This is a genomic window from Flavobacterium sp. H122, from assembly GCF_004959765.1.
Taxonomy (GTDB): Bacteria; Bacteroidota; Bacteroidia; order Flavobacteriales; family Flavobacteriaceae; genus Flavobacterium.
This window is the reverse complement of sequence record NZ_SJZD01000004.1, coordinates 57,672-173,014: the sequence shown is the minus strand read 5'-3', so window position 1 is coordinate 173,014 and position 115,343 is coordinate 57,672. Positions and strand designations below refer to the sequence as shown.

Here is a 115,343-nt window from a genome sequence, read left to right as displayed (position 1 = left end):
ACTTTGCAAAAATTTTCAAAAAATGAAAAAAATACTTTTATTAATAGGTCTCTTACTTATAATTATTGCTTGTTCCGGAGGTGAAAGCTCAGATACAACCGGAGATAATTATAATAGAACTAATTTACTGACTAACTGGTCTGATAATATTATTATTCCATCATTTGAAAATTATCAGGCTAAAGCCGGCATTTTAAAATCCAAAGTAGAATCGTTTACAAATGCTCCTACTGTTGATGCACTTACCGAAGTAAGAACAGCATGGTTGGATGCTTATAAAGCTTTTCAACATGTTTCGTTATATGAAATAGGTAAAGCCGAAGAAATCAGTTTTGTGAGTTTCACTAATGTTTATCCTACGAATGCTGTTGAAATTGAGAATAATATTGCTAATGGAGGTTATAATTTAGCTTCATTAACGCAAATTGACAAGCAAGGTTTTCCGGCAGTAGATTATATGATCAACGGACTTGGAGCTGATGACGAGGCTATAACAGCGTTTTATACTACTAATGTAAATGCTGTAAAATACAAACAATATCTGATAGATTTAGTCACTAAATTGAAGGATACTTCAGACCTAATCACAAACGATTGGAAAAATACTTATAGAAATAACTTTATCGCAAGTAATGGAAATTCTGTGACCAGTTCAGTAAATAAGATGGTAAATGTTTTCGTGAAGAATTACGAAAAAAACGTGCGTGCCGGAAAAGTGGGTATTCCTGCCGGAGTTTATTCAAGTGGTACCACTTATTCAAATAAAGTAGAAGCATATTACAAGAATGATATATCGAAATTATTATTAAATGAAGGGATAACTGCAACCCAAAATTTCTTTAATGGTAAGCATTTCGCTTCTTCAACTACAGGTGCAGGTCTTAAAGAATATTTGGATCATCTTAATGTTGTGAAAGATGGTCAAAAACTGAGTGATATTATTAACGCTAAATTTGCTGCAATTTTTACAACTACTGCACAATTAAATGATAGTTTTTCTGAACAGATTTTTTCAGATAATTCTAAAATGATCACTGCATTTGATCAATTGCAATGGAATGTAATATATTTTAAAACAGACATGATGCCTGCTTTAAATATTACTGTTGATTATGTCGATGCTGATGGTGATTAATTATGTTGCTACGTTTTAAAAATTATTTAAATACTACAACCGAATCTGCAACGCTGGCTTTTTTTAGGCTGGCGTTTGGTTTAATGATGTTTTTTAGTGTGATTCGGTTTGCCTCTTTTGGATGGATCGAAAAGTTTTATATTAAACCTCAGTTTCATTTTACATATTATGGTTTTGAATGGATAAAACCCTTAGGCAATTATACTTATTTGTTGTTTGCTGTTTGTGGTTTATCAGCACTTTTGTTAGCTGTAGGATACAAATACAGAATTGCTGCTGTTACTTTTTTTCTGAGTTTTACCTATATAGAACTGATGGATAAAACGACGTATCTGAATCATTATTATTTTATTTCAATAGTAGCTTTTCTGCTTATTTTTCTTCCCGCAAATGCTTCATTTTCGGTTGATGCTTATAAAAATTCTACTCGAAATTATCAGCGTATTCCTGTTTGGTCGGTCGATGCTGTAAAATTAATTTTAGGTGTTGTTTATTTTTATGCCGGATTGGCAAAACTTAATTCAGATTGGTTGATAGAAGCGATGCCTTTAAAGATGTGGCTGCCTATGAATTCAGGAATGCCAATTGTGGGTAGTTTTTTTAATGAAAGCTGGATACATTATGCTTTTAGCTGGTGTGGTGCAGTATATGATTTAACCATACCTTTTCTGTTGCTTTATAAACGAACAAGAATCCTTGGATTTTTCTTAGTCGTTTTTTTTCATGTATTTACCAAAATGCTTTTTCCTATAGGTGTTTTTCCTTATGTGATGATTATCAGTACACTGATTTTCTTTTCTTCGGATTTTCATAAAAAGATACTTTTCTGGATAGGGAATGTATTGAAAATTGATTTCAAAGTCTTTGAAAATGGAAAGGCATTATTATATGAATTCACTTTGAGCCATAAGCTTAAGTTGAGTTTTATTGTTTTGTTTCTCGTTATTCAATTGGCATTTCCTTTTAGATATTTATTGTATCCGGGTGAATTATTTTGGACGGAAGAAGGTTTCCGTTTTTCCTGGAGAGTAATGTTGATGGAAAAATCAGGTTATACCCAGTTTAAAGTGACTGATTCTGTAACGAAACAAACAATTATGGTTGAAAACAGTCAGTTTTTGACACCATTTCAGGAAAAGCAAATGTCTTTTCAACCTGATTTTATTTTAGAATATGCTCATTTTTTAAGAGATTATTATAAAAAAGCCGGCGTAACTGATCCAGAAGTACGCGTGGACAGTTATGTAGCTCTCAACGGACGTTTAAGCCAAAGATATATAAACCCTGATGTCGATTTGGCTAAAGAAAAAGAATCATTCAAACACAAAACGTGGATACTCCCATTTACAGATGAAATTAAAGGATTATAGTTTTTTTGCAGTTTTATTTTTACTGACTTTTAACAGTTTTGCGCAGGTAATTAAAGGTAATGTTGTTTCCTCGGGCGGTTTGCGTCTTGAATATGTTGAAATATTCGACAAAACGACGGGTCTTAAAGTTTTTACTGATAAACAAGGTGAATTTGTAATTCAAATTAATGATAATAGATCTCATGATTTGGTTTTTTATAAAGATGATTATCAGATTTTCGAAAAGTCTTTTGTGTCCGCTGAAAGCAGTTATACAGTAATACTAGAAAAATTAAAAAATCTTTCTGAAGTGGTCATTACAAGACAACGCGAGCGATTTACGGCTATCCGAAAACTGAAAGATATAGAGGAAACCGCTATATATGCAGGAAAAAAAACCGAAGTTGTTCAGGTTAATAAATTGACTGCGAATAAAGCAACAAACAATGCGCGTCAGATTTTTTCACAGGTAGTTGGGTTGACTATCAATGAAAGTAATGACGGTGGTTTGCAGCTTTCCATAGGTGGCCGTGGTTTGGATCCTAATAGAACCTCAAATTTTAATACCCGTCAAAACGATTATGATATCAGTGCCGATGTTTTAGGCTATCCCGAAAGTTATTATGCCACCCCTACGGAAGCTTTGGAAGAAATCCAGATTGTGCGCGGTGCGGCTTCACTGCAATATGGAACACAGTTTGGTGGAATGGTTAATTTTAAACTGAAAAAACCTGTTCAGAAGGAAATGGAAGTAACTACCCGATTTACTGGGGCTACCTATGATTTTTTCTCCAACTTCACGAGTTTGAGCGGTACCAAAGGTAAATTCAGTTATTATTCTTTTTACAATTTTAAAAGAGGTGATGGTTTCCGCCCGAATTCAAATTTTGATGCTAAAACTTTTTTTGCCAATCTGAATTACCAGTTTACACCAAAAACGTCATTGCATTTTGATTATACTTATTTCGATTATCTGGCAAAACAGGCCGGAGGTCTAACGGATTATATGTTTAATCAAGATCCTGCGCAAAGTAACCGTTCCAGAAACTGGTTTGATATTAATTGGAATTTGTTCGCTTTACGTTTTAAGCATAAATTTGAAGATAATGCCGATTTTTCTCTTCAGTTATTTGGATTGAATGCTTCCAGAAAAGCTTTAGGGTATAGGTCCAACCGTGTTTCTAATCAAGATATTCAAGGTACAGAAAGGGATTTGATTATTGGTGAATTTGTGAACTGGGGAGCTGAAGCCAGGTATTTGAAAAAATATGATTTCTTAACTAAAAGCAATGCTTTTCTAATTGGTGCCAAATATTACCAATCAGACAATTCAGGGCTTCAGGGACCGGGAAGTTCAGGTAATGGGCCTGATTTTGAGTTGGCAACTGATGAATTTCCGTTTTATCCAACACAATCCTCGTATAAATTTCCTAATCTGAATATAGCTTTTTTTGGAGAGAATATTTTTAGAGTTTCTGATAAATTTTCTATTACTCCGGGATTCCGTTATGAGATTATAAAAACACAGGCAAACGGAAGCTACAGAAGAATTAACAGGGACTTGGCCGGAAATGTTATTTTGGATGAAACTTATGCTGAAAACAATGTGAAGGAGAGAAATTTTCTTTTGCTGGGGATAGGTTTAAGTTATAAACCGCAAAATGGTATTGAATTTTATGGAAACGTTTCACAAAACTACCGTTCGGTTACGTTTAATGATATCAGAACGGCAAGTGCTGGTCAGGCTATTGACGAGAATATTACGGATGAAAAAGGTTACAGTTCAGATATTGGTGTACGCGGTCGAATAGTAGATGCTGTCGCATTCGATATAAGTGGCTTTGCATTATACTATGATGATAAAATTGGTGAATTTGAAGCTCGAAATCCTGATGGTACAAATACCACAGTGCGTTTACGGGATAATGTGGGAACAGGAATCACTTATGGAGTAGAATCTATTTTGAATTGGAATCTTCAAAGAACATTTTTAAAAGGAAATGAAAACTTAGCATGGGAAGTATTTTCCAATATATCTCTGACAGAATCTAAATATCTTAAGTCAGACCGTCCAAATGTTGAAGGTAACAAAGTGGAATTTGTGCCTTTATGCAATGCTAAAATAGGTATGGGGCTTGGCTATAAAAACTTCCTGACAAGTACGCAATTGACTTATGTTACGTCACAGTTTACAGATGCTTATAACAGACCAACGGATGCTGATGATAACACTTATGGTATTTTCGGAGAAATTCCAGCCTACTATGTGATGGATTTTTCAGCTTCGTATAAATGGAAAAGATTCAAACTGGAAGCCGGAGTTAATAACGTAACGAATAACTGGTATTTTACGCGAAGAGCAACAGGGTATCCGGGGCCTGGAATAATTCCTTCAGAACCAAGGGTGTTTTACACTACTTTGGAATTTGTTTTTTAAAAGAAATTCAGCTTTTGTTTTTTTCTTCATAAAAAGAGAATATTGAAGCAACAGCATTAAAACTCTGAGGCATTTCTTTTACATTCTCCAGTTTGGAATAACGTAAATACATATAAATTATAAGACTGAAGATCAATACTGCTATTTGTTTGGCTATTATATTTGAATTCAGCAGATTGGCTTCATTGTCAAGGCTTATAAAATTGATGCTGTAGAAAACTACCGAGTCAAATAATGCTACGGAGGAGAGAGGAAGGTAGATTTTAAAAAATGACGGAATTTTACTCAATTTAAAATTGACAAACTGATAAATTATTATTAAAACAAAAAAGTCAATAAACATTAGTATTGCACCCACTAAAAATAAAGTGACATCAAAACTGAATATTTCCTTTAAGCTGTCGGTTTGTAATGAATGAGAGTCAATTCCCAGCTGCCTCACTGTTATAGCAGATAAAAAAGCCAGCAATACATTTGAAAATAATAAACCAAAGATAGCAGTTCTTGTTTTTGTAACTCCTTCTGTATGGAATATCAATAAAATACAGCAAAGTGTAGAGGTATACAAAACAGCTGATCCGGGTGAAATTACAATATCCTTGAAAATTTCATTATATACTGTTGTGGTTAAAATTGTTTGTATGAATTGAACGGAACCCAAAAAAATTAAGAGTAATCCTATACCAAAATAATCTTTAAACCGGTGTAAAAGGACAATTGCTATGGAAATTAGTAAAGTTTCTGTTAAAAATAGCGTTAGGGCGTTCATTATTTAGTCTGTAGGTTTTATTAAGTGAGCTAAATTTATTACATTTGCACGCAATTTAATTACAAATTGCAAATGAACGCACACACAACTAAGATTATCGGTGAAGGGCTAACTTATGACGATGTATTGCTCATCCCGAATTACTCTGAAATTCTTCCCAGAGAAGTAAGCATCAAAACGAGATTCTCAAAAAACATTACTTTGAATGTTCCTATTGTATCTGCCGCAATGGATACTGTAACCGAGAGTGCAATGGCTATTGCAATGGCACAGGAAGGAGGGATAGGCGTTTTGCACAAAAATATGTCCATTAAAAAGCAAGCTGCTGAAGTACGTAAAGTAAAACGTGCTGAAAGCGGAATGATAATTGACCCTGTAACTTTACCTTTAACTGCTATAGTTGCTGATGCTAAAAAAGCAATGCAGGAATATGGTATAGGCGGGATTCCTGTAGTTGATGAAAATGGTGTATTGAAAGGTATTGTGACTAATCGTGATTTGCGATTTGAAAAAGACAATCAAAGAGCAATTACTGAAGTAATGACATCGCAAAATCTTGTTACTGCTCCTGAAGGAACAACTTTGGATAAGGCTGAAGAAATTCTGCAGGGAAATAAAATTGAAAAACTTCCGGTAGTTGATGCTGATTATAAATTAATCGGATTAATTACTTTTAGAGATATCACTAAGCTGACTCAAAAGCCTAATGCAAATAAAGATAAATTCGGCCGTTTAAGAGTAGCTGCTGCTTTAGGTGTTACTGCGGATGCTGTAGAAAGGGCAGAAGCTCTTGTAAATGCAGGAGTTGATGCTGTAATTATTGATACTGCACACGGACATACTAAAGGTGTGGTGGATGTGTTGAAACAGGTTAAAGCAAAATTCCCTGAACTTGATGTTGTGGTAGGAAATATCGCAACTCCCGAAGCAGCTTTGTATCTGGCTCAAAACGGTGCCGATGCAGTTAAAGTTGGAATCGGACCTGGTTCGATTTGTACTACCCGCGTGGTTGCCGGTGTTGGATTCCCGCAATTTTCAGCTGTATTGGAAGTAGCTGCCGCTTTAAGAGGAACTGGAGTACCGGTTATTGCTGATGGAGGTATCCGTTATACAGGAGATATTCCTAAAGCTATTGCTGCGGGTGCTGATTGTGTGATGCTGGGTTCATTATTGGCAGGAACAAAAGAATCACCGGGTGAAACCATTATTTTTGAAGGAAGAAAATTCAAATCATATAGAGGAATGGGATCTGTTGAAGCTATGAAAGAAGGCTCAAAAGACCGTTATTTCCAGGATGTTGAAGACGATGTGAAAAAATTAGTTCCGGAAGGAATTGTAGGACGTGTGCCTTATAAAGGGGAGCTGAACGAAAGTATGCTTCAGTTTATAGGCGGTTTAAGAGCCGGAATGGGTTACTGTGGTTCAAAAGATATTGAAACTTTGCAGGCTACAGGCCGTTTTATTAGAATTACGGCTAGTGGAATAGGGGAAAGTCATCCTCATAACGTTACAATTACAAAAGAAGCTCCAAATTATTCCAGATAAATTTTTAAAATGCTAATGGCTGCATTACGTTAAAAAAAGAATGGCTTAATTTAAAGCCATTCTTTTTTATTTTTAAGATTCTTTCTCCGGCGGTTAAATTAACAGTCTGCCATATTTACGGCAACCGCAAGACCTCCTTCAGAAGTTTCTTTGTATTTGTTGTTCATATCCTTGGCAGTCTGCCACATAGTGTTGACTACTTTATCCAGCGGTACTTTCGCATTTTTAGGATCGGTTTCAAGGGCTAATTCGGCTGCGTTTATTGCTTTGATAGCACCCATGGTGTTTCTTTCAATACATGGAATTTGAACCAGACCACCTATTGGATCACAGGTTAATCCCAAATGATGTTCCATAGCAATTTCGGCAGCCATTAAAACCTGCTCAGGAGTGCCGCCCATTACTTCACATAAAGCCCCGGCTGCCATAGCTGATGACACACCAATTTCAGCCTGACATCCTCCCATTGCTGCAGAAATAGTAGCTCCTTTTTTGAAAATAGAGCCAATTTCACCGGCTACCATTAAAAATTGTTTTACATGTTTATCATCAGCATCATGATTTTCAATTACCATATAATACATTAAAACCGCTGGAATTACTCCGGCACTTCCATTTGTTGGAGCAGTAACTACTCTGCCTAAAGATGCGTTTACTTCATTTACAGCTAAGGCAAAACATGAAACCCATTTTAGAATCTGACGGAATTTTACTTCTGTCTTTCTGATGGTTTCCAGCCACTCCTGTGGATTTGAATAATTAGCCAGACCAATTAGGTTTTGATGCATGTCAAAAGCACGGCGGCGTACATTTAAACCGCCAGGTAAAATACCTTCGCTGTGACAGCCTATATACATACATTCCAGCATGGTATGCCAAACACGTAACAATTCGCTGTGAATTTCCTCTTCTGTACGGATAGATTTTTCATTGTCATATACAATTTCAGAAATTTTACGGTTTTCTTTCTGGCAATATTCCAGTAATTCAGAAGCGAGATTGATAGGATATGGAAAAGATTTTTTTACTTCTTCTTTTTGTTTCGCGTTGGTTCTTTCTTCTTTTACAACAAACCCGCCACCTATGGAATAGAATGTGGATTCATATTTGGAGTTCTCATAAAAAGCAGTAAAGGTTAATCCGTTTGCATGAAAGGGGAGAAAGTTTTTATTGAAAATAATGTCTTTTTCAATTTCAAAATCAATTGATAGCTGATTTGCTAAATTTAATTTGTGATTTGTTTTGATGGATTTGATAATTCCGTCAATATCCTTTACAGGAATATATTCAGGATCTTGACCGCTAAGTCCCAGCATTACGGCTAAATCAGTTGCATGTCCAATTCCGGTTAAAGACAATGAACCGTATAAATCAACTTTAACAGAAGTGATTTTTTCAAGAATGTTTTCATCTCTTAATTCGTTTAAAAATCGTTCTGCGGCACGCCAAGGCCCAAGTGTATGGGAACTTGAAGGGCCAACACCAATTTTTAACATGTCAAATACTGAAATACATTCTTCCATAAACTATATCGATTTAGTAGTACAAAGATAGCGTTCATATGCTAACAAAAAAGTTATAAAAATTTAAAAAAATGTACATCAAATAGATTTATGCTCTACTTTTGCCGCAATAAATTTGATTATCGATGATTAAAAATATTAGGACTCAGGAGTATAAGGTTTTAATTTACAGAATTTTACTGGCGTATGTATTTTATTCATTAGCCAGATTGATTTTTACTATATATAATTTCAAGCTTTTAAAAATTGATTCCGTTTTTGAATATTTAAAATTAGCGTATCATGGATTGACATTCGATACAACATCTATATTATATGTAAACGGGTTATTTATCCTTTTGTCTGTTTTGCCTTTTTGGATAAACACAAAAAAAACATACCAGCGGTTTCTGTTCTATGTGTATTTTGCTTTAAACTTTATAGCGTATGCAACAAACTTTATAGATTTTATTTACTATAAATATATTTATTCAAGAACAACAATAGCAGTTATGGATATTGTGCAACATGAGTCTAACAAAGGAAACATGTTTTTCAGATTTATTGTAAGCTACTGGCATGTTTATGTATTGTTTTTTATTCTGGCATTTTTATGGATTAAGTTATATAAACTGGTTAGGGTAGAAGAAAGAAAAGTTGAACATAATGTGAAGTATTTTTTAACTTCAAAAATAGGTTTGTTACTTATTTTAATTTTATCTATAGGTGGTATACGTGGTGATTTTAAGAAAAGTACAAGACCATTAAATTTGGTTGACGCAAACAGGTATGCGACTAAACCGCAGCACGCTGATGTTGTTTTGAATACACCTTTTGCTTTGATAAGAACTTTTGGTAAGACAAGTTTTAAAAAAATGTCTTATGAAGTTGCTCCTGGCGTTCTTGAAACTAAAATTCAGCCAATAAAGCATTACACAAATAATCCTGCAACAAAACCTAATATTGTATTAATTATTACCGAAAGTTTAGGAAGAGAATACTGGGGATGTATGAATAAAAACTCGGGTATTCCAGATTATAAAGGATATACACCGTTTTTAGATGAGTTGGCAAAAGAAAGTTTGATTTTTACGAATGCTTATGCAAACGGAAGTAAATCAATACACGGAATGTCATCAGTATTGGCCGGGATTCCTTCGTTTAGAGATGCTTTTACCTCTTCGCCGTATCCGAAACAAAAAATACAGTCATTGGTTTCCTGTTTAAAAGAAACGGGGTATGATACTTCTTTCTTTCATGGAGCACCAAATGGTTCTATGGGCTTTTTGGGTTTTGGAAATATCTTAGGTTTTGACCATTATTACGGTAAAACCGAATTTAATAATGATGCTGAACACGATGGTGTATGGGGAATTTGGGATGAACCATTTATGCAGTTTATGAAACAGGAATTGGATAAAAAGCAAAAACCATTTTTCAGTACCATTTTTACAGTATCATCGCATGAACCTTATATTGTTCCGAAAAAATATGAAGGAAAGTTTCCTAAAGGAACAAGTAAAATGCATCAGTGTGTAGGGTATACCGATTATGCTTTTAAACGTTTCTTTGAGGAAGCAAAAAAACAGCCGTGGTTTAAGAATACAATTTTCGTGATTACAGCCGATCATGCTAACCTGACAGCTTATCCTGAATATGAAAAGGTAATCAACCGCCAGGCAGTGCCTATTTTAATTTATAAGCCAGACGGCAGTTTGAAAGGTGAAAGAAACGAACTGGCACAGCAGATTGATATTTATCCTACAATATTGGACATGATTGGTTACAATAAACCGTTCAGAAGCTGGGGCAGAAGTTTGATTGGTGATCAAAATATCCAGCCTTTTGCCGTTAACTTTAATAGTAATCTGTATCAGTTCCAGAGCGGCAATTACATCTGTACTTTTGATGGGAAAAAAGTGGTTGGATATTATGACATAAAAGATAAAGCTTTGGAGCATAACTTAATTTCCAAGACTAATAAAGAAATGCTGGAAACCGGTGAAAGCTGTAAAGCATTTATAAAAGATTATTTTGACAGGATTATAGATCAGAATCTGTTTTACAAAAAATAAGATGAAGCCTCAATTATAAAATTGAGGCTTCTTTTTTTATTGAAGTTAAACCTGTTGATTATACTGAAATAAAAATGACTTTTTTTATCCAAAAAAATCCTTAATTTTACACTCCAAACACAACTAACTACAATGAGTCAAAAAACTTTGCTCACCGCAACAGAAGTAAACATTATACTTCATCGTTTGGCCTGTCAGCTTATCGAAAATCATCTTGATTTTTCTCAAACAGTACTTATTGGTATTCAACCCCGGGGTAGTTATTTAGCTAAAAGATTACTGAAAATTCTGACTGATGAATATAATATCAAAAATATTCAGATGGGTTTTCTTGATATTACTTTTTTCAGAGATGACTTCCGTCGTGGAGAGACTTTAGAGGCAAACAAGACCCAGATCGATTTCCTTGTAGAAAACAAAAAAGTCATTTTTATCGATGATGTTTTGTATACAGGAAGGAGTATAAACGCAGCTTTACAGGCATTGCAGTCTTTTGGACGTCCAAATGAAGTTGAACTGCTTGTCTTGATAGATAGAAGATTCAGCCGTCATTTGCCTATCCAGCCGGATTACAGAGGACGACAGGTAGATGCTATTAATAACGAAAAAGTAGTGGTGAAATGGAAGGAGACTTCCGGTGAAGATTCAGTAGAATTAATAACAAAATGAAATGAAGGAATTAAGCGTAAATCATTTACTAGGAATTAAATACATTACAGAAGAAGATATTCAACTTATTTTTGAAACCGCTGACCATTTTAAAGAAGTTATTAACCGTCCCATAAAAAAAGTTCCCTCTTTACGAGATATAACCATTGCAAACATCTTTTTCGAAAACAGTACCAGAACAAAACTTTCCTTTGAATTGGCCCAAAAAAGACTTTCTGCCGATGTGGTAAATTTTGCTGCATCGAGTTCGTCAGTTACTAAGGGCGAAACCTTGATAGATACTGTAAACAATATTCTGTCGATGAAAGTGGATATGGTGGTAATGAGGCATTCTTCTCCGGGTGCGGCGGTATTTCTTTCCAAAAATGTAAATGCAAGTATTGTCAATGCAGGTGATGGTGCGCATGAACATCCTACACAGGCTTTGCTTGATGCCTACACAATCAGAGAGAGATTAGGTGATGTTGCAGGAAAAAAAGTGGTTATTGTTGGGGATATTTTACACTCAAGAGTAGCGCTTTCAAATATATATTCATTGCAAAAATTAGGCGCTCAGGTAAAAGTTTGCGGACCAAATACCTTGATTCCAAGATATATCCATGAATTAGGAGTAGAGGTAGAGCCAAATTTAAGAAAAGCGTTGGAATGGTGTGATGTTGCCAATATGCTTCGTGTGCAGAATGAACGATTGGATATAAGTTATTTTCCTTCAACGAGAGAGTATGCAATGCAGTACGGAGTTGACAAACAACTCTTGGATTCATTAAACAAAGAAATTGTAATTATGCATCCCGGACCTATAAACAGAGGTGTGGAAATTACAAGTGATGTGGCTGATTCGAAACAATCGGTTATATTGAATCAGGTAGAAAATGGAGTGGCTGTCCGTATGGCTGTTATTTATTTGTTGGCTTCAAAAATTAAATAATAAAATCATTTCTTAATTCTATTGCAATGACTAACTTAGCAAAGTTGAATAAATGAAGATTTTAAAATGAAAGTTGATCAAAAAGGACATACAACAATTATTAAAGATACAGAGGGTAATTCTGACTTGTTTTTAAATAAGGTTACTGAACAGTATAATACTTTTAAAAATTCAAACCTTATTTTAGATATTACACATGACAAATCTGTGAATATTGATGCAATTAAAGCATTTACAGATTTATCTAAAAAACACACCAAAGCAAAAAAATCTTTAATTATCGTTGCTGACGGAATCGACTTTAACGATGTACCGCATTCATTACATGTAGTTCCTACGGTTCTTGAAGCTCATGACATGATTGAAATGGAAGAAATTGAGCGTGATTTAGGTTTTTAGTATCTTTTTCTTTTCAGTCTTTCTTTTATCTGTAGTTTATTCAGGATGTTTCTGCACGGTGTTCGGTAAATGTCTGTGAACTGTATTTCATTTTTTAAACATACTTCTGTTTTTTCTTTTTTAGGTTTAAAAATAGTTTTTTTTTCGGTTTTACATGAAAATGCAATACTTTTGCAGAAAATTATTATGTGATGGATGCAATTGATAAAAAACTTTTAAAATTACTGCAAACCGACAGCAAGCAAACAACCAAAGAACTTTCAATGAAATTAAATTTGTCAGTTACTGCGGTTTATGAGCGTATTAAAAAACTGGAGAAAGAAGGAGTTATAAAAAAATATGTGGCTCTGGTTGACCGTACAAAAATCAATAAAAACTATGTTGTTTTCTGTCATGTAAAATTAGTACAGCATAATCATGAGTTTATAGCCGATTTTGAAAAAGCGGTAATGCAGCTCAATGAAGTACTGGAATGTTTCCACGTAAGTGGCGATTATGATTATATCCTGAAAATTTGTGTAGCCAATATGGAAGAATACCGTGAGTTTATGGTTACCAAGCTCACTTCAATCAAGCACATAGGAAGTACACATTCCTCATTTATGATAGGCGAAGTAAAAAGTACCACTGTCTATGATATCTAAAAGGTTTTATATCTTTTTATTACTGTTTGCAGTATTGGTAGGATGTAATGTGACAACTAAACAGCCCTTATCAAATAGTTTAAAAAGAAAGTGGATGCTTGTAGCAATGGAAGATTTTTCCAGAGATACTTTGGTAAAATATGCCACATATATAGATTTAACAAGTTCCGATAATGCGGGTAGTGCATACATGGGTTGTAATACTATAGGGTTTAGGTATGAAATTTATTCAAAAGATAAAATCAAATTCTCTGATTTTATTTCAACTAAAATGTATTGTCAGCAGACCGGTAAAATTGAAGACGAATTCAGTCGTTTAATAGTTACAATGAATGGGTTTTCAACCCAGAATGCTCATAAATTAGTATTGGTTAATGAAGAGGGTAAACAGCTTCAGTTTGTTGCGGCCGATTGGGATTAAGTAATCCATGTCATTTGATTATTGATTTTCATTCTAAAAAATGTTTTACTAAATGTGAATATTATATTTCATACAATTTAATTGTAAGAAAAATATTACTTTTATGTTTTTAGTAATCATAATAAACAAAATCATGAAATCAAAAATTTTAAGCATTAAGGGAGCAGAAATGCTTTCAAATGAAAAATTAAAACAAATTAAAGGTGGAGCAAAAGTTGATTTATCACTTTGCGGCTGTTCATGCAGTGGATCAGTAACCGGACCGGATTATTGTGTTATTTATTTTGCATGCACACAAGGTTATACTTGTCAGGAAGAAATTTAATTGAAAATTAAAAATTAAAAAGCCGTCTGGATTATTCAGAGGGCTTTTTTTGTTAGAATCATTTTTGAAAAATCTAAATAGATCCAGTGATTTAAAATAATATTTTTGAACCATTTTGTGTTTTATTTTTTCAATAAACTAAATGTGTATTCACATAATTCCTTAATTTTGCTGATTTGAAAATAGAAATATAAAATAATAAATTATATGAGTTCATTTGACGTAGTGATAATAGGTTCAGGTCCTGGCGGTTATGTGTCGGCTATTCGTTGTGCACAGTTAGGAATGAAAACAGCTATTATTGAAAAATATGCAACCCTTGGCGGTACTTGTTTGAATGTAGGATGTATTCCTTCAAAAGCTTTGTTGGCTTCTTCACATCATTATGAAGAATTACAGCATTTTGCTGATCACGGAATTGAAGTTTCGGGAGAAGTAAAAGTAAATCTTCAAAAGATGATTGACCGTAAGCAGGCAGTTGTTGATCAAACAAGCGGTGGAGTTAAATTTTTAATGGACAAAAACAATATCACCGTTTATAATGGTGTGGGTTCTTTTGAAAGTGCTACTTCAATTGCAATTACTAAAGCAGATGGTTCAGTTGAAAAGATTGAAGCTAAAAATACAATCATTGCTACAGGTTCAAAACCATCATCTTTACCTTTCATTTCAATTGATAAAGAAAGAGTAATTACTTCTACCGAAGCTTTAAAACTAACAGAAGTCCCTAAACATTTAATCATCATTGGCGGTGGTGTAATAGGTTTAGAGTTAGGTCAGGTATATTTACGTTTAGGAGCTAAAGTATCTGTAGTTGAATTTATGGACAGAATTATTCCGGGAATGGACGGAGCTTTGTCAAAAGAATTGACTAAAGTTTTGAAAAAACAAGGCATGAAATTCTATACTTCTCACAAAGTAAAAGAAGTTACCCGTAACGGAAATGAAGTTATCGTAAAAGCTGACGATGCAAAAGGCAATGAAGTGGTTCTTGAAGGAGATTACGCATTAGTGGCTGTAGGCCGTCGTCCTTATACTGATGGATTAAATGCTGAAAAAGCAGGTGTTAAATTAACCGATAGGGGTCAAATAGAAGTTAACGATCATTTACAAACTTCGGCATCTAACATTTATGCAATTGGTGATGTAGTTCGTGGTGCTATGTTAGCTCACAAAGCTGAAGAAGAAGGTGTATTGGTTGCTGAATATTTAGCAGGTCAAAAACCGCACATCGATTATAACTTAATTCCTGGTGTAGTTTATACATGGCCTGAAGTTTCTGCTGTTGGTAAAACTGAAGAGCAATTAAAAGCTGAAGGTAAAAATTATAAAGTGGGTAATTTCCCATTCAAAGCGTTAGGCCGTGCCCGTGCAAGTGCTGATACTGATGGTTTCATTAAAATTTTAGCAGATGCTGCTACTGATGAAGTTTTAGGTGTTCACATGATTGGTGCCCGTGCTGCCGATTTGATTGCCGAAGCGGTAACAGCTATGGAATTCCGTGCTAGTGCCGAAGATATTTCAAGAATGTCACATGCTCACCCAACCTTTGCAGAAGCTATCAAGGAAGCTGCTTTAGACGCAACCGGAAAAAGAGCGTTACACGTTTAATTGTCATTCCATCTCGTCTGAAATACGAGAGAGGAATCTAATTATAGTAAAATCGTCTCATGTATACATGAGACGATTTTTTATTTTATTCTTGAAGTGGTAATTTTCACATCGGCATTTGTCCAAGCATCAGCGATAAGTTTATCCATTTCTGCTGCTTTGGTTTTATTATTAAGTTTTTCATAAGCCAATTTCATTCCCTGATATGCCCAGCTATTTTTAGGAAATTGTTTTAAATCTTCTTCATATATTTCAATGGCTTCATTATACTTTCCAGCTTCTATCAAAACAGCTCCCAGATGATGTCGGGTAGAGAAAAACCAATCAGGAGGTTCATTGTAATTTAAACCGTCTTCAATTTTTACTGTCTTCCGTAAGAGAGTAATACTTTGCGAATAATTTCTTTCAGAAGCAAGGATTTCGGCTTTAAGGACTTTAGCAGCAATATTTACAATAGAACTCATTGAATTGATTTGCCAAATGGTCATTTTTTCCAAATCTCTGTCATTAGCCAAAACATCCAATAATAATGATTCTTCTTTGGCCATTATAAAATTCTTTTTACCTAAATAGGCCATTCCTTTGGCATAATGCGAAATGGCTTTTGGATATTTCAGCGTATCTGAAACCAATTTCATTTCTAAAATAGCATCCCATTTACCAAATTTCACCGCAACAAAATATGGAATTACATAATAATGCTGCAGTGTTTCCAATCCAGGTAAAATCATGTTTTTAGGATGCACCAATTTTGATGTTTCGTTAGCACCTAACATCGCCCATTTCGAATTTCCTTCTAGTGTAGCTGTTCCTGCCATAAAATGATAATTATGTGGGTAATATGCCAGCGGATAAGCTCCTTGTGCATGACACAAGGTTACATAAGTACTATCAATTTTACAGGCATTAATATTAGCTAATGTTCCTTTATGATAATCGCCGGTCCTGATATAAATATGTGAAGACATATGTACTAAATGACCAAATGACTTAGCATTTCCATCATCAAAAAATTTGGCAGATGCATATCCTCGTTCTGGATTTTTTGAAGCTTCAACAGCATGAATGTAAAAATGGTTTGCTCCAATATGCTTAGGGTCTTTTTTGAGAATCTTTTCAAAAAGTAATACAATTTCCGGTGTCCATGGCTTTGGTTTTCCGTTTTTTTCGTATAAATCCCACGGATGTAAATCCATTACGGATTCTGCGTATAAAGCATTAATGTCTATGTCTTCAGGAAACTTTGTATTAACTTCTTTCATAGCTTTTGAATAAGCAATATCCAGATTCTTTCTATCATCGATAGGTTTTTCAATATATCGTTTGGACAGAGCTATAATTAAAGCTTTTTCCTTTTCTGTAGCTTTATCACTTAATTTTAATGCCGTTTGTATTGCTTTATAAGCTCTTTCATAATTATCAGGCTCCATTCCGGCATTGTAATTTGGACCTAAAACATACGCAAATCCCCAGTAACACATGGCACATTCAGGGTCAAGTTTAGTAGCATAATAAAAGGAACGCGCCGCTTCGGCATGATTGAATGCATAGGACAATGCCAGACCTTGATTAAAATATTTTTGAGCTTCGGTATTTTTGGTGGAGATTTTATAATTAATTACATCCATTCCCTCAAATAACGGCGCTTTATTATCAGAAGTATACCAGGCTGCATCTACAACCGGAGGCGCACAACTCATACCGTTCATGCCAATCACTGTTTTTTCATTTTGTGAGGCTTCTTTTTTGCAGGAAATAAACAAAACAGCAATTATCAGTAGAAAATATATTCGTTTCATAACTTTTCTATTTAGTTGGAAATAGTATAAAGTTACTCAAAATCAATGGCTTTGATGCATCAATACATGAAAAAATCCGCTATAGAAGCGGATTCATTATTTATTTTTTCAGAAACTTTTTATAGCCAAACCAGCCTAGAAAGCCCAATAAAATTATTCCCCACAATTGGAAAACAAAGGCTATAATGGCTTCAAGCATAAACCAACCGGTTTTTATGCTATCCCAAATTTGAAGTCCAATGTTGGGACGGTAAGCATTTATACTTTTTTCATTAGGAATCATTTCCTGTCTGACAGTCTGGTTTTGATAGATGGACAATGAGATGGTACTGAAATTTACCTGGTCATTCAGGCTTAAGTTTTCCAGTTTTGCCTGATCCTTATTTTCTTTTTTGGCATCCAGTTTATCTTCGGCTTCTATAACATTGTCTAATTTCTTTCCTTTAGAATCAATTGCTTTTTCCAACCTTTTTTCTGATGTTTCACCGCGTTTTTGAGCCAATTGGTTTGATAATAGTTTTAAAGATACATCATCGGCTTTAATGATTCTGTAATCCAGAAAATCAATTTGTTTGGCAATAGTTTTTATTACAGTATCCAATTGTCTGTTTGGAACTCTTATAGTTATTTCATTGGTTACAGCATATTTAGTAGTTATTAAAGTACTGTCCTGACTTACTTTGGTTTCGTCTTTTTCCAGAATGTCACTTTTTAAATCGGTGTAGGTTACAAAACCGCCAAATTTACTTGTAGCGTCTTCTATAACATACGTCGATTTAGCTACATCTTTAACTTTAAATTTTATATCGGCCGTTCGAATAAATTTCCTGTTGGATTTGGAATCTTCCCTGGCAGCGGAAGAGGAGACTATGCTTTTTTGGGCAGCAGAAGCAGTATCAACAGCTTCGGTTGCTTCAACAGCTTCTTCATAATTTTCAGCCACTTGCTCTTTGCAGGAGGAAACCAAAACTGAAAGCATCAATAATGCAATTCCAGTACGGAAATTTTTTTTCATAGATGTATTAATTAAAAGGTTAAAAATTTTATGAGTATGAAAGTAATTTTGTATCAATAAATCTATAATTTAATACTAAAATACGTACTAAAAATTATGCCAGAAATTTGACTTTCTGGCATAGGAACTGTTGTATTTTTGTTAAAATTTTTTGCTTAAATCAGTTTGCCTTCAATGAGTACATTTTCTATTAGATTACTTCCGAATTCGTAAGGCAATTGATAATAGGAGTGAACCGGTTTTGTTATAATGATGTTTGCTTTTTTTCCTTTGGTAATACTGCCGTGTGTATCAGAAATGCCCATTGCATAAGCGCCGTTTAGAGTTGCGGCATTAATAGCTTCTTCCGGCGTCATTTTCATTTTAATACAAGCTGTGGCAACCACAAAATTCATGTTGCCTGATGGAGTAGTCCCCGGATTGTAATCGGTGGCTAAAGCCAAAGGTAAACCGGCTTCCAGCATTTTACGGGCAGGAGTATAAGGAATACTGATAAAATAAGAGCAGCTGGGTAAAGCAACCGGCATTGTGATTGAATTTTTAAGCATTTCAATATCTTCATCTGTAACGATTTCAAGATGATCTACAGATAAAGCATTGTGTTTTACACATGCTTCAATACCCTTAATTGCTGTAAATTGGTTGACATGGATTTTTGCCTGCAAACCATATTTTTTACCGGCTTCCATGATTCTTTCGGTTTCTTCAACTGAAAAATAACCCGTTTCTAAAAATGCATCGATATAATCGGCCAAATTTTCCTGTGCTATTTTTGGCAGCATTTCATTAATAATCAAATCAATATATGCCGAATGGTTTTCTTTGTATTCCAATGGAAAAGCGTGTGCGCCTAAAAAAGTTGATTTTATTTTTATTGGGTAATTTTCAGCCAGCTTTTTAATCACACGAAGCATTTTTAGTTCTCCATCAACAGTTAAACCATAACCTGATTTTATTTCAATGGCACCAGTACCTTGTTTCATTACTTCCTCTAACCGGAGTTTTGATTCTTTGTAAATCTGTTCTTCAGATGTTTCATTTAACCGCTTCGCGGAGTTTAAAATTCCACCGCCACGGTTTGCTATTTCTTCATAGGATAATCCATTTATTCTATCAACAAATTCCTGTACACGATTTCCAGCATATACTAAATGGGTGTGACTGTCGCACCAAGCCGGTAAAACAACTTTACCTGAAGCATCTATTGTTTTGTCTGTATTTATCGTAGGACAATTATCCATTGAGCCATAATCAGTAATAACATCATTTTCAATTAATAAATAGGCATTATCTATTTTAGGCAGGTTTGCCATGTCTTTTCCGGAAATCTTATTGATGGATTCCTCTCTTACTTGTAAAAGTTCCTTGATGTTGATGATTAGCGTTTTCATCCTGCTTTTTTAATTAAAATTGAAGTGAAATTATTATGAGGCTAAGTTAGTTGGTTTTACTGCATTTGACAACTTAATAAGAAAATTAGTGCCAAAAAATACCTTTTTAAAATTATTGTTTTGAATATAATTCATTAATTTAGAGTAACTTATAAATTAACAAACTATGTCAGTAAACTTATTGGACTCATTAAAGGAGTATATTACGCCTGAGTTACTATCACAGGCAAGTGGCGCGTTAGGAGAGTCGGAAAGTGGGGTTTCCAACGCTATTTCATCAGCTTTGCCAACACTTTTAGGAGGGTTGTTAAACAAATCCGGAGATTCGAACGCTATGGGGAGTGTGATGGATTTAATTACCAAAAGTTCAGCGGATTCTGGTGGTATTCTGTCAAATTTAGGAGGCTTGCTCTCAGGAGGTAATTCTGAAGCTTCCGGAATAGGTTCAAGCTTGTTGAGCTTATTATTTGGAGGAAAACTTAGCAGTATAACTGATTTGATTGCAGGAGTTTCCGGGATTAAAAGTTCTTCTGCAGGATCTATTTTAGGAATGGCGGCACCGTTGTTATTGGGGCATTTGGGTAAATCAGGTATAACTTTATCAGGTTTAACCGGTTTATTATCTTCACAAAAAGAAAGTATTCTAGCTGCCGCACCGGCTGGCCTGGGAAGTGTTTTAGGATTTTCCGGGATTTCAGGAGGTTCTTTTGGAAGTGCTTCAGGCGGAACGACTGATGGTCATTCAGGAGACAGTGGATTTCCTAAATGGCTGATTCCTTTGCTGCTTATAGGTGCCGCTTTATTAGCATTGTATTATTTTACCAAAGGATGTAATAAGTCTGATATGGAATCATCAGATGTGAGTGTAGAAGCTGTTGATTCACTTGTTGGCAAAGCATCATCAGAAATGGATTCTGCCACAAGCGGGGCAGTAGATGCAATGGGTGATGCCGCTTCAGCATTGGGAAACTTTTTTAAATTCAAACTGCCAAACGGAGTTGAATTAAATGCTCCTGAAAAAGGTATTGAAAACCAATTGGTAACTTGGTTGAACGATAAATCAAAAGTTGTTGATAAAACTACCTGGTTTAATTTTGACCGTTTGCTGTTTGAAACAGGTAAATCAACATTAAAACCGGAATCACAGGAACAACTCAAAAATATTGCCGAAGTTTTAAAAGCATATCCTTCGGTTGAAATTAAATTAGGCGGTTATACAGATAATGTGGGCGATCCAAAAGCAAATTTAAAATTATCCGGCGACAGGGCTTCTTCGGTAATGAATGAATTGGTTAAATTAGGAATAGATGCCAAACGTATAGTTGCCGAAGGTTACGGCGATCAGCATCCGGTGGCTTCCAACGATACTGAGGAAGGCAGAGCCCAAAACAGAAGAATTGCAATACGTGTTACTAAAAAATAGGTTAGTTATTTTTAATTGAAGAAAAGCTGTCGGAATTAATTTTCGACAGTTTTTTTTATAAATACTTCCAAAGGATTTTTGTAATATTACTCGTAAATTAATGCAAAGTGCGAAAAATAAAATATAAAAAAGGTAGAAAAGTTATTCCAACTTACCTTGAGTATACGGGTATTCATAAAGATGTACCAACAGAAATGCAATTGTTTGTTTATGATGCAGAGGAGTTGACAGAATGTTCGCATGGTACATTTGAACAGATAATTGAAAATGTAGATTCAACGAAGCAAAATTGGCTTAATATTCACGGATTGACTGATTTGGAAAAAATTGTTCAAATAGGAGATTTTCTTCAAGTTGATAAGTTTATTCTTGGCGATATTCTTAATACTTCAAAACGTACAAAAATAGACGAACATCATGAAGTTCTTTTTTTTAATATAAAATCGATTCTTCCAGTTGCGAATTCTGATAATATTAAAGTAGAACAGCTTTCTTTTTTACTAAAAGATGGTATTTTAGCATCGTTTCAAGAAAAAAGAAGCGATTTTTTTCTGCATATTAGGGAAAGAATTAGAACGCGTTCAGGTATCGTAAGGGATAAAAAAATTGATTATTTATTGTATTTACTTTTGGATGCCGTAATGGAAAATTTTTACATTACTATCGAGACGGAAGAGGACAGAGTAGAAGAATTGATAAATTTGTCTAAAACGAGCTCCAAACCTTTAGTTCTTGAACAAATTGAAAAGCATAGAGATAATTTTAATTTTTTGAAGCGTTCCATTATTCCGTTACGAGATTCTTTATTTACTATTAAAAGTACTAAGGATGATGATGTTTTTAATGTAATTGAAAAGGAAAATTATAGTTTTTTTGAAAGATTACATCAAAAAAGTATGGAACTTCTAGAACAAATTGAGTATGATTTGATTTCGCTTGAGAGTGCTTCAAATTTTTATTTCTCATCACAAAATCATAAGATGAATGAAGTTATGAAAACATTGACCGTAGTTTCAGTGTTTTTCATGCCTTTGACTTTTATTGTTGGTGTTTATGGGATGAATTTTGATAATATGCCTGAACTTCATTGGAAATATGGTTATTTCATGGTTATAGGCTTTATGTTTATTTTGCTTGTTCTGATGGCAGTTTATTTTAAATGGCGCAAGTGGTTTTAAAGTGTTGAAAAAATAAATTCTATTTCTATTGACAAACACAAATTTTACCATTACTTTTGTAGGGTATACAAATAATTCCGGAAAACATGTTTGAATTTCAACAGTATTTAGGTTTTCTACTTTTCTTAACCGTTTTCACAATGGGATTCTGGTTAATGATTTTCTTGATAAATTTCGTATTCTACTGGATAGGAGGATATTTATGGGAGCAATTCAAAGAAAAGAGAGCTAACAGAGAAACCTTAGAACAATAAAAATTCTATTGTTTTAAAAAATAAAAAAGTCCCGATCAGGGACTTTTTTTATTGCTTTAACCTCCTATGTATTCATCACCTTCACCACCGTTTCCGTTGTTTTGACGTGGTTTTTGATCTCTTTCGTTTTTGGTTTTGTTAAATCTGTATGTAAAAGAAAGTGTAAAGGCTCTTCTTCTCCATTGCATTTCACTATGTGAATTTACTGAGGGAAGCTGCATATCCTGTATTCTTTTACGGGAATTAAACACGTCATTAACATTGAATGAAATTGTTCCCATATCTTTTAGAACATCCTTACTGAATGCCAGATTTGCTGCAAAAATTGCTTTGTTTGAACCTTGAGCCGTTTTTTGAGAAGCATTATAGGTGGCATTAGTTTGCCATTCAATTTTATAAGGAAGTGTAATTTTTGAAGTTACCCTGGTAAACCAACTCGTTGCATTTCTGTTGAAACTTTGAGTAATGACTTCGTTTTTACTGTTTGTGTAGGTATAGCTTCCTGTATTTTGACTATTGAAGAAATTGAAATTTCCGTTTAATTTCCACCATTTTTTGAAGTTGTAATTCAAAGTGAATTCAAAACCTAATCTGTCATTTTTACCTAAATTAAAAAATGTGTTTATGATAACAGGAGTTTTAATGTCCTCGCCGTCAACTACTGTGACAATTTCTCCGTCTACAATCACATCGGCTCCACCTACCGGTGTGAATACAAAATCACCACGTTCTTTACGAACCTGTTCAAAAGAATCTGTCGTATGATTGTAGTATAAAGAAGTGCTTAAAGTAAGTTTTTCCCATTTCTTTAAATATCCAAAATCATAAGCATCTGTATATGCTGGATTGATGTCCGGATTTCCCTGGAACAGGTTTACGTTACTCGTATAAGACGCAAACGGATTAATGAAACGGTCTCTTGGTCTTGAAATTCTTTTACTGTAATTTAATGAAATACTGCTGTTGTCACTTATTTCGTAAGTTAAAAATAAGCTGGGGAATAAGTTGTTGTATTTTTTTGTTTTGAAAATATTTGAGGTTAACTGATTGATTTCAATTTTTGAATCTTCAAATCGTAATCCAGCCAAATAAGAGAACTTATTGATTTTAGATCCAAATTGTGTATAAAAAGCCGTTACATTTTCATTATACTCCAGAATGTTTGTAAACTCATCGATATTGGTATACGGACTTGTTTGTGTTTTTCTTTCCTCAACCTGATAATCAGCAGTTGTCTTTACATAATTTCCTCTGAAACCAGCTTCAAATTGTGATTTTTTACCCATAGGAAGCACGTAATCAGCCTGAAATAAATTTCGTTGCTGTGTATCATTTTTACGGGTTCTTTCTGACGAGACAAATTCATTGTTGTCCAAAATAATCCCTTCAATGTTTGAGTTGTCTTTATCTTTATTTAAAGATATTGAAATATCGGCAGTTAATTTATGTCCGTCTTTATTAAATTTTTTGATAAAATTTAATAAATACTCTACATTTTCACTGGTTGATTTTAGGTCATTAAATCTTTGTCTGGTGTTTAAATATTGACCGGATGCGTCATAATTATAATATAGAACATTTTCCAGATTACCTCCTTCATTTTTTCTTATGTTCATTGAATTTGTCCATGAAGTTGACTTGTCCAATAAGAGCTCCATTCCAAAGTTTGCATTAAGACCCTCACTAAAACGATTATTTTTTCTTCGTTCGTTTAAAATTGATTTTAAATCACCGTTTTCATCAAAATTTTGTTGGTCAATTTTTATATTCCCGGGATTGTTTCTATTGTTGTAACCAATTGTGGTGAAGAAATTGGAATGTTCCTGTTTGAAATTTAAGTTAGCGGAAAGTCCTGTATTTCTTGGATCTCCCACAGAAGCAACAAACGTCCCGTTAACGCCCTGGTTTTTTCCTTTTTTTAGAATTATGTTTATAATTCCTCCTCCACCTTCGGCATCGTATCTGGCAGACGGATTTGTAACGATTTCTACTTTTTCAATTGCTTCAGCAGAAATAAGTTTTAATGCATCATTAATGTTGCCCATATTTGACGGCTTGCCGTCAATTAAGATACGTACACTTTCATTTCCTCTTAACGAAACAGTACCTTCCGCATCGACAGCTACCGATGGAACGTTATCCAGCACATCACTTACCGTTCCGCCTCTTACCATGATATCTTTACCTACAGTATATACTTTTTTATCCAATTTTATATCTACAGTAGTTTTTTCAGAACGGACAACAATTTCATCTAAAGTTTTTGTATCCTGAGTTAATGCAACAGCACCAACATTTGTATCGTTTGTAAATGTTTTTACCGGTGACAGCAGGGTTTTGAATGATAAATATTCATATTTGATAATGAAGTTCCCCGGGCTTATTTGAAGCGTGAATTCACCTTTTAAATCAGTAATTGCCCCTGTTACCGGTTTGTTGGTGTTTTCTCCAATTACCGTAACTGTTGCGTATTCCAAAGGCTGTGAAGTAGCTTTATCTATAAGTTTTCCTGAAATTGTAATTTTTTTTCCAGTTTGCTTCTCTTGACTTAAAGTTAAATTTGAAAAAAGTAGGGTTAGTACTAGTAGGGGTAAAAAATTCTTCATTTTGCTCAAGTTAAGCGACAAAAATACTTTCTTCAATCAGTATTCTTTCACAAAAGAATGTTAAAGAACTATAATATTTCTTTAATTTTTTCTGTTGGGCGAGCAATTACCGCTTTATTTCCTTTCACTACGATAGGGCGTTCAATCAGCTTTGGATTTTCAACCATAGCCTGAATAACCTGTTCTTCGCTAAGGTTTTTATCTTTATAATTCTCAATCCAGATTGATTCCTTTTTTCGCACTAATTCAATAGCTGAAATATCAAGTTTTTTTAATAATTCCTTTAACTCTTCTTTTGATGGGACATTTTCCAGATAATTGATTACTTTAAAATCATTTTTTGATTCTTCAAGAAAACAAACACCCTCTCTTGATTTTGAACAACGTGAATTGTGGTAAATGGTTATCATTATTTTTGAATTGTTTTGTATATTTTTGATGTAACAAAAGTATATGTATTTATACTTATTTTAAAGAAATTTTAGTCTTATGTTTTTAATCAAAGCCTTTTTGCCGAATAATCATTTTTGGAAATATATTGTAGGATCAGTTCTTTTAGTAATAGCTTCAGTTATTGGCCAATTACCATTATTGGGTGCTGTTGTTTATAAATTGGCATCTACTGGAAAAAACCTTTATAATATGGATGAATCACAAATGATGTCGGTTTTGGATAAAAATTCCACATTGTTTCTGATGCTTTTGTCATTTGCTTTTGTTTTTTTTACGGTTCCTTTGGTCACAAAATGGATACATAATCAGAAGTTTAAAGATGTAGTTACTTCAAGAAAGAAAGTCGACTGGAGCAGAATATTTTTTTCCTTTTCGCTTTGGGCTGTTTTCCAGATTGTTGTAACTGTCATAAGCTATTACGCTTCACCTGAAGATTTTGTATGGAATTTTCAATTAAAACCATTTCTAATACTTTTCATTATTGCGGTTATAATGATTCCGTTGCAAACCAGTGCGGAAGAATTAATGTTCAGAGGGTATTTGATGCAGGGATTTGGTTTACTGGCAAAGAATAAATGGTTTCCTTTGATAGTGACTTCGGTAATTTTTGGAAGCCTGCACTTTTTTAATCCGGAAGTTGCTAAAATGGGTAATATTGTAATGGTGTATTATATAGGGACAGGATTGTTTTTAGGAATTTTAACGCTTATGGATGAAGGCATGGAATTATCATTAGGTTTTCACGCCGCAAATAATTTGATAACAGCATTGTTGGTAACATCAGAATGGTCTGCGTTACAAACCCATTCTATTTTAAAAGATGTTTCTGATCCAAGTGCAGGATTTGAAGTTGTATTGCCTGTATTTGTAATTTTTCCGGTATTATTAATTGTTTTTGCTAAAAAATACGGTTGGACTGATTGGAAAGAAAAATTAACTGGAAAGATTACGACTCCAATTGTAGAAGTAATTAATAAGTAATGCCGAATGAATAAAATTCATCCTGAGTTTCAATTAAACGGAAAAAAATATGCTGCACAGCAACTTAGTCAATGGGCAAAGGATAAACTGAATTCGAATCTGGAATTTGAAACAGATTGTGCTTCTTTCTTATTAGATTGGTTGAGTGATTCTGATAAAATTCAGGTAAAAACTTCAGGAACAACAGGAACCTCAAAAAATATTGAAATTGCAAAAAAGGCAATGGTTAACTCAGCTGTTGCTACGGGTGATTTTTTTGAATTAAAAGAAAGAACTTCGGCTTTATGCTGCTTACCTGTTAAGTATATTGCGGGAAAGATGATGTTGGTACGGGCAATGATATTAGGTTGGCATATTGATGTAGTTGAACCTTCTTCAAATCCTTTAGCTAATACTGTTAATTGCTATGATTTTGTGGCTATGGTGCCTTTGCAGGTTGAAAATTCTATAAATAATCTACATAAAGTAAAAATATTGTTGGTTGGCGGTGCACAAGTTAATTTTGGACTGGCTAATGAATTAAGCAAAATACAATGTAATGCATACGAGTCCTATAGTATGACTGAAACTGTTACTCATGTGGCTTTAAAAAAAATAGGAGAGAAGACATTCAAAGTTCTGCCAAATGTTTCAATTGCAATTGATGAAAGGAATTGTTTGGTTATAGATGCTCCTTTACTGAATCCAGAAAAATTAGTTACAAACGATATAGTAGAATTGATTTCTGAGTCTGAATTTATCTGGAAGGGCAGGGCAGACAATGTTATCAACAGCGGAGGGGTTAAATTATTTCCTGAACAGATTGAGGAAAAGTTATTGAAAAAAATAACAAAAAGGTTCTTTATAGCCGGAATTCCAGATGATAAATTAGGTGAAAGAGTAATTCTGTTTATTGAAGGAAAGGAGTATGAGATTGCTCCTTCAGTTTTTAAAGAATTGGATAAATATGAAAAACCAAAACAAATTTCTTTTGTGCACCAATTTTTAGAAACAGAAACCGGAAAAATCAAAAGAAAAGAGATTGTAAGGCAGTTTTTGTCTTGAAATCTGTTCCCAAATTTATTTAAAGAAATACTTCTTATTCTTTTAATTGCAGACGGATGAAATTTTAGACAAAGACCCCTATTTGTGAAAAAGGGCTCAACCATAAAAAGTCAAACCCCATTTTTTAATCCTAAAAAAAAAACATTTTAATTACATTTAAAATTTATATTTTACAACTATTAATAATTCCTCCAGTTTTGATTTATCAGTTTCTGCAATTGACAGACTAAATGGGTCATTAAGTTTTATATCCGAATTAATACCCCGATATAGATTCAATTCACCTGCTTTCGAAAGATCTATTGTTTCACTTTCATTGATGTTAATCGTAAAACCAGCTGGATTGTCTTTGACTTTTGCAAGAAACATGACTTGCTCGATATTGACAGATTCTAATGTCTGTGCTAAATATGGTAATCGTGTTTTATCAATATTCAATTCAACTTCTACTGATTTCTTGAACAAATGCCATTCATTAGGGAAATCGTGCTTCATATTTAGTGCTAAATGTAAACCTGTTTCATTCAATTGTTGTTTAATATTTTCCAATTGTTTGAAGACGGTTTTTGCAGCGTTTAATTTTAGTCGCTCTCCACCTTCGTTGGCTGTATATCTGATATGTATAATGACATCGGCTATTGTGGCATAGTCAAATTGACGTATTTCGGGTAATTCCAAGCACCATTTACTAATAACACCGGCACCTTCAAACGGCAGGTAACGTTCATCTTTAAAATTCAGTTCAAACATACCACTGTCATTCTGACCAGTACTGGTTGCAATAGCATTAATTGGAATTCGGTAGGTACTGAAACGATCATCGGTTTCATCTGTATTCTCTTCATATGTTTTACCACCTATAGCAGTATTTCGGAATTTATTTTCCAATAGACTGAATTTAGCATTGACCCCGGTATATGGGCCGACTATACATGGCATTGAAACCGATACCGATTTAATACGGCGTTTGTATTGTCCGGGATAATCCATGTCAAATAACACTTCGGGAATTTCAAACTCACACTTGCCCGTTTCTCTAAGTTGAATGAGTGCCAATGGACTTAATAGACATAAAGACACATGTTTTGTGATTTCATAATCATAACCGCGTTCGTTTTGGTAAGCGGCTTCCAATTGTTTTAATCCGACATAAAGTTGCTCCCCGGCAAGCAAGCCATCACGTCCGGCATCCCAATAACCGGCTTGTATGAAATTGGAATTGCTGATGCCCCGCTCAAAACGATATACTTTTTCGGCTTTTCTGGACAACTCATACGCCAAACTATACACCTGATGGTACAGCGTTTTAAGGCTACCCCGCATCCAGGTATACAATTCTTCATTTGTATATTTATTTTTTAAGAATTCTTCCACTTCCATTGCATTATCAATCATTTTTTGCTGATTGGCAATTTCCTGATTGGCAATGGCTATGCGAATTTTTTGGGCTGTAATTTGCTTATCTATTTGTTTAATTTCATAACCTGCTGCATTTGCCTGCATTACACGGTCTTGTAAAGCGCGTTTGAAGTTTCCTTTTTTGCCCGCGTTTGAAGATTCAAAAGAATATTGGGACGCTATAATTTGGATAACTTTTGAAGCAGCATTAGCAGCATTACCAAAATGACTTCCTCCTAATTTAGCTTGACCACCAATACCAAATGGCATTGCAGCAATAGTGGCGTCTGGTAATGCATGAAAAATTCCTGATAATGCTTCCACTATACTTGCTCCCATTTGCCAACCATGAGCCACATGAGATTTATCATATTCTTCTTTTTCAAAAGAAATGAGTTTTAATCCACTTTCATCAATTGGTGCTTCAATGCTGTTGGCAATTTCAGCAAATTCGGCATCCAATTCTGGGACTTTACCTAAATCTTCTCCAATCAATTGAAGATAATACTTCATTCGGTGTTCCGGGCTTTTACGGTTCTGCTCCAAGCCATCCATGTTTTTCTGCGCTTCTTCCAACTGCATTTTTTTAATTTCCATTACCAGATTGTGCATGGCACTTTCATGTTTGGAGCGGATTAATGCAATGGCTTCATTGTCTTTTTTCTCGATTGCCGAGAGTAAAGCATTTCCCATGGATTTTAATTCGCCACAAAGTTCCAGTGCTTTTTGCAGTAAATAGTAAAAGCGATAGTTGGGCATTGGGGTATTCAAATCATTTATCACCGAAGCAATGCTTAATCCTTGTGCAGCAGCTTTTACCAATAGGGCAGGATCAATAGGAGGTTCGAACAATGGCAGTTTTCGGAATACTCCTTCGATATTTTCACAGTGCCGTATTTTATATAATCTATCAGCAATGGTATCCCAATAGCCCATGAGTTTAGGATTATTCGGAATACAGAAATAGAGAGAAGAGGCCAAACCGAATGTATTTGCAAATGCCAATTCGCCATTGACTGCCCCAAAAGGGAGTGTGGTTTGGTTGCTGAAAGGCACGGTCAATTCCAATTCTACCATGGCATTGCCAAAAGCATCCCATTTGTCCAATAAACCGATATAGGTTTGTGGTTTTAGAGTGCCTCGCTTAGGGATAATCATTGGACGAGGTCCTAGAATATGTCCTGCCAGTATATAGAGTTGGGTTGCCTGATTTATACTTTCAATAGTATCCTGACGGAACAAATAATCGCCCCATGCCACCAGATTATCAATATATTTCATCACAACCCATTTCATGTAGGCCACCGGACGGTTACGTGCCACCAAGTGAGGCATAAAAGGCTTGTTACGCCATTCGCTAATGGTTTGATCTGCTGTATTTGGTTTAAGATTATTGAAAATACTGTCTAAAATTCTTTGACAGTTTATATCCTTAAATGGGGCAAATTGCCAAAATCGATTGTCATCAGAACCTTCCGCAATTGGATTAAACACAAAATGATACCATTTCATGGCTTCTTCAAATTGTTGCGATTTACTCAATGCATCCGCCAGCATCAGTGGTGTGTGTAGAAACAGTTCCCAATTGTATAATGAGTAAGGACGTTTGAGTTCATGAAAAATATTCTGTGAGGTAGAATCATTATCATAATGGAAACCAAAAGCATCATCTTTTAATTCCTTATTTTGTAGTGCTGTTAAATCGTTATCATTACCGACTTTTAAATTGTATTGAAAAAATTGGTTTAATTTTCCTAAATTGATTTCTCCAAGCAGATTGCTTGTGTCTGGGTGGTAAAAGTTTGTGATATTGGTAAGTTTGATTGTAGACGAAGTCGTATTATCATCATGTAATACGGGAGATTTTACCCAACTACCGTTTTTTATTAGTAAAGGTTCTAAAAATAAATTTGTTGAATTGTTTTTGTGAAAATATTTTGGAAGAGGTATAGTTGGATTCAATAGAGGTAAAATCCCCGTAGTTTTTAAATACCTTATCTGACTGCCATTAAATTCGAATTCAAAAACTTTCAAATCAGCATCTGTTTCATCCTCTACTTGGATAATGAGACCTCTATTGTCGCTTATGTTTGGAATCAGCTTGAAATTTTCTATAGCAGGAAGTTTTGTTGTCCAAGTTGTATCGGCAGCATCTTTACTCAATTGCTTTTGTGTCCATTTACCATTTCGGTACTCGCTCCATGCCAGTTTTATTTCATAATATTCAACAGGATTTAGTTGCTCTGGTGTAACATTGTTTCCTATATGGCTTATTGTTTTATTTTGAACATTGGAATCTTGACGAGGTTTTGTTTTTTTTGCAATCTGTGGAAAGAAAATTAATAAACGACCATTCCATGCTACCGGTGTCAGATAGCATCCATTATCAATAAGAACACCATTTGCATCTTCCACATCATAACTCGGTATATCCACCTGCATTTTTTCCCAAGGATACCAATTCATTTCATCCAAAGCCAAATAGCGATAGAAGAAAAAATAGGGTGCATTTCGGGTACGCGAGAAGACATGGAGTTTCGAATTTTTGGGCCATGGTTCATCTCCGGTTTTTGATCCATCAATATACAAGCCTACCACTTCCATATTAGCCACCTCATCTATTTTGTAGAGATACGATTTTAACGCATCGGTTACATTTTGTTTATTGATGTCTTTTTGCAGTAATTCACTTTCCAGTTCTTTGAAAAATGGGCTTTTATCATCTCGCAGGTTGCTTTCTATCCAATTTTCGGGATATAGGAAAACTTTGCGATTGGCTTCCCATACTCTGTATCGCTGCATCCATTCCCAACGTCCTCTATCCAACACATCCGGATTAATTCCGCTGTGTTCTTCCTCCAATCCCAAGAAACAACGTTGCACAAATAACTGTACGGATGACAAAGCTTGTTTTATTCTTGAAGTTTCCATACAGGCATCCATTTGAACATCTATCAAAAAATATTCAAATAAACCATCAGCATCCGTTACTCCCCAATCTATTAATGTTTGTTGTTGCAGTAAAAAACCAATCAACGCTTCTTTCTGATTATTGCGCAATTTATCGTTCAATGGTTTTATAACTTGTTCCCAGTCTGTTTGGTTGTATTTGGCCCGAATTGCATTTTTTATGCTGTCGGCAATGATCCTGCATTTATTAAATTTAGAAGTAGGGATTGCCCAATCAAAAAGCAAATCAATATCCACGCTTATCTTATCGACAACAGTTAATGCGCATTGCAGTTTTAGCAGATTTTTTTCATTGTGGTAATCCTTAAGCTGTCTTATATTGAAATGATTTGTGTCAGTCAATTTGTCAATCCGCTCTTTTTTCCATGTTGTGAGCTCAGCAATTTTACCGCTCAATAAGGTAACATCAGATGCCGGATTATAAGTCCAATTCCAAAAGTCCAGTAGGTTCAATTCAGATTGTGGTAAAGAGTTTCGTAATCGGGTATAGGCATCCAAACGCAACCAATGTGGAAATGTCAATAGGTTAAAATCCAGATTATCGAAATGAACTTTGTTTTTTTTCAGAAACTGAATTTCATCGGTACTCAAATTAAAATTAGTAACCAGCATGGCCATTTTTTTTAACGCAATTAAAGCCGGTTCGCATTGCTGAGAAGCAAAGTCGGGAATTAATGCCGATGAAGGAACAGCTGTAATGGCAGAAGCGGTTGTTTTCCAATGGATATTTTTTAATTCGATGTTAGTAGCAGATAATTTATATAATTTGCCGGACTGGAGTACAATATCGTCGCTCCACCATTCATTTGTAGGATCCTCCTGGACTGTAAAATTTAATAGCGTACCATCAATACTGAGTACCGGTTGGACATCACTGTTTTTAATCACAAAAGTATAGGTAGCGTTTGCCCCCGGAATTAAATATCCGTTCCAATTGCTTTCAACAGGCTTGCTGCTTTCTTTTATTTTTTCAAAGATGCTGAACAGTGAAACAGGTGTACTTCCTATTTTCAGTATATCTGAAATTAATATATCGGTAATGTTGGATTGTAAACCCATTATACCGGACAAAGTGTTTACAATAAAACGATGACTCAGTTCCTGGCGCAGGTAAGGCATGAAAATTTCTAAAAAAGCTGTTCTTTTTTGAGGAGCTGTATTAATATCAGGTTCTCCATCAGGTATTTTATCAATTGGTACGCTGATGTCGCCTGCTTTAATTATTGTTTGCAACGCTGTTTTTTGAACATCTGTTTTGGTTTTTTCAGTCTCAAAAACTTTAGACAACAATTCATTGAATTGTTTTTTTTGCTGTTTTTCAATTCTGTTTAATGCCGATGCCCAATTGGGATCATTGTTCAGTGCTTTATAATCAATGCTTTCCGCCTCAGTTAAGATACCGGTGATTTGAACGCTGCCATTTTCTTTATCATACTTTAGTTTTTTATGAAGTGTTTTGTCCTCCGCTAATGTGTACACTATGTTTTTAGGGGCATTGGTTATATATATATTTGAACCTTCCAGTATGCCAATAACTTTTTCAATAATATCTGTTTCAAACAGTAAACTTGCTTTAGCTCTTACGATTTCCGTGGTTGCTTTTTCATTGAGATTGATTTTTTGCAATACCGCATCGGTAATTGCGGCATCTGCTTTTATATCCTGATGTGTTTCGTCAATTGTATTTAATCCATCATAGATGGATTTTGCCAAAAGTAAAATTGATTTTTTTGTAGGTTTAAAAGGCTTTTTATCGTCATCAAAATTTCTAATGATATAATTTAACTCTTGCGGTGTAAAACCGGCATCATCAATTTTGGAAAGATTTTTTATAAACTTAAGTGTGCTGTGTGCATCATCGAACACCTTTTCCAATAATGGTACAATACGCATAAATACAGGAATCTTATATCCTAACACTTTTGAAAGCAAACGGTAACGAAAAAGTATTGACAGGTTACTGAGTGTTAATTCATCAGTCATATCTGTTGCCTTCATGACAGCTTGCAAATCGTCAGCCGTATAATTTAAGGCGGCCATCACCACCGGAGTATGTTCGCTGATTTTAGCATTTGAAGTAAGATAATTGCCATTCGCATTGGCTTTAAAAACCTTATCAATGCCCAATACATTATGAGTTAGAAAAAGTCTTTTGTAGAGCGAATTTTCCCCTGTTGTACTGATATCTCTCCAAAAAGCAAGTAATTTTATTAACTCAATACCTGTTTTATCCAATAGTTTTTTTACGGCAGCTAATTGATGTATCAGGGTTGTTGAAATGGCATGATTAGGATTGCATTTGGCATTTTCACTACATTCATCACAATCACAATCATCGCAATCTGAAGTATCACAATCATCATTGCAATCGTCACAAATTGAATCATCAGTAATAACATCATTGTTTTCAGTTTGTTGCAATTTTTGCTCACTTAATCCAATAATTGCTTTGTCAATTTCATCTATTGTCCAGCCTAATTTTCTCCACAAACGGATAAAACGATGCATTTTATCATATTCTTCTATTGTTAAGGGAGAACCATCCAAATGTTGCAGCAGTGCGGTATTTAAATCACAACTGTCTTTTTGCTCTAAGAACACCAGATATACTTCTCCATCAATTACATAGAAGATGCCTTTTTCACCTTTTTCACCTTTAAATTCTATGTTTTTCCATTTTTCGGTATCAATTTCTTCATTATTTAATACAGAAACTTTTCCTGTTTTTTTATCAATTTGACCTATTTCAGATTGATAATTACCTTTCGTTTTAAATATTTTGCAATCTATAACCTTTATACCATCTCCCGTATCATAATTTATTGAGTTATTATTAAATATTATGTCACCATTCACGCATCCTTTACCACTTTCTATAACTATCATTTTGCCTATTTTCTCAAAATGACATTTCACCCAACAGATGATGTCTTTGTCGCTTATTTCGATTTTGTCTTTGCAGGTGCCCGGACAGCTAAGTGATTTTTTGTTTGTTAGTATTTCAATCTGATCTTTAAGTATTGGTAATAAATCGGCAAATTTTTCCAATTTCACTAAGTCTTCGGCCATTTTATCAATACCGTGTATTTTGGCATAGTTTTGTAAAAACCGGTAACTGAAACGCAAACTTTCCATTATGGTTTTCGACTTTCCTTTTGGTACTAACGGATTGATAAACTCCGTTCTAAGCAGATCTACCAAATTGAAATAATCAATTCCCGTGCGTCGTAAAAATTCCTTTTTGATTAATGTGAGCCCGTTATCGCTGAGCATTGCTGCATCGTCATCATAACCGTAATATTCGCCCACTGATCTCACACCAATCAGTTCTTCGTATTCCGAATCGGTAAATGTTTTATTTTTCAGTTTATTCATCAGAGCCTTACTTTCAAAACATTCCTTTGTGAGTATGATGTATTCTTCCTTTGTAATATTTAAAAATTCGGCATCGGATGCCCCATTTAAAGCCTCGTCTTTTAGTTTCGTCAATTCAGTATCGTTGCTTACATTGTTTTTTCGGAATTTATGGATTACTTCATAACGGTTTGTTCCTAAATAATCCAAATAAATTCTGGAAGCATTAATTGGCTGATGATAGGGGAGGGTAAAAGGATATACTTCATTTTTCAAGATGCAATACGCCTGGTATTCGGTATGTTGAGGTTCGGCAAGCAGCTCACTGCTGGTTTCATCTTCTACATTAAAAGGTTTCAGATGTTTGAATGCCACATAACTTTCCATGACTTCATTTACCAAGTCAACGTAGGGTAAAATTGTATTGGTATTTTTGCAGGTCAATTCCAAACAACCTAAATCAGGACGGCGGTTGAATAGTTTTTCCAATGGAGTTCCGGAAATATCTTTTAAATCGGCCTTTATTTTTAATGAAGGATCTATTTCACTCTGATTGAAATCAAGATTATTGTTTCTTAAATATTGTAATAATTCCACATAATAGGCTGCGGCACTGTAGACAGATGTACATTCACCACATTCACAAATGTCCGCATCTCCAAAAAGTAAATCCCATGATAAATAGTGTTTTTCTATACTATCAATTGTGGCTTGGTCGGGGGTATATTTAAATGCTGCATTTTTAATATCCATAGCCTCCGAAGCCATTTTAGAATGATTGCTATTATCCAACTTCATACTTTTATCAATCATGGCAATGCCTGTATTTTGACTGGCTTCTTTTAATGCCATTAAAGCATGTTCATTGCGTACGCGTGTTTGTTGTGCATTGGTATGGATTTGTAACACTGTTTTTTCGTCCAATCCTCTATTACTCATCAGAGTTTTGAATTGTGCGGGAGGTATATCGGAAATTTGAAATGCGGTATGTAGTTTGGCATCGTACAAAGCAGGAATAGCATCAGCAACGGGACTAACGGCAACAATTCGCTGTAACGTTTTTAATTCTATTTGAAGAGGCTCGTGTAATTCAATAGGTATTTCCTTGAATAACTCTTTATTTTTCAGTACTTCATATATCGAGTGGGTTCTGATATTAAAATCCTGTCGTTTTTCTAAAATCCTGGCAACGTTTGTACCTACTGCTGTATTCAGCACAGATACCTGAGGATCCTTTATCATATTGACAACAACAGCCGTAGGTTCGTATTGAAACAGTTTTTGATGCAAGGCTATGGTAAATGATCTTTTAGCTTCATCCGACTTCCCACTTGCAATACCTTTCACCTTTTGGGAAAAGGCATCTTTGTTAAAATTTAAAGCAATATCACGCATCGAGAGTAACTTATCATCTTTTTGAAAAAGCTCTACAACCGCTTTATTGTCATTACTCCATTCGGACAAGTAGTGCGTAAACTCTAGATTTTTCACCATTGCAGGAGTAAAACTTTTGTCTTTATTCAGTTCACTTTTTATCTTAATCCAATTTCCGCTATGGGTATTATAAATAGTGTTGAATTTTTTGAAGTGATCATCGTCTTTTAAATCAAATTTAAAAAGGCCAAGTTTTATTTTGATTGGATTTTGGTTGTCAGATTGTGTTGCCATGATATTGCTATTATTTAATTATGAACAAAAAACTATAATTCCAGTATTTTGAATGTTTTTTTTAAATCAGTAAACCATTAATGAGCCGGATCCCTCATCTTCAGCATAAAATAATCTTAGTCTTATGATATATTCCCTTCCCTTTATTAATCTTAAGTAAATTTTTGAGTTCAAATCTGTACCACTGTCATCATCACCTGCCAGATATATTTCTTCAGTGCCATTTTTTTCAAAAAGAACCATAACGGTGTCCATTGTTCCAAAAGTTTCAATTTTGTACTTTTTAGAGCGGGTAGGTTTGAACTTAAAGTTTTTCTGTTCACCGGGTTTAATATCCAAAGGTTCTGATCGAGAAGATTTAAGTTCTATATAATCTTTTGGTTGCAGCGCCGGATAGAATTTTTTCACAAACTCTATATCCTTTAGAGAAAGACCTCCGGCTGGATATATTCCATTTTTAAATTCGATAGGAGATAAAATAAGTCCTGGGCCAAATGGATAATGCATTACAGAATCAGGGTCGTGGGTAGATCCTTCCACCTCATTTACAGGTAACTTTCTGATGATATTATGATAGGTTTTTTCTCTGCTCCAGAAATTTGGAGATTGAGCAAGAGCATTATACACCGCTTCTTCATTCCAGACTATTCCGGCATAAGGGTTTTGATGTTCATGAGGAGCACCCAGTGTATGCCCGATTTCATGTATGGCGGTATCAGGATCATTACTTATGTCCCAGCCAAAATTCATTGTTCTTTCATTAGGGGAACTGGCAACATCAATGATATCCCTTCCAACATATGACCAGGATCCATCTCCTCTCATGAATCCTATTCGTATTTGAGCATCATTTTTGTCATTGACTTCTTCGAACTCTAGTCCGATGCCTAAATTTTTCCATGCTTTGAATGCATTTTTTACCGCTGTAATTTGATTAGATGCACCTTTCCATGTGGCTGGTGAACCATCAGTACTTCCGTTGAAAAAATAATATTTAAGTTTGGTTCCATTTACCCATTTTTTGACAATGATTCTGATCATTGCAGCTCTGCCGGTTCCTACTTCAGGAGCAAAGACTCTTTCAGGTACTTCCACTAAGGAACAGTAGTTTGGAGTAGCTTGTTGGGCATTTTTGTTTTGCGCATCCACTTTGGTGGCTTTTGATGTTGTTTTTGATGTTGTGTTTGTTGTTGCCATGATTTTGGTTTTTTTAAAAGATTCTACTTTATGTTTATTGGGTTTAGGTCTCCTATTTTAGAAGACTGTTTTATTTTACAGGCGGTTCATTATTGTTGTACTGGGGCAATTCTGGATTTATTGGGGTATTAAAAATAAATTCATAATAATCACCCTCATTCTTATCAACTCCTCTTATTAATTCGTTGACTGCGCTTTTTACCGAAGCAAAAGTTTTTACATTTTTCCATTTGCTTTGTCTTAGATTAAAATCATTTATCCTTGTTAATAAAACATTAATTTGTCCTTTATACCGATTGTTTTCTTCAGTCAGGCTAGTTATCGTTTGAATATTTTTGTTGCAAATCTTTAGTGAATCTTTTAATACATCAATCCGGTTAGTTAAAGAATCAACCTCCGCAGTCGTTTTGATGTCCTTACCGGACAATCCGTTTTTCAATCGTGAATTTTCTTCTTTTAACTGGTTGTTCTCTGCAATCACAGTTATATCAGGGAAATAAGATGTTTGTTTGGCCAGTATAGGTATCGCCCACTCCTGTGCAGCCAATAAAATATTTGATTGTTCTAGATTTTTGCCGTGTTGATTTACATTTGATACCAGTTCTCCCCAAGCGCCTATTTGTTTGGTTAATCCAGTAAATGATGCAGCATAGAAAAATATAAGGAAGGCGTTTAGTAAAAAAAAGAATTTATTGCCATATTCAGCCTTTTCATTAGGTTTCATATTTCTATACCTTACTAATTCAAAAATAAAGGATATAGTTAATCCAATGCCCCATATCGCTGCAACCCGCATAAATGAATAGGTAAACCGTTGCAATACTACCGCATCAATAATAAATACGGTGAACCATGTCCAGAACGCTAACTGAGGCAACGACTGGAACGTTTTTTTACTTAAAAAAGTACTTGGTATTTCTCCCATGATGATTCTTTTTTAAATGTTTATACAATTATGTTCACATATGAAAAGTTTGTCATTATAGCATTCTTAAAATACTACTTCATTTATTGTATGTGTATTTTAGTTTTTTCTATTGCTGCCTTATGATTTTTTTGTTTGATGGCACGGATTGTAAATCCGCACTATCGGGGGTTATTTCATTTTGTTTGTTAGCTTATTTTAGTTCATGAGAACACAAACCGAGGCTGAGTATATTTTGTCATTGATGTGAAATACGATATACTATCAGGTTGATTAGTTTAAACTACTTGATTTTCGTTCCCTCAAATATTTCTTTTTTTCTTGCTTCAGATGCAACATTTAATCTGTCTTCATGTGCTTTTCTTAATGCCTCTCCTACTAATGGTGTAGAGGTCGTATTTTTCATTGGTTTGTCATTGTCTCTAATAACTTGTGGTATAAGCAAATAATTTGGAGCTTTATCTGGATCGACAGCCCCGGCATCTTTTAAGAATGATTCTACTCCTGCTTCTATTGATATTCTACCAGACAATATTGCCTCTCCATATTTTTCCCAAAATTGAATGCCTGCTTCATTGGAAGGCAAATCTTCATATGAATAACTACTAGCATCACGACCTATAAGACCTTGCCATTTCTCCAGATTTTTTGAAACTACCCGGGCACTATTTGGATTGGTTACTGCAGCAGAAGCTGCGAAGTAAAAAAAATGGTGCATATCTATCCAACCCAGCTTTTCTGTGTATATATAACGTTTTACGTCCTTACTGTCTTTTCTGCTTGAGTCATCCACCCAATTTCCCGTTTTATCATCCCTTTTAAAAAAACGGTCAGCCTCAAAATGGTCTCTTAAATCTCCTAAAGCCCTCACAGTTTCAGTAACTGCCAACATCCTGTAATGTTGATGAACAGAAACTGACTGTGCAAGTGTAGAACTTCCCTTATCAGCTAGCATTCTTTTTGTATGCATAGACACTTCTGTAACAGCTCGTAAATAAGTTTGCAGATCTAAAGGGTCTGGCAATGTACCTGTTGCACCTATGGCTTTAGCCTTTGCATATATGTCGTCCCTCCGGGTAGAAGACACAGAATAGGTGCCTTTCTTCATTTCACTCTTAATATCACCTAAGTTGCCCGATTGACCCCTCTTAGGTTCTTTTCCGTCTAGATCGTGATAAATTACTGGGTTAGATAAGCAAAATGAGTAAACGTTGATTCCCCCTTTTATTCCTGCCGGATCCGTAGCCGTCCATCGGCCCAACCACGGCAAATAATACCTTGCACTATGATATTCCAATCCGGTTTCTTCATCGCGTTCCATACCAGTGTAACGGTAACGCTTAGCAACCGCTTTAATAGCTGCGTTTTTGGCTTGGTAAGCAGTTGTTCCAAACGGGTGGTATTCTTCGTAAGAGATGATATCACCCGTTTCGTTAAGCTCTAAAGTTGAGGAACCCAAATGATTGTGCAGCTGATAGCGTATGGTAAATTCAGGCGATGTTCTGCCTACGGGAAAGCCAAGAATATGACGAGGCTCGGTTTCGATATCTATCATTGCAAAACGGTGTCCTTCATCCATCAAACTCAGACTGATTCTTTCCATTCCGGCGTTGGCACCGCTATGACTTTTATACAATTCATACCCCGATATATAAATGCGTTCGTTTTTTAAGGTTGGTGTTTCATTTACATTGGCAGTATTCTCGGTTATTTTTCGGATGCGTTGTCCCTGTCCGTCATATTGGTAGTAAGTTGTTTCCGGTGTACCTCCATCAGTGCGTCGCTGTTTTATGGTCTTTACCAATTTTTCTTTAAAATTCCAACCCATTTCCTGCAAGTGGGGTAATGTGGTTATAAAGCCGTGTTGGTCATGATGCGGGTAAACATACATTTCGCTGCCCACCTGTGTCATTTTTAAACGGTTATTTTTGGCTTCATAAGTATAATCGCGTGTCCAGTTGTTGCCGGCTGCAGCATGTTGCATCTGCATGATATTCCCCACTTTATCGTAACGATAGTTTTGTGTGTAATTCCTAACTGCCATCGGGTCACCTGAATTCAACTGGTGCATAAAAGGTGCATCATTCCAGTTGTCCTGTCCGTTAAGTGTAAGCGCGGCATTATTTTCCCTTCCGGTTGCAGTTATCAATCGATAGAGCGCATCATAAGTATATTCCGAAATCCCAGTTATTTTTTGGTTGTTAAAGAACACAACAGGGATGTTTCGGTCTTCGATATGCGTAATATTTCCAACAGGGTCATAAGTATAATGCCAATCCTGTAATGGGTCGCCATTCAATTGTTTGCTTTCCAACCGTTTCAACCGAAATGTTTCTTTGTCGTAATAAAACTTGGTGGTTACATTGTTTCCATAAACAATTTTGTTGCGTTGTCCTTTTTCGTTGTAATCAATATTCCTGATATAAGTAATGGGTGAACTTTTATCGGGATGCAGTACACTTTCACCATCTAATAAACCGGCTTCATTGTAAGATGGGGTAATTATACTTCCATCGGGAACAATTTGTTTTATAATACGTCCCAGTGCATCAATATCTGTTATAAAAGTAAAGGATTGGTTTTCTAAATCGACGGTCAAATTATCATCAATCCAATTAACGACTTCTTTATAGTTTTTGAAAAGCGTTCTTGTTGTGTTGGTCGGTTTGCCTTTAAAATCGTATTTCGGTGTTTCTATTAGTCCGCCTGTATCGTAATGTCTCCAAACCTGCCCTCTTAAATTTTTGAGATGGGCATCAGGTTGTTCTTCGCCGTAAATAATTTTATTAAATATGTGATCTAATCCCGCGGATCCATCTCCACCTAAAACCTTACTGTATAAAGGTCTGTGTAATTTATCGTAAAAATATTGAAACTCGTGATTACGTTCGTCCCAAGTGCGCAGCGGATTGCCCAAGACATTTATTAGCAACCAACGCTGGCCGGCATCCATGCTTTGCTGATATATTTTGTTACCCAGCATGTCATATTTGTAGCGCATTACTACATTGTTTCGTGCATCGGTTACCGAAAGCAGGTTTCCTTCGGTGTCTAATTTTACTCTTGTATGCTGTAATTCGGCAACACCCGTTACAGTATTTTTATTGTTTTCAACTGAAAGTACTGGTCTTCCCAATGTATCGAAATACTGGACGCTGGGAGTATCAGCATGTTTTTCGGTTTTTAATGCGACTTGTTGTTCTCTGAGGTCGTTGATGAATTCGGGATGCGCGTTATCGGTTCTTTTTTTATACCATTCGCTTTCTAATACAGTGTCGTTGGAATCATAATTGCTCACTTTCCAACTGTCAAAAATGACTTTTGACAATGTACCGTTTGGCATTTCTGTTTTTATCAATCGTCCAACTGCGTCATAATACATGATGGGCGTTACCCCCATTTCAACCAACTCCTTAAAATCTTCATAATAATGCGAAACCGAAAAATAAGGCTCGTATTGTTTTACCGCATTGCCTTTGTTGTTTTTGATGGTTCTGCCGTTACCAATCCAGCGAAGTTGTTTGGGAAGGCTGGCTGAAGTGTCTATTTCAGAAATTGTGACAGTATCATCAGGAAAAACAACAACTTTTTTGGCTGGACCAGGTTCTGCCTGTACTTTTTTCATTATCACTTCGCCAACCCCATTGGAATATTCAAAGCCTATTTGAACTTTACTTTCAGGATTAAGGCTTCCGTCTGGTTTTTTGTAATGTGTTTCTCTGTTTATAGCAGCCACCACAACGGGTTTGCCTGAAGAGTTATAGGCTTCAAAATCATAAACAAATCTTGATGTTGCTTTATTCAGCAGGCTTTTTCCGATATCGGTTAATTCAACAGAGTCGGGAGCCTGAAAAAAGTTATTAATTAATATTAATTCTGAGGCATCGGTTGTTTCTGTTATATCGGTCAATGTATCAGCTTCATTTCCTTTTCCCATTACTGCAACTGCTTTCACCAGTCCTAATTCATCTGTTATTGCTTCTGATATGTTAGCATTTATATCAATCATCCGCTGAGGTGACAGAGTTCGGAAGTTGAACAAATTTACTTTAATGGTGTTGCCTATTTCGTCTTCGGTTTCTTCGATAAACAGGAAATAGTTGCCATAATATTTTACTTTTGTTGTGGCACCAAAAGGATCAGTGTAGGATATCGGCATATAAAATCTATTACTCGCATCTATAATGGATTCCGACTCAGTCAGAAACTGCATGACACCGGAACGCACCCACCAATTGTCATCTTCAAAACCATTTTCGTTTAATGCGTGTGAAAATCGACCTTCAGACATTAAATTTTGCAACGCCCAATCATCAACTTTCTCATGATAAATATCCCGCAATAAATCAGGTGTATAGGCCAATTGATAACTTTCAAACGGTAAGCCTAAAGATTCCAGTTTATGCAAAGGCAAGGCATTTTTTAAATCATTGCTTCTGTATATGGTTTTGATGTGTTCTATCAATCGTTTTTGGGATAAACCGTGGGTTGTTGGTTTTTCTGTTTCATGATATAAAGCTGTTGCTGATTTTTCGTCTGTCAGTATTTCATCAAAATCTTTTGGAGTATAAAACGTATTTGGTTTTTGGACATCTTTTAGTTCATAGGTTTTGGACTCGGAAGGCAACCGTAATCGATGTATGTCCTCATCAAACACATCATTGGTAAACTGATTTTTTGTATAGACAATAACAGTTTTGCTTTGCTCTTGTTGTGTTTCAACTGGAAGGGTTGCATCGGCTGTGAGTCTCGGATAGACAACTGCGGCAGATTCCAATATATTACCGTATTCATCCAATTTAATGTTTAAGGTATGGGCAATCCGAGGATCTTCAGGGTTTCTCTCGTAGTTGTAGGTAATTGCCTCACTTTCCTTTACAACAAACACAGCATGCTTATTTTTCCCTTTTGGTTGAATCAATTCAATGACGCAATTATGAGTTGAAACGGCATATGGGGTAAGTTCTTTTTTTCTTGCTTCTAAATCATTTTCAAATTTTATGGCGTCATGAGCAAATATTTCAGAGCGTAAGGCCATTCCCTTGCATGCGCGTACTGCCTGCTGATATTCCTCAGCATTTAGAGCGTCAACAACAGATTGAGGAATACCTTTGGCCGGGATTATAAAAGCATCATCTAAGGGCGTTTCATGATGAATTACCGCAAATCCATGACGTTTTATTTCCTCATGCCAATATTCATGTGCAAATTGTGCCAGTATTTTTTCATTCCTTAAAAATGCTCCGGTATGAAACCATTGTTTAGTTACAACAGGTTCTTGGTGCAGTTCGACATTCGTAATATTAGATGCCCCACTTTTTGTCCAATGTTCAAAAGTTTCTGCATCAATCTGCTCTACCATGCCAAAGCCCCTGAATTCCCTTTCGGCATGATCGTAATAGCCGTGATGGTATTTATAGGAAGAAACAAATTTATGTCTGGTGATTTTGTCTTCAACAGTTGTTTGGGAAACACAATGAACTGGGAAATGAAGTTTTGTTACCCAAGGTTTTCCTGCCAACTTATCTTTAATGTAAAATTTGGTGGAAGGTGTATATTTCAATGAAACTTCTTTACCCATATTGTTTTGGTAAGAAACCATGATGTGTGGTTTCTTACTGTTCATAAGGTCAATATATTTCAAAGGAGCATTGGCGTCTTTTGCCAATGGACTGGACCAGACAATACAAGCTACGCCATTACCCAGTAAATCAGTCACAGTTATTTTAGCTTGGGAATGGATTTCAGGAAAAGGGTCGATTTCAAACGGACTGGAACTAAACCGGTTTCCGCTTAGGTTTTTCCAACAGGTAAACTTGTTTTTACCCAAATAAATAATATCCGTAGTGCCTGAGCCATCAATATCAGCCAATCTGATATAGGATGGATTAAAGGCATCAGGAAGATCAAAAACAGGGGCATTGTCCAAAGCTACTTTTGCGCCAAATTTTCCGTAACCCAAATTCGGCCAATAGCATACCTCACCATTCCGGATTCTTAAAATATCTGTCATGCCATCACCGGACATATCAGCCAGATAAATGGTTTGTTCTGCATCGGCAAAAACAATATGCGGACCTTCTTCTTCATCAAATGATTTAGCTGATTTTCGGGCAGGTGAGTATCCATTCCGTCCTTCAGAGGCATACCAAGTGAAGACTTGATCTTCAGAAATTACAACTTCCGGTTTACCATCGCCGTTTAAATCCAGCATTCGTGTATTGGTATCGCCAAAATCTATATTGGGAAGCGCTTTGAATGAACGTACTCCAATCCATTCATTATCGTCATTGAGTTCAAAATATCCTTTCGGCTCCATACCATAGCTTACCAATTGCTTTCCGCCATCTCCACCTAAATCAGCCAATTGTAAAGATCCGCCCAAGCCTGCAAATGATGGTTTTGGGGAAACAAGTTTTGCATGCTCAAATTTTCCTTCTCCAAGGTTGTGCTTGTAGTACCAGCCTGTAGCCTGTTCAGTTAGAATTCCTGATAATCCTTCATTGTACAAATCGGTAAATTGATATTGCTGTTCATCCAGTCCTGACGGTGCATGGATTAAATTATCAGAGGAAATAGACTTTATTTCATCATTCCAATCATGCTTTTGATATTGAAACTCCATAGGAGGGAGTTTTTTATGGGAATAAGTACCATCTGCTTTTTTTATGTAGCCATAAGATGTAATTGCCTTCAGAAAAGTAAAATCCTGCTCAGTTGAAGTGTCATAATCAAAATTCACCGATTTAATAAGTGTTTTTTCATCAGACTTATCATCTCTTAAAGCCAGTTCCTTAAAAACATGAAACAGCAAAACTCTTTTACACAACCGGGTTGTTCTGATTTCAAAACCTGCTTTGTAATCGGAAAAAGCATCTTGTCTATAATCCCAATCGTTGATTGAATCAGGCGGATTATTGTCTTTTAAAGTTCCATAATCAAAAACGGTTTGAAACAAATAGTCTGTTTCAATTGGGAAAGTATCATGAAATTTTTTATACGGAGTTTTATTTCCGTATACTATTTTTTCCAAATAAAGATTAGTATAGGTGATTTCACCGTTTTTAAAACGATTTTTGTTATGCAATAAAGAATTGTTAAAACCAATATCATTTTCATTTTTATAAATATAATGACTGCAGTTTCCCTTATCGTCAAAAACAAATTCAGGCAGCCATTCATAAATTTTTGTTGTGTCGACTGGATTTACTAAAACGGAATTGTCTGTCCAACCAAAAAGGGTAGATATGTTTTCTTTGGTTATAACACGCCACTTAATCCTACTTGTTGATTTTTCTGTCCATTGCTCAATACAGGCAAAAAGACCTTCAATTCGTGGTTTGTAATTTCTAATATTAAATAAGCCATCAGATGAATCTCTTTCATTTATGATGTATTCGGAATCAGAATCTAATTGGAAACTTCCATCTGCATTTTTCTTAAATTCAGGAACCAAATCCTCAGCTTCCGAAAATAAAAATGTATCTGAATCAATTGAATCCAGATATTGTGGCAAGCTTTTGTCTGTTTTACGCTTTATAGAACCTAAACTTAAATTCCATCCCAATCCAAAAATACCATTACCCGAACCGGAGCTGTACGAAAGAGTTAAAGTTGGGGTTACTCCTCTTGCAGGAGAAAATGGGAGTGGAATAGAAAATGATGAGGTGCCATTGACAGCATTTACGGAAAATTTCTCATCAATTCCTTTAATTGCGCCTCCGCCTTTAGGCAAGGATATAGAAGGAATATCAATGGCATTGGATTTGGTTCTCCCGCCATCAGTTTTGAGAAAATTGCTTTTATCATCACGAGCCTGCTGTTTCATAGCTTTTAAGGCTGTTAAGTGAATATAAGATGCATAACATCTACAAAAAAGAAATATCAGAAAAGTTGCTCTATACCGGATGTTTTAATTTTAAAATATCCTAATAGTTATTTCTAAGTGTGGGCGCACTTATACTGAAGATCTGTAAATTTAGTTCTTTAATCAAGGGAGTGAAGAAGATTTTAACTTTCGTTAAAATAAATTGTCAAATAAAAGTATGGGAGTAACTAATACTTAACTTTTGCTAATTATGTTCAATAGAGCTACATATAAATTAGCACTTATTCAAAAACAAACTTGTTATAAATTTAAGAAATATTAATATTATTCCTTCAGAAATACGACGAACGACAATTATAATAGTTTAAAAGTAAATTTTTTCTGTTTTTAATTGTGAAGTCGTTTTTTAAAATTATCTGAAAATAAGGTCTTTTGTGAGTTTTTTGGTTTGATGAATTCTCTTTATTGAGTATTAATAACAGTTGGACTGTTAATTATGAGACTATATAGAAGCAATACAGAATTTACTATTTATTGTGATATATGTGTCAGTAACGGCCAATACCAGAAATGGTGTTGCTTGGTTAAGCAAAAAAACCGCAATTAAAAAACCATACTATGGAAATATGATGTTGAGCTGCGGTTAAACATGAAACTATTAAATAAAGAAAAGTAAATCTTAATTATCGAAAATCAGGACTTAGTTAAAAAATGGAAACTTGTGGGAGTGACAACATTTTTTAGGGTTTTACTATTGATTTTTTCCATAAAGTACAAATCCCCAAATTAAATAAGTTATTACGAAATAATATTTCCGTAATTTTAATAATAAAAATAACACATAATCTGAAACAATTAAAAACATGAAAAAATTAATCTTTACTGCCACTTTAATGGTATTAGTATTCGTTTCCTGTAATAATAAAAATAAGGAGTCAGAGACTCTTAATTCAGAGATGAAAAATCAAGATTCTACAATGGTGGATCAAAAATTCCAAACCGAAAATCATGAATCTCAAATGTATGCCTGTCCGATGCATCCCGAAGTTCAGGGAAAAAAAGGCGATACTTGTTCAAAATGTGGAATGGAATTAACAAAACCTGTGGTTAAAAATGAAACCCCAACCGAAAATCATGAAGGTCATGAAAATCATGAACACTAAATTGGATAAGTCTGTAAAGGTCTAAGAACCAAATAAATTAAAATCATGGGTATATGCAGCAAGAATTTGTTAAAGAATTTGGAATAAAAAATATTATTCCAATCATAAATGCACATTTTTTAAAAACTAAATTATCATGAAAGGTTTAACTTCAGAGGAAGCATTGGATCGTCTTGAGCAATTCGGACGCAATAGTATTCATTCTGAAAATGGGAAGCATCCTTTAAAAATGCTGATAGCCCAATTTACTAATCTGATGGTTTATCTATTGCTGTTTGCTGCCGGATTGTCCTTCTGGTTTCAGGAATATTTAGATGCTGTGGCTATTATTTTGGTTCTTCTTATCAATGCAGTTATTGGTTTTTGGATGGAATTCCAGGCCGACCGTTCAATGAATGCCCTGAAAAAGATGGCAGGTGTACCGGCAAAAGTTATCCGAAACGGTAGTCTGATGGAAATACCTTCAGAAGAAGTGGTGCCTGGAGATTTATTATTTATTGAAGCCGGCGACATGATAACAGCTGATTCAAAAATAGTGAATGCAACACAACTCTCGGTTAATGAAGCCTCTTTAACCGGCGAAGCTATGCCTGTTGAAAAAAATGAAAAAGAGTTACCGGCTGATACTCCTCTGGCGGAAAGAACCAATAAATTATTTAAAGGAACTTTTGTTACCAACGGAAATGCAAAAGCAATTGTAGAAGCTACAGGAATGCAGACCGAATTAGGAAAAATAGCCCATTTGGTTCATGGTGCCGAGCAATCTGCAACACCCTTGGAAAAGAAACTGCAGGTATTTACCACTAAATTAATATACATAACGGTAGCTTTGGTTGTTTTGCTGTTCCTCATCGGCTTATTAAATGGCAAAAGTTATGTAGAAATGATTGAAACCTCGATTGCTTTAGCTGTTGCTGCAATTCCGGAAGGTCTTCCTATCGTATCCACACTCGCACTGGCGCAGGGAATGATCAAGATGGCGAAGCATAATGTTATAGTGAAAAAATTATCGGCTGTTGAAACGCTTGGAGGTATAACGGTTATCTGTACAGATAAAACCGGAACACTGACTCAAAATAAAATTGAAGTCACAACAGTTTTGTCAGCAGATGATAATTCGGAAATTAATAAACGTCTGTTAAATCAAATAGCAGTTTTGTGTAATACCGCGTCTATAGGGATTTCAGGCAACGAAATAATTGAAATCGGCGATCCGCTTGAATCAGGATTGCTGAAATATTCGCATAGGCAAGGATTTGATATTGACCAATTGCAACAGGAATTTCCAAAAATTGGTGAAGTTCCTTTTTCTTCTGAAACAAAAATGATGGCGACTTCACACAAAACAGATGGTGGTTATGTTGTTTTTGCCAAAGGTGCTTCAGAAGAAATTCTAACGCAATGCAGCCATATTCAAATTGATACGGATGTTCAATTGTTGGACAAAGAAACCGAAAACTTCTGGAAAGAAAAATCAGAGCAGTTGGCAGCATCGGGATTAAGAGTGATTGCAGGAGCTTATAAAGAATCAAAAACGGAACAGGATTCACTTACAGATAATCTTGTGTTTACCGGTCTTTACGGGATGATAGATCCGCCTGCCGATGATGTTTTTTCAGCTATTTCACAATGCAGAGAAGCAGGTATTAATGTTATTATGATAACGGGAGATCATCCCGAAACAGCAAATTATATAGCCCGGGAACTTAAAATATCGGACCTAAACAATGCTGTTATAGGAAAAGAGATGCTTCCGTATGAAGTTTTAAATGATGAAGACAAGCAAAATTGGGTTAAAACTTCTGTTTTTGCTAGAGTTACACCTTCCCAAAAATTAGATTTGGTTACTGTTTTGCAGGAGAAAGGAAATATAGTTGGTATGACTGGTGATGGTGTAAATGATGCTCCGGCACTTAAAAAAGCCGATATAGGAATAGCAATGGGTAAAAGAGGGACACAGGTAGCCCAGGAAGCCTCAGATATGATTTTGAAAAACGATGCTTTTTCGTCTATTGTTGGAGCTGTTAAACAGGGGAGAGTCATATTTAAAAACATTCAAAAGTTTGTTATTTACCTGCTTTCCTGTAACATGAGTGAACTTCTTGTAGTGTCTCTTGCAGCCTTGTCTAATTTGCATTTTCAGTTAATTCCATTACAAATTCTGTTTATCAATTTAATTACAGATGTTTTGCCGGCACTGGCATTGGGAGTTAGTAACGGAAATAATTTTGTGATGAAAGAAAAACCAAGAGATCCGTCCGAACCACTTTTAAAAATAAAGCAATGGAAAGCTGTCTGGATTTACGCTGCAATTATTTCAATTTGTACACTTGGGGCAGTTTTTGTAAGCCATTATTTTGTACATACCAGAAAGGATTTTGATCCGAAATTGTGCAATAACATCCTGTTTTTTACTTTAATAGCATGTCAGTTGCTCCATGTGTTCAATATGGCTTCAGTAAAAAGTTCTTTTTTTAGATCAGAGGTCTTCCGAAACAAATATGTATGGTATGCTTTATTAGCGAGTATCTTAATCATGGTTTCAATTTTTTATATACCATTAGCCGGTCACGCGTTAGAAATTCAGGAATTCAAATTTATCGATTGGATAGTTGTTATTGTTTCAGCAATTGTCTTTTTACTTGTAATCCAATTTTTAAAACGTGTTAAAGTAATACAGGATGAAGATTAAAAATGATAATAGTAATGTCATTAAAGTTTCGGGTATTAAAGTGCCGTTCAATAAAGAAAAGCTAATACAATTATTGTTGCAGAGCCTAATCGGATTGAAAAAATACTTAAGGAATGTAGTGCAATATATAAACATTTTGAAACTACAAATCTTTAATTAAAATTTAAACAGATATTTTTCAGAACCATGAAACACAAAGAAATACTAACCAATTGGAATGTTATTACTGGTGGGCCATGTACCGGTAAAACAACCATTGTAAATATATTAGCTCAAAGAGGCTATAAAACCACGATTGAACACGCCCGACATTATATTGATACACAAAAAATAAATGGTTTCAGTATTGAGGAAATCAGGAAGAATAAAAGAGAATTTCAACTTAATGTATTGGATATGCAAATAGAACAAGAAGCCTCATTAAATGTTAAGGATCAGGTATTTCTTGATAGGGCATTGCCCGATGCTATGGCTTATTATCGTTTTCTAGGATTGGAATACGATGAAAGGCTAATTGAACAATGCAATAAATATTGTTATAACAAAGTCTTTATTTTAGACCGATTGCCCTTAATTAATGACTATGCGCGACTGGAAGATGAATCAGAACAAATTAGAATTCATAACCTGATTATAGAAGTGTACAAGTCGTTTCCTTGTCCAATCATTTATGTTCCTGTTCTGCCACCCGAAGAGCGTGTAGATTTTATTCTTAAAAACGTATAACCAAATACTGTTCATCATGATAGAGAAAATTATTTCCTGGTCAATTCACAACCGATTCTTTGTTTGGATAGGTATAATCCTAATAGTTGTTGGTGGTATTTTGGCTGTAACAAGAACACCTGTTGATGCTATACCGGATTTATCGGAAAATCAGGTAATTGTTTATACAGAGTGGATGGGCAGAAACCCTCAGATTATGGAAGATCAGGTTACTTATCCTTTGGTTTCTAATTTACAAGGAATCCCAAATGTGAAAGCTATCCGTGCATCTTCAATGTTTGGGATGAGTTTCATCTTCGTAATTTTCAATGACGATGCAGAAATTTATTGGGCAAGAACAAGAGTTTTGGAAAGGTTGAATTTCGCTCAAAAAGCAATGCCACAGGGCGTAACTCCAACATTGGGACCGGACGGTACGGGTGTTGGACATGTTTTTTGGTACACACTTCAGGGGGAAGGTTACGACTTAGGGGAATTACGCGCAGTTCAGGATTGGTATGTGAAATTTGCATTGCAAAATGTTGAAGGGGTGAGTGAAGTAGCTTCTTTCGGTGGTTTTCAAAAACAGTATCAGGTAAGTGTCAACCCAAATAAATTGGTGTATTACAATGTATCGGCAATGGATGTTGCAGACGCCATAAAGAACAATAATCGGGATGTAGGAGGAAGTATATACGAAATGAACCGGATGGGGTACATGATCCGAGGCGTAGGATACATTAAAGATATTAAGGACATTGAAGACATTGCCGTAGGATCAAATAAATCAATACCGGTAAAACTTAAGGATGTGGCTGATGTACAAATGAGCAGTGATATCCGTCTGGGAATTACGGATGAAAATGGAGAAGGAGAAGTTGTTGGAGGTGTTGTGGTTGCCCGTTACGGGGAAAACGCAAAAGAAGTAATTGACAGGGTAAAAGCGCGTATGGATGATGTTGAAAAAGGATTACCTCCCGGTGTAAAAATAAAAGTGGCGTATGACAGGAGTGATTTGATTGAAGCAGCAATCGCAACATTAAAAGAAGCCTTGATTGAAGAAATTATTGTGGTTTCTCTGGTTGTTTTGTTGTTTCTTTTTCATGTCCGCAGTGCTATAGTGGCAATTGTCACGATTCCTTTATCGGTATTAATAGGGTTTTTATTTGTAAAATTTTTTGACATTTCCTTAAATATCATGTCACTTGGAGGTATCGCCCTCGCCATTGGAGATTTGGTTGATGCGGGAATTGTGATGACTGAAAATGCCTATAAAGGGTTGGTAAAAACGGTTTTAAAAACGGATGAGTAATGGAAAAGCAAAGAATTGGACATACAAGAGAAATAACAGATGAAGAACGCATTAAAGTAATCGAACGTTCCTCAAGAACAATTGGTCGTGCCGTCTTCTTTTCGGTTTTGGTCACGCTTATTTCGTTTGCACCTATTCTTTTTCTTGAAGGACAGGAAAAGAAAATGTTTGCTCCATTGGTATGGACCAAAACATATACCATGATTGGTTCGGTAATAGTAGCACTTTTTATAGTTCCTATGCTGTTACGTTCCTTGATGAAAGGAAAATTAATTCCTGAAAGCAGAAATCCAGTGGCTAATTTTTTTATAAAAATATACAGTCCGGTATTGCGGCTTTGTCAAAAATGGGAAAAAACTGTAATAGCCGTATCAGTTTTAATAGTATTGGGAAGTATTCCTTTTGTAATACGTTTGGGCTCAGAATTTATGCCTCCTTTAGATGAAGGTTCACTGTTATTTATGCCAGTCACGCTTCCGGATGTTTCAAATAACGAAGCCAAAAGAATTTTACAGGTACAGGATAAAATTATTAAGAGTTTTCCGGAAGTTGAAAATGTTTTAGGAAAAGCAGGCCGTGCCTATACCGCTACTGATAATGCACCAATCAGCATGATTGAAAGCATAATAGTGTTAAAGCCAAAATCGCAATGGAGGGAAGGAATGACCACCGAAAAACTGGTGACCGAATTAAATGAAAAGGTTAAAATTCCGGGAGTTACTAACGGATGGACACAACCGATTATCAATAGGATTAACATGTTGTCCACCGGGGTTCGTACCGATATCGGAGTAAAAGTTTGCGGTCAGAATTTAGACACTATTTACAGTCTTTCACGGCAAATAGAAAATTCCTTAAAAGGAATAGACGGTTTAGCCGATTTATATGTAGAGCAGCTGACCGGTGGAAAATACCTTAATGTTGTCATAAAAAGAGAAGAACTGGCACGGTATAATTTATCGGTTGAAGACGTTAATACGATTATTGAAATGGCACTGGGAGGCATGACCTTAACAAATACGGTGGAAGGACGTCAAAGGTTCAGTGTCTCGATGAGGTTGGCTCAGGACTTCAGAAGCGACATATCTGAAATCAAACGTACTCCCATCCAAACTTCAAATTATGGTGTTATTCCATTGTCTTCGGTTGCCGACATTCAAATTTCCGAAGGACCACCAATGATTAATTCTGAAAATGCAATGCTCAGAGGAACAGTACTGTTCAATGTACGGGGAAGAGATATGGGAAGTGTTGTAAAAGATGCAAAAGAGAAAATAGAAACTGATTTTAAAAACCTTCCCAAAGGGTATTACATCAATTGGAGTGGCCAGTATGAAAATAAAGTGCGGGCAGAGAACAGGTTAAAATTCATTCTGCCCTTAACACTTCTGATTATTGGTTTTGTATTGTATTTTAATTTTCATTCCATAAAGGAAATGATTATCGTTTTAAGTAGTATTCCAATTGCGCTTATCGGTGGGGTTTATTCCATGTATTTCTATGATGTTAATTTTTCAGTGGCCGTTGCTGTGGGTTTCATCGCTTTATTTGGTGTAGCGGTAGAAACAGGCGTACTGATGATTGTATATATGAATGAAGCCATCAGGGATAAAGTTGAAGCGAAAAAAACTGCGGTACTTTCACAAGAAGAAATTCAAAATGCTGTGTTTTCCGGAGCTGTTATGCGTGTCCGTCCTAAATTAATGACTGTTATGGCGGATATGATTGGATTGTTACCAATTTTGATGGCCACAGGAATTGGAAGTGATGTTATGAAACCCATAACCATTCCTTTTGTGTTTGGTTTAATTACCTCCACGCTATTTGTATTGATTGTTTTACCTGTTGTATACCAAATGGTTAAGGAACGTGAAGTTGAAAAATATGGTAAAGTGGATTATTTAGAAATAAAAGAGTAAAAAATGAAAAATGGTATTCTCGTTCTGTTTTTTGTCTGTTTAAAGACCATGAGTGGTTTTTCACAGGAAGTAACACATGTAACATTAGAGGAAGTATTGCAGCAAGTGGAAACTAATTACCCTTCCATTTTGCAGTATCAGGAAAATATAAAATCCTGGCAAGCCAAAGCCGAGGCTTCTACAGCGTGGATGCCTCCGACTTTTTCAACAGGATTTATGCAATTTCCTTACGATTTGGCAATGCTGAAAGAAAAAAACGATCCGATGAATCAAGCTGCGGTCAATTTTTCTGTGGAGCAGATGATTGTAAATCCGGGGAAACTCAATGCTAAAAAAGCTTATTTCAATTCTTTGTCTGAAATCGAGAAAAGCAATAGTGAATGGACTAAGAATAAATTACGCAAAGAAGCTAAAGTCTTATACTATACTCGTTATGTAAATGAAAAAAAGAAAACAATACTATCTGAGAGTGAAGAGATTCTCGAAATATTGTTGAAAACAGCAGAAGCAAGATTCAGCAATAACCAATCAAAACTCCAAACTATCTATAAAGGAAAAGCCCGATTAGCAGAATTAAACAACATGCAGTATATGCTTTCCGGAACTATAGCCGAAAGTAATATCGGTTTGAATATCCTTATGGTTAGAGATGTTATGGCTCCGTTTCAAATTGACAGTGTTGTTAAAATCAAAAAGTACGATTTGAATCCGGTAAATAGCAGTACGATTTCCAAACGCAGCGATATTGCTGCAATTGCAAAATCTATCGAATCGATGAATCTGGAGCAGAAAATAATGAAAACAGGTAAAAAACCAGACTTTGGAATTCGTGCCGAGCACATGCAAATGTTTGGCATGCCCAATCAATGGTCGCTTATGGGAATGATTACCATCCCGATTGTACCTTGGTCTTCAAAGATGTATACTTCTGAAGCAAAAGCAATAGATTTCAAAGTGCAATCAATGGAATTTGAAAAAAGAAATATGCAGTTAATGGCACAACGAATGATTGCGGAAAAACAAATCATGTTGCAATACGAATACGGTCAATATGAGAACTATAAAAGTAAAATTGTTCCGGCATTTGAAAATAATCTTCAGGCTAATTTGTTGGCATACAGGCAAAATACTGGTGATTTTTTCATCCTTTTAGATGCTTGGGAAATGGTGTTAATGAAAAAAATGGAGATGTATGACAAGTTGTTTACTATTTTAAATCTGGAAGCAGAATATGAGTATGAAAATGAAACTAAATAGTCTGGCGGTCCTGCTGTTCTTTTTTTTAGGAGCTTGCAGTAAAACCGATAAGCATGCACAGCATTCGGTTAAAGAGGAGCAGCATCAGCATGAAGCAACGGTCTATACCTGTCCGATGCATCCGGAAATTGAAAGCAACCAACCCGGTACCTGTCCTAAATGCAAAATGAATCTCGAATTAAAAGTCAATGAGGCAAAAGATCAGGTAGAATTGCCAAACAAACAGGTTTTGTCAAAACAGGCAACAGTAAAACTGAAGTCACAATCAGCAGCTCAAGATATCAAATCTCAGGGATACATCGATATTGATAAATCAAGAAATCGAAACGTTGCTGCGAGGTTTGGAGGCAGAATAGAAAAGCTGTACGTTGCTTACAATTTGCAAAGGGTAACCAAAGACCAAAAAATTCTGGAGATTTACAGTCCAGAATTAAACACATTTCAGGAAGAACATCTGTTTCTGTTAAAAAACGAACAAGAAAAATCACTCATTGAACAATCAAGACAAAAACTGAAACTTTTTGGTTTAACAGACCGTCAGGTATCTGATTTGGAGGCAACCCGCAAAGTAAAACGGACAATCAGTGTTTTCAGTCCTTATGACGGGTATGTTTTTTTTAATGCTGTTTCCGGTGCAGATAAAACTTCACAAACAACACAAGAACCCTCAATGGGCGGAATGAATGGCAGCGAACCGAAAGTTACCGGGAAAAATTACAACACCTCAGGCGTACAAATTAAAGAAGGAGATTATGTAAATCTGGGGGAAATTCTTTTCAGTATTAATGATTTGCAAAAGGTTTGGGCCATTGTTTCGGTTTCATCAAATTATGTTTCTCAAATTAAACCCAAAAGTTCAGTTAAGATTATTTCGGAGTTGTTTCCGGAAAGACCATTAAATGGGAAATTGTTACTAACAGAGAAAACATTTGAAGAGGCCGGTCAGCGTTTTGTCAGACTAAGAATTGAATTGACCAATCCTAAAAACGCATTGAAAATCAATTCACTGCTTGTAGCTGAAACCCCAATAGGCTTATCTGATACGTTTCAGGTTCCTGTATCGGCGGTTTACAAAACAGGATTGAATTCTTATGTGTGGGTTAAAAAGAGGAGTACTGCCAAAGGAACAGGGATATTCCAATTGCGAAAAGTAAGTACAGGACAGGTAATCAATGGTAGGGTTGAAATCATCGGTGGATTGAAATTCGACGAGGAAATCGCGTTACATGCAGGTCTTTTAATAGATAGTGAAACATTTATAAATGAAAATTAAGATGAAACTGAAAATACTATATTTTTTAATAATCATTCTTATTTCATTGGCAGGATGTAAGAATAAAGACAATGACCATGCTCAACATCAAGAGGAAACAAGTTATTACACCTGTCCGATGCACCCTAGTGCCAGGAGTAATTCACCAGGTTCGTGCCCGGTTTGTAATATGTCTTTAATTAAAGTAGATAAAGTTGAGAATTCACACCAAAAGCATGAAGGAAACTTCGTGACTCTTGACAGCAGACAGCAGCTTTTAGCAGGAATTAAGACAGCTACTATAAAATCAGGAGCTATTAATTCTGTTGCAACGATATTGGGTACAGTTGCGTTAGATGAAGAACAAATTACAAAGATAAGCAGCAGAGTAAAAGGAAGAATAGATAAACTCTATGTAAGAACCTTGGGAGAATTTGTAAAAAGAGGAAGTCCGATATACAGTGTTTACAGCGAAGAACTTTTTGCAGACTTAAAAGAATACATCATTTTGGAAGAACGCAAAAAACAGGAAACAGATTCCAGTAATTCCTTAAATGAGATGTTGTTACTGGCGTCCAAAAACAAATTATTGCTTTACGGGCTTTCCGAAAGGCAGATTATAGCGATGGCTTCGAACAAAAAAATGATTCCGGTAATCACTTTTTATGCTCAAACGGAAGGTTATGCCACAGAAATATTCATCAGAGAAGGAATGTATGTAGAAGAAGGAACGGTATTACTTACGTTATCAGGACTTAAAAAGGTTTGGGTGGAAACCCAAATATATGCCAACGATCAATTTGAAAACAATGACATATTTGATGTATTTACACAGGAATCACCAAATGATATTTATAAAGGGACGGTGGTTTACAACAACCCGGTTTTAGAGGAAGGACAAAAAATTCAGTTACTAAGAATAAGAGTAAACAATTCTAAAAACACATTAGTACCGGGTATGATGGTATATGTGCGACCTAAAAAAACAATGTATAGCGTTCTGACAATACCAAAATCATCCGTTTTATTAGAAAAAATGAAAACAGTTTGGGTAAAAACAGATGATACAACTTTCGAACAGCGAATGGTGGAAACGGGCAAAGAAAACAAAGAAACTATTGAAATCTTATCCGGATTAAAAGAAGGTGAAGTTATTGTTACATCCGGAGCCTATTTAATCAGTAGTGAATTTATTTTGAAAAATGGAACAGGGCAACGGCATAACCATTAACAGACACTAATTCCCAAAAGTATCTAAAAAGAAAAAACCGATAAATCTAAGATTTATCGGTTTTAATTTATCTTGTGGGGAGAGCAGGATTCGAACCTGCGAAGGTTTCCCAACGGATTTACAGTCCGTCCTCGTTGGCCGCTTGAGTATCTCCCCATCACTTTTACTGTGACTGCTTGTAAGCGGTTGCAAATATAGGACTGTTTTTGATTTATACAAACAAAAAATGAAGATAATTTTAAACTTTTTTGTAAGTAATTGGTACTAAATAAAATAAAAAAGGCCTTAATTTTAATTAAGACCTTTTTTGGTGATTATTTTGACAATAATTCGATTATTTTGGCTTTCAATTCTTCTCCGTATAAATTTCTTGCAGCAATATTTCCTTTAGAATCCAGGATTACCGTTGCGGGTATACTTTCTATGCCGTACATTTTGGCAATAGGTTCATCCCAATGTTTTAAATTGGATACATGATTCCATGTTAATTTATCTTTTGCAATGGCATCTTTCCATTTTGCTGCATCTTTGTCTAAAGAAACGCCGATGATGTTTAAACCTTTCGGATGTAACTCATTGTAAAGTTTAACAACGTTTGGATTTTCTTTTCTGCAGGGACCGCACCATGAAGCCCAGAAATCAATTACGGTAACTTTTCCTAAAACTTGTTTCAGGCTTAAAGTTTTTCCTTCCGGAGTGTTAGCGCTAAAGTCAGGAGCTTTATTTCCTAGCTCACTTTTTTTTTAGATTCAATAGCCTTTGCGTATTCTTCAACTTGTTTTTGAATTTTTTTCCCTGCTGTTGTCGCTTTTAAATCATTATCCAATGCCTCAAATGATTTTTTAATTTTTACAACATCAGCATTAGGAGTATTAAATAAAGAAGGAACTAATAATAAAGAAAGGAAAGATTTTGGGTTTTCATTTACATATTTTGTGTTTGCAACAATCATTTCATCCTGTAATTTACCATATTCTTTATTTAACTGGTTCATAACAACACTATCATTGCTTTTTTGAGCTTCCTGCATTTTAGCAATGTTGTTTTTTTGAAAATCCATCATTCGCTTTTGGAAACCTTTCATATTAGAGTTGAATTTCATTAACTCTTCGTTATTGTATGTACCGCCGAGTTTTGCCTGACCTATACTGTCTTTGTTTATTTTAGCAGTAATATCTCCTTTTTCCAAGATAAAAAAGAATCCTCCTGGAGTTTTATCTATTCTTACTGCATGAATTCCCGGCTCTTTAGTTTCTCCTTCAAATACAAATTTTCCTTTTTCAATTTTAACAGTATCAATAGGAACTGACATGCCTGTGTTTTCATCCTGTTTTTCAAGAAAAACATTTGTTCCATCTGTTATTCCCTTAATCTCACCTGTAACAGTGTATCCGTTTCCTATGATTCCATTACAGCCTACAGCTAAAACAGCTAGGCTAATTCCAATAATTCTTTTCATTTGTTTTTATTAATTTTGTAAAGCAAAAATAATCTATTTCATTACATTACAAACAATTTTATATTTTATTTAATTCTTTGGACAAGCCTGTAAAAAAATATTTTCCTAAAATGAATTCGCTCAAAAAAACATTTTGTGTGTTTGAGGAAGTCGGTACAGAATTAATACAAAATTTAGCTCCTGATTTCATCAGTGATTCCGGAAGTAAGTACTACTACACCCAGAAAGGGATGTATAGATTTTCCAATCACTGGGGGAGATTGGCCAATAGTAAATGGAGGTTGACTGATAAAGGTATTTCTGCTGAAAAAGATAAAATTGGTTTTGCAGAATGGGACAATTTTTATCCCGATAATGAATTTGAAAAATTATATTATATAGAGTGGGATAGAGGTCTGAATGATGTTCTGTATCAGCATAGAAATAATCCTGATTATGACAGTAGAGCTGTTTTAAGAACTTCAAAAGAAACCCAAAAAAGATTAAAAAATGCCCGAAATATTCTGCAGTTGAGCAATTGGGCCAGATATTTTGAAACAGATATTACCATTTTAAGAGAAATGATTATTCAGGATTTAATCTATACTGATTTGTCTTTGGATGAAATCAAAAGAAAATACCTATGAGCCGTAAAAATCAGCAAAACATAAAAAAACACAACCATAAACTGCATAAGGCAGAAGCTAAAGCTCAAAAACAAAAAGTTGAGCGCAAGGCTCAACTTAAAGCAATTTTAAAGAAGTTTAATGAAGATAAGAGTTAGTCTTCAACTCTCATTTTTGTTAAAATAGTTTCCAGCAAGCACCACTTTGTTATAGACGATTGCAATAAGTTTGCACCTACAAAAGCTGTAAACCAGTACCAATTGCTGTCTATGTAATAACCCAGAGTTAAGCTTATCAGGATAAACGATCCTGCAAAAGCTCTGATGATTCTGTTTTTCATAGTATTTTTTTAAAAATTATTTTTTTCGACAGATAATAAAGCAATATGGATTTTAGACTTTGAACTTATCTTAGCATTAAATGCATCAAAATTTGAAAATAGCAGATCCGTTTTTGTGTCCTCGCTGAAGGCATAGAACAAAACGGATTCTGTTTCATTCGTTTCTGAGCCAAACCAGTTGGTTTCAATATTTTCTTTCGAAACATCTTTATATCCTGTAACTTCTTTAAAGCTAAACGTTATGATGTTTGAGGCTTTTAAAAGATTTTTGATATCTTGTGTATAGGCAGCTGCAGCTGTGATGATGACTAGTTTCATACTATTTTTTTTAAATTCCAGAAGGTTTTATAAAACTTCTGGAATGTTGGTCTTAGTTATTTTCCCATTTTTTCTTTTCAGTGATATAATAAATCAACGGTACAACAATCAATGTCAATAAAGTTGAAACAATTGCACCGGCTACCAATGATATTGCCAAGCCCTGGAAAATTGGATCGAATAAGATAATCGATGCTCCTATAACAACTGCACCTGTTGTTAATAGGATAGGAGTTGTTCTTACCGCTCCGGCTTCAATAATGGCCTGCTTCAATGGAATACCATCATTCAGTCGTATTTCTATGAAGTCAATCAGTAATACTGAATTTCGAACCATAACTCCTGCCAATGCAATCATACCAATGAACGATGTGGCAGTAAAATAAGCATCCAGCATCCAGTGGCCTAATACAATTCCAACTAATGACAGTGGAATGGCTACCATCATAACTATCGGGGTTTTAAAGTTTTGGAACCAGCCTACAATCAGCATATAAATGATGATGATTACAATCATAAATGCGGCTCCTAAATCACGGAATACTTCAAGTGTTATCTGCCATTCACCATCCCATTTTACTGTAAAATTGTTTTCGCTTTCAGGTTGGTCCATATACATTTCGTTGACAGCATATCCTTTTGGCAGTTGCATTTTCTGCAGTTTCTCTTCCATTCCCAGAATAGCATATACAGGGCTTTCCAGTGCTCCAGCCATATCACCAGTTACATAAACCACGCGTTTTTGATCTTTTCTGTAAATTGTTTTTTGTAGTGTGTCTTTTTTGACTTCAACTAGATCGTTTACCGGTACAATATTGCCATTGTTTCCTTTGATTTTCAGATTTTTCAAATCATCTAAAGACGTTTTGTCTTTGTCATCCAAGGCTAAAACAATGCCTACAGGATTATTGGAACGCTCATCATATAAATTTGTCACAGGTATTTCTCTTAGCAAATATGTTAGATTGCCCACAATTTGTTGTGGAGCGATACCATTAAGCATTGCTTTTTCTTTGTCTACTTCTAATTTATATTCGGTTTGTGCGTCTTCTACATACCAATCTACATCAACAATATCCTGTGTGTTATTTAAAATATCTTTTACCTGATGTGCCACTTTGATTTGCTCTTTGTAATCTGGTCCGTATACTTCAGCAACTAAAGTTGATAAAACGGGTGGTCCTGGCGGTACTTCGATTACTTTTACATTGGCACCATATTTTTTGGAAATTTTCCGAATTTCCGGACGTACTATTTTAGCCAAATCATGACTTTGCAAATCTCTTTCTCCTTTGTCTAAAAGATTAACCTGAATGTCTGCCATGTTACTTCCTCCGCGCATATCGTAATGACGAACCAAACCGTTGAAAGTAATAGGTGCGGAAGTTCCTATATAGTTTTGGTAATTTACAACTTCGGGAACTGTAGCAATATATTGTGCTATTTCTTTTGTAACTACTGCCGTTCTTTCCAAAGTAGTTCCTTCCGGCATGTCGATAACAATTTGAAATTCATTTTTGTTATCAAACGGAAGCATTTTTACTGCAACCGATTTGGTAAAAAACATCGCGATTGAACCTAACAGTAAGAAAATGGTAATGGCAAACATTAAATTCCGTTTCGCCGAACTTTCCAGCATAGGTTGTTCCATTTTTTGGTAGATTTTATAAATCCAACTGGTTTCCAATCCTTGTTCTGCTTTATGTTCCTGTTCGTCTTTCTCATGCAATAAATGATAGCCCAAATACGGTGTTACCGTTAAAGCAACAAATAATGACAACAGCATGGCGATTGAAGCGCCAATAGGCATCGGACTCATGTAAGGTCCCATCATTCCTGATACGAATGCCATTGGTAAAATAGCTGCAATTACTGTAAAAGTGGCTAAAATGGTTGGGTTTCCTACTTCGTTAATCGCATAAATTGCCGCATCTTTAAAAGGTAATTTCTTCATTTTGAAATGCCTGTGCATATTTTCGGCAATAATAATACTGTCATCTACCACAATACCCACTACAAATACCAAAGCAAATAATGTAATACGGTTTAACGTATACCCCAGCATATAATAACTGAACAATGTCAGTGCAAAGGTTAGGGGAACCGAGAAGAATACGACTAATCCGCCTCTCCATCCCATAGCCAGCATAACCAAAACGGTTACCGCTAAAATAGCCACACCTAAATGCATTAATAATTCTCCTACTTTATGAGAAGCGGTTTCACCATAATTTCTTGTGATTTCAACATGAACATCCTCGGTAATTAAATTTTGTTTCAATTCTTCTACATGAGAGATGATTTTTTCGGAAATCTTCATGGCATCAGCACCTTTTACTTTGGCTACAGAGATTGTAACCGCAGGATATTCGGATGGATTCTTACTAAATTTTTCATTTCCTTTTCCGTAACCAAAAGACACATAACTTCTTGGAGTAGAAGGACCGTCCTGAACAGTGGCTACTTGTTTTAAATATACGGGCATGTTTTGATTGACACCCACAACCAGATTTTCCACATCTTCAGAAGTTGCCAGAAACTGACCGGTTGTAACCAAAAATTCTTCATCTTTCTGTACAAAACTGCCTGACTGTGCACTGCCATTATTGGCTTGAATCATTTGCATGATGCCCAATGCGTCTACACGGTTTTCAGCCATTTTATCTTTATCCAAAACGACTTTAACTTCGCGGTTTCTTCCGCCAATCTCCTTTGTAATGGCTACATCTTTTACTTTTTCTATTTCAGAGGTTACCTCTTCAGCAACCTGGCGTATTTCAAAATCATCCATTTTTTCACTCCAAAGCGTAATTCCCAGCATAGGAACATCATCAATGGAACGGGTTTTTACCATAGGCTGCATTACTCCTTGAAGAAACATATTTTGATGTTTCATCAATTCGTCGTATAACTTTACATACGAACGTTCGATGTCCTCACCAACATAAAATTGGACAATCATCATGGCCTGCCCATTCATAGCCATGCTATGCACATGTTCGACTCCTTTTATATTTGAAATAACTTTTTCAAGTGGTTTTACCACTCTGCTTTCCACTTCTGATGGACTTGCTCCCGGATATCCAACCATAACGTCGGCCATAGGAACATTTATTTGTGGTTCTTCTTCCCTTGGAATCAAGAACGAACTATACGAACCAATAATCATCAATGCCACCATTAATAGAATGGTTAACTTCGAATTGATGAAAAAATTGGCTATTTTACCTGATATACCTTCCATTTCTTTTAGTTTATGAGTTTCAAATTTCAGGTTCTGCATAGAGAACTGTAATTGGAAACTGTTTACTGAACATTAACTTTTGCCCCGTTGAATAATTTACCTTCAGCGGAAATGATATAAGCTTCATTTGCTGTTAATCCAGATAATACTTCTATCTGATTACCATACGTTTTTCCTAAACGAAGCCATCTTAATATAGCTGTTTTTCCATTTACAACTGTATATACACCAGTGAGTTGTCCCTGTTTTACTAAAGCTATACTTGGGATTAACAATCTTTCAGAAGATGCGGTGTTTGTCACAGCTGTTTTTTCAACTGGGAATTGTACATTGACAAACATGCCGGACAATATACTTTTGTCTGATTTGTCTAAATTTACTTTGACTAAATACTGACCTCCGGTGTTTTTTGCGGATAAACTTATTTCGGAAACCCGTCCGGAAACAACTTTATTTAAAGATTTGATATTGATTTTTACAGCCATTCCTTGTTTAACATTGGCAATATCGCTTTCAGATACCATGGCTGTTACTTGTAATTTTGATGCGCCTTCAACACTCACGAGCGGCATTCCTGGATTAGCCATGTCACCTTCTTTAATGAAAGTATTGGTAACCACACCACTAAAAGGAGCTGTAATATTTGAATATGAAAATTGCGCCTGGATTTCGTTACGCATTTGTTTTGCTGCTTCTAAACCGGCTTTTGCCATTTCATAGCGGGCAGTCATATCATCCAATTCTTTTTGAGAAGCACTTTGCTGTGCAAATAAATTCACAAAACGGTCATAGTCTTTTTTTGCATTGTTGTATGCTGCCTGTGCTTGAATAATTGAAGCATCCACCTGAGCTTTTTTAGCCTGCAAATCAGTATTGTTTACACTAACCAATAATTGTCCGGCACGAACATTTTGCCCCACTTTTACATGAACTTTTGTAACATACCCCATCATTCTGGTGCTTAAGTTGGCACTGTTTTCTGCTTCAATTTTACCGCTTGCAGTAACAAACGGACTGTTGTTAGTATCTAGTTTTCCGTTAACTTTTACTGGAATGGCTGGTAATTCAGCTGTTTTTTCTTTCTTGTCACCACCACATGAGGTTATAATCAATGATGATAGGATTGCAATTGCGATTATTTTTTTCATGTTTTCGTCTTTTATCTTTTATATTTCGTCTTTTGTACTTCGTACTTCAATTTTATTTACTTAAAAATTCCAAATAGCTTTTTGTGAAATTATATTCAAAAATGGCTTGCAGATACTCCAGTTCTTTTTGTGCCATCTGGGTTTCAGATAACAATAAATCGGTTGTTTTTTCCAATCCCTGTCTGAATCTGTTTTCGCGGATTCTGAAGGCTTCCTGAGATTGTTCATGTGCCAGTTTTGATAAGTTTACTTTGTTTTCAGCATCTTTCAGTTGGCGAGACGTTTTATTCAATTCCAGTTGACTCTGTTTTTTATATTGTTCTGATTCCACTTCGGCTTTTTGAAAATCAGCTTTGGCCTTTTCTGTTTTGCCGATTGTTTTCATACCGTCAAATACATTCCAGGATAATTGCGCACCAACTAAATAACCACTGGCTTTCATTCCAATGATATTTTTATCATACATTTCATAGCTGCCAAAGGCGTTCAAGCGGGGCAGCATTCCCAACTTGGAAGATTTGAACATTTTTTCGTAGGCATTGACCGATTTCTGCATGGCTTGAATATCTTTTCGTTCTTCGGAAAGTTTTGTTTCAAAAGAAGAATGGGTAATTGAATTTTCCAATTCATCGGATGGTTTGAAAATTTTATTGCTGTTTTCTTCGTTCAAAAGAAAAGCTAAATAATCAGATGTATTCTGCACATTTGATTTTGCGTATTGCAGTTGATTCGAGATTTCACTCACACGCACCTGTACATTCAGCAGGTCGGTTTTTTGTAGCATTCCGTTTTTAAAATAGTTTTCCACCAATTTTAAATTTGCTTTTGTAGTTTCTTCGGCTTTTTTCAAAACGTTAACCGCTTTATAAGCCAGTTGTAACTGCATGTATGCTTTGTTTATTTCTAGTCCCAAATATTCTTTAGTACGTTCAATCTGTAGTTGATACGCTTCCATTTTAGCTTTGGCCGCCTGACGCCCGTAAATTCCGTCAGCATTAATCAACGGTTGTTGAATTTCTATTTTAGTAGCAAAATTCTGAGTTCGTTTTGGGTCGTTGAGCAAAGCAGGATTAAAATCAGAAGCGGTTAAAATTTCCTGATTCAATTTAGAACCGAATGCCATTAATGGATTTGTGGTTATTATACCAGTGTGTGATGCAGCAACATTAGGTAAAAACAGTGATTTTGACTGATTGTAATCGGCTTTAGCTGATTGATAATTTTTCTCAGCTATTTTAATCTGCAGATTGTTTTCTACAACTTTAGCCTGTAATTCAGTTTTAGACAGCTGTATTGTGTCTTGTGACCAAGATTCTAAACTTAAGACACTTGTAATCAGTAATATATAATTATGTTTCATAGCGTGTTTAATAAATTATGAAGCAAATTTATATTGATAAAAACTTTTAGTCAGTAACTATAGTCACACATTGAAAAATAAAGATTAAAAAATCAAGCACCTAAATTTTGTAATATAAACTTTGTTAATATGTTGTACTGATAAAAAAAAAAATCCCTCAACAAAATCAAGTTAAGGGATTCAAAATTTATTTTTTACTTTTTATTCAATACTCCATGTAAGTGCATTATCTGAGTAGCTAACAGTTACTTTACTGCCTTCCTGTATTTCATTTGAAATAATTTTCTTAGCCAAAGGTCTTCTCAGTTCAGAACGGATGATACCTTTTAATGGACGGGCACCGTAAGTGGCGTTATAGCCATTGTCAACCAGATAAGATTTAGCCTCGGGAGTGACATTGATTTCAATATCCTGTGATTTGACTAAATCAAGTAATTCCTTTTTCAAATGTATTTCAAAAATTCCCATTGCATTTTCTTTTGAGATAGGAGCAAACGGAATGATTTCAGTTAAACGACCAAGGAATTCGGGTCTGAAATGATTAGCCATGATCTCCATTAATTGATTCGATGATGGATAACCGTTTCCTCCTGTAATCGAATCCACAATAAATTTTGAACCAATATTGGAAGTAAATAAAATCAACGCATTTGAAAAATCACCTTCTTTCCCTAAACGGTCATGAAGTTTTCCTTCGTCCATGATTTGTAAGAAGACATCAAAAACGGATGGATGCGCTTTTTCTATCTCATCAAATAAAACAATAGAGTAGGGCTTCTGTCTGATTTTATTAACCAATAAACCACCTTCTTCATAACCCACATAACCCGGAGGAGCTCCGTATAATAATGCAGCCGAATGTTCTTCTTTGAATTCAGACATGTCAAAACGTATAATGGCACTTTCGTCCTGAAACAGGAAATCGGCCAGTGATTTTGCCAATTCTGTTTTACCGGTTCCGGTTGGACCTAAAAAGAAAAACGATCCCATGGGCTGGCCGGCTTTGCTTAAACCAGAACGCGATTCAAGTACAGCTTCTGTAATTATTTGAATCGCTAAGTCCTGGCCAACAACACGTTTTTTTAATATTTCTTCCATACTCTGCAAACGGTCTTTTTCTTCCGTTTGAAGTTTCCCTAAAGGAATGTTGGTTTTTTGGGCAACAATGGCTGCTAAATCGATAGCTTCAATATGATCTTTTTTGCTTTGCGCAATAGAAGCCAGTTTTTCGATAAAATCTTCAAGCTTTTGAATCAATTCATCAGCAGTTATCTCACTGTTATTTTCTTCTTCAAATTTTTCCTGTGTCAGTAAATAATGTGCTTTGCGCTTGATATCGCCAAACAGCCAATTGGCTTCCTGAAGCTGATATTCTTCCGGCAGTTCTTTTATCTTTTCGATTTTGTTTATCAGAGCCTCTTTTTCAGACAGGAACGATTCACCCGCGGTTTTAATCACTGACATTGTCCTGTCTAATAAATTCAAGGCAGATTCAGGGAGACTTTTCTCTTTTAAATAACGTTTTGATAATCGGATTGATTCCCTGATAGTTTCATCATCTGTTTTTAAATGATGATGATTATGGTATAATTTTAGAGCTGTTTTAATAATTCTGAAAGAAGTTTCATCATCAGGCTCTTCCACCTTTATGAGTTCAAACATTCCTGACAGTACTTCGTCTTTTTCTATTTTCTTAGTGAATTCATCAACAGTTGTCGTCGCAATTAAAGTAAGTCCTTTTGATAATTCGCTTTTCAGTATACTTGAAATACCTGCGTTATCACTGTTTTTATCCAATAAGACATGAATTCCGTCAATCACTAAAATGGCTTTTGGAAAAGATTTCAGTTCTTGTATTAGTTTTTTCAAACGGTCTTCTATTTCACCTTTATAGGAGGCTCCTGCAATTAAATTTCCTAAATCAAGTTCAAAAACTTCTGTATTCTGCAGTTTTTCGGGAACCAGATTGTTTACAATAGCATTGGAAAATCCTGTAATTACAGCCGATTTTCCAACACCGGAATAACCGCAAAGTAAAACATTAGGCTTTGAAAAACGGCAAAGAACTTCTGTAATTTCTTTTATTTCTTTATCTCTTCCAACAATTTCAATTTTGCTTTTTTTGACTTTTGCAGTTTTATTGGAGCAATATTTATGAATGTATTTTGATACAGAACGCTCAGAAGGAAGGTTCATAATCTCATTATTGATTTTTCCGTCTTCACGTTCAATTAATAACTCGGAACGTGTTACCGGAAAACTTTTCATCTGATCAAAATTGAATCCTACACCAGGTGTTGCCAAGGCAACCATGACTGCAAATAAATCGACTTCGTCGCGGTCTAAAATATCCCTTACAGCATCTGCTTCGGCAATTACCTCGTCAATGCTCTGATGTGCCTCCGCTTCAACAGGTCTCATTGATTTAGGAATTTCCTCAATACGGACTTCAGCCCACTCCTCAATAAAATAGACATCTTTTCCCATTGCTTCCAGTTCTTTAAGAAGCGTCAGGTCTCTATGTAAAATGGCTTTTAATAAATGCGCGGCAGTATATTCAGGCTGTCTGGTATCCTGAGCTATGCGTCTCGCTTTATCCAGTGCTGTTTGTAATTCTTCGTGAAATATTATATTTTCTGTAATCATAGTTTGTTTTTTGTTGGTTTTTGCTTTAGTCCTCTTTCCAGCCCAGAAGCCCTTTTACCTGATAGCTTATACTAAAGCCGTCAATACAGTTAAGATTATCTTTTGTAAGACGTAATGCATCGATTTTAATTTCCTGTCCTTTTATCCTTTTACAGAATTCTTCAAAAGACATTACCTGATCACCGTTTTTGATTACAGGAATCTGGTAATTTTCACAAATATATTTTCCAAAGTCTTCTTTTTCTTTGGTTTCGTTAGCTACCTGATGCAGTAATAATTCAAATTGGTTTTCAGAAATATCCGGTGCAAAATGTAGAACATTTCGTTCTTTAGGTCTCGCATTTATTGGATTAAGCCATTTGTCCGAAGGATCAGGAGCAGGATTGCCTTTAGGTTTATAGAAAGCTCCTACCGGTTTTTCATAAGTGTATCCTTCTTCAAGCATCATTTCACTTTCCTTTTTAAATGCCGGTCTTGGTTTAATATAAATAATCTTGGAAGTTTTAAATTTATATTCCCCGTTAATTATAAGTGTCACTGTTTTTGGTCCGGGAGTTCTAAAGCTGTAGCTTGCAAACTCATTTGTATTGTCTATATCGCCGGTTTCCCCAAAACTCCATTCCCATGAAAAAGTCTCATCAGTATAATATTTATAATTGAAATTGACTTTTTGTCCTACAGCTGCAATTTTAGGAGCTATAATCGTAGGCAGTTTTGTTCTGTCCAGAATTTCGCCATGATCCTTAATCTGGATTTTCTTTTCTTTTAAACAAAAGCCGTTGATAACAAGTGTTACAGTGTAGATACCAGGCTCTGTATATTTATGCAGTGCATGATTTTTAGTTTCTTTTGGGCTTCCGTCACCAAAATCCCATTTCCATTGAATTGCATTTGGAGTTTCGTTATGAAATTCGATGACTTCACCAACTGAAAAATTTTCAGCCACTATAAAAAAGTCGGAAGTGTCACAATCGACATGTTTATTGTATTTGAAACTGAAAATACCGATACTCGCAACAAGCAGTACCGCAAAAAGTATAATAATACGGGTTTCAAAATTTGAAAAAACCAATTTGAAATTTGTTGAATTTTTATTCATAATTACTTTTCAGTTAATCATTTATCCACAAAAGATGTTTCTTAATTTTATAATTTACTTCTACATTTATAATACAGCCTTCATCGTTTGCTGTAAGCCTTATATTTGAAAATTTAAGTGTCTTGTCAGCGATTTTTTTACAATACTCGTCAAAAGGCATTATTTTAGAGTCATTTATAAGTACGGGTACTTTAAAGTCATCACATAAAAAAGTTGCAAAATCGTCTTTAGTTTTACTCTTTTTAGCTACCTGATGTAATAATATTTCAAATTGTTCTTCAGAGATTTTAGGCGCATTCTTTTTCTTTTTGTCTGCTGTATTTGTTTTCTTTTTGGACGAAGGAGGCACCACCGGAAGTGTCATGGCAAATTCTTCGGCAGGATCTATTTGAGCCGGGCCTTTTTTCAGTTTCAACGGTTTAATTTCGACGTCTTCAATAAGTGCTTCAGGTGGCACCGGATCTTTGGGCTTGACAAGAATGGTTTTGGAAACAATTTTACTGACATTGCCGTTAACAATCAAACTGATTTTTTTAACTCCCGGAGTTCTGTAAACATATACAGGATTACTTTCTGTATCATCAAGTCTTGATGTTTCGCCAAAACTCCATTCCCATGAAAATAAATCATTTCCGTTATAATAGTAGTCAAACATAACTTCTTCACCAACTTTTACAACTCTTGGAGCAATGATTTCAGGTTTTCTTATTCTTTCGGATAAATCGCCGACTGATTTTATAACTATATCTTTAAAAGTTATACAGGTTTCATTGATTGTTAATGTCACTCTGTATTTTCCGGATTTATCGTACTGATGTGTGACACTTTTTTCATGTTCTTTTTCAGAACCATCTCCGAAATCCCATTCCCAAGTGTCGGCCCCATTGGTTTCATTATAAAATTCAATGTTTTCACCTACAAGTCTGTTTTTGGCAACAATATAAAAAGTTGTATTCTCACAGTCCACACTTCCTATAAATTTTGAAATAAAAGAAACCATACCCAATGATAGAATCAGGATAAACACTAATAATATTCTGGGGTCAAAATTGGTCAGTAATTCTCTAAAAGTATTTTTAGCTCTATACATCAATTTTTTTTTTGCTGACGAACTTAATAAAAAAACATTAAGTTGACTAATTATTTGTATTTTTTTTCTTACAATTTAATTTTTTAAATACATTTACATAATGTAGGAATAAATTCACAAATATGATAATTCAATTTTTTTGATTGTTAACCTTAAAAAAATGTTTAAAAAATTTGTTTGTATCATAAAAAGTATATATTTGTAAGAAATTATTTATAATTAAAGATTTAGCCTTTTGAAAAAAGCAGTATTAACAATTTTAATTTTTCCTCTTGTAATTGCGTGTGGCAATCCGAAGTACATTGAAGAAGTACCGCTTAAACTGAAATATGATGAAGCTAAAATCAAAAAAGCTTTAGGTATTAAAGAGCAGCAAAGTGATGAGCGTCTTGCTGATCAGTATGAAGAAGGATTGACGGATGAACAAATAAGGGTTAAGGAAAAATATTCGGTTTTGCTTGGTGTAAGACCTGATGAAATAAAGAACTATGATTTTTACGGTTACATTGATAAATGGATCGGTACACCTTATGGTAATAAATCATTTTCTAAAGATAGTTTGGGAATAGTTCCTTTTGCACAGGCCTTATATAGTAAGGCATATAAGAAAAGTTTGCCTACTACTGCACTGGGAATTTTTAAGTCAAAAGACATAGAGCTTTTTCTGTCAAGAATCGACCTCGAGGAAGGTGATTTTATTTTCCTAAGATATAACAAAGATATCCCTATATCAGATGTTGCAATTTATCTGAAGAATGATAAAATTCTTGCAACTACAAGATCCTCAGGATTAAGAGTTTTTGATTTTAACGATAAATATTTTCAAAGCAGATATTTCGCCTCTGGCAGATTGAAGGAAAATTAACGAAATGATGATGTATGGATGCGATTATAGAAATTAAAAACAAAATTAATTCCATTCCTTTTGATCTGAGAGCAGAAGTGATTTTGTCTTCGCTCTTGGAAAATTGCAGTAACGAAGGATATGAATTTTTGATTGATTATCAAGGTCAGTTTAAGAGACCTTATAGTACTGATGTTTTAGGATGTGATGTTGTTGATTATGATTATGATGCAACACAATTTCTTAAAGTTGATATTTCCAGAGATGGAATTTATGATTCGTTGCCTGAAGGTGTTTTTCATTACCCCAAAACTGAAAGACTGAACAGGTCGGTTGACGATATGACAAAGGAATATCGTTTGCAGCAAAAGGAAGAGGAAAATGCACGTAAATTCTTCATGCCTTTTGAAAATGAATTTTTCATGAGCGGAATGATGCGTGATAAAGCTGAAAAAGAGTTTTTACTACGTTTAAACCAAGGAAAACCTATTGATTTTTTAATTGATTTTTGGAATATAGATAGAACTTTACCTGAAATACTTGTTGCCAAATTTATAAGACTGCTTCCTTATTTGCACAAAATTGTAGGAAAACTTGATAAGACGGCTTATTGTTTGGAGTATTTACTTGACGAACAGGTGGAGATAGTTGAGTTGGGCTATCATGATTTGTCGGAAAGCAACCAAAATGTAACTCTAAATGATTGCTATTTAGGACTTGATATGATTTCAGGAATGTCATATATGGATTATTCCTTGAATCTTGAGTTCAAAATAGGTCCGCTTAAAAACAGCTCATTCACTGATTATATTCATAACGGAGGAATACGAAGGTTTATAGATCTTTTCTATGAGTATTTTCTCCCGGTAGAGATTGACTTGAAAACTACAATCATTTTGCCATTGGATATAGAACAATTTAATTTTAATCAAGACCCAGTTTTAGGAATTACAACAAGAATATGAAACCAGCATTTAGACCTAATTTTAAAGAATTAATTGATCCTTCTTTATTGATTGTAATAGCTATTTTATTGCTCCTTGGGGCAATATTGGCTATGTTTTTTATCGATAAAGTAAAAAATTATAAAACAGAATATAAAACTAAATATTATATCTATCTTTTTTCGTCAATCCTGGTTTTTACTCTAGTGGCTTTTCTAGGGCATTCAAGAGCTATCAATACACTTTTTGGAGAGTTTGTTTTCTATCAGGTTATATTTTTTGGATTAGGAGGTTTGCATGCTTTTGTATACAGGACTTATCTGGATAAATACGGCTTGGATAATATATGGCTGGAAGGCGTGTATAATTTAATGATAGCAGTTTTCGGTTCAATTCCCTTTCTGCTTTTATATACCTATATGAATAGTGCTACCTATTCTTTTGTGGTAGTATCAGCAATAGTGATGTTTCTTATTCCAACATGGGTTTATTCAACTTTTAAAGCTACAGTTTCTATTCCGGCTAAAATTTATAAAACATGGGAATTTCCGGCATTTGGAACATTTTCAGAACCGAAGGATGATGAATTCAGGGATATGGTTGTAATCACTTTCGTTTTTTATAAAAATCCTAATTCAATTATCAGAACAGAATTTAGAGCCAAGTCGCCAATACGGATGGATTTTGGAAGATTGTTTTACCATTTTGTGAATGATTATAATACCCGTAACGTAGACAGCCCGATAGATTTATTGGATGAATTTGGAAACCAACAGCACTGGGTATTCTATCTTAAACCAAATTGGTACGGGGTTTCTAAATATATAAATCCAGAGTTGACTATGTACATGAACGGAATTCAGGAAGACAGTACAATTATATGTTTAAGAACGAGTCCGCAAAGCGAAGAACAATGGCAGGAAGCTTTGGCATAAATAACACAAATAAGTAAAGAGATATGTTAGAAAAACTAAATCATTTTCCCGTTAATTGGGTTGACGGGATGAAAATTAATAAGTCTCATTTCATTGCAATGCAGGATCATGTCAGTGATGTGATGAGGGATGCAGTTGGAACACAGCTTAATAATCTTAATTATGGGTTGCTTCCATTTAAAAACGCAAATGAGGATATTAAAATTTCATTGATTATTGACAACCATAAACTATTAAGAGTTAAAGTTGAAGAATGTCATGCTGTAACACCTAATGGATGCCGTATCGATATCAGTTCGCATAATTCTTACATGCTGAATAAAGAAATGCCTTATCCAGAGGCTGTTTATGAGCTTAATGATGATCAGGATATGGTTTTGTTGGCAAATGTTTCGGTAAACTTGTTCGAATGCAGACCTTTTGGTGAACCTGATCCGGAAGAAAATCCGCCAAGATATCCTTATTTAATGCCTACTTATAATCTGCATTTGGTTCCAGAGAACAGTGTTCAAAGCGGGCAGGGGGGGTATAGTATAACGTTAGGAAAAATTATCATTAATAAAAATGAAAGTTTCCTGATGGCCGATTATATACCGGCATGTACATCCGTGCAAAGTCATCAGAAATTGATAGACATTCATACTAAAATTGACCGATTCTTTGGTCAATTAGAATTATATGCTGTTCAGATTTCTCAAAAAATCAACAGAAAAAATCAGACCAATGAATTGGCTATGATGATTTTAGCACTTTCTGAAAAAATCATTACGTATTTAGGAAACAATATCAATTCATTCAGATGGTTTACAGTAAATCAGCCACCGGCATACATGTTTGACAACGTGATTTCTTTGGCAAGAATTATGAAAAATTATATCGATTCTAAATCGGGTGCAGGTAAAGAAGAATTGTTGAATTACATCGCGGAATGGTGCGGTGTGAGCCAAGGTGATTTGGAACTTGTTTTTACTGATTTAGTTAATGTGGGTTATAATCATACTCAAATTGATAAAACAGTTAAAAAGACTTTCCAGTTCATGCGAATCATTGATGAGTTGTTCTCTACACTTAACCACTTGGATTACATTGGTAAACGTAAGGATAACGGAATCTTTGTTAAAGAAAGGCTGGAATTGGAAAATTCAGCTTTAGATAATTCAAAAAGAAGTAGAACATTTTTAGACGATTAAGAATACAATGGAAGTTTTAAATAAAAAAGAGAGAGCAAAATCTTTTCTGGCTTTTCTTGGAGTTTTTTCAATAACGATAGTAGTAATCATAGGAGCGATTTTCTTTGATTATTATCTGCCATGGAAAGAAAATACTGAGTTGAAAAAAGAAAATGACATGATGACACGCGAATTTCTTTTTCAGGAAGATTTTGCAAAGAACATGGAAGATCTAAAGTCATCTATAGATTCTTTAAATGCACCCGGACAGGATTTTTACTACAATCAGCAAAAAGCAATTTCTACAATTATCACGATGCAGCAATCTATTCCTACCAAGGACAGTTTGATGAGAGATAATATGTATGATAATATCATTTTAACTAACAGACAGTTGATTGATGCTAAAAAAAGTATTCAAATGATGGGTGAAAGTAAAGAAGAAATGGATAAGCTTTTACAACAAATTGAAACGTATAAGAGCGAACTTGAAATCGTTAAACGCGATTTAGAGGTTTGCAGACAAATTAATAAAGCGAACTAAATATTAACTAAAACAATCGGATATTATGTTATCAAACTACGGAATCGGGGGGAACGAAGTGAAGTTAGATGCTAGCGAAGCAATCTTAGAAATTCCTCAAAACAAAACTTTAATCGCACAAAAACTTACAGGGGATACTGCAGTAAAACCTGAATTAGTTGAGGGATTGACTAATATTGAACAAGTGTTTTCGCATTTTAAACCTACTGCTAAGGTTTCTTTTGAAGATGCAGAAGGTGCTACAAAAAATGAAGAATTAAAGTTTAATAATTTGGGTGATTTTGGTGTTAAAGGAATTACAGCTCAAAGTAAGTTTTTAACCAATTTAGAAACTGAAAAAGATCAGTACCAAAAAATTATCAAGCAGTTAAAAACAAATAAAATCTTAAAAAGTGCTTTGGACAATCCAGACGCTAAAAAAGCTTTGCTTGAAACAATTGAAGAATTAATCGCGGAATTAAATCAAAAATAAGAAACACCAAAAAATATAAATCAAATGGCTAAAGAACAATTACAATCTCAAACTGCTGAGTCTGCAGTTTTAGAACCAAAAAAGAGAGAAGGTGCGGTAAAGCTAAGTGCAGAGAAACTTGCCAAGTATGGTGGTTTCGATTTATTGGAAACTTCTATCGAAGGAGCTCAAAACATGAATCCTGACAGAAAAGCACGTCGTCAGATTTTCATGAATGAGGCTAATAAAGAATCAGAAAGAGAAATGCTTAAAAAAACATTGCAGATTTGGGCTAATGTTTTGAAAGACAATGATTCACTTACTGATATGGTGGCTCAAAGTGAAGATAAGAGTAAAGTAGCTGAAGAAACATTACTTAAAAATCTTGCTATTGCAATCCACGAAACTAAAGATTTAGAGCAATCATACAGAACTATCGGATTGTTTTACAAAAATACTGAAACTGATAAAGTTAGAAACGTTACAGTTATCAATGCAGATTTAGAACAACTTCAGGATTTAGACAATACTCGTTTCATTGATGCAATTCACAATGAATTAGTAGACAACTATGATCGTTTAGACCTTAAAAATAACTATGGTTTATTAGTTATTCCTGGTTATTTAGGAAGTAATAAAGTTGTTGAAAAATGGGCTAAAATTGCTCACGAAAATAAAGTAATGCTGGTAACTGACTTTGCTCATCTTGATGAACCGGATGATGTAATGGAAATGTTTGATGCAGCTTATTTAACTGGTGGTGATGTTTACCGTTCAAACGTTTTAATGACTTGTAACTGGTTAGTTGGTAGAGGTAAATTTGATATGTTAGGTGAATCAGAAGATCTTTTTGTGCCGCCTTCAGCAGCTTTAGCAGGTAAAATTTACAAAACATTAATGTCTCAGGTAACTGCAGGTAAAAAGTTTGGTGGTATTAATGAAGTAGACGGTGTACGTTTTGATCTTAAGAAAAGTGAAATTGCCAATCTGGAAAACATGGGATTGATTCCTATGGTTAACGAGTATGGTAAAGTAATGGCTTTCTCAGGTAAAACGTTATTTAACGGTGACAACTTAGGATTGCAGACATATTCTGTGGTTCGTGTATTTGACTATGTGACAAAAGTGTTAATGGATTTCCTTAATAGAAGAGCTTTTGAAAACTTTACTGCTAAAACACGTAAAGATATCATGGGACAAATTGTTCAGTTCCTTGACGGTATTACCGGTCCGGATAAGTTAATCGAGAACTTCGAAATCAGAAGATTTGAACAGGATCCTATCCAAAAAGACAGAATTTATTTGGATATTCACATGAAACCATATTTCCCGGCTAAGAATTTCATGATTAAAATGGAAGGACAAAAAGGAGATGACGGTACTGATTGGGATACTGAATACGAACAAAAATAATTTAATCTTTGTATAAAAAAGGGATTGAAAAATCCCTTTTTTATTAATATATAATCTGTTATGAAATTAAAAAGAATACTATACCTGTTAAGCTTTTTTTTATTTTCTTCCACTATAGCTTTTGCACAATTATCAGCAAGAGACTCGCTTAAGATACGATATAAAAATAAAGTAAAAATTACCCGCAGTAAAGAGAATTTTCTTGATAATAGGGCATATGCTTATACTGAACCGTATTATTTTAAAGTTTATAACACAGACCAGGATTATATCAGTTTCCAATTGGCTAAAAGGGAAGGTTCAAAAATCTTCGTATATATAAAATTGTTTTCTTTTAACGCCTGTATTAAGAAAGATGACGTTGTAGAGCTGACATTTGTGAACGAAGACAAATATGATCTTATAAATAAATATCAGGTTAATTGTGAAGGTAATATCGTAGTCGAATTAAGAAGATATGATGTGAAATATATGTTCAAAAGTCTTATAAAAGGATTTATTGTGCATACCTATCAAAAAGATTACGAGTTTAGAGTCGACAAAAAAACGGCACAACAGATCTACGAAGATATTAAGTGTCTTAAAAAATTCTAACTGTTTGGTTATTAAGAAAAATATTACAAAATATTTTTTTATTTGAAATAAAATTCTTACAATTGTAGTGTATTTTTATTATCTGGTATATTATTTATTTAACCTTAATTTTTAGACTATGATTTTCCGAATTAACTCCATTTTCAGAGTATAGCAACCGATATTCATCGGAAGTACTTCCCAGCTGTACTCATGCAGTATTTACTGCTCCTATATCTTTTTTTATAAAAATTAAATGCGGATACTTTACGTATTCTGTACATATATAGTATTGTTTTTTATTTATTAATTTTTTAAATATTTTATTATGTCATTTAAAGCAAAATTAAGCGTTGGCGGAAAAGAGTTCAATGTATTGAATGTAAACTATGGTTTGTTTCAGGAGACTGATGCAACAGGCCGTCCTTCTACAGTAACAAGAGGAGGTAAAATTGATGTGACTATTGAAGGAACTGGATCTACTGAATTATTCGAGTGGATGACAAACAGTTTTGAGCGTAAAGACGGAAGCGTTAAATTCTTCAAAAGAGACAGCGATGCTACGTTGAAAGAATTAAAATTTACTGAAGGTTATTTAGTTAAACACAAAGAAAACTTTGACTCAGTTGGTGAAAACCCGTTAACTGAAACGTTCACTATTTCAGCAAGAAAGATTGAGATGGGAACTGGAGTTTACGAAAACGAGTGGGTATAATCTCTTAGTACAAAATACTTATTTGTGCAGCTGTGATTTTTGGGGATAATATAATAATTATCCCCTTATCACAGTAAAGAATTACTAACATCATTTAAAAATTTTATATCATGTCTTTTTTAGCAAAATTGGAATTAGATGGGGAAACCTATAACGTATTGGAATTTGATTTGCACATCCATCAGGAAGTAGATCACAATGGTAAACCCCAGACAATTGCTCAGGGAGGTAATATCAGACTTGTTATCGAGTCGACCAAGAGCGTCGATTTTATGAAATGGATGATAAGCAGTACCCAGACCAAGAACGGGAAGATTACTTTTTTTCGCAGGGATGCTATGTCAAAAATGAAGGAATTAAAATTTGACAAGGCATTCTGTATCGATTTTCATGAAAGCTTTCGTGCTACAAATGAAGTACCTATGCAGGTAGCTTTGGTAATATCGGCTAAAGATATTGATTTCAGCGGAGCGGTTTTAGGAAAACCTTGGACCTTGGATATTTAAAATTTTAATTTATGCATAACACTGCTTTTTTGCACCTGCCGGATTACGAAATTATCCGTAAACTAAAATTCAGTGCCTATTCAGATATAGAAGAGGAAATTTATGAATGGTTGAAAATTAAGCTGGAGCAAACATTAAAGATTAGATTTCCGGAATTGCCTAAAGCAGGAACAACGGCTAATTGGGATGAATTGCTTAATGCATGGTTTTTTGAAACATCACCTGCTTTTTTAAACGCAACCTGGCAAGGTGATAAAATTATCTTTAACAGTAATAGTGCTTTTTCAAGAGATATCGCAAATTCACCAAGTTTTTCAGGTTCACGAACAGGCAATTCTATAAAGAGGAAATTTTTTGAAGTTTCAGATGTGGCTCGCCCTAACCCATTTGAAGCAAGCTTTCATTTTGTAGGCTCAGAAACAGGTATAAAAGATTATTATTCAGTTGTTGAGTGGTTTTTAGGTTCCTATAAAACTAAGATTTATTGGTTCAAATCTAATAATTCTTATGCGATAAAAGCATTGGTAAGTAATAGGAGTCATTGGTATTCCGGAACGCGGCTACCTAAAAGCTGGCAAAATAAACTGGACGAAACTCTTGGATTCAGTATTGAAAATTTGGTTGACAGTGCCCCAAGAGGACAAACCATCAAACGAAAACTTCCAATTTTTATTTCTAATAAGTTAGAATCCGAATTTAATTTTTCACTTCCAAGTTTTGGGGGAGATCTTCGGCAGGAATTCAACATTGAGACTATATGGATAAAATAAAATACATTTTTTTTCTCCTCTCAGTTTTATTGTTAGGTTGCTCTTTTCTGGAGAAGAAAGAATCTCCTGTTAACCAATTGGCAAAACTTCTGGATTTATCAGAAAATAACAAGAAGGAAATTAAAAACTGCAATGGCGAATTTTCTGAAGTAACTCCCGCTTTCATGAGTTGGGGATATTTTACTTATACAGCAGACGATAAGTTTATAAATGAACTGCTGGCAAAAAAAAACTTTTCAACAGTGAATGAATTTAATGAATCTTTTAAGAAAGTTCCTGTTGATTACCCGTTTAAAGAAAATGATTTATCATTTTACACCGATTATTTAAATGATAAAACGATTATAAAAAAGTATGATTTAAAAAATAAGATTGCCCTTGAAGGGAGTTATTTTCCATACAAACATCAAATTCTATATGATACTGTTACAAGTGAATCGATTCATTTAGTGAGTGGTCTTAGAGAATAATTTCTTCAACATAAAGAATTTTAATAATCCAAATAAACATAAATATTAAGGTACTATGAGCACTATCAACAGTATAATGAATAAAATCACCGATGCCATGCAGGAAAAGGTGAGCATTCAAATAGGCAGTTACAGCGGACAAATCGTGTATTATAATTTAATGATAAGTCAAGGTCTTTTAGGACATCATACATTCAGCTTTACCTGGCGGATTGGTGATGTGGTAATGGACTTTAAAAATCAAGCCGATTTTATAAAGCAGTACATGGGCGCGAAAGTAATTGTGACCTTGAAGGATAGTGCTAAAGGACAAAACGTTTATTTTAAGGGGATTATCACACAAATGGAAGTGCTGAATAATGACGGCGCTTCAAAAGGTTTTCAAATTGTTGGGGAAAGTCCAACAGTACTATTGGACGAAATAAAACAAAGTGAAACCTATTTTTCGAGACCAATAGAAGAAATTGTGAAGAAAATCGACAATTCAATGCCTAAGGGAATCCTTACAGGCATGAATGTCCGTACTAGATTTGCAAAGAATTGTGACTATATCGTTCAGTATAACGAAACTGATTTCCAGTTTTTGCAAAGATTAGCGACACAGTATGGTGAATGGATGTATTATGATGGTGATTATCTGCAGTTTGGAGAAATTAAAACCACAAAAGCCGTTTTGAACAACGGGGTTAATCTGCACAATTTTAAAATTACAAGCCGTTTAAGACCTCAAAAAGTGTCTTACAAGGGATACGATTATAATTATGCCTCTGAGATTGGTGCAAAAAATCTGGAGCCTCAGAACAATACCCAAAGTTACATTGCCCAAAATGCCCAGCAGGCCTCATCGAATGTGTATGACAGAAACAACGTGAATCACGCTTTTGTCAGTAATGCACATGATGCTCAGGATATAACACGCGTACAGGAATTAATCCAGCAGGGTAAAGAAGCTAATGTACTGACATATTCAGGTTTAAGCACAATACCTTTACAGATAGGTGGTACGGTAACAATTGCAAAAGACACTATCGAGAGTGATTTTATTGCTACCGGAGTACATCATTATTCAAAAGGTTTCGGACATTATGAATGTCAGTTTGATGCCATACCCAGAGATGTGAAAGTACCGCCATATACGAATCCGTTAGCTTATCCCAAAGCCGAAACACAAAGTGCAATTGTGACTGATAACAACGATCCTTCAGGAATGGGACGCGTGCGGGTAAAATTTTTCTGGGGTTATGAAAGTGACTGGACACGATTGGTTACACCGCATGCTGGTTCAGGGAAAGGTTTTTATTTCATTCCGGAAATAGGAGAAGAAGTGTTTGTTTCCTTTGAAGGCGGCAATCCGGAAAAACCATTCATCATTGGCACACAGTATAACGGACAGGAAATTTCAGGATATAATACATCAGGTAATGACCAAAAGGTTATTCACACACGCTCAGGCACGAAAATGATTTTCAACGATGCACAAGGAAGTATCTTCATAGAAGACCCAAGCGGTAATACATGGTTGATGGATGGACAGGGAAATATTAACGTGAATGCTCCGAATGATATGAATATCACTGTGGGTAAAAATCTAAATATAAATGTTGGAAGTAACATGACTACTTCTGTCGGGGTTAATATGACTGAAACAGTGGGAGTTGATAAAGCAACTACCGTAGGTATGATGGCTAATACTTTCGTTGGCGGAAATAGTATGTTAAATGTTACCGGTAATTTAACGGAATTTATTCAGGGTAATTTGGAGTCACATTCAGTTCAAAATGTTATTTTAAATGGAAATAAAGAAGTAATGATATCTTCCGCAGCTGAAATTACAAAGCATTCTCAAAAAGAAATAATACACAATAGTTCAAATCCTAATACTTTGTATTAAAATGAAATATAGAAATGTTGGAGGGAAAACACAATTAACTTCTGATGGAAAAATTACATTTTACTCAGAAGGTAATATAGTATCAAATGGGAAAAAAGTTTCTCAAAAAGGGGATGAAAAGGGAGTTAAAATAGGAACCAACCCTGAAAAAGTGAAAATTGAAACTCTGGATGACGATTCAGTGAATCTTTATGTAGGTATGTTTTTTGACGGAACAGGTAATAATATGATGAATTCAGATTCTGTTTATTATTCCAAATTAATTAATGGAATGATTAAATCTGATGACATTCCACAAGAATCAAAACAAAAAGTAAGAGTAAATCAAGAAGGGCAAATAATTGAAAAGACAATAGATATTTCTGATAGAGATAGTTATTGGAACCCATATTCGAATGTTGCTAAACTCTTTCAGTTATATAAGGAAGAGAAAGTAGAAAAAATGAGCATTGAATTGGGAGGAAATTATTTAATTCTTAAACAATATGTTGAAGGTATTGGAACAAAACAAGGTGAACCAGATGATATTATGGGTTCTGGTTTAGGTAGAGGAGAATGGGGAATTTTAGGAAGAGTACAGGAGGGTATTGAAAAAGTTGTTGAAGAACAAATAGTAAAAAGTATAAAAGGAAAAAAAGTTAAAAAAATTGTTTTTGATGTTTTTGGATTTAGTCGTGGAGCGGCAGCGGCTAGACACTTTTGTAATGAGGTAAAGCAAGCTCCCAAGATCCAAGCTAAAAGGATTCGAGATCCTTATGATTCTAAAGGAATTATACTATCCCCAACAGAAACTGAAGTAGTTAAACATGCAGGTGGTTATTTAGGAAAAATGCTTCAAAAGAAAAAAGTATTTCCTGCTGAGCAAACTTACAATATTGAAATTCGTTTTCTTGGTGTTTTTGATACTGTTGTTTCAGATATGGTAGTTAAAGATAATCTCGGATATAAAGCCTCAGTAGTTCTAGGTGTTGTTCCTGCGATTGTTCAACTTAGTTTGGATAAAATTAAGACTAATATTTCTGGGTTAGGAATTAAAAATATATTTCATATAGTAGCACAAGATGAATGGAGAAAAAATTTTGCTTTAACACCTGCTGAAGCGGGCTATACAATTAGTTTATTAGGAGCACATTCAGATATAGGAGGAGGTTATGCACAATTAGATAAAAATGAAGCTGTGGTTGATTACTTTGATTTAAAAGTAAATGATAAACAAACTATGGTTAACAAGGAGAAAGTAAGACAATTTTATATAAATAATTATTTTAGTAAAGAAAATCAAATACAATTTGTAAACACATATGATCATTATATCCAAACTGTTTATTTAGGTAAATTGCACGGTGTTTATCCAATATATGGGAAAAAAGAGGTGAAAACTGCGCCAGATTTCTATCACGATAATAAAGCACCTCAAATTTACGATCCAAATGTTGGTCCACTTATCATGGATAAAGATTCAGATCATTTTGTAATAAAAGATACCAGAAATATAAGTAATAAATATAGCTTAGTACCAATGAATTTAATGCTTGAAAAAGCAATTGAAGATAAAGTGCCATTTTATGAAAATTATTTATCAGCAATAAAGGGAGGAAATGATGTTAAACATACTGAAGAATATGATTTTTTTAAAGAAACAATTCTACCAGAATATTTAGATATTATGAAAAAAGTAGTTAAAGAACAAAAAGGAGGTACTTATATTCTTCCTAATGATATGTATGCTGCTCTACGTAATAAGTATGTTCATTTATCAGCTAATTATGGAGGTCTAAAAAATGATTTTTTAGATATAAAGACAGGAGATCACCATTATTTGAGTGGCGTAGGTTTTGTCAACCAACCCGTATCTTATTCTATAGAAGAAGATTCAATTGCTTATAAAAGGGAGATTTATGCTAACAAATAGAATAGTTTTTTTATTTACATTATTGGGATTAGTTGCAAGCTGTCAGCCAAAGGAAAAATTTGATTGGGAAGTAGGTCTTTCTGCACCGAAGTATTATTCAAGTTCTCCAAAAGTTCAATTTTTTTACAAAGATAAAATTATTCATGGAGCTTCAACAAATATAGGAATTCAACCTGGCTGGGGAGAAACTTCCGGAGGATATGCCAGTGGTAAAGATCCTGATGAAGTGCCAGATAGTCTTCACGTAGAATGGCTTTGCGGTAGTGATCGATTTTATTATAAAGGGGATTTTAAATTACCAAGGAAAAGGATGCTCAAATTGTTTCAAAACCCGGTGAAAGACGAATATAATGAGGACAGAGCATACACTTTAATTGTAGTAGGCACAGCTCCGGGAGGTAATGTAACTGTTTGGATGCAAGCCGGGTCAACTCAAACAGAAATTGGTAAATTTAAGGCTCAAAATAAAGGTATATGGAAAGAAAGTGATCATCATTATAATTCAATTTTAGATGAGGCACATGCAAGTAAAGAATTTATAAATGGGGAATATAATGTTTTTCATTATCTTCATGGCATTCCTTACTCTGTGTGGGGAAAAAATGAAAAAAAATATGATTATGATACTGGTTTTATGAGTCAAGATAATAACGCAAAAGGGTTGATAGTAACTTTTTTCAATAAAGATGGTAGTTGGCATCAATCATTTATTAATCCTAAAACGGATATGTCAACAGAGGTGTTTTCTTGGAATAATATTGAGTATATTGAAAATAATAACAATTTAAAAAAAAGGAAATTACCTGTTCAAATATATATGCAGTTTGAATTAAAAAATGAAAAAAAAATATTAGACGCTCAAATAATAATGCCTCAAAATTTTGAAAAATTAATAAGTGAGGCTTATAGAGATAGTATCTCTGGAAAAAAAGAATTCTATAACCGAATACTCATAGGTGTTTATAATGGGAATAAAGAAGGGACAGTATGGCTTACAGGGAAAAATAAAAAAATGAAATTGCTGAATTTTATTTTGTACAATACTAATGATGAAAAAAACAAAGAGAATATACGTTATTCATTACCACAAGATTTTAAATTTCCGAAATGGCAAGGCAGAGAAAAGTTAATAGCACCTGATAAAGAAATTTTTTGGAAAGAAAATTAAAAAAAGCTTCATAGAAAAGATGGTATAATACAAAATGTGTAAGTTAAAAAGTTATTCTGAAAATTTAGCTCCAATCGATGATATATGAATAAAAAATTTCTATGAGTCATTTTAATGCTAAGGATTCCGTTTATTTTGGAAAAATCTTCGAAGAGAAATTAGTCAATATCTCCGTTTTGACTGCAAAAGAAGTACCCTATGACTGGAAGAAATTAAAAATCAGTAAATCACATCTTTATTATAATCCTGAAATTCCCGAAAAAGATAATGTAAAGGGTATAGATAATTTTAAGGACTATACAAATTTGGTTATAAAAAGATACAAATGGTCATTAAGTGTAAACTTACCTGAAGGGAAAAATATCGAAAAAATCAGTCTTAATTATTTCAATAATGAAGATACAAATATTGAAGTAAACGCAAATACGTTTAAACTAAAGGCAGAGGACAGTATAATACCGGATGAAATCAGAGTCGATTATGGTGCCGGAAGTAGAAATTTTGATTATTCATTTGATGGTTTTGAAATTTTGACAGCTTTTAAAAAGTTGGATGCCATCAGTAATTCTGAGGCTATTAAATTGATTTGTGATATAAAAAATAAAAATTCAAGCCATTGTTTCCTAAAAAAAGGAAACGTAACAATTCCGTTAAAGGATATTTACAAATAATGTTCTAAATACGGCTATTTAAAAATAGTCCGGAATTTATTGATAGCATCGTTAATAATTCTATCAGATTTGTATTAAAAGAGGCATTTGAAATATATAAAATCAAACAGATTTAAAATTGAATGAATGAGCACGTTTAAAAAAAATAAGGCCTGAAGAAGTAACTCTAGATATGGTTGTAAAGCATATTGCTTTAGATTGGTATGATGATGGTACAAATATTTACGGAAAAGTTCATAAAATTGAATTCTATGTAAAGGAGAGTGAGGCTAAAAAAATGATTTTGTGGTGGGAAGAAAGATACAGACATCTTAAAGTTTATAGTGTTTTCCCATGGACAGTTGAGCAATGTACAACTACTGTTAAATCAGCTATTCAAGAAGCTTTTTCTTTTAAAATAATTGGCAATAATATAAATTATATATCGGATGATACACAAAAGCCGTCTGGTTTATTGAGTGAACTTACTAAATTCATAAGCACATCTAAAGTACACTTCGGGGAGAAAGCCAAAATTACAATTTTAAAACAAGAAGATATTAACTGGCCTAATCCTTAAGTTATGAAAAAAATTTTATTTATTATGGGAATACTTTCAATTTTTGGTTGCAATCGGTATGAAAAGATTTATAGCGACAGTATTAAGTTTAATAAATTAGAATCATCAGCAAAAATTAATGCTACTGAAGCAGTAAGCATCTATGAATCTACTTTTGTTAAAAATTTTAAGATTGAAAAAAAAGAAGATTATAATTTAAATCATGATAGAGTTATATATATCCAAAATGGGTATTATTTTATCGGTTATGTAAGTAAATATGATAAAAGAGGAAAGAAAGATGGTTTTTTGTATTTTTTGGCTAAAATTAATTCAGAGACAGGTATAATTGCTGTAGTTAAGTAGTTGTTGTTAATTGAATTGCAAAAAAATCTCTAGTACTTCAAAGCAACATTTTTGTGAACCTGCTAAAAATATAATAAACAAGGTAAGTATTGATTACTCTCAATTAATGTTTTTATGAAAAAAGTTGTGATTTTATCAGTTATATTAGGTTTGTTATGTTGTAATTCCAAAGAAGACTATTTGAAAAAACACGATGTTGTTTTGTGTTATACTTTTAATAATAATGAAAAATTAACTGAAGAAGCTTTAGATTTTGAAAAACAATCTAAAATAAAAATTAAAGATGCCAGTAATATTTATACTGATTTTTTGATTGAAAAAACGAGATTACAAAAGAAGATTCTTCTAAATTAATCTACCCCAAATTAATTATTGATGGTAATTATGTTTATTCGTTTAATAATTTAAAAACATTAGATATTGCAGTTTTTGGAGTATGGATAAATTCAGTAAGTGGGGAAATAACTCATAATGATACTAAATTATGGTTAAATGAAAGGGATATTGTTGAATTTTACAAGAAATGAGTTATAATTATTATTAAGATTTCAAAATATTTATTTTTAGTATATAAATTCATTAATACTCTTAAAGTACACTTTTGTAAGCTCCCCTAAAAAAAGTACAGTTTGAAAATAAGCACTATTGCTTTGTAAACAGTTAAATTAATGAAAGGTAACTCAAGTTTTTTTATAACAGTATTACTCCTTTTTCTAAATGGATTTGCAATGCAGTCATATTTGGATTACATCGAAATAGATGAGTTAGAACTCTGCCTGACCACACCATTTATAATCACCATTTTATCGCTTTTTATATGGCTGGTCAGTAAAAGAGACTCTCTATATAAGAAAGAAGCTTTCAGGTTATTGATGATTTGTGCTGTTGGGTCTGGCTTATGGACAGCAATTGTGATGTATTTTATGGCATTAGGTGGCGGTTTTAATCATTAATGACAATAACATGATTTTTAAAGACAGAACTCATTGGATTAATTTTTTTCTTCTGCTAACTTTTGTGTTTCTTCTCTCGGCATTAAAATATGAGAAAATAAAAAATAGGGAGTCTGAAAAGTTTGATTGGGATTTTTATGTGTTTTCAAACATTTCATCACCCTCAAAAACTGTGTCGGATATTGATAATTTCAAAGAAAATAAATCTAAACATACAGTTCAGATTATATCTGCAGAATTACGGAACACTTTTAATAATTTTAGTCAGTATTTAGACAAGAATTATGAAAACGAAATCATTAACAATAATTATCAGTTTTCTTCTGATAGGGCATTAGATATTAAAGAACTTTTGGCGAATACCATTAAAATGCAATACTATTCATTTGATGAAAATAAGTTTTATCAGCTGAATGGTAGTTTGCCCTATGAAAAAATACTAAAGACAGCCCTTGAAATGTCGTCTGATGAGTATTTATCTGATTTTAACTTTGCAGTTAATATTCTGCCAAAAGGTAGGGTTGTTGTTTATTTTGGAAAAATCTTCGATGAAAAAATAGTAAACATCTCAGTTTTGACTGCAAAAGAAATACCCTATGACTGGAAGAAATTAAAAATCAGTAAATCACATCTTTATGATAATCCTGAAAATCCCGAAAAAGATAATGTAAAAGGTATAGATAATTTTCAGGACTATATAAATTTAGTTATGAAAAAATACAAATGGTCATTAATTGTAAACTTATCTGAAGGGAAAAATATCGAAAAAATCAGCCTTAATTATTTCAATAATGAAGATACAAATATTGAAGTAAACGCAAATATGTTTAAACTAAAGGCAGAGGACAGAATGATACCGGATGAGATCAGAGTGGATTATGGTGCAGGCAGTAGATATTTTGATTATTCATTTGACGGTTTTGAAATTTTGACAGCTTTTAAAAAGTTGGATGCCATCAGTAATTCTGAGGCTATTAAATTGATTTGTGATATAAAAAATAAAAATTCAAGCCATTGTTTCCTAAAAAAAGGAAACGTAACAATTCCGTTAAGAGATATTTATGAATCAAATAATTAATTTTTTCAAGTTATCTTAATAAGAATACTATATTTAACTATGATTTAATTATTTAACTCAAAATATCGATTAGGATAATCCGAAATTAACCCGTCAACACCGTAATTAATAACTTTATTCATGTCTTCCGGTTTATTCACTGTCCATGGAATAACTTTGATTCCTTTTTTGTGCAATGATTTCACTTTTTTTGCATCAAGCAGTATAAATTCTGGGCTGTAGACATTCGGTTTAAAACCTAATAGTTTTAAGTTTTTTTCAATGGACATTTTGTTTTCTACTAATAAAACAGTCTTAAATTCAGGATGTTTTTGATGTAAATATTGTAATGTTCTTACGTCAAATGATTGAATATAAACTCTTTCAGATATATTTTTTGAATTTATAACGCCAACAAGCAATTCTACAAATTCTTCTGTTAACGGATGGTATACACCATCACCTTTTGGATCTGATTTGGTTTCTATATTGTATTGTAATTTTCTGCCGGGATAATTTTTTTGAATATAATTTTCAGCAAAATCAATAACTTCACTTAAAAGTGGTTTATACGTTCTAAGTTTTTGTTGTTCCGAAAATCTTGGATGAATTTTGCTTCCGCAGTCACATTCTTTTATATCATTGTAATTCATTTGATATAAATTATAAGAATGTTCATTAGAAGATGTTATTTCGTTATTATTTTTATCCAGACAGATTTCATGCGATAAAAAAGGTTCATGAGAAAGTAAAACTTGTTTGTCTTTACTTATTACGACATCCATTTCTAAGGTTGTTACTCCTAAATCGATTGCTTTTTTCATTGCTTCGATTGTATTTTCAGGCAGTAAGCCACGGCAGCCACGGTGTCCCTGAATATCAAAATTTTGAGCTTGGCTTACTAACGGCAGGAGCAGGGCGAATAAAAATTTTCTCATTATATTTTTTTTAGAGCTTGAAGTAAAGAATCCACATCATCTGTTGTGTTGTAATGCGAAAAAGAAATCCGCATATTTGGCTTCATTAAATATTCTTTGTCGATAAAGGCTTCAAGTACATGTGATGGTTTTGAACTTCCTGACTGACAGGCACTTCCTCTTGAGATAGCTATTCCATTCATATCCATTAGAAACACAATCATACCCGATTTATTATCATCAAATGGAAAAATTACATTAATAATGTTATACTGTGTTTCCTCCGGGGTTCCGGCAAAAATGCATTCTGGAAATTCTATTTGTAATTTTTCAACAAGATAGTTTTTTAGTTCCTGGATGTGTTTTTTTTCATCCTCTAAGTTATCCAGTGAAATTTCTAAAGCTCTAGCCATTCCAGCTATATTGTGAACACTTTCGGTTCCGGCACGTAATCCTTTTTCCTGTTCACCACCAAAAATAATAGGCTGGAGCACAATGTTTTTTCTTATGAAAGCAATTCCAATGCCTTTCGGACCATGAAATTTATGGGCACTGGCTACTAAAAAATCAATTGACAATTGGCTTAAGTCTATTTTTGATTTTCCAACTCCCTGAACGGCATCTGTATGAAAATAAGCATTATTGCTTTTACATAATTCGGCAACTTTTTCAAGTTGTAAGACAGTACCAATTTCATTGTTGACGTGCATTAATGAAACCAGTGTTTTTTTGTCTTGGTTTAATAGATCTTCTAAATCATCATAATTTATTGTGCCTGATTTTGTGATTGAAACATAATCAACGTCAATATTATATTCTTTCTGAAGAATTTCAACAGTATGCAATACTGCATGATGCTCAATTTTTGATGTAATGATCCTTTTTACACCTAAATTTTGAATACTGGAACGGAGAATAAAATTATTGGCTTCAGTAGCGCAAGAAGTAAAAACAATTTCCTGTGCATTGCAATTAAGATTTTTAGCGATACTTTTTCGTGCTAATTCTATTACGTTTTTTGCTTCTCTTCCAAAATTATGGGATGAAGAAGGATTTCCAAAATTTTCACTCAACACTTTTGTCATTTCAGTGATGACTTCCGGACGCAATTGCGTTGTAGAGGCGTTGTCTAAATAAACTTGTTTCATATAGTTCAAATTTAGCAATTTTATATCTTTGAATGCAAAATGTTTGAAATTGAAAAAAATTCTCCTTTTATCAGATACCCATGGTCATATTGACGAAGTAATTTTGAAGCATGTTTCATGGGCGGATGAAGTATGGCATGCCGGTGATATTGGCAATCTTGAAGTAACTGACACGATTAAGAAAATTAAGCTTTTAAAAGCTGTTTTTGGCAATATTGATGGGGCAGAAGCTAGATTGGAATTTCCTTTGCATAACCGATTTATGTGTGAAGAAGTTGATGTATGGATTACGCACATTGGAGGTTATCCCGGAAAATATAATCAGGATATCAGGGAAGAGATTAAAAAAAATCCACCTAAATTATTTATTTGCGGACATTCACATATTCTTAAAGTGCAATTTGACAAAACACTTAATTTGCTCCATATGAATCCCGGTGCGGCAGGGAAAAGTGGTTTTCATCAGGTAAGAACTATGCTAAGGTTTGTAATAGAGGGTGATAAGATAAAAGATCTTGAAATAGTTGAGTTAGGTAAAAAGTAGTTACGAGTGGGGAAGTTCAATAGTAATTTTAGTTCCGGCATTTTCTTCGGAATCAATTATTAAATTTCCTTTCATATTTTTAACACGGGCTTTTATCTGAGTTAATCCAAAACCTAACTGCGTTTCTTTGGTATTAAAACCTTTACCATTATCCTGTACAAAAATCACGAGTCTCTTTCTGTTATCTTCATGAAGGTTTAAATAGACTTCAGTTGCTTTAGAATGTTTGATAGCATTGTTGAATAGTTCTGAAACTATATAATATATTTTAATCTCAAAATCGTGTTTGAATTTTTTTGTATTTGGCAATTCAGATGAAAAAAAGAATTTGATGATTGAATTGGAATGATTTTCACATAAATCTCTCAATGCAAACTGAAGCCCGAATTTAACTAACAAAGGCGGTACCAGTTCATGTGATAAATCCCTTACTTTATCATGTGCCTGTTTGAGCAAAGAGCGTGTTTTTTTTAAATCTTCTCTTTGTTCTTCATTTAAAGAACTCTCAAAAGCTGAAAGATGCAGTCCGACAGATGATAATGTGGCACTTACACTATCATGTAATATCTCTGATATTTTTACACGTTCCTGCTCCTGACCATCAATAGTGGCACTGATTATTTTTCCTTGCAGGTCACTATTTATATCCTTAAGCTTATTATACTGTTTAAGTCTTAGGTTTTGGTAAAAGAAATAGGAAATACCACCCAGCAGTATAAACAAAGCTGCCATTAAATAAATGATTTTTTGGTTTCTTTTTTGCTTGTATAGAATGGCTTGGGTTTTATTTTTAAATTCTTCTTCTGCTTTTTCAACCTGATACTTGGTTTCGATTTCCTGAGTGCTTTGCTCCAGTCGGCCACTCATAATTTCATCATAAATTTCTAAATATTTATTGTTATAAAACATGGCATTTTTGTAATCACCAATCATTTCATATGAATAGGAGAGGTTCAATAATGAACTAGCTTTAACGTTTATAAATTCACCGTCTTTGAAATCTTTTAATGATTCTTTATAGAGTTTAATGGCTTCTTTGTATTTTTTGACATAAATAAGATAAGCACCATAATTGCTTGTTTCTGTTACAAGAAATTTTCGTAAGTTGTATTTTCTTGCTAGTTCAATTGCTTTTTCTATGTGAAATTTAGCTTTTATGAAATCTTTTTTTTCAGTGTAGACATATAATGCATTATCATGATAAGTGATAATGTCAGATACATTTTTTGATTTAGAGGATAATTCAGCATGTTTTTTGTAATAAAAATCCAAGCTATCAGAATCAATTTGTTTGTGATACCTAAAAAAAGCCTGATAAACTTCAATTAGTTTTTCAATATCATTACTTTTTAATGCAATTTTTTTTGAAGTATACAAATACTTTTTGGCATTACTAAAATTTAATGATGAAATATATAAATTTGCTAATTTTCGATTATAATTTAATATATGGTTTGTTAAATTATATTTGTCAGCAATTTTAGAATATTCGAGTAATGTTTTTATGGCATTTTCTCTATCATTCAAATCTTCAAATAATTGGGCACGTTGATGCATGATTGAGCAATAGCCATCATATTTTTTTAAATCTAGAAGATAATTGGATTTTTTCTTCGTGTAAGAAAGTGCTTTTAATGGTTTTTTTATGCTAATATAATAACTAATAGAATCTGTTTTTACTTGATTTTTTGTCAAGCAAAAACAGAAATTGTTAAACATTAAAAATATTATATACCAGCTTTTATTCATTACTGGTAATGTTGGGTTTTTTTATAGTGGAATCAGTTAGGTATTGTTCAAATTTAGTGCTCATTACATTATTTATAATGTTTGCATTGAAGTTATGATTTTTATATGTTGTTGAGGGAGTAGATTCTCCAGGGTTTAAATAGATTTTAACAACATAGCTATTATTGACAGTTGAAATTTCAAAATAACAATTTTCGGGGTATTGAAATGTAATAGTAAACTGAGTTGAGTTTAATTTGGTGGCAGAATAGTTGCCAATCATAGGAAAGTTTGCCATAGTTTTTGGATTTAGTGTTATAATAAGGGTTTAATTTATTTGTAAAAGATTGTTTTTTGTAGCAAACATAACCAGCCCTACAGTTGATTTTACATTTAATTTTTTCATTAGATTTTTTCGGTGGGTTTCAACTGTGTTGGGGCTTATTTTTAGAATTTCACTAATATCTTTTCCGCTTTTTTCCTCACAGATATAGTTTAATATTTCCAGTTCTCTATCAGTAATGCTGGCAATCATTTCCTCTGTGGAAAGTGAAGTACTTTGTTTTGTATCGGTAAGCAATTCGAAAATTTTGTCTTTTACCGCTTCGGAAAAATACTGTTGGCCAAGAACAACTGTATTGATAGCATCCATGATATGTTCGCCGGCACATTGTTTTGTCAAATAACCGCTGGCACCTAATTTTATAACTTCCTGAATAAGTTTGGGATCGTCATAACTTGATAAAACAATTACTTTACATGTAAATCCTTTTTCATTAAACTCTCGTAATACCTGAATACCGTCTTTTTCAGGCATATTTATATCCATTACCAATATATGAGCATCATTGCGGGCAACTCTTTCAACAAGGTTTTCGCCGTTTAGAGAAAAGCCTACAACTTCGTAATTTGGATTTGTTTTCAAAACGGCTAACATTCCGTCAATTAGAACTTGATGATCGTCGGCAAGGTGAATTTTAATTTTGGTTTCCATATCTTCAGCATTAAAATTCAAATGTAGAATATTTAATTTTTACATCAAATACACTAAAATAGTGATTTTTATATCACCAAATTTAGTGAGGAAAATTAAGAAATCTTCAAAAAATGAATAAAAAAATCCCGAGCTGTTAACTCGGGATTCGTCGCACTAATAAACTAAGATGATAGGTTTACCGTAATCGATCCACAGATTTTACGAGATCTTCGTCCTTCTTGATGGCTCTGTTGGCTAAAACCAACAGTAAGATAGTTGCAATAGGAAGAAACATCCCAATACCCTTCTCCGGAGCGTTTGCTCCTCCAGATATGCTTAGTGTACGATACACAAATAATCCTAGTAAAATTAAGTTTAATATTATGTTCAATCTGTTTAACACAAATTGATTTTGTCTTTTTTTAAACGATAAAAGGCTCAGCACAGCTAAAGATGTACTTAAACCGAAAAATACTGTATAAAGAATGTTTGTCATAAAGTAAACTTCTTTATTGTTTTCATTCCATAAAGGGAATACAAACGGCAGTACTGCCATTACAACAAAAGCCAAGGCTAAATATATACTTTGTATTCTTTGAATCATCTTTTCAGCATTGAGGCACAAAAATATATTTTCTTTTTTTAAAAAACTATTGTTTCATCAATAAAAATTTGTAATATTGCATAAACAATCCGTAAGCACTTCATACTTCGGAACATAAGTTTCAAGAAAAATCACAACACATTTTTAAATCCCAATTATTTTAATCTAACATCACTTTATGTTTGATATTTCTGTTTTAAAAGAAATGAAGCTCAATGAGCTGCAGGAAATTGCTAAAGCGGCTAAAATTAAAAATTTTAAGACCCTTAAGAAAGAGGAATTAGTTTATCAGATTCTTGATTTTCAAGCAGCAAATCCAGAAAAAATAGCTTCTGAAGCAAATAGTACAATAGATGCTCCCAAGCCTAAGAGAGCAAGAATAACTAAAGAAGCTGAAGCAGTTGAATCTGCTCAAGCAGCTCCAAAAATTGAAAATGTTCAACAGGCAATGGCTTTTGTTGAAAATGAAAATACTCAGGAAAAGAAGGTAAAACCAGTTAAAGAAGTTCCTGTTAAAGAAGTTAAGGAGCAGACAAATAAGCCTGTAAAAAATCAAAAAAATCCTAAGTTTCAAAAAAACAAAAAAGAGGATGTTCCAGTAGTTGATGAACCTAAAAACACTACCGAAACTGTTTCAGAAATAAGCCAGGAAGTATCAACAGTTCCATCTAACGAAGAAATTACGACTCCCCAGGAAGCTGAAACTCCTCAGCAAAACAACAATAACCGAAATAACAAGTTTAAGAAAACTACAAATTTCCGCGAACCGGATTATGAGTTTGAAGGAATTATAGAAAGTGAAGGTGTACTTGAAATGATGCCTGACGGATATGGTTTCTTGCGTTCTTCCGATTATAATTATTTGGCTTCTCCGGATGATATTTATCTGTCAACTTCACAAATTCGTTTGTTTGGACTGAAGACGGGAGATACAGTAAAAGGTGTTGTCCGTCCGCCAAAAGAAGGTGAGAAATACTTTCCATTGGTTAAGGTTTTAAAAATTAACGGACATGATCCTCAAGTGGTTCGCGACCGTGTTTCTTTTGATCACTTAACACCGGTTTTTCCAACGGAAAAATTCAAGTTGGCTGAAAAAGGAAGTTCAATATCTACACGTATCATCGATTTGTTTTCGCCAATTGGTAAAGGACAGCGGGGTATGATTGTAGCACAGCCTAAAACGGGTAAAACCATGTTGTTGAAGGATATTGCAAATGCTATTGCAGCGAACCATCCAGAGGTTTATTTGTTGGTTTTACTAATTGATGAACGTCCGGAAGAGGTTACAGATATGCAGCGCAGTGTGCGTGGGGAAGTGGTAGCGTCTACTTTTGACAGAGAGCCACAGGAACACGTAAAAATTGCCAATATAGTTTTAGAAAAAGCTAAACGTTTGGTGGAATGTGGTCATGATGTGGTTATCTTATTAGACTCAATTACACGTTTGGCAAGAGCTTACAATACGGTACAACCGGCATCAGGAAAGGTTTTGAGTGGTGGAGTTGATGCAAATGCGTTACAAAAACCCAAACGTTTCTTTGGAGCGGCACGTAATGTGGAAAATGGTGGTTCATTAAGTATTATTGCTACTGCATTGACAGAAACAGGTTCTAAAATGGACGAAGTTATCTTTGAAGAGTTCAAAGGAACAGGTAATATGGAGCTTCAATTGGATCGTAAAATTGCCAATCGCCGTATTTTCCCTTCAGTTGATTTGACATCGTCAAGTACGCGTCGTGATGATTTATTATTAGACGAAAAAACAATCCAGCGTATGTGGATTATGCGTAAATATCTGGCGGATATGAATCCTGTGGAAGCGATGGAATTCATTAATGACCGATTCAAGAAAACCAGAAATAATGAAGAATTCCTTATTTCAATGAATGATTAAATTATATAAAAAATCCTGAAGCTTAACTTCAGGATTTTTTTTAACCTGCAGGTTTGCTAAAACCTTTTCGGGTCATTTCTCCCCAGCCTTTATTTCCTTTTATTTTTTCCCAATTGCCTCTTATGGCTGCATAAATGGTAAATGGATGAAATATAATGGGTTCAAGAAAAGCAATAAAAACAAGCTTTCGTAAGTCTTTAAACTCGGTATATCGCCTGAAAGTGGCTTCTTCAGTATAGATAGCCAGCATTGAAAACATTACCGCAAAAGTATAAACAAGCAAAAAGAGCAAGGTAAAGAATTTCCAGCTTACTATTCCTAAACAGATAAACAAAACGGTTATCATTAGTCCCAAACATTCAATTATTGGTGCCAGATATTCATAAAGTAACCAATAAGGATAGCTTACTAAACCTATCATTTTATATTTAGGATTTAGAAACATTTTTTTGTGAATCCATAGGGTTTCCATGGTTCCCCGTGTCCATCGGCTTCTTTGTTTTCGTAGTATTTCGTAGCTTTCAGGAGCTTCGGTCCAACACAATGGATCCGGAATGTATTGTACGGAATAATCCAACTTATTGTCAATCATGTACCGACGCATTCTGATTACGAGTTCCATATCTTCTCCAACAGTTTTCGTATTATATCCGCCGGCTTTTATGACAATATCCCGGTCAAACATACCAAAAGCACCACTAATTAACAAAAGACCATCAAGTTTTGCCCAAGCCATTCTTCCTAAAAGAAATGCTCTTAAATATTCCAATACCTGAATTCGTGCTACCCAATTATCAGGAGCGTTTACTTTAATCAGTTTACCGGATTTAATCACACAAGAATTAGCAATTCTAACCACTCCACCTGTTGCAATAATTCTTTTTTCTGGTTCTTCTAAAAATGGTTTTGCTAATTTTAACAAAACATCTTTGTCCATAATACAATCTACATCAATGCAAACTATATAAGGCATTTTAGATATATTAATTCCTGTGTTTAAGGCATCGGCTTTTCCGCCGTTAAATTTGTCAACTACAACAAGTTTTGAGAAAGAAGGGTTTTTAGATTTATAAATTGCTTTTACTTCTTTGGTTGGAATTTGTCCATTATAATTTTTTTCAACTTCAACAAGTTCAAATGCTTCAATGAGAATTGGAATTGAAGCATCTTTGCTTCCATCATTTACAACAATTACTTCAAAATTATTATAGTTGATGGAAAGCAGTGAGTTTACATTTTCTTTAATTGTCATTCCTTCGTTATAAGCTGGCGCTATTAACGATACCGAAGGTGCATCAGGCAAGGCTATCAGTGCATTATAATTTACAAATCGATTTTGTTTATGATATGATTTTAGTGCAAAAGCAGATATAAGTGCCAAAACCACATAGGAAAACATAACCGAAACGGCGAAACCTAGAATAAGATAATTGAAAATTTGAATTCCCGTATCTAACCAATTATTGCCTGTCATGATTAAAAATGTATGTGTTGCAATCGCAGTAAAATTACATGAAGTTTTACTTTTGATTCAGTTAGTTTATTATTTGATATTGTTTGTTCTAACAATGGGGTATATTGTCGTAATTGAAAATATTCTATAAGTCTTGCTCCTAATAAAACAATGGTTTCATTTTTACTTTTTAACAATGCTTCAATGTTATCAGGGATGGTCATCTGATTTCTTTTTACGACAAACAAAATATTACTCTGAGTCCAATCGTCAAGATAAATTTTACTATCTTTTAATTGTATCAATTGGTCAAGTCCCTTTAATAAAATGACTCCTATAAAAGCTTCTTTCTGAACAATTTCTTTAGAATGATTTAGTTTTTCATAAATTTTATCAAAAGAAGGTTGATAATTTAAGTTGGATAAATCCCTGATACTTTCCACAATTTTTGCCCAATTTAAAGAGTCGATTTTTTTTAATGAATAGTTGACCAAATCACTTTTAATGTAAAATTCCTCTAACTTTTTTTTCAATTCACCGCTATAATTTCTATGCAATGCATTTATAGATTTGATGCTTATTTTTTTAATCAGTTTAGTTGGAATGACTTCAGCTTTGAAATAATCTGAAGCACTTTCTACAGTTGTGTTTTCATCAAATAGTATTTTGAATAATATTTCATCTACTATTTTATGATAGCTGGTTTTAAGTTCTGTTTTTTTAATTTTTTTATAACGGCTTATAAAAGTGATAGCAAAGAAAATTACAAAAGCCAAAACAAATAAGGTAATCAGTGTTATCAGCAATTGTACCTGAAAATTATAATGATGTTGTTCTGTTATCAATTTTCTAAAATTTAAAAACGTTTGCTTAAAATTAATTGGCCTGTAATTCTGTTTCTGTATTCAGTTGGAATAAATTCTTCTCTTTCATACATTACGATGGGTTGTATAAAAAAGTCTTTCTTAATTCTGAATTTAGAATTTAAACCTATTCTGTATGCATTTAATCGCTGAAAGCTGTCATTGTTCAAAAAGAAATAAGGTAATGTACCATATTGTAAATCCAATTGGATGTAAGATTCGGTTGCTTCAAAATTCTTCCTAAAATTTAAAATACTGGATGAAAACCAATTATCGTTTGAATTAGACAAATAATGTCTGTATTCTATTTTCCAATCATAAACTGCAACTCCTAAATGTCCTGTAAGAAGCAAAACATTATTATCTTGATTAAAGCCCAAATAGCGGGCTCCAAGCGAAGTGCTAATTTTTTTGAAATCCTGATAATACTCGGCGCCAAATTTATATTTAGGGAAGATATTTTCATTACCTGAAATACCAGTGTTAAGATAGAAATAGCCTTTAGATTTCAGTTTTATATAAGCATCTAATTCTCCTAGAAGATTTTTTCTGTCTGAAGAGGTTCCATAATTGATTCGTCCTATTAAAGTGGTCGTTTTTACTTTTCTGGAATATTCAAGATGAGTGATGTTGAGCGGAGCAGGAGAGTTGTCATAATTTGTATATAAATTACCAATTGCGATACTGTTCTTCTTTTTTTTCTCTATCTGCGTTTGTAAATAATCAGCATCTTTTTTTAATTGTGATGTGCTGGGAATAGACTCTAATTCTGAAACAGCCTCAGTATTGTTATTTAATTTTTCCAGAGCCATTGCTTTCTGAAATTTGTAAAAGTCTTCAGATTCAGGGAATTTTTGTTTTCCTTGATCAGCAAGTTCAACCACCGAATTATATTCAGAAAGTCTGGACTTTATCTTGATCATCAAATCATAAGCCTCTTTTTGTAGAGGATTTGCCTTTAAAATAGGAGCAACCATTTTTTCAGCTTCCTGATTTTGATTTGACCAATGATACAAATAGCCTAAATACAATGAATAGTCATTGTTTTGAGGATAATTGGCATGCAATGATTTTACTAATTCGATAGATTCTTCAAATTTATTCGCTACAGCCAGTTTATGAGCTTTATCAAAAACAGCATCAGGAGTCTCCTGACCCTGCATTATTGAAGAAAAAAGAAGGAAAGCTAAAGCGAAAATTTTTTTGATCTGAAGCATTAAGCAGAGGTTAGTTTTTCGATTCGTTTTAATAATACAGATGGGCTGAATGGTTTTGCCACAAATTCATCGGCTCCCAGATTAAAAACTTCCAATTCGGTATTTTCTACGCTGGAAGATGTTAATACAATGATTTGTGTTTTATTGTCCGGAATTTGTTTACAGGCATGAATAACTTGCTTCCCACCTGCAAAAGGTAAATTCAAATCGGTAATGATAACATCGATTGTATTGTGTTCATTTTGGATGTATTCAATAGCATCAATTCCGTTATCAAATTCTATCACTTCAAAATTTTTTGAGTTAAGAAAAAAGGCTAATGATTTTCGAAGCATATCTTCATCTTCAATCAGTACAATTTTCATATTTTATAGTAGGTTTAGTATGTTTTCTATTTCGTTTATTAAATTTTTGTGTTGAATTTCCAATTTATCTAAAGCAACACAAATAGTTTTTACGTTTTCATTATTTGTTTCTTTGATTGCTTCCTCTTCAATCGTATCTAAAAATTGAGTATCCGCTCCAACAACCCCAAAAGATGATTTTAGCTTATGAGCAATTTTTTTTACAGCTTTTAAATTATTTTGTTTGAATTCCTGTTGGATTAAAATTAGATTTTCACTCGCCTGTTTAACAAAAAGGAGCAACATTTCTTTTAAAAAAGTTTTATCATCACCGCACATTTCTTTCAAATATTCTAGAGAAATAAGATCGTCATTTGTTTTTTCTTTTTCAACCGAATAATCTTTCGGTGAGATTGTCTCGTGTAAAGTCCAATGATTAATCTTGGAAAATAACTCATTTTTTTGAAATGGTTTTGAAATGCTGTCGTTCATGCCTACAGCAACACATCTTTCTTTTTCTTTTATTGTAGAATATGCAGTTATTGCAATGATAGGAGTATCAAGTTTTAAATTAGTTCTGATTAATTGTGTGGTTTCATAGCCGTCTAATTCAGGCATTTGAATATCCATTAAAATCAGATCATAGGAATTTTGGCTCAATAATTCAATTCCTTTTTTCCCATTTTCAGCAATATCCAGCTTATGATTGGTTTTCATAAAAATAGATTTCATCAGATTCTGATTCATTTCATTATCCTCACACATCAGAATTTTAACAGAATCTTTTATTGTCTCACTCGTTTTTGAATTTTGCTTAGTTGAAGAAACATTTGTAGCCAATTCAAAAGGAAGGGTGAAAGTAAAAGTCGTCCCGATATTTAATTCGCTTTGTACCGTAATTGTTCCTTTTTGCTTTTCAACCAATTGTTTGGAAATATTAAGCCCTAAACCGGTTCCTCCATATTTTTTTGACGTACTTTCTTCCGCTTGTGAAAATCTTTCAAAAATGGTTTTTAATTTATCCGGGGCTATTCCAATTCCACTATCGATAATATCAAATTTTAGATAGCTTTTATCATTTAAAGTAACCTTTAAGTTTACTGATCCTTTTGGTGTAAATTTTATGGCATTATTAAGCAGATTTATCAAAATTTGGGACAATCTGTTTTTATCACCAATTATATATTCAGGCACATTATCTGCAATTGAATAAGTAAAATTTAAACCTTTATGCTTAGCCGAAATTTCAAGTATTGAAAAAGTGTTTTTTATCGCATCATGTAAATTGAAAGGATTTTGGTCAATTTGAAAAAGACCAGCCTCAATTTTAGATAAATCCAATATGTCGTTGATTAAAAACAATAAATTATCGCCTGCCGTTTTAACCGATTTGAGATAATTTAATTTTTTTTCATCTCTTTCTTCATCTAAAAGTAAATCGGTAAAACCAAGAACAGCGTTTATAGGTGTTCTTATTTCATGACTCATATTGGCGATGAAATGATCCTTCTGTATATTTAATTCATCGGCAAGTGATTTTGCCTTTTCCAATGCTTGCTGAGCATTAATTTCGGTGGTAATATTTTGTGCAATTTTAGTCACTTTGACCACCTCGTTATTTGTATTTAAAATAGGACTATACGATGCCTGAATCCAAATTACGGAGCCATCTTTATGTTTACGTTTGAATCTTCCCGACTTAAATTTACCTTTATTCAGAGATTCCCAAAACAGATAGTTGGTTTTTATTTCCTTTTCATTTAAAAGAATTTCATGTTTTTGACCTAACAGCTCTTTTCTGTCATACCCTGTGATTTCCAGAAAAGTATCATTAACTGATTCAATAATTCCTTTAGGAGAAAATTCGATCACAGCATTAGACTTTTCAATGGCTTTGAAAAGGGTGTTGTAAGCTGCTTCGGTTGTTTTTATGGATTCTTTGGCTTCTTCTATTTTCTGTTCTAAAATACCTTTCACTTCCTGAGTGAGTGCTTTGTTTTGCTTGGAAACATTCAACAAATGCATCACCTGGTTGGCAATAATTTTCAGAGCTGTTTTTTGCTCTTCTGACAGCGTTTTGGATACGTCGTCAAAAGTACAAATTGTACCTATAGTATGTCCGTTATCAGAAATTAATGGAACACCAATGTAAAATTTAACCCCGCTGTCTTTTTGAATATGAGGGTTGCTGAGAATTCTTTGATCTTTAGTCATATCCGGCATTTCCAGTATGTCACCATCAGCTATAACATACTGACAAGCAGTTTGGTCATAAGAAATTTCACTTATTGGAATGCCTTTTTTTGCTTTGTACCATTGCCTTTTATCATCAATAAACGAAATGATTGCAGCTGGTGTATTACATATTATAGATACTAATTCGGCCAGATTATTAAAACTTTCTTCCTCCGGGGTATCTAAAATATTGTAAGATATAAGTGCTTTAAGTCGTTCTATGTCGTTTCTATAACCTTTTTTCATTGTTTCCCAAGACGCTCAGCAGATTTTACCTCGTAAAAACCAATGTGTTTCCTTTTGATAAATTTGCATCGAAAGCATAGCCTTCGTAATTAAACCCTTTTAATTCTTCCAGAGTTTCCACATCACGATCAATAATATAACGCACCATCATTCCTCTTGCTTTTTTAGCAAAAAACGAAATCATTTTTAGTTTTCCGTCTTTGTAATCTTTAAATTCAGGTGTAATTACAGGGACTTTTAAAGTCTTAGTATCAATAGCTGAAAAATATTCGTTACTCGCTAAATTGATGAAAAGCTCGTTTTTTTTCAATTCCTTATTTAAAGCATTAGTAAGCGTTTCTTTCCAGTAAGCATATAGATTTTTAGCTTCTCCTATGGGTAAACTTGTTCCCATTTCCAATCGGTACGGCTGCATTAAGTCGAGTGGTTTTAAAATTCCGTACTGACCTGAAAGAATCCGAAGTCTGTTTTGTAAAATATCCAATTTTTCTTCAGGAATAGAGTAGGCGTCAAGTCCCTGATACACGTCTCCGTTGAAAGCGTAAACCGCTGGGCGGGCATTTTCAGGTGTAAAAGGTGTTTTGAATTTTTTATTGCGCTGCCAGTTCAATTCTCCTAAAGCATCTGATATATCCATTAACTCAGACAGATCTTTTGGCTTTAAAGTTTTTAAAACCTTTACAATTTCTTTCGTGTTTTTAAGGTAAACAGGTTTTGTGAATTTGTCTGTAGGTAATGCCTTTTCGAAATCCAGAGATTTGGCTGGAGAAATTACGATTTTCATGTTTTTTAGTTTACAGCAAAAATATAAAAACTAAAAATAGGGAATAATTGTTTAGTAATAAATATTGCTTATAGTTACATTGGTTTTCTGGGAACTTCTTTAGTGGAAATCGCTGAGACTTTATTTTCAGAGTTTATAGTAATTTTTAATTCCCTTTTGAAATATTTTTTTTCGTAATCAATGTCATACCTGAAAACATACTCTTTTGTAGTTTTGATATAAGTGATGTCAAGGAGTTTTATAAAATTGAATTTTCCGTTTCTCTGTCTGATTTTTAAACAGGTAGCAGTCACTTTTTCAGGAGTTGCATTTGCAATTACTTTCTCTGTTGCTTCTTCTTTATTGAAAGATTTGAATTTTGAGGTATTACAGGCATCAAGTAATCTTGTTCCTAAATCAAAAGCCCTGTTTTTTTTAATGGCTTCAACTTTGCTTGAATCCACTATGACAGAAGTATTTTCTGGCTTTTTGCTTTTACATGAAATAATTAATAATAACAGGGGTAATATTATTCTGATTTTCATTTTTTAGAAATACTTTTACCTAAAACGCATTTTGGAGTAGTATTAGTATTTTGAAATGAAAATAGTTAGTTTACTTTTTTTATAATTTTTAGAAATGCTTCTTTGGTTATAGGTTTTACAATAAAATCAGTTACACTGACAATTGATTTTGATTTTTGTATATCAATGGGATCTATAGAAGAGGAAACAATATATATAGGGATTTTTTTAGCTAGTTTTGTTTGAATTGCTGTAAAGTTTTTTAAAAAGCTCCAACCATCCATGACTGGCATAAATAAATCAAGAAGTATAATGTCTGGTAATTTTTTTTTATCTAAGCTGTTTGTTTCAAGATAATTAATAGCGTCAAGACCGTTTGAAAATAATTCAATGCCTTTTATGAGATGAGTATCTGAAATAACTCTTTGCGTTAAATATTGATAAATTTTATCATCATCAATTACACATATATTTTTTATCTTATTCTTCATTTTTTGTTCTATAGAGTTTAATGGTAAAAACACTGCCTTGATTTGGATAACTATTTACATTAATACTACCTCCTAAAGATTCCACTTGGATTTTAGTAATGAATAACCCAAAACCTTTAGCTTTAGGATGATTGTGGAATGTTTTATGAAGTTTAAAGACATCTTTTTTATATTTTTCCAGATCGATTCCAAGGCCGTTGTCTTCGATATCAATGCAAAACCAATCATTATTTTTGTAACTTTTAAGATGTATTTTAGGCTTTCTTTCTGGAGAACAATATTTTATAGCGTTGTCTAATAGATTTATGAGAATATTTTTCAGATATTTTTTTGAATAAAAAATTGAATTAAATTCACTAAAATCATAGCTAATAGAAGCGTTAGTATGATTGATTTTTTTATTGAGTAAAAGTATGAGTCGTGTTGTTATTTTCTCCAAATCAATTTTTTCTTTTTTAATGGTGGAGTCCATTTTTATTTGAGTTGCCTGAACCAATTCTTCAAAAGTGGATTGAAGCGATTTGATAATTGGCCTCTGCATTTCAAAATAATTGAATTTTTCTTCCAAAGAATGATTTTCGGCAAGTAATTCACCTATTAAAAAAAGATTGCTTAAAGGTGCTCTGAGATTATGGGAAATAATCTGGCAAAATTCTTCCAGCTGTTTTTTCTGATTTACGATCTGAGACAGCATTTCGTTTCTTTCATCAAGTTTTTTCTTGAGTTCAAACTCAGCTCTCTTTAATTTTGTTATGTCGGATGAGAGGATAAGAATACCTTCGGGAACGGCTTGAATACTCAATTCAAACCATCCTTTAGAACCATCAGGAAAATCAAATTCGGAGAGTACATCAGAAGGTGTTCTTTCATACATGCATTTTTGCAATGATTTAAACATTATTGTTTTTTCGATGCCTGGATATTTTTCCATCATGGTATTACCTAAAAGTTCTTCTTGTGTTGAAAGACCCTGTACGGTAATAGATTTATTTACGTAGTAATATCTCCAGTCAAAATCAATAACCTGCACGCCTTCAATCATGTTGTCGAAAACAGCATATTTGAGACGCTCTAAATCAATTTTCTCTTTTGCGAAATATGGTATTTTTTTCACGTTTGTCATAATAGAATGAATAGTCATTGTCAAACAGAAATATTTCTCAGAATAAAATCAGCTTAAAACGGGTTAATTACTTTAAAATTAGGTATTTATAGTAAATTTTTTTTACGGTTTTTATGTAAAAATTGTTAAAATTTTTACATAAAAAAATGCCCGGTATAATTGCCGGGCATCCTATATGTAAAACATAAAATTTGTTAATACAAACTTGGATATTTAGATGGGTTGCTTTCGTGCATTATTTCATAAACTTTTTCAAAAATATCCTCAACCGAAGGTTTGGAGAAATAATCACCGTCAGTTCCATAAGCAGGTCTGTGTGCTTTCGCAGCTAATGTCTGCGGTTGACTGTCAAGATGTTTGTATCCTTTTTGTTCCTCAACAATTTGCTGTAAAATATATGCTGAAGCGCCACCTGGAACATCTTCATCAATAACTAACAAACGGTTTGTTTTAGCTAAAGATTTTACAGTATCATGATTAATATCAAAAGGCAGTAATGATTGAATATCAATGATTTCGGCATCAATACCAACTTCTAATAATTCTTTAGCTGCCTGTTCAACTAAACGTAACGTTGAACCGTAAGAAACTAAAGTAATATCACTACCTTCTTTGATGGTTTCTACAACTCCGATAGGCGTTTTGAATTCACCAAGGTTTGTAGGCATCTTTTCTTTTAGACGATAACCATTCAAACATTCTACTACTAATGCAGGCTCGTCAGTTTCCAACAATGTATTATAGAAACCTGCCGCTTTTGTCATGTTTCTTGGAACTAAAACATGAATACCACGAATAGCATTGATAATCATACCCATTGGAGAGCCTGAATGCCAGATACCTTCTAAACGATGACCACGTGTACGGATAATTAAAGGTGCTTTTTGACGTCCGGCTGTTCTGTATTGAAGCGTAGCCAAATCGTCACTCATAATCTGGATAGCATACAACAAGTAGTCCAAGTATTGAATTTCAGCAATAGGGCGTAAACCACGCATTGCCATACCAATTCCCTGTCCGAGAATCGTTGCTTCACGGATGCCGGCATCAGCTACACGCAATTCTCCGTATTTTTCCTGCATTCCCTCCAAACCTTGGTTTACGTCACCAATGTTTCCTGAGTCTTCACCAAAGATTAATGCTTCAGGATATTTAGCAAAGATGGCATCAAAATTATCACGTAATACTAAACGGGCATCAACATCTTCTGCCGATTCATCGTAAGTCGGTAAAATTTCATTTACCGAATACACATTGTTCTCAGATTGTGAAAACAAATGTGAGCTGAATTTCGGCTGGATTTTTTCAGTATAAGAATTTATCCATGCAGTCAATTGCGCTTTTCCGTTCTCTTTGATCACCATTCGTAATACTTTACGGGCTAATGTGATTAAATCTTTACGGATAGGCTCTTTTACAGCTACTAAATCAGCTGCATATTTTTCAATAAATATCTTGTTTTCTGAAGTTGAGGCAACCGAGTTTAAAACAGCAACCAATTCGTCTCTTTCAGCTTTAATAGGATTGGTAAAGTTTGTCCATGCTGTTCTTTTACCTTCCAGAACATCTTTTTTGGCTGTATTATCAATTTCATCCAATTCTTCAGTAGTAGCCAAATTATTTTCCAATAACCATTTGCGCATTTGCAGTAAACAGTCAAAATCAGCTTCCCAAGCTAAGCGTTCTGCATTTTTATAACGTTCATGAGATCCTGAAGTTGAGTGTCCCTGTGGCTGTGTTAATTCATTAACGTGAATTAAAACAGGAACATGTTCTTCTCTTGCAATAGCAGACGCTTTTTGATACGTTTCAACCAATGCAGGATAATCCCAGCCTTTTACTCTTAGGATTTCATAACCATTATTATCTTCATCACGCTGGAAACCTTTTAAAATTTCCGAAATATTCTCTTTAGTAGTCTGATAACGTGCGTGAACCGAAATTCCGTATTCATCATCCCATACACTCATTACCATTGGTACCTGTAAAACACCTGCAGCATTGATGGTTTCAAAGAATAATCCTTCAGAAGTTGAAGCGTTTCCAATGGTTCCCCAAGCTACTTCGTTTCCTTTTTCAGAGAAATTGGTTTGGTTAATACCTTCAACGTTTCTATATATTTTAGATGCCTGAGCTAATCCTAATAAACGTGGCATTTGCCCTGCAGTAGGAGAGATGTCGGCACTTGAATTTTTTTGTTGTGTCAGATTTTTCCAGTTTCCGTTTTCGTCCAGTGAATGTGTTGCAAAGTGACCGCCCATTTGACGGCCCGCACTCATAGGATCAAAATCCAAATCGGTATGACCATATAATCCGGCAAAAAACTGTTCGATTGTCATAGCACCTATAGCCATCATGAAAGTTTGATCGCGATAGTAACCGGAACGGAAATCACCATTTTGAAATGCTTTAGCAAGTGCCAATTGAGGAACTTCTTTACCGTCACCAAAAATTCCGAATTTTGCTTTTCCTGTAAGTACTTCCTTTCTTCCCAGAAGACTACATTCACGGCTTATTCTGGCAATTTTGTAATCGTTTAAAACTTCTGTTTTAAAATCTGCAAAAGTTAATTCTTTTTTATCTTCCACTTGTATCATATTGTGTCGTGTAATGCTGACAAATTTAAACAAAAACACGATATAATCTAACTTTGATGCGAAAATATTAATTATACATTTTCTATTTTAAAGTCTTTTTTGAATGTTTAAATTTTAAATAATTCAATAAAAATTTAATTTATGTAATAAAAAATCATAAAAAACATGCTTTTTTATGATTTTTAAAACCATTTTCTGGTAAAAATTCCAATTAATATTTTTGGGTTTAAAGTAAATTGAAATCTTATTTTTTCACCATAATTTTTGTCAGCAATTTCCCAGCCGTTTTTAGAATATACAGGACAATATATTTCAAAATAATCAGGAACCAGATTAAAATGTATGCCACTGTCATAAACAAATTCTGGATTTAGCCCTTTGTTTTTATAAGCTCCTATATCGCCATATAATTGAATCCATTTCCATATTGAAGAGGTAATATTTAATGTGCTCATCCATTGATTGGCATAAGGATTAACGAATTTGGATTTGAAACCTCCTTCGGCAATAATAATCTGCTGACTGAAAAAGCCTGAACTTTCGCTTCTTCCGTAAAACTGATAGTCAAATAAATAATCTTTTGGACGGTCGAGACCAAAACTGAAATAATCGGTATTTGAATTATTGTATAAAAATAATCCACCATAAAAACGGAACCCTATTTGATAATTGCTTTCAAATAATTTCCTGTAATTTACTTCTGATATTAATTTTCCAAATTTATCCCCAAACTGCAGATTGGTTAAAACCCCATAGCCCTGAGCTGTTTCACTGTCACCTATTGCGAATCTGGCATCAAATACCGAATAATTTAAAGGACTGTTGTCATTAACTGCAAGCGGACTATATTCTTTTTTTACGATTATCTGGCGTAAAAATAATGACTTTGATTTGTTTTCTTTTATTTGGTTTTCTCTGAAACGAAACAATACTGATGGTGTAATCCTTAAATAGGAGGCATTTTCTATATAATGAAAGTAAGCACTTGTAAATGATACTCTGGTTTGAAAAAATCTTTTATTTGGAGAATTGAAAACATAATTAAAATAGGTTGCACCAGTAATTGACTGTGTGGATGTAGAATAACTGGGACTTAAATTATAGGTAAAGGGTCTTTCTATTAAACTTCTGTTATTTAATGCTAAAGTTATAATTGCGCCGTCATAAACATTGTAACCTATTTCCGGATAATAAAATACCTGATTGTATTTTGCATTTTCAATATCTCTTATAAAAGCAAATTTGAAGGGTTTGTTTGAACTTAAAAAGCCTTTTAAACTTTTAAAATTGTTGCGGTTGTTTATTTCTGTAAAATAATTATCTCGGTTGATTGCCAGTCGATCTATACTGTCATTAAAAACAGTAATAGATGTATCTTTAAGTTGATGTGGTTTTATCCATTTTTCAAATACTTTCGTTCTTTTTTTATACCCGGTTACCATAAAAGGAACCATGCTTTCTGATTTGTTTTTTACAGCAATGGTAATTGTATTTTTTTCTTCTTTTTTTCTGCCGAAAGCATAATCAATTTGCTTATTGGAATCAATCATTTCATTAAAAAACCAATCTAAGTTTTCTTTTGAATTGGATTTTAAAATTGTTTCAAAATCTTTTGAGGTTGTAAACCGTGTTTTGTTGATTTCCAGAAACTGGATAATACTTTTATCCAATGCATCGTTATTGAGGTATTTGCTTAAAAACTTAAAAGTCAATCCTGCTTTATATCTTGATGCAATCTGCTCATTGAATTTTACTAAGTTTTCTCTTGATTCGGTAAGGCTTTGATCAAGATTTTTACGCCCCATCAGTAAATAAGCAAGAAAATATTGGTCGTTAAATTCAGCCTTGGCCAATTGATAGCTTTTCGTTATTTTGAAATTGCCTAAAGTTCCTACCAATTTTAAATCAGGATAGTTTTCTTCAATATAATTGATTAACAGGTAGTTTTGAATTCCGTTGAGTAAATAATGGTCTTTTCTGAGATTTATGTTTAAATTCTGTTTAAGGTAATTTTGCGAATAAGCCTTTAAAAATTTCAATTCGTAAAGAAATGAATTTGGAAAAGGACTGATAAAAGAAGGTAATTGGTTTAAGCCGTAAAAAGGATTTCGGTCATAGTCAACCTGTGATACAATTATTTTTTTTTTCTTTTGAAGCCCCGAGTTTTTCATCAAAATAATTAATGATTTTATCAATAATCAAAGCTTTTTGTATTTCATTGATTCTTGAACCGTAAAGATTGGTTTCCACCGTCATTTTATCATTGAGAAAAGTTTCGAATGATAAGTTTTTTTCTATTGAAAACTGAAATTCTTTACAATTCTTTCCATTAAAAAGAGTAGGAGCGGAAAGCGGTAAATTTGATGTTATCTTATAATTTTCAGGAATGTCAAATTCAAATGTAATGTTTTCAATTTCTTCAAGTGCGGCATCTTCAATATTTTCATTGCTGTATTGCAGATTTACGCCGTTTTGATTTTTAGCTATCAGTAAAAAACAGTCTTTTAAGTAATAGTTGCCTTTATTGACACCCCACTTGGTGAATTTAGCATCGGGTATTCTTAGTTCGTATTCGATATCAATTGTAATTGATTCGCCTTTTTTTAACGGTGGTGTCTGCAGTTCAATTAAATCAATCTGGTCGTCAATACGGCACCAATTTGCATAAAATTGATTGATTGTTAATTTTTCAATAGTTGTATTTCCTCTTTCTTTAGCGGAAGACAGGTGAAAATTTCTTACAAACTGATCAGAAAACCGTTGGCCTAATTTGGTTTTCCTGTTGGAATAGCTATGATTCCAGTCGTTAATAATTAATTTGTTTACTGACTGATTTGTATTGTTTTTATAAACTATTTTTTGTTGTACAAAAAGGCTGTTTTTTTCAGGAATTAATTTGGCCTTTATTGCTATTTTTTGCTGTGCCCAACTGTTCCAGTGGGAGTTTAAAATAAATAGTAACAGTATTTGGAATATTTTTTTCAAAAAATAAAATTTAAAATGCAATGTAGTGAAATAATAATTAATACCGTTAAGCGGTATAAAATTGATGCTGCTGTTTTTTATTGAAATTTAATTATTGATTCGCCCTCTTTTTTGAATATTTTGTAAGAATTTGGTTTTTAATTTGAAAAAATAGTTAAATTGCGCTCCCCCCAAATTATTTATATGAAACAAAAACTATTTTTTGCAGTATTAGGTTTAATATTTTCACTGAAAGCCTTTTCACAAGTTGTTATTAATGAACTGGATGCTGATCAGGCAAGTTCTGATTATAAAGAGTTTGTTGAGTTTAAGTCTTCAACTCCAAACTTTTCTCTTGACGGTTATGTTCTGGTTTTTTTTAATGCAGGTTCCGGAGGTACATCAAATGCATCCTACAGAGCCTATGATTTAGACGGTATTGTAACAAATGTCAATGGAATAGCAACTATAGGCGGGCCTCAGATTTCCCCGGTACCCAACAGATATTTTGCAAATGAAATAGATAATATTCAAAATGGTCCTGATGCTATAGGTCTTTATTTAGGGAACGGGAATGATTTTCCAACAGGTACAGCAGCATCAGCAACTAATTTGGTTGATGCAATTGTATATCATATAGGAGGTTCTGTTACAGCGACTGCTATTATAGATGCTTTGAATTTATCCGGGAGAACTTTTACCAGTATTAATGAAAATTTGAATGCATCCAAGGATACTCACTCCATTCAAAGAAAAAATGACGGAAGTTATGACGTAAAATTACCTACACCTGGAGCAAATAATGATGGTTCAGGTTTTATCTTTAACAGAGTAACTGCCACTTTAAATCCATTAGGAAATTTAACAGAAGGAAATAATTTTCAAATTACCTTTAGTACACAGACACCTGTGACGGGTTCAGATTTGAATTTAATCTATTCAATTGAAAACGGAACTTTTACAACTGATGATTACACAGGAAGTTTAACAGCAACAATTCCTGTTGGTTCCAACAACGCTGTGATTAATTTTTCATTGATAGATGATGTTTTGAATGAAGGGGATGAAACATTGATTTTAGTCATCAATCAATTACCTTCAGAATATGAGCTTGTCAGCAATAATATAAATGTAAGGATACATGATAATGATTATATAGTACAAACCTGGGGTAATCCTTTAAATCCCACTCATGGTTTGGTATCAAGAAATATTCCGGCAGGTTATTATGATTCGCTGGAAGGAAAGTCAGGAAATCAGTTAAAACAGGCTATTCAGGATATTATTGCAGATCCATCAATAGTTAGGGAGCATAGCTATGCGGATGTTTGGGATATTTTAAAAGAAGCAGATACTGATCCGGCAAACAGCAGTAATGTATGGTTGATGTATGTAGAGCAGTCAAGGTCAAAATTAGATCAGCATAAAGGTTCAAGCGGTACAGGGAAATGGAACAGAGAACATATTTATTGCCAGTCAAGAGGAGATTTTCAACTGGATGATAGTCTGCCGAATGACGGAATAGATGCATGGTTACCTACTGATGCAGATGATATTACCGCAGGCGGAGCAGATGCGCATCACATTCGCGCTGAGGATAGTCCTGAAAATTCCTCTCGGAATAATAAAAATTTTGGTGTGGACCCTTCAGGAACTGATGATTACAATGGTCCTTCCGGAACAGCAGGAAGCTGGAGAGGGGATGTGTCCAGAGCAATATTTTATATGTGTGTTCGATATAACGGATTAAATGTAGTTAATGGATTCCCATCAGAAACTCCGGTTGGCAATATAGGTGATTTAGCAACATTATTAGCTTGGAACAAAACTGACAGCGCTGATGATTTTGAAATGAACCGAAACAATGTGATTTACAATTGGCAGAAAAACAGAAATCCATTTATTGATTATCCGGAATTGGCAGATTATGTATTTGGAAGCAAGTTCGGGCAGACATGGTCGGCAACACTTTCGAATGACGGACAGGAGATACTTGATGTTATTATGTATCCTAATCCTTCAAATGGAATTCTTCAAATTGCAGGGTTAAAAAATGCTGCCGATTTAGAAGTTTTCAGTATTACCGGTCAAAAAGTATATAATGCAGGTTACGAGCCTGATTCGAGACTTGATTTAAATCTGACCTCAGGAGTGTATCTTGTTAAGATAAAAGAAGGAAATAAAACAGCAGTAAAGAAATTAATAATCAAATAAAAAAAATGTCCGTTCTAAACGGACATTTTTTTATAATATTTCTTCTATATTTTTTTTAATGTTTTCGGCAATTCTTTGTGTTGGTAAATCATTTTCATCATTACCAAAAGGATCTTCAATTTCCTCGGCGATTAATTCCAAACTGGCCAAAACATAAAAAATAAAAATAACAACCGGAATGGTGTAATAGCCTAAGCTAAAGACATATCCAAAAGGTAATGTCATTACATAAAAGAAGATGAATTTTTTCAGGAATACGCTGTATGAAAACGGAATAGGAGTATTCTTGATTCTTTCACAGGCTCCGCAGATATCTAAGAATGAAGTGATTTCAGGATTGATGAAAATAAGGTTCTCATCTGTAAGTTTGCCGTTTCTTTTTAATTCGAACAGTTTTTTAGACATCAGTTTTACCAACTGATTTGGTTTGTGCTTTTTGTGTTCAACATTAATGTTATACTCCTCAAAAAGTTCA

The 115,343-nt window shown here is 33.9% G+C and carries 90 protein-coding genes, 1 tRNA gene and 1 pseudogene (1 of these 92 only partly in view); 51 read left to right on the top strand and 41 right to left on the bottom strand.

Annotated features, from left to right (window positions below; genetic code table 11):
• Window positions 1–22: 22 nt before the first annotated feature.
• Genes EZM65_RS07740 through EZM65_RS07730 form a run of 3 tightly spaced genes read left to right on the top strand, consistent with a single transcriptional unit; the run spans window position 23 to window position 4,921 of the window.
• Window positions 23–1,135: an imelysin family protein gene (locus EZM65_RS07740; protein WP_136667981.1), complete on the top strand. Its 1,113-nt coding sequence runs from the start codon at window positions 23–25 to the stop codon at window positions 1,133–1,135.
• Window positions 1,136–1,137: 2 nt separating this feature from the next.
• The gene (locus tag EZM65_RS07735) at window positions 1,138–2,505 is read left to right on the top strand and encodes an HTTM domain-containing protein (protein WP_136667980.1); all 1,368 of its coding nucleotides are present in this window, start codon (window positions 1,138–1,140) and stop codon (window positions 2,503–2,505) included.
• A complete protein-coding gene (locus tag EZM65_RS07730; RefSeq protein ID WP_136667979.1) occupies window positions 2,486–4,921 on the top strand; it encodes a TonB-dependent receptor in 2,436 nt (811 codons plus the stop codon). The genes EZM65_RS07735 and EZM65_RS07730 overlap by 20 nt, the downstream gene beginning before the upstream one ends.
• A 7-nt stretch (window positions 4,922–4,928) precedes the next feature.
• On the opposite strand, the gene EZM65_RS07725 is transcribed toward EZM65_RS07730, so the two are convergent.
• Complete coding sequence (locus EZM65_RS07725) at window positions 4,929–5,690, bottom strand: hypothetical protein (RefSeq protein WP_136667978.1); 762 nt, start codon at window positions 5,688–5,690, stop codon at window positions 4,929–4,931.
• 72 nt (window positions 5,691–5,762) lie between these two features.
• Between EZM65_RS07725 and guaB the strand changes: the two genes are divergently transcribed.
• The gene (guaB, locus tag EZM65_RS07720) at window positions 5,763–7,235 is read left to right on the top strand and encodes an IMP dehydrogenase (RefSeq protein ID WP_136667977.1); all 1,473 of its coding nucleotides are present in this window, start codon (window positions 5,763–5,765) and stop codon (window positions 7,233–7,235) included.
• A gap of 98 nt (window positions 7,236–7,333) precedes the next feature.
• On the opposite strand, the gene EZM65_RS07715 is transcribed toward guaB, so the two are convergent.
• Window positions 7,334–8,758 (bottom strand): L-serine ammonia-lyase, encoded by a 1,425-nt coding sequence (locus EZM65_RS07715; RefSeq protein ID WP_136667976.1) that lies wholly within the window; start codon window positions 8,756–8,758, stop codon window positions 7,334–7,336.
• A 125-nt stretch (window positions 8,759–8,883) separates the two neighbouring features.
• On the opposite strand from EZM65_RS07715, the gene EZM65_RS07710 reads away from it, so the two are divergent.
• The 8 genes from EZM65_RS07710 to lpdA all read left to right on the top strand — a co-directional run bounded on the left by EZM65_RS07710 (window position 8,884) and on the right by lpdA (window position 15,809).
• On the top strand, window positions 8,884–10,812 hold the full coding sequence (locus EZM65_RS07710) for an LTA synthase family protein (RefSeq protein ID WP_136667975.1): 1,929 nt from the start codon (window positions 8,884–8,886) through the stop codon (window positions 10,810–10,812).
• A gap of 132 nt (window positions 10,813–10,944) precedes the next feature.
• Window positions 10,945–11,481 (top strand): bifunctional pyr operon transcriptional regulator/uracil phosphoribosyltransferase PyrR, encoded by a 537-nt coding sequence (gene pyrR / locus EZM65_RS07705; RefSeq protein ID WP_136667974.1) that lies wholly within the window; start codon window positions 10,945–10,947, stop codon window positions 11,479–11,481.
• Between the two features lies 1 nt (window position 11,482).
• Window positions 11,483–12,409, top strand: a complete 927-nt coding sequence (locus EZM65_RS07700) for an aspartate carbamoyltransferase catalytic subunit (RefSeq protein ID WP_136667973.1) — start codon at window positions 11,483–11,485, stop codon at window positions 12,407–12,409.
• A 66-nt stretch (window positions 12,410–12,475) separates the two neighbouring features.
• Window positions 12,476–12,808, top strand: a complete 333-nt coding sequence (locus EZM65_RS07695) for a ribonuclease Z (protein ID WP_136667972.1) — start codon at window positions 12,476–12,478, stop codon at window positions 12,806–12,808.
• Between the two features lie 191 nt (window positions 12,809–12,999).
• A complete protein-coding gene (locus EZM65_RS07690; RefSeq protein ID WP_136667971.1) occupies window positions 13,000–13,452 on the top strand; it encodes an Lrp/AsnC family transcriptional regulator in 453 nt (150 codons plus the stop codon).
• Window positions 13,442–13,873, top strand: coding sequence for an META domain-containing protein (locus EZM65_RS07685; RefSeq protein WP_136667970.1), 432 nt, complete (start codon window positions 13,442–13,444; stop codon window positions 13,871–13,873). Before EZM65_RS07690 ends, EZM65_RS07685 begins: the two co-directional genes overlap by 11 nt.
• A gap of 133 nt (window positions 13,874–14,006) precedes the next feature.
• Window positions 14,007–14,198 (top strand): hypothetical protein, encoded by a 192-nt coding sequence (locus EZM65_RS07680; RefSeq protein ID WP_136667969.1) that lies wholly within the window; start codon window positions 14,007–14,009, stop codon window positions 14,196–14,198.
• A gap of 207 nt (window positions 14,199–14,405) precedes the next feature.
• A complete protein-coding gene (gene lpdA, locus EZM65_RS07675) occupies window positions 14,406–15,809 on the top strand; it encodes a dihydrolipoyl dehydrogenase (protein WP_136667968.1) in 1,404 nt (467 codons plus the stop codon).
• 80 nt (window positions 15,810–15,889) lie between these two features.
• Here the strand turns inward: lpdA and EZM65_RS07670 are convergent, their stop codons facing one another.
• The 3 genes from EZM65_RS07670 to hutI form a co-directional block, all read right to left on the bottom strand.
• Complete coding sequence (locus EZM65_RS07670; RefSeq protein WP_136667967.1) at window positions 15,890–17,608, bottom strand: hypothetical protein; 1,719 nt, start codon at window positions 17,606–17,608, stop codon at window positions 15,890–15,892.
• 100 nt (window positions 17,609–17,708) lie between these two features.
• Window positions 17,709–18,623, bottom strand: coding sequence for a DUF4349 domain-containing protein (locus EZM65_RS07665; RefSeq protein ID WP_136667966.1), 915 nt, complete (start codon window positions 18,621–18,623; stop codon window positions 17,709–17,711).
• Window positions 18,624–18,778: 155 nt separating this feature from the next.
• Window positions 18,779–20,014 carry an imidazolonepropionase gene (hutI, locus tag EZM65_RS07660; RefSeq protein ID WP_136667965.1) on the bottom strand — a complete coding sequence of 412 codons (1,236 nt, stop codon included), beginning with the start codon at window positions 20,012–20,014 and terminating at the stop codon, window positions 18,779–18,781.
• Between the two features lie 166 nt (window positions 20,015–20,180).
• Between hutI and EZM65_RS07655 the strand changes: the two genes are divergently transcribed.
• The 3 genes from EZM65_RS07655 (at window position 20,181) to EZM65_RS15510 (ending at window position 22,869) form a co-directional block, all read left to right on the top strand.
• Window positions 20,181–21,437: an OmpA family protein gene (locus EZM65_RS07655; RefSeq protein ID WP_169051672.1), complete on the top strand. Its 1,257-nt coding sequence runs from the start codon at window positions 20,181–20,183 to the stop codon at window positions 21,435–21,437.
• Between the two features lie 107 nt (window positions 21,438–21,544).
• Entirely contained in the window at window positions 21,545–22,615 is a 1,071-nt protein-coding gene (gene corA / locus EZM65_RS07650; RefSeq protein WP_136667964.1) for a magnesium/cobalt transporter CorA, read from the top strand.
• Window positions 22,616–22,701: 86 nt separating this feature from the next.
• Window positions 22,702–22,869, top strand: a complete 168-nt coding sequence (locus EZM65_RS15510) for a hypothetical protein (protein ID WP_169051671.1) — start codon at window positions 22,702–22,704, stop codon at window positions 22,867–22,869.
• Window positions 22,870–22,925: 56 nt separating this feature from the next.
• Here EZM65_RS15510 and EZM65_RS07645 read toward each other — a convergent pair whose 3' ends face one another.
• The gene (locus tag EZM65_RS07645; RefSeq protein WP_136667963.1) at window positions 22,926–25,475 is read right to left on the bottom strand and encodes an outer membrane beta-barrel family protein; all 2,550 of its coding nucleotides are present in this window, start codon (window positions 25,473–25,475) and stop codon (window positions 22,926–22,928) included.
• Window positions 25,476–25,543: 68 nt separating this feature from the next.
• Complete coding sequence (gene arsC / locus EZM65_RS07640) at window positions 25,544–25,885, bottom strand: arsenate reductase (glutaredoxin) (RefSeq protein WP_136667962.1); 342 nt, start codon at window positions 25,883–25,885, stop codon at window positions 25,544–25,546.
• Window positions 25,886–25,964: 79 nt separating this feature from the next.
• Between arsC and EZM65_RS07635 the strand changes: the two genes are divergently transcribed.
• Window positions 25,965–26,909 (top strand): CPBP family intramembrane glutamic endopeptidase, encoded by a 945-nt coding sequence (locus EZM65_RS07635; protein ID WP_136667961.1) that lies wholly within the window; start codon window positions 25,965–25,967, stop codon window positions 26,907–26,909.
• 6 nt (window positions 26,910–26,915) lie between these two features.
• The gene (locus EZM65_RS07630; RefSeq protein ID WP_136667960.1) at window positions 26,916–27,953 is read left to right on the top strand and encodes an AMP-binding protein; all 1,038 of its coding nucleotides are present in this window, start codon (window positions 26,916–26,918) and stop codon (window positions 27,951–27,953) included.
• A 156-nt stretch (window positions 27,954–28,109) separates the two neighbouring features.
• Here EZM65_RS07630 and EZM65_RS07625 read toward each other — a convergent pair whose 3' ends face one another.
• The 4 genes from EZM65_RS07625 to EZM65_RS07610 form a co-directional block, all read right to left on the bottom strand.
• Window positions 28,110–37,343, bottom strand: coding sequence for a neuraminidase-like domain-containing protein (locus EZM65_RS07625; protein ID WP_136667959.1), 9,234 nt, complete (start codon window positions 37,341–37,343; stop codon window positions 28,110–28,112).
• Between the two features lie 66 nt (window positions 37,344–37,409).
• Complete coding sequence (locus EZM65_RS07620; protein ID WP_136667958.1) at window positions 37,410–38,540, bottom strand: M12 family metallopeptidase; 1,131 nt, start codon at window positions 38,538–38,540, stop codon at window positions 37,410–37,412.
• Between the two features lie 70 nt (window positions 38,541–38,610).
• Window positions 38,611–39,465, bottom strand: a complete 855-nt coding sequence (locus EZM65_RS07615) for a hypothetical protein (protein WP_136667957.1) — start codon at window positions 39,463–39,465, stop codon at window positions 38,611–38,613.
• A gap of 283 nt (window positions 39,466–39,748) precedes the next feature.
• Window positions 39,749–47,293, bottom strand: coding sequence for a SpvB/TcaC N-terminal domain-containing protein (locus EZM65_RS07610; protein ID WP_136667956.1), 7,545 nt, complete (start codon window positions 47,291–47,293; stop codon window positions 39,749–39,751).
• An 863-nt stretch (window positions 47,294–48,156) separates the two neighbouring features.
• On the opposite strand from EZM65_RS07610, the gene EZM65_RS15620 reads away from it, so the two are divergent.
• From EZM65_RS15620 to EZM65_RS07565, 8 genes are all read left to right on the top strand, one after another.
• Window positions 48,157–48,456 carry a heavy metal-binding domain-containing protein gene (locus EZM65_RS15620; protein ID WP_211196201.1) on the top strand — a complete coding sequence of 100 codons (300 nt, stop codon included), beginning with the start codon at window positions 48,157–48,159 and terminating at the stop codon, window positions 48,454–48,456.
• A 136-nt stretch (window positions 48,457–48,592) separates the two neighbouring features.
• Window positions 48,593–51,148: a cation-translocating P-type ATPase gene (locus EZM65_RS07595; RefSeq protein WP_136667955.1), complete on the top strand. Its 2,556-nt coding sequence runs from the start codon at window positions 48,593–48,595 to the stop codon at window positions 51,146–51,148.
• A 186-nt stretch (window positions 51,149–51,334) separates the two neighbouring features.
• The gene (locus EZM65_RS07590) at window positions 51,335–51,874 is read left to right on the top strand and encodes an AAA family ATPase (RefSeq protein WP_136667954.1); all 540 of its coding nucleotides are present in this window, start codon (window positions 51,335–51,337) and stop codon (window positions 51,872–51,874) included.
• 16 nt (window positions 51,875–51,890) lie between these two features.
• Entirely contained in the window at window positions 51,891–53,165 is a 1,275-nt protein-coding gene (locus tag EZM65_RS15805; RefSeq protein WP_136667953.1) for an efflux RND transporter permease subunit, read from the top strand.
• On the top strand, window positions 53,165–55,084 hold the full coding sequence (locus EZM65_RS15800) for an efflux RND transporter permease subunit (protein ID WP_136667952.1): 1,920 nt from the start codon (window positions 53,165–53,167) through the stop codon (window positions 55,082–55,084). Before EZM65_RS15805 ends, EZM65_RS15800 begins: the two co-directional genes overlap by 1 nt.
• Before the next feature lie 48 nt (window positions 55,085–55,132).
• Window positions 55,133–56,341, top strand: coding sequence for a TolC family protein (locus tag EZM65_RS07575; protein ID WP_169051669.1), 1,209 nt, complete (start codon window positions 55,133–55,135; stop codon window positions 56,339–56,341).
• On the top strand, window positions 56,328–57,614 hold the full coding sequence (locus EZM65_RS07570; RefSeq protein ID WP_169051668.1) for an efflux RND transporter periplasmic adaptor subunit: 1,287 nt from the start codon (window positions 56,328–56,330) through the stop codon (window positions 57,612–57,614). The genes EZM65_RS07575 and EZM65_RS07570 overlap by 14 nt, the downstream gene beginning before the upstream one ends.
• Window positions 57,604–58,824, top strand: coding sequence for an efflux RND transporter periplasmic adaptor subunit (locus EZM65_RS07565; protein WP_136667949.1), 1,221 nt, complete (start codon window positions 57,604–57,606; stop codon window positions 58,822–58,824). Before EZM65_RS07570 ends, EZM65_RS07565 begins: the two co-directional genes overlap by 11 nt.
• Before the next feature lie 75 nt (window positions 58,825–58,899).
• Here EZM65_RS07565 and EZM65_RS07560 read toward each other — a convergent pair.
• The 3 genes and pseudogenes from EZM65_RS07560 to EZM65_RS15705 form a co-directional block, all read right to left on the bottom strand.
• A tRNA-Tyr gene (locus tag EZM65_RS07560) sits at window positions 58,900–58,980 on the bottom strand.
• A 158-nt stretch (window positions 58,981–59,138) separates the two neighbouring features.
• A pseudogene (locus EZM65_RS15710) lies at window positions 59,139–59,540 on the bottom strand (peroxiredoxin family protein); the annotation flags it as partial.
• An 11-nt stretch (window positions 59,541–59,551) separates the two neighbouring features.
• Window positions 59,552–60,283, bottom strand: coding sequence for a DUF4369 domain-containing protein (locus tag EZM65_RS15705; RefSeq protein WP_248574840.1), 732 nt, complete (start codon window positions 60,281–60,283; stop codon window positions 59,552–59,554).
• A 110-nt stretch (window positions 60,284–60,393) separates the two neighbouring features.
• Here EZM65_RS15705 and EZM65_RS07550 point away from each other — a divergent pair, with 110 nt between their 5' ends.
• Window positions 60,394–60,909 carry a hypothetical protein gene (locus tag EZM65_RS07550; RefSeq protein WP_136667948.1) on the top strand — a complete coding sequence of 172 codons (516 nt, stop codon included), beginning with the start codon at window positions 60,394–60,396 and terminating at the stop codon, window positions 60,907–60,909.
• Window positions 60,906–61,046, top strand: a complete 141-nt coding sequence (locus tag EZM65_RS15495) for a hypothetical protein (RefSeq protein WP_169051667.1) — start codon at window positions 60,906–60,908, stop codon at window positions 61,044–61,046. The genes EZM65_RS07550 and EZM65_RS15495 overlap by 4 nt, the downstream gene beginning before the upstream one ends.
• Here the strand turns inward: EZM65_RS15495 and EZM65_RS07545 are convergent.
• The 8 genes from EZM65_RS07545 to EZM65_RS07510 all read right to left on the bottom strand — a co-directional run bounded on the left by EZM65_RS07545 (window position 61,043) and on the right by EZM65_RS07510 (window position 72,133).
• Window positions 61,043–61,228, bottom strand: a complete 186-nt coding sequence (locus tag EZM65_RS07545) for a DUF2892 domain-containing protein (protein WP_136667947.1) — start codon at window positions 61,226–61,228, stop codon at window positions 61,043–61,045. The genes EZM65_RS15495 and EZM65_RS07545 overlap by 4 nt on opposite strands.
• 9 nt (window positions 61,229–61,237) lie before the next feature.
• A complete protein-coding gene (locus tag EZM65_RS07540; RefSeq protein ID WP_136667946.1) occupies window positions 61,238–61,546 on the bottom strand; it encodes a hypothetical protein in 309 nt (102 codons plus the stop codon).
• A gap of 52 nt (window positions 61,547–61,598) precedes the next feature.
• Window positions 61,599–64,829, bottom strand: a complete 3,231-nt coding sequence (locus EZM65_RS07535) for an efflux RND transporter permease subunit (protein WP_248574839.1) — start codon at window positions 64,827–64,829, stop codon at window positions 61,599–61,601.
• A gap of 23 nt (window positions 64,830–64,852) precedes the next feature.
• Entirely contained in the window at window positions 64,853–65,938 is a 1,086-nt protein-coding gene (locus EZM65_RS07530; RefSeq protein WP_136667945.1) for an efflux RND transporter periplasmic adaptor subunit, read from the bottom strand.
• A gap of 52 nt (window positions 65,939–65,990) precedes the next feature.
• Window positions 65,991–67,298, bottom strand: a complete 1,308-nt coding sequence (locus tag EZM65_RS07525) for a TolC family protein (RefSeq protein WP_136667944.1) — start codon at window positions 67,296–67,298, stop codon at window positions 65,991–65,993.
• A 201-nt stretch (window positions 67,299–67,499) separates the two neighbouring features.
• On the bottom strand, window positions 67,500–69,944 hold the full coding sequence (locus tag EZM65_RS07520) for an AAA family ATPase (RefSeq protein WP_136667943.1): 2,445 nt from the start codon (window positions 69,942–69,944) through the stop codon (window positions 67,500–67,502).
• Window positions 69,945–69,969: 25 nt separating this feature from the next.
• The gene (locus EZM65_RS07515; RefSeq protein WP_136667942.1) at window positions 69,970–71,043 is read right to left on the bottom strand and encodes a PKD domain-containing protein; all 1,074 of its coding nucleotides are present in this window, start codon (window positions 71,041–71,043) and stop codon (window positions 69,970–69,972) included.
• A 13-nt stretch (window positions 71,044–71,056) separates the two neighbouring features.
• Window positions 71,057–72,133, bottom strand: a complete 1,077-nt coding sequence (locus tag EZM65_RS07510) for a PKD domain-containing protein (protein ID WP_136667941.1) — start codon at window positions 72,131–72,133, stop codon at window positions 71,057–71,059.
• A 235-nt stretch (window positions 72,134–72,368) separates the two neighbouring features.
• Here EZM65_RS07510 and EZM65_RS07505 point away from each other — a divergent pair, with 235 nt between their 5' ends.
• The 21 genes from EZM65_RS07505 (at window position 72,369) to EZM65_RS07405 (ending at window position 90,044) form a co-directional block, all read left to right on the top strand.
• Window positions 72,369–72,998, top strand: a complete 630-nt coding sequence (locus EZM65_RS07505) for an NlpC/P60 family protein (RefSeq protein ID WP_136667940.1) — start codon at window positions 72,369–72,371, stop codon at window positions 72,996–72,998.
• Between the two features lie 14 nt (window positions 72,999–73,012).
• Window positions 73,013–73,942 carry a hypothetical protein gene (locus EZM65_RS07500; RefSeq protein WP_136667939.1) on the top strand — a complete coding sequence of 310 codons (930 nt, stop codon included), beginning with the start codon at window positions 73,013–73,015 and terminating at the stop codon, window positions 73,940–73,942.
• Entirely contained in the window at window positions 73,939–74,856 is a 918-nt protein-coding gene (locus EZM65_RS07495) for a TssN family type VI secretion system protein (RefSeq protein ID WP_136667938.1), read from the top strand. Before EZM65_RS07500 ends, EZM65_RS07495 begins: the two co-directional genes overlap by 4 nt.
• 23 nt (window positions 74,857–74,879) lie before the next feature.
• Entirely contained in the window at window positions 74,880–76,046 is a 1,167-nt protein-coding gene (locus tag EZM65_RS07490) for a hypothetical protein (protein WP_136667937.1), read from the top strand.
• A gap of 7 nt (window positions 76,047–76,053) precedes the next feature.
• The gene (gene tssO / locus EZM65_RS07485; protein WP_136667936.1) at window positions 76,054–76,569 is read left to right on the top strand and encodes a type VI secretion system TssO; all 516 of its coding nucleotides are present in this window, start codon (window positions 76,054–76,056) and stop codon (window positions 76,567–76,569) included.
• A gap of 25 nt (window positions 76,570–76,594) precedes the next feature.
• Entirely contained in the window at window positions 76,595–77,041 is a 447-nt protein-coding gene (locus EZM65_RS07480) for a hypothetical protein (protein ID WP_136667935.1), read from the top strand.
• Window positions 77,042–77,065: 24 nt separating this feature from the next.
• Window positions 77,066–78,433, top strand: a complete 1,368-nt coding sequence (locus EZM65_RS07475; RefSeq protein ID WP_136667934.1) for a DUF5458 family protein — start codon at window positions 77,066–77,068, stop codon at window positions 78,431–78,433.
• Between the two features lie 60 nt (window positions 78,434–78,493).
• The gene (locus EZM65_RS07470) at window positions 78,494–79,027 is read left to right on the top strand and encodes a hypothetical protein (protein WP_136667933.1); all 534 of its coding nucleotides are present in this window, start codon (window positions 78,494–78,496) and stop codon (window positions 79,025–79,027) included.
• A gap of 307 nt (window positions 79,028–79,334) precedes the next feature.
• A complete protein-coding gene (gene tssD, locus EZM65_RS07465; protein ID WP_136667932.1) occupies window positions 79,335–79,721 on the top strand; it encodes a type VI secretion system tube protein TssD in 387 nt (128 codons plus the stop codon).
• A 110-nt stretch (window positions 79,722–79,831) separates the two neighbouring features.
• Window positions 79,832–80,227 (top strand): type VI secretion system tube protein TssD, encoded by a 396-nt coding sequence (tssD, locus tag EZM65_RS07460; protein ID WP_136667931.1) that lies wholly within the window; start codon window positions 79,832–79,834, stop codon window positions 80,225–80,227.
• 11 nt (window positions 80,228–80,238) lie between these two features.
• Entirely contained in the window at window positions 80,239–80,997 is a 759-nt protein-coding gene (locus EZM65_RS07455) for a hypothetical protein (RefSeq protein ID WP_136667930.1), read from the top strand.
• The gene (locus EZM65_RS07450; protein ID WP_136667929.1) at window positions 80,985–81,467 is read left to right on the top strand and encodes a hypothetical protein; all 483 of its coding nucleotides are present in this window, start codon (window positions 80,985–80,987) and stop codon (window positions 81,465–81,467) included. Before EZM65_RS07455 ends, EZM65_RS07450 begins: the two co-directional genes overlap by 13 nt.
• A 55-nt stretch (window positions 81,468–81,522) precedes the next feature.
• The gene (locus EZM65_RS07445) at window positions 81,523–83,358 is read left to right on the top strand and encodes a type VI secretion system Vgr family protein (protein WP_136667928.1); all 1,836 of its coding nucleotides are present in this window, start codon (window positions 81,523–81,525) and stop codon (window positions 83,356–83,358) included.
• A gap of 1 nt (window position 83,359) precedes the next feature.
• Window positions 83,360–85,270, top strand: a complete 1,911-nt coding sequence (locus EZM65_RS07440; RefSeq protein ID WP_136667927.1) for a DUF2235 domain-containing protein — start codon at window positions 83,360–83,362, stop codon at window positions 85,268–85,270.
• The gene (locus EZM65_RS07435; RefSeq protein ID WP_136667926.1) at window positions 85,257–86,438 is read left to right on the top strand and encodes a DUF2931 family protein; all 1,182 of its coding nucleotides are present in this window, start codon (window positions 85,257–85,259) and stop codon (window positions 86,436–86,438) included. The genes EZM65_RS07440 and EZM65_RS07435 overlap by 14 nt, the downstream gene beginning before the upstream one ends.
• Window positions 86,439–86,539: 101 nt before the next feature.
• Window positions 86,540–87,109 (top strand): hypothetical protein, encoded by a 570-nt coding sequence (locus tag EZM65_RS07430; RefSeq protein ID WP_136667925.1) that lies wholly within the window; start codon window positions 86,540–86,542, stop codon window positions 87,107–87,109.
• Between the two features lie 172 nt (window positions 87,110–87,281).
• Window positions 87,282–87,668, top strand: a complete 387-nt coding sequence (locus tag EZM65_RS07425; protein ID WP_136667924.1) for a hypothetical protein — start codon at window positions 87,282–87,284, stop codon at window positions 87,666–87,668.
• 3 nt (window positions 87,669–87,671) lie between these two features.
• Window positions 87,672–88,013, top strand: coding sequence for a hypothetical protein (locus EZM65_RS07420; RefSeq protein ID WP_136667923.1), 342 nt, complete (start codon window positions 87,672–87,674; stop codon window positions 88,011–88,013).
• A gap of 114 nt (window positions 88,014–88,127) precedes the next feature.
• Window positions 88,128–88,367, top strand: a complete 240-nt coding sequence (locus EZM65_RS07415) for a hypothetical protein (RefSeq protein WP_136667922.1) — start codon at window positions 88,128–88,130, stop codon at window positions 88,365–88,367.
• A gap of 314 nt (window positions 88,368–88,681) precedes the next feature.
• Complete coding sequence (locus tag EZM65_RS07410) at window positions 88,682–88,966, top strand: hypothetical protein (protein ID WP_136667921.1); 285 nt, start codon at window positions 88,682–88,684, stop codon at window positions 88,964–88,966.
• A 10-nt stretch (window positions 88,967–88,976) separates the two neighbouring features.
• Window positions 88,977–90,044 (top strand): DUF2931 family protein, encoded by a 1,068-nt coding sequence (locus EZM65_RS07405; RefSeq protein ID WP_136667920.1) that lies wholly within the window; start codon window positions 88,977–88,979, stop codon window positions 90,042–90,044.
• Between the two features lie 44 nt (window positions 90,045–90,088).
• Here the strand turns inward: EZM65_RS07405 and EZM65_RS07400 are convergent, their stop codons facing one another.
• Window positions 90,089–90,961, bottom strand: coding sequence for a glycerophosphodiester phosphodiesterase (locus EZM65_RS07400; RefSeq protein WP_136667919.1), 873 nt, complete (start codon window positions 90,959–90,961; stop codon window positions 90,089–90,091).
• Window positions 90,961–92,088 (bottom strand): cysteine desulfurase family protein, encoded by a 1,128-nt coding sequence (locus tag EZM65_RS07395; protein WP_136667918.1) that lies wholly within the window; start codon window positions 92,086–92,088, stop codon window positions 90,961–90,963. The genes EZM65_RS07400 and EZM65_RS07395 overlap by 1 nt, the downstream gene beginning before the upstream one ends.
• Before the next feature lie 49 nt (window positions 92,089–92,137).
• Between EZM65_RS07395 and EZM65_RS07390 the strand changes: the two genes are divergently transcribed.
• Window positions 92,138–92,632 carry a metallophosphoesterase gene (locus EZM65_RS07390; RefSeq protein ID WP_136667917.1) on the top strand — a complete coding sequence of 165 codons (495 nt, stop codon included), beginning with the start codon at window positions 92,138–92,140 and terminating at the stop codon, window positions 92,630–92,632.
• Here EZM65_RS07390 and EZM65_RS07385 read toward each other — a convergent pair whose 3' ends face one another.
• The 4 genes from EZM65_RS07385 to EZM65_RS07370 form a co-directional block, all read right to left on the bottom strand.
• A complete protein-coding gene (locus tag EZM65_RS07385; RefSeq protein WP_169051666.1) occupies window positions 92,633–94,327 on the bottom strand; it encodes a sensor histidine kinase in 1,695 nt (564 codons plus the stop codon).
• A 46-nt stretch (window positions 94,328–94,373) separates the two neighbouring features.
• Complete coding sequence (locus EZM65_RS07380; protein ID WP_136667915.1) at window positions 94,374–94,658, bottom strand: hypothetical protein; 285 nt, start codon at window positions 94,656–94,658, stop codon at window positions 94,374–94,376.
• 30 nt (window positions 94,659–94,688) lie between these two features.
• The gene (locus tag EZM65_RS07375; RefSeq protein ID WP_136667914.1) at window positions 94,689–95,354 is read right to left on the bottom strand and encodes a response regulator transcription factor; all 666 of its coding nucleotides are present in this window, start codon (window positions 95,352–95,354) and stop codon (window positions 94,689–94,691) included.
• A gap of 178 nt (window positions 95,355–95,532) precedes the next feature.
• Window positions 95,533–95,940 (bottom strand): DUF4293 domain-containing protein, encoded by a 408-nt coding sequence (locus EZM65_RS07370; RefSeq protein ID WP_136667913.1) that lies wholly within the window; start codon window positions 95,938–95,940, stop codon window positions 95,533–95,535.
• A gap of 178 nt (window positions 95,941–96,118) precedes the next feature.
• Between EZM65_RS07370 and rho the strand changes: the two genes are divergently transcribed.
• Window positions 96,119–97,834 (top strand): transcription termination factor Rho, encoded by a 1,716-nt coding sequence (rho, locus tag EZM65_RS07365; RefSeq protein WP_136667912.1) that lies wholly within the window; start codon window positions 96,119–96,121, stop codon window positions 97,832–97,834.
• A 40-nt stretch (window positions 97,835–97,874) separates the two neighbouring features.
• Here the strand turns inward: rho and EZM65_RS07360 are convergent, their stop codons facing one another.
• The 12 genes from EZM65_RS07360 to EZM65_RS15700 form a co-directional block, all read right to left on the bottom strand.
• Window positions 97,875–99,308 (bottom strand): glycosyltransferase, encoded by a 1,434-nt coding sequence (locus EZM65_RS07360; protein WP_136667911.1) that lies wholly within the window; start codon window positions 99,306–99,308, stop codon window positions 97,875–97,877.
• Between the two features lie 2 nt (window positions 99,309–99,310).
• On the bottom strand, window positions 99,311–100,132 hold the full coding sequence (locus EZM65_RS07355) for a hypothetical protein (protein WP_136667910.1): 822 nt from the start codon (window positions 100,130–100,132) through the stop codon (window positions 99,311–99,313).
• A gap of 11 nt (window positions 100,133–100,143) precedes the next feature.
• Window positions 100,144–101,367, bottom strand: coding sequence for a YaiO family outer membrane beta-barrel protein (locus EZM65_RS07350; RefSeq protein WP_136667909.1), 1,224 nt, complete (start codon window positions 101,365–101,367; stop codon window positions 100,144–100,146).
• A complete protein-coding gene (locus tag EZM65_RS07345; protein WP_136667908.1) occupies window positions 101,367–101,732 on the bottom strand; it encodes a response regulator transcription factor in 366 nt (121 codons plus the stop codon). Before EZM65_RS07345 ends, EZM65_RS07350 begins: the two co-directional genes overlap by 1 nt.
• Window positions 101,733–101,735: 3 nt before the next feature.
• Window positions 101,736–104,192 (bottom strand): ATP-binding protein, encoded by a 2,457-nt coding sequence (locus EZM65_RS07340; RefSeq protein ID WP_136667907.1) that lies wholly within the window; start codon window positions 104,190–104,192, stop codon window positions 101,736–101,738.
• 25 nt (window positions 104,193–104,217) lie between these two features.
• Complete coding sequence (gene yaaA / locus EZM65_RS07335) at window positions 104,218–104,976, bottom strand: peroxide stress protein YaaA (RefSeq protein ID WP_136667906.1); 759 nt, start codon at window positions 104,974–104,976, stop codon at window positions 104,218–104,220.
• A 74-nt stretch (window positions 104,977–105,050) separates the two neighbouring features.
• Window positions 105,051–105,500, bottom strand: a complete 450-nt coding sequence (locus EZM65_RS07330) for a hypothetical protein (protein ID WP_136667905.1) — start codon at window positions 105,498–105,500, stop codon at window positions 105,051–105,053.
• A gap of 65 nt (window positions 105,501–105,565) precedes the next feature.
• Complete coding sequence (locus tag EZM65_RS07325) at window positions 105,566–105,970, bottom strand: response regulator (RefSeq protein ID WP_136667904.1); 405 nt, start codon at window positions 105,968–105,970, stop codon at window positions 105,566–105,568.
• Window positions 105,960–107,084, bottom strand: coding sequence for a PAS domain-containing sensor histidine kinase (locus EZM65_RS07320; protein WP_169051665.1), 1,125 nt, complete (start codon window positions 107,082–107,084; stop codon window positions 105,960–105,962). Before EZM65_RS07320 ends, EZM65_RS07325 begins: the two co-directional genes overlap by 11 nt.
• 203 nt (window positions 107,085–107,287) lie before the next feature.
• Window positions 107,288–109,690, bottom strand: a complete 2,403-nt coding sequence (locus EZM65_RS07315; protein ID WP_136667902.1) for a thiamine pyrophosphate-dependent enzyme — start codon at window positions 109,688–109,690, stop codon at window positions 107,288–107,290.
• 182 nt (window positions 109,691–109,872) lie between these two features.
• Complete coding sequence (locus tag EZM65_RS07310; protein ID WP_248574838.1) at window positions 109,873–111,861, bottom strand: aminopeptidase; 1,989 nt, start codon at window positions 111,859–111,861, stop codon at window positions 109,873–109,875.
• A complete protein-coding gene (locus EZM65_RS15700) occupies window positions 111,809–112,675 on the bottom strand; it encodes a hypothetical protein (RefSeq protein ID WP_248574837.1) in 867 nt (288 codons plus the stop codon). Before EZM65_RS15700 ends, EZM65_RS07310 begins: the two co-directional genes overlap by 53 nt.
• 183 nt (window positions 112,676–112,858) lie before the next feature.
• Here EZM65_RS15700 and EZM65_RS07305 point away from each other — a divergent pair, with 183 nt between their 5' ends.
• Window positions 112,859–114,868 carry an endonuclease gene (locus tag EZM65_RS07305; protein WP_136667901.1) on the top strand — a complete coding sequence of 670 codons (2,010 nt, stop codon included), beginning with the start codon at window positions 112,859–112,861 and terminating at the stop codon, window positions 114,866–114,868.
• A gap of 30 nt (window positions 114,869–114,898) precedes the next feature.
• On the opposite strand, the gene EZM65_RS07300 is transcribed toward EZM65_RS07305, so the two are convergent.
• Window positions 114,899–115,343, bottom strand: the 3' portion of a protein-coding gene (locus tag EZM65_RS07300) for a bestrophin family protein (protein WP_136667900.1). The gene runs 419 nt beyond the window's last position; only the last 445 of its 864 coding nucleotides appear in the window; its start codon lies off the right edge, out of view — the gene reads right to left on this strand; it ends in the stop codon at window positions 114,899–114,901.

Bases quoted from the DNA above. Each gene is read 5' to 3' on its own strand.
- tssO (WP_136667936.1), top strand. From the start codon at position 76,054: ATGGAAGTTTTAAATAAAAAAGAGAGAGCAAAATCTTTTCTGGCTTTT.
- EZM65_RS07515 (WP_136667942.1), bottom strand. From the start codon at position 71,043: ATGAATAAAAATTCAACAAATTTCAAATTGGTTTTTTCAAATTTTGAA.
- EZM65_RS07545 (WP_136667947.1), bottom strand. From the start codon at position 61,228: ATGAAAAACAGAATCATCAGAGCTTTTGCAGGATCGTTTATCCTGATA.
- EZM65_RS07550 (WP_136667948.1), top strand. From the start codon at position 60,394: ATGAATTCGCTCAAAAAAACATTTTGTGTGTTTGAGGAAGTCGGTACA.
- EZM65_RS07495 (WP_136667938.1), top strand. From the start codon at position 73,939: ATGAAACCAGCATTTAGACCTAATTTTAAAGAATTAATTGATCCTTCT.
- EZM65_RS07480 (WP_136667935.1), top strand. From the start codon at position 76,595: ATGTTATCAAACTACGGAATCGGGGGGAACGAAGTGAAGTTAGATGCT.
- EZM65_RS07325 (WP_136667904.1), bottom strand. From the start codon at position 105,970: ATGAAGAATAAGATAAAAAATATATGTGTAATTGATGATGATAAAATT.
- EZM65_RS07730 (WP_136667979.1), top strand. From the start codon at position 2,486: ATGAAATTAAAGGATTATAGTTTTTTTGCAGTTTTATTTTTACTGACT.
- EZM65_RS07350 (WP_136667909.1), bottom strand. From the start codon at position 101,367: ATGCTTCAGATCAAAAAAATTTTCGCTTTAGCTTTCCTTCTTTTTTCT.
- EZM65_RS07655 (WP_169051672.1), top strand. From the start codon at position 20,181: ATGTCAGTAAACTTATTGGACTCATTAAAGGAGTATATTACGCCTGAG.
- tssD (WP_136667931.1), top strand. From the start codon at position 79,832: ATGTCTTTTTTAGCAAAATTGGAATTAGATGGGGAAACCTATAACGTA.
- guaB (WP_136667977.1), top strand. From the start codon at position 5,763: ATGAACGCACACACAACTAAGATTATCGGTGAAGGGCTAACTTATGAC.
- EZM65_RS07685 (WP_136667970.1), top strand. From the start codon at position 13,442: ATGATATCTAAAAGGTTTTATATCTTTTTATTACTGTTTGCAGTATTG.
- EZM65_RS07395 (WP_136667918.1), bottom strand. From the start codon at position 92,088: ATGAAACAAGTTTATTTAGACAACGCCTCTACAACGCAATTGCGTCCG.
- yaaA (WP_136667906.1), bottom strand. From the start codon at position 104,976: ATGAAAATCGTAATTTCTCCAGCCAAATCTCTGGATTTCGAAAAGGCA.
- EZM65_RS07310 (WP_248574838.1), bottom strand. From the start codon at position 111,861: ATGAAAAACTCGGGGCTTCAAAAGAAAAAAAAAATAATTGTATCACAG.
- EZM65_RS07535 (WP_248574839.1), bottom strand. From the start codon at position 64,829: ATGCAGAACCTGAAATTTGAAACTCATAAACTAAAAGAAATGGAAGGT.
- rho (WP_136667912.1), top strand. From the start codon at position 96,119: ATGTTTGATATTTCTGTTTTAAAAGAAATGAAGCTCAATGAGCTGCAG.
- EZM65_RS07590 (WP_136667954.1), top strand. From the start codon at position 51,335: ATGAAACACAAAGAAATACTAACCAATTGGAATGTTATTACTGGTGGG.
- EZM65_RS15705 (WP_248574840.1), bottom strand. From the start codon at position 60,283: ATGAAAAGAATTATTGGAATTAGCCTAGCTGTTTTAGCTGTAGGCTGT.
- EZM65_RS07615 (WP_136667957.1), bottom strand. From the start codon at position 39,465: ATGGGAGAAATACCAAGTACTTTTTTAAGTAAAAAAACGTTCCAGTCG.
- EZM65_RS07445 (WP_136667928.1), top strand. From the start codon at position 81,523: ATGAGCACTATCAACAGTATAATGAATAAAATCACCGATGCCATGCAG.
- EZM65_RS07400 (WP_136667919.1), bottom strand. From the start codon at position 90,961: ATGAGAAAATTTTTATTCGCCCTGCTCCTGCCGTTAGTAAGCCAAGCT.
- tssD (WP_136667932.1), top strand. From the start codon at position 79,335: ATGTCATTTAAAGCAAAATTAAGCGTTGGCGGAAAAGAGTTCAATGTA.
- EZM65_RS15495 (WP_169051667.1), top strand. From the start codon at position 60,906: ATGAGCCGTAAAAATCAGCAAAACATAAAAAAACACAACCATAAACTG.
- EZM65_RS07635 (WP_136667961.1), top strand. From the start codon at position 25,965: ATGTTTTTAATCAAAGCCTTTTTGCCGAATAATCATTTTTGGAAATAT.
- EZM65_RS07625 (WP_136667959.1), bottom strand. From the start codon at position 37,343: ATGGCAACACAATCTGACAACCAAAATCCAATCAAAATAAAACTTGGC.
- EZM65_RS07370 (WP_136667913.1), bottom strand. From the start codon at position 95,940: ATGATTCAAAGAATACAAAGTATATATTTAGCCTTGGCTTTTGTTGTA.
- EZM65_RS07570 (WP_169051668.1), top strand. From the start codon at position 56,328: ATGAAACTAAATAGTCTGGCGGTCCTGCTGTTCTTTTTTTTAGGAGCT.
- EZM65_RS07430 (WP_136667925.1), top strand. From the start codon at position 86,540: ATGAGTCATTTTAATGCTAAGGATTCCGTTTATTTTGGAAAAATCTTC.
- EZM65_RS07530 (WP_136667945.1), bottom strand. From the start codon at position 65,938: ATGAAAAAAATAATCGCAATTGCAATCCTATCATCATTGATTATAACC.
- EZM65_RS07435 (WP_136667926.1), top strand. From the start codon at position 85,257: ATGCTAACAAATAGAATAGTTTTTTTATTTACATTATTGGGATTAGTT.
- EZM65_RS07450 (WP_136667929.1), top strand. From the start codon at position 80,985: ATGGATAAAATAAAATACATTTTTTTTCTCCTCTCAGTTTTATTGTTA.
- EZM65_RS07380 (WP_136667915.1), bottom strand. From the start codon at position 94,658: ATGGCAAACTTTCCTATGATTGGCAACTATTCTGCCACCAAATTAAAC.
- EZM65_RS15800 (WP_136667952.1), top strand. From the start codon at position 53,165: ATGGAAAAGCAAAGAATTGGACATACAAGAGAAATAACAGATGAAGAA.
- EZM65_RS07470 (WP_136667933.1), top strand. From the start codon at position 78,494: ATGAAATTAAAAAGAATACTATACCTGTTAAGCTTTTTTTTATTTTCT.
- EZM65_RS07315 (WP_136667902.1), bottom strand. From the start codon at position 109,690: ATGATACAAGTGGAAGATAAAAAAGAATTAACTTTTGCAGATTTTAAA.
- EZM65_RS07575 (WP_169051669.1), top strand. From the start codon at position 55,133: ATGAGTGGTTTTTCACAGGAAGTAACACATGTAACATTAGAGGAAGTA.
- EZM65_RS07565 (WP_136667949.1), top strand. From the start codon at position 57,604: ATGAAAATTAAGATGAAACTGAAAATACTATATTTTTTAATAATCATT.
- EZM65_RS07670 (WP_136667967.1), bottom strand. From the start codon at position 17,608: ATGAAACGAATATATTTTCTACTGATAATTGCTGTTTTGTTTATTTCC.
- EZM65_RS07455 (WP_136667930.1), top strand. From the start codon at position 80,239: ATGCATAACACTGCTTTTTTGCACCTGCCGGATTACGAAATTATCCGT.
- EZM65_RS07690 (WP_136667971.1), top strand. From the start codon at position 13,000: ATGGATGCAATTGATAAAAAACTTTTAAAATTACTGCAAACCGACAGC.
- EZM65_RS07405 (WP_136667920.1), top strand. From the start codon at position 88,977: ATGATTTTTAAAGACAGAACTCATTGGATTAATTTTTTTCTTCTGCTA.
- EZM65_RS07420 (WP_136667923.1), top strand. From the start codon at position 87,672: ATGAAAAAAATTTTATTTATTATGGGAATACTTTCAATTTTTGGTTGC.
- EZM65_RS15510 (WP_169051671.1), top strand. From the start codon at position 22,702: ATGTTTGAATTTCAACAGTATTTAGGTTTTCTACTTTTCTTAACCGTT.
- EZM65_RS07360 (WP_136667911.1), bottom strand. From the start codon at position 99,308: ATGACAGGCAATAATTGGTTAGATACGGGAATTCAAATTTTCAATTAT.
- EZM65_RS07610 (WP_136667956.1), bottom strand. From the start codon at position 47,293: ATGAAACAGCAGGCTCGTGATGATAAAAGCAATTTTCTCAAAACTGAT.
- EZM65_RS07680 (WP_136667969.1), top strand. From the start codon at position 14,007: ATGAAATCAAAAATTTTAAGCATTAAGGGAGCAGAAATGCTTTCAAAT.
- EZM65_RS07700 (WP_136667973.1), top strand. From the start codon at position 11,483: ATGAAGGAATTAAGCGTAAATCATTTACTAGGAATTAAATACATTACA.
- EZM65_RS07540 (WP_136667946.1), bottom strand. From the start codon at position 61,546: ATGAAACTAGTCATCATCACAGCTGCAGCTGCCTATACACAAGATATC.
- EZM65_RS07440 (WP_136667927.1), top strand. From the start codon at position 83,360: ATGAAATATAGAAATGTTGGAGGGAAAACACAATTAACTTCTGATGGA.
- EZM65_RS15805 (WP_136667953.1), top strand. From the start codon at position 51,891: ATGATAGAGAAAATTATTTCCTGGTCAATTCACAACCGATTCTTTGTT.
- EZM65_RS07630 (WP_136667960.1), top strand. From the start codon at position 26,916: ATGAATAAAATTCATCCTGAGTTTCAATTAAACGGAAAAAAATATGCT.
- hutI (WP_136667965.1), bottom strand. From the start codon at position 20,014: ATGAAAACGCTAATCATCAACATCAAGGAACTTTTACAAGTAAGAGAG.
- EZM65_RS07475 (WP_136667934.1), top strand. From the start codon at position 77,066: ATGGCTAAAGAACAATTACAATCTCAAACTGCTGAGTCTGCAGTTTTA.
- pyrR (WP_136667974.1), top strand. From the start codon at position 10,945: ATGAGTCAAAAAACTTTGCTCACCGCAACAGAAGTAAACATTATACTT.
- EZM65_RS07510 (WP_136667941.1), bottom strand. From the start codon at position 72,133: ATGTATAGAGCTAAAAATACTTTTAGAGAATTACTGACCAATTTTGAC.
- EZM65_RS07410 (WP_136667921.1), top strand. From the start codon at position 88,682: ATGAAAGGTAACTCAAGTTTTTTTATAACAGTATTACTCCTTTTTCTA.
- EZM65_RS07375 (WP_136667914.1), bottom strand. From the start codon at position 95,354: ATGGAAACCAAAATTAAAATTCACCTTGCCGACGATCATCAAGTTCTA.
- EZM65_RS07490 (WP_136667937.1), top strand. From the start codon at position 74,880: ATGTTAGAAAAACTAAATCATTTTCCCGTTAATTGGGTTGACGGGATG.
- EZM65_RS07345 (WP_136667908.1), bottom strand. From the start codon at position 101,732: ATGAAAATTGTACTGATTGAAGATGAAGATATGCTTCGAAAATCATTA.
- EZM65_RS07425 (WP_136667924.1), top strand. From the start codon at position 87,282: ATGGTTGTAAAGCATATTGCTTTAGATTGGTATGATGATGGTACAAAT.
- arsC (WP_136667962.1), bottom strand. From the start codon at position 25,885: ATGATAACCATTTACCACAATTCACGTTGTTCAAAATCAAGAGAGGGT.
- EZM65_RS07645 (WP_136667963.1), bottom strand. From the start codon at position 25,475: ATGAAGAATTTTTTACCCCTACTAGTACTAACCCTACTTTTTTCAAAT.
- EZM65_RS07725 (WP_136667978.1), bottom strand. From the start codon at position 5,690: ATGAACGCCCTAACGCTATTTTTAACAGAAACTTTACTAATTTCCATA.
- EZM65_RS07595 (WP_136667955.1), top strand. From the start codon at position 48,593: ATGAAAGGTTTAACTTCAGAGGAAGCATTGGATCGTCTTGAGCAATTC.
- EZM65_RS07305 (WP_136667901.1), top strand. From the start codon at position 112,859: ATGAAACAAAAACTATTTTTTGCAGTATTAGGTTTAATATTTTCACTG.
- EZM65_RS07620 (WP_136667958.1), bottom strand. From the start codon at position 38,540: ATGGCAACAACAAACACAACATCAAAAACAACATCAAAAGCCACCAAA.
- EZM65_RS07695 (WP_136667972.1), top strand. From the start codon at position 12,476: ATGAAAGTTGATCAAAAAGGACATACAACAATTATTAAAGATACAGAG.
- EZM65_RS07500 (WP_136667939.1), top strand. From the start codon at position 73,013: ATGGATGCGATTATAGAAATTAAAAACAAAATTAATTCCATTCCTTTT.
- EZM65_RS07710 (WP_136667975.1), top strand. From the start codon at position 8,884: ATGATTAAAAATATTAGGACTCAGGAGTATAAGGTTTTAATTTACAGA.
- EZM65_RS15620 (WP_211196201.1), top strand. From the start codon at position 48,157: ATGAAAAAATTAATCTTTACTGCCACTTTAATGGTATTAGTATTCGTT.
- EZM65_RS07715 (WP_136667976.1), bottom strand. From the start codon at position 8,758: ATGGAAGAATGTATTTCAGTATTTGACATGTTAAAAATTGGTGTTGGC.
- EZM65_RS07740 (WP_136667981.1), top strand. From the start codon at position 23: ATGAAAAAAATACTTTTATTAATAGGTCTCTTACTTATAATTATTGCT.
- EZM65_RS07340 (WP_136667907.1), bottom strand. From the start codon at position 104,192: ATGAAAAAAGGTTATAGAAACGACATAGAACGACTTAAAGCACTTATA.
- EZM65_RS07330 (WP_136667905.1), bottom strand. From the start codon at position 105,500: ATGAAAATCAGAATAATATTACCCCTGTTATTATTAATTATTTCATGT.
- EZM65_RS07665 (WP_136667966.1), bottom strand. From the start codon at position 18,623: ATGAAAAAAAATTTCCGTACTGGAATTGCATTATTGATGCTTTCAGTT.
- lpdA (WP_136667968.1), top strand. From the start codon at position 14,406: ATGAGTTCATTTGACGTAGTGATAATAGGTTCAGGTCCTGGCGGTTAT.
- EZM65_RS07525 (WP_136667944.1), bottom strand. From the start codon at position 67,298: ATGAAACATAATTATATATTACTGATTACAAGTGTCTTAAGTTTAGAA.
- EZM65_RS07735 (WP_136667980.1), top strand. From the start codon at position 1,138: ATGTTGCTACGTTTTAAAAATTATTTAAATACTACAACCGAATCTGCA.
- EZM65_RS07520 (WP_136667943.1), bottom strand. From the start codon at position 69,944: ATGATTACAGAAAATATAATATTTCACGAAGAATTACAAACAGCACTG.
- EZM65_RS07415 (WP_136667922.1), top strand. From the start codon at position 88,128: ATGAAAAAAGTTGTGATTTTATCAGTTATATTAGGTTTGTTATGTTGT.